At 63.9% G+C, this 112,408-nt stretch carries 110 protein-coding genes and 1 tRNA gene (2 of these 111 running past the window's edge); 41 read left to right on the plus strand and 70 right to left on the minus strand.

What is annotated here, in order from left to right; genetic code table 11:
- The 3 genes from CSC67_RS14190 to CSC67_RS14200 form a co-directional block, all read right to left on the minus strand.
- On the minus strand, positions 1–90 hold the beginning of the coding sequence (locus CSC67_RS14190; protein ID WP_118995100.1) for an ABC transporter ATP-binding protein. 1,767 nt of this gene lie to the left of the window's left edge; only the first 90 of its 1,857 coding nucleotides appear in the window; it begins with the start codon at positions 88–90; the stop codon falls past the left edge of the window.
- Positions 91–274: 184 nt separating this feature from the next.
- Complete coding sequence (locus CSC67_RS14195; RefSeq protein ID WP_118995101.1) at positions 275–1,492, minus strand: MFS transporter; 1,218 nt, start codon at positions 1,490–1,492, stop codon at positions 275–277.
- A gap of 102 nt (positions 1,493–1,594) precedes the next feature.
- The gene (locus tag CSC67_RS14200; protein WP_118995102.1) at positions 1,595–2,275 is read right to left on the minus strand and encodes a cupin domain-containing protein; all 681 of its coding nucleotides are present in this window, start codon (positions 2,273–2,275) and stop codon (positions 1,595–1,597) included.
- A gap of 223 nt (positions 2,276–2,498) precedes the next feature.
- Here CSC67_RS14200 and gcvA point away from each other — a divergent pair, with 223 nt between their 5' ends.
- Positions 2,499–3,449 carry a transcriptional regulator GcvA gene (gcvA, locus tag CSC67_RS14205; protein WP_118995103.1) on the plus strand — a complete coding sequence of 317 codons (951 nt, stop codon included), beginning with the start codon at positions 2,499–2,501 and terminating at the stop codon, positions 3,447–3,449.
- A gap of 71 nt (positions 3,450–3,520) precedes the next feature.
- Here the strand turns inward: gcvA and nhaA are convergent, their stop codons facing one another.
- Entirely contained in the window at positions 3,521–5,353 is a 1,833-nt protein-coding gene (gene nhaA, locus CSC67_RS14210) for a Na+/H+ antiporter NhaA (RefSeq protein ID WP_118995104.1), read from the minus strand.
- A gap of 294 nt (positions 5,354–5,647) precedes the next feature.
- On the opposite strand from nhaA, the gene thiC reads away from it, so the two are divergent.
- Positions 5,648–7,552: a phosphomethylpyrimidine synthase ThiC gene (gene thiC, locus CSC67_RS14215; RefSeq protein ID WP_118995105.1), complete on the plus strand. Its 1,905-nt coding sequence runs from the start codon at positions 5,648–5,650 to the stop codon at positions 7,550–7,552.
- Here the strand turns inward: thiC and CSC67_RS14220 are convergent.
- Entirely contained in the window at positions 7,526–8,017 is a 492-nt protein-coding gene (locus CSC67_RS14220) for an NADAR family protein (protein WP_118995106.1), read from the minus strand. The two genes, thiC and CSC67_RS14220, sit on opposite strands and share 27 nt — an antisense overlap.
- 150 nt (positions 8,018–8,167) lie before the next feature.
- Between CSC67_RS14220 and CSC67_RS14225 the strand changes: the two genes are divergently transcribed.
- Positions 8,168–8,241, plus strand: a tRNA-Cys gene (locus CSC67_RS14225).
- A 33-nt stretch (positions 8,242–8,274) separates the two neighbouring features.
- Here CSC67_RS14225 and CSC67_RS14230 read toward each other — a convergent pair.
- The 6 genes from CSC67_RS14230 to CSC67_RS14255 all read right to left on the minus strand — a co-directional run bounded on the left by CSC67_RS14230 (position 8,275) and on the right by CSC67_RS14255 (position 13,207).
- The gene (locus CSC67_RS14230; protein ID WP_118995107.1) at positions 8,275–8,997 is read right to left on the minus strand and encodes a TetR/AcrR family transcriptional regulator; all 723 of its coding nucleotides are present in this window, start codon (positions 8,995–8,997) and stop codon (positions 8,275–8,277) included.
- Positions 8,998–9,131: 134 nt separating this feature from the next.
- Entirely contained in the window at positions 9,132–10,307 is a 1,176-nt protein-coding gene (locus CSC67_RS14235; protein ID WP_118995108.1) for an ABC transporter substrate-binding protein, read from the minus strand.
- A gap of 29 nt (positions 10,308–10,336) precedes the next feature.
- Positions 10,337–11,401, minus strand: a complete 1,065-nt coding sequence (locus CSC67_RS14240; RefSeq protein ID WP_118995266.1) for an aromatic ring-hydroxylating dioxygenase subunit alpha — start codon at positions 11,399–11,401, stop codon at positions 10,337–10,339.
- Between the two features lie 270 nt (positions 11,402–11,671).
- Complete coding sequence (locus CSC67_RS14245; protein ID WP_118995109.1) at positions 11,672–12,043, minus strand: YgiW/YdeI family stress tolerance OB fold protein; 372 nt, start codon at positions 12,041–12,043, stop codon at positions 11,672–11,674.
- Positions 12,044–12,079: 36 nt separating this feature from the next.
- On the minus strand, positions 12,080–12,898 hold the full coding sequence (locus CSC67_RS14250) for a metallophosphoesterase (RefSeq protein ID WP_167752896.1): 819 nt from the start codon (positions 12,896–12,898) through the stop codon (positions 12,080–12,082).
- 162 nt (positions 12,899–13,060) lie between these two features.
- Entirely contained in the window at positions 13,061–13,207 is a 147-nt protein-coding gene (locus CSC67_RS14255) for a lmo0937 family membrane protein (protein ID WP_118995111.1), read from the minus strand.
- A 153-nt stretch (positions 13,208–13,360) separates the two neighbouring features.
- On the opposite strand from CSC67_RS14255, the gene CSC67_RS14260 reads away from it, so the two are divergent.
- The 3 genes from CSC67_RS14260 to CSC67_RS14270 all read left to right on the plus strand — a co-directional run bounded on the left by CSC67_RS14260 (position 13,361) and on the right by CSC67_RS14270 (position 14,518).
- On the plus strand, positions 13,361–13,546 hold the full coding sequence (locus CSC67_RS14260) for a hypothetical protein (protein WP_118995112.1): 186 nt from the start codon (positions 13,361–13,363) through the stop codon (positions 13,544–13,546).
- Positions 13,543–14,163, plus strand: coding sequence for a PRC-barrel domain-containing protein (locus CSC67_RS14265; RefSeq protein WP_118995113.1), 621 nt, complete (start codon positions 13,543–13,545; stop codon positions 14,161–14,163). The genes CSC67_RS14260 and CSC67_RS14265 overlap by 4 nt, the downstream gene beginning before the upstream one ends.
- Before the next feature lie 139 nt (positions 14,164–14,302).
- Complete coding sequence (locus CSC67_RS14270) at positions 14,303–14,518, plus strand: hypothetical protein (protein WP_118995114.1); 216 nt, start codon at positions 14,303–14,305, stop codon at positions 14,516–14,518.
- 83 nt (positions 14,519–14,601) lie between these two features.
- Here the strand turns inward: CSC67_RS14270 and CSC67_RS21380 are convergent, their stop codons facing one another.
- The gene (locus CSC67_RS21380; RefSeq protein WP_167752897.1) at positions 14,602–14,745 is read right to left on the minus strand and encodes a hypothetical protein; all 144 of its coding nucleotides are present in this window, start codon (positions 14,743–14,745) and stop codon (positions 14,602–14,604) included.
- 159 nt (positions 14,746–14,904) lie between these two features.
- On the opposite strand from CSC67_RS21380, the gene CSC67_RS14275 reads away from it, so the two are divergent.
- Genes CSC67_RS14275 through CSC67_RS14295 form a run of 5 tightly spaced genes read left to right on the plus strand, consistent with a single transcriptional unit; the run spans position 14,905 to position 18,765 of the window.
- Positions 14,905–15,528, plus strand: a complete 624-nt coding sequence (locus CSC67_RS14275) for a DUF2946 family protein (protein WP_118995115.1) — start codon at positions 14,905–14,907, stop codon at positions 15,526–15,528.
- A 59-nt stretch (positions 15,529–15,587) separates the two neighbouring features.
- A complete protein-coding gene (locus tag CSC67_RS14280) occupies positions 15,588–16,175 on the plus strand; it encodes an NUDIX hydrolase (protein ID WP_118995116.1) in 588 nt (195 codons plus the stop codon).
- Positions 16,176–16,198: 23 nt separating this feature from the next.
- A complete protein-coding gene (gene aat / locus CSC67_RS14285) occupies positions 16,199–16,951 on the plus strand; it encodes a leucyl/phenylalanyl-tRNA--protein transferase (protein ID WP_118995117.1) in 753 nt (250 codons plus the stop codon).
- Positions 16,952–16,982: 31 nt separating this feature from the next.
- Positions 16,983–17,702 carry an arginyltransferase gene (locus CSC67_RS14290; protein WP_118995118.1) on the plus strand — a complete coding sequence of 240 codons (720 nt, stop codon included), beginning with the start codon at positions 16,983–16,985 and terminating at the stop codon, positions 17,700–17,702.
- Positions 17,703–17,706: 4 nt separating this feature from the next.
- Positions 17,707–18,765: a quinone-dependent dihydroorotate dehydrogenase gene (locus tag CSC67_RS14295; protein WP_118995119.1), complete on the plus strand. Its 1,059-nt coding sequence runs from the start codon at positions 17,707–17,709 to the stop codon at positions 18,763–18,765.
- Between the two features lie 223 nt (positions 18,766–18,988).
- On the opposite strand, the gene CSC67_RS14300 is transcribed toward CSC67_RS14295, so the two are convergent.
- The 4 genes from CSC67_RS14300 to CSC67_RS14315 all read right to left on the minus strand — a co-directional run bounded on the left by CSC67_RS14300 (position 18,989) and on the right by CSC67_RS14315 (position 22,286).
- Positions 18,989–19,567, minus strand: coding sequence for a phasin family protein (locus CSC67_RS14300; RefSeq protein ID WP_118995120.1), 579 nt, complete (start codon positions 19,565–19,567; stop codon positions 18,989–18,991).
- A gap of 140 nt (positions 19,568–19,707) precedes the next feature.
- Complete coding sequence (locus tag CSC67_RS14305; RefSeq protein WP_167752898.1) at positions 19,708–20,568, minus strand: IclR family transcriptional regulator; 861 nt, start codon at positions 20,566–20,568, stop codon at positions 19,708–19,710.
- 93 nt (positions 20,569–20,661) lie between these two features.
- Entirely contained in the window at positions 20,662–21,471 is an 810-nt protein-coding gene (locus tag CSC67_RS14310) for a competence/damage-inducible protein A (RefSeq protein ID WP_118995122.1), read from the minus strand.
- Entirely contained in the window at positions 21,468–22,286 is an 819-nt protein-coding gene (locus CSC67_RS14315; protein WP_118995123.1) for an EI24 domain-containing protein, read from the minus strand. Before CSC67_RS14315 ends, CSC67_RS14310 begins: the two co-directional genes overlap by 4 nt.
- Before the next feature lie 63 nt (positions 22,287–22,349).
- On the opposite strand from CSC67_RS14315, the gene CSC67_RS14320 reads away from it, so the two are divergent.
- Positions 22,350–22,736, plus strand: coding sequence for a thioredoxin family protein (locus CSC67_RS14320; RefSeq protein WP_118995124.1), 387 nt, complete (start codon positions 22,350–22,352; stop codon positions 22,734–22,736).
- Here the strand turns inward: CSC67_RS14320 and CSC67_RS14325 are convergent.
- Positions 22,694–23,458 (minus strand): TetR/AcrR family transcriptional regulator, encoded by a 765-nt coding sequence (locus CSC67_RS14325; protein ID WP_167752899.1) that lies wholly within the window; start codon positions 23,456–23,458, stop codon positions 22,694–22,696. The two genes, CSC67_RS14320 and CSC67_RS14325, sit on opposite strands and share 43 nt — an antisense overlap.
- A gap of 157 nt (positions 23,459–23,615) precedes the next feature.
- Between CSC67_RS14325 and CSC67_RS14330 the strand changes: the two genes are divergently transcribed.
- From CSC67_RS14330 to CSC67_RS14340, 3 genes are read left to right on the plus strand one after another with little or no spacing between them, the layout of a single operon-like run.
- Positions 23,616–23,915: a recombinase-like helix-turn-helix domain-containing protein gene (locus CSC67_RS14330; RefSeq protein WP_118995126.1), complete on the plus strand. Its 300-nt coding sequence runs from the start codon at positions 23,616–23,618 to the stop codon at positions 23,913–23,915.
- A gap of 39 nt (positions 23,916–23,954) precedes the next feature.
- Positions 23,955–24,938, plus strand: coding sequence for an ABC transporter substrate-binding protein (locus CSC67_RS14335; protein WP_118995127.1), 984 nt, complete (start codon positions 23,955–23,957; stop codon positions 24,936–24,938).
- Positions 24,939–24,981: 43 nt separating this feature from the next.
- A complete protein-coding gene (locus tag CSC67_RS14340; protein ID WP_118995128.1) occupies positions 24,982–26,016 on the plus strand; it encodes an aromatic ring-hydroxylating oxygenase subunit alpha in 1,035 nt (344 codons plus the stop codon).
- Between the two features lie 90 nt (positions 26,017–26,106).
- Here the strand turns inward: CSC67_RS14340 and CSC67_RS14345 are convergent, their stop codons facing one another.
- From CSC67_RS14345 to CSC67_RS14355, 3 genes are all read right to left on the minus strand, one after another.
- On the minus strand, positions 26,107–27,459 hold the full coding sequence (locus CSC67_RS14345) for a DEAD/DEAH box helicase (RefSeq protein WP_118995129.1): 1,353 nt from the start codon (positions 27,457–27,459) through the stop codon (positions 26,107–26,109).
- Positions 27,460–27,609: 150 nt separating this feature from the next.
- On the minus strand, positions 27,610–27,939 hold the full coding sequence (locus CSC67_RS14350) for an AzlD domain-containing protein (protein ID WP_118995130.1): 330 nt from the start codon (positions 27,937–27,939) through the stop codon (positions 27,610–27,612).
- Positions 27,936–28,673, minus strand: a complete 738-nt coding sequence (locus CSC67_RS14355) for an AzlC family ABC transporter permease (RefSeq protein ID WP_118995131.1) — start codon at positions 28,671–28,673, stop codon at positions 27,936–27,938. The genes CSC67_RS14350 and CSC67_RS14355 overlap by 4 nt, the downstream gene beginning before the upstream one ends.
- A gap of 302 nt (positions 28,674–28,975) precedes the next feature.
- Between CSC67_RS14355 and CSC67_RS14360 the strand changes: the two genes are divergently transcribed.
- From CSC67_RS14360 to CSC67_RS14370, 3 genes are read left to right on the plus strand one after another with little or no spacing between them, the layout of a single operon-like run.
- Positions 28,976–29,896 (plus strand): branched-chain amino acid transaminase, encoded by a 921-nt coding sequence (locus tag CSC67_RS14360; RefSeq protein WP_118995132.1) that lies wholly within the window; start codon positions 28,976–28,978, stop codon positions 29,894–29,896.
- A gap of 59 nt (positions 29,897–29,955) precedes the next feature.
- Positions 29,956–30,150: a zinc-finger domain-containing protein gene (locus CSC67_RS14365; protein WP_118995133.1), complete on the plus strand. Its 195-nt coding sequence runs from the start codon at positions 29,956–29,958 to the stop codon at positions 30,148–30,150.
- 6 nt (positions 30,151–30,156) lie between these two features.
- Entirely contained in the window at positions 30,157–31,248 is a 1,092-nt protein-coding gene (locus CSC67_RS14370; protein WP_118995134.1) for a YheT family hydrolase, read from the plus strand.
- A 6-nt stretch (positions 31,249–31,254) separates the two neighbouring features.
- Here the strand turns inward: CSC67_RS14370 and CSC67_RS14375 are convergent, their stop codons facing one another.
- The 4 genes from CSC67_RS14375 to CSC67_RS14390 form a co-directional block, all read right to left on the minus strand.
- Positions 31,255–32,760, minus strand: coding sequence for a M48 family metalloprotease (locus CSC67_RS14375; RefSeq protein WP_118995135.1), 1,506 nt, complete (start codon positions 32,758–32,760; stop codon positions 31,255–31,257).
- Positions 32,757–33,620, minus strand: coding sequence for a cytochrome c oxidase assembly protein (locus tag CSC67_RS14380; protein ID WP_118995136.1), 864 nt, complete (start codon positions 33,618–33,620; stop codon positions 32,757–32,759). The genes CSC67_RS14375 and CSC67_RS14380 overlap by 4 nt, the downstream gene beginning before the upstream one ends.
- 73 nt (positions 33,621–33,693) lie before the next feature.
- On the minus strand, positions 33,694–34,029 hold the full coding sequence (locus CSC67_RS14385; protein ID WP_118995137.1) for a hypothetical protein: 336 nt from the start codon (positions 34,027–34,029) through the stop codon (positions 33,694–33,696).
- A 460-nt stretch (positions 34,030–34,489) separates the two neighbouring features.
- Complete coding sequence (locus CSC67_RS14390; RefSeq protein WP_118995138.1) at positions 34,490–34,957, minus strand: NINE protein; 468 nt, start codon at positions 34,955–34,957, stop codon at positions 34,490–34,492.
- Between the two features lie 74 nt (positions 34,958–35,031).
- On the opposite strand from CSC67_RS14390, the gene CSC67_RS14395 reads away from it, so the two are divergent.
- From CSC67_RS14395 to ruvB, 7 genes are all read left to right on the plus strand, one after another.
- The gene (locus CSC67_RS14395) at positions 35,032–36,189 is read left to right on the plus strand and encodes an FAD-dependent monooxygenase (protein ID WP_118995139.1); all 1,158 of its coding nucleotides are present in this window, start codon (positions 35,032–35,034) and stop codon (positions 36,187–36,189) included.
- Positions 36,190–36,220: 31 nt separating this feature from the next.
- On the plus strand, positions 36,221–37,237 hold the full coding sequence (gene dusB / locus CSC67_RS14400) for a tRNA dihydrouridine synthase DusB (protein WP_118995140.1): 1,017 nt from the start codon (positions 36,221–36,223) through the stop codon (positions 37,235–37,237).
- A gap of 30 nt (positions 37,238–37,267) precedes the next feature.
- Complete coding sequence (locus CSC67_RS14405; protein ID WP_118995141.1) at positions 37,268–37,507, plus strand: helix-turn-helix domain-containing protein; 240 nt, start codon at positions 37,268–37,270, stop codon at positions 37,505–37,507.
- Between the two features lie 28 nt (positions 37,508–37,535).
- The gene (gene purH / locus CSC67_RS14410) at positions 37,536–39,131 is read left to right on the plus strand and encodes a bifunctional phosphoribosylaminoimidazolecarboxamide formyltransferase/IMP cyclohydrolase (protein ID WP_118995142.1); all 1,596 of its coding nucleotides are present in this window, start codon (positions 37,536–37,538) and stop codon (positions 39,129–39,131) included.
- The gene (ruvC, locus tag CSC67_RS14415) at positions 39,131–39,676 is read left to right on the plus strand and encodes a crossover junction endodeoxyribonuclease RuvC (RefSeq protein WP_118995143.1); all 546 of its coding nucleotides are present in this window, start codon (positions 39,131–39,133) and stop codon (positions 39,674–39,676) included. The genes purH and ruvC overlap by 1 nt, the downstream gene beginning before the upstream one ends.
- A gap of 43 nt (positions 39,677–39,719) precedes the next feature.
- Positions 39,720–40,292 carry a Holliday junction branch migration protein RuvA gene (gene ruvA, locus CSC67_RS14420; RefSeq protein WP_118995144.1) on the plus strand — a complete coding sequence of 191 codons (573 nt, stop codon included), beginning with the start codon at positions 39,720–39,722 and terminating at the stop codon, positions 40,290–40,292.
- A gap of 95 nt (positions 40,293–40,387) precedes the next feature.
- Entirely contained in the window at positions 40,388–41,458 is a 1,071-nt protein-coding gene (gene ruvB, locus CSC67_RS14425) for a Holliday junction branch migration DNA helicase RuvB (protein ID WP_118995145.1), read from the plus strand.
- 100 nt (positions 41,459–41,558) lie between these two features.
- On the opposite strand, the gene CSC67_RS14430 is transcribed toward ruvB, so the two are convergent.
- From CSC67_RS14430 to CSC67_RS14470, 9 genes are all read right to left on the minus strand, one after another.
- Complete coding sequence (locus CSC67_RS14430) at positions 41,559–42,731, minus strand: ABC transporter substrate-binding protein (protein ID WP_118995146.1); 1,173 nt, start codon at positions 42,729–42,731, stop codon at positions 41,559–41,561.
- Positions 42,732–42,837: 106 nt separating this feature from the next.
- Complete coding sequence (locus tag CSC67_RS14435; RefSeq protein WP_245220242.1) at positions 42,838–44,328, minus strand: aldehyde dehydrogenase family protein; 1,491 nt, start codon at positions 44,326–44,328, stop codon at positions 42,838–42,840.
- 10 nt (positions 44,329–44,338) lie between these two features.
- The gene (locus tag CSC67_RS14440; RefSeq protein WP_118995147.1) at positions 44,339–45,322 is read right to left on the minus strand and encodes a substrate-binding domain-containing protein; all 984 of its coding nucleotides are present in this window, start codon (positions 45,320–45,322) and stop codon (positions 44,339–44,341) included.
- A gap of 7 nt (positions 45,323–45,329) precedes the next feature.
- Entirely contained in the window at positions 45,330–46,100 is a 771-nt protein-coding gene (locus tag CSC67_RS14445) for an SDR family NAD(P)-dependent oxidoreductase (RefSeq protein WP_118995148.1), read from the minus strand.
- A 2-nt stretch (positions 46,101–46,102) separates the two neighbouring features.
- The gene (locus tag CSC67_RS14450; protein WP_167752900.1) at positions 46,103–47,704 is read right to left on the minus strand and encodes a phytoene desaturase family protein; all 1,602 of its coding nucleotides are present in this window, start codon (positions 47,702–47,704) and stop codon (positions 46,103–46,105) included.
- A 108-nt stretch (positions 47,705–47,812) separates the two neighbouring features.
- On the minus strand, positions 47,813–48,739 hold the full coding sequence (locus CSC67_RS14455; protein ID WP_167752901.1) for a LysR family transcriptional regulator: 927 nt from the start codon (positions 48,737–48,739) through the stop codon (positions 47,813–47,815).
- Positions 48,740–48,835: 96 nt separating this feature from the next.
- A complete protein-coding gene (gene recQ / locus CSC67_RS14460; protein ID WP_118995151.1) occupies positions 48,836–50,674 on the minus strand; it encodes a DNA helicase RecQ in 1,839 nt (612 codons plus the stop codon).
- Between the two features lie 114 nt (positions 50,675–50,788).
- Positions 50,789–51,934, minus strand: coding sequence for a fimbria/pilus outer membrane usher protein (locus CSC67_RS14465; RefSeq protein ID WP_118995152.1), 1,146 nt, complete (start codon positions 51,932–51,934; stop codon positions 50,789–50,791).
- 59 nt (positions 51,935–51,993) lie between these two features.
- A complete protein-coding gene (locus CSC67_RS14470) occupies positions 51,994–53,775 on the minus strand; it encodes a ClcB-like voltage-gated chloride channel protein (protein ID WP_118995153.1) in 1,782 nt (593 codons plus the stop codon).
- Positions 53,776–53,882: 107 nt separating this feature from the next.
- Between CSC67_RS14470 and CSC67_RS14475 the strand changes: the two genes are divergently transcribed.
- Both CSC67_RS14475 and CSC67_RS14480 read left to right on the plus strand, forming a co-directional pair.
- Positions 53,883–54,584, plus strand: a complete 702-nt coding sequence (locus CSC67_RS14475) for a response regulator (RefSeq protein WP_118995154.1) — start codon at positions 53,883–53,885, stop codon at positions 54,582–54,584.
- Positions 54,584–56,047: an ATP-binding protein gene (locus CSC67_RS14480; protein ID WP_118995155.1), complete on the plus strand. Its 1,464-nt coding sequence runs from the start codon at positions 54,584–54,586 to the stop codon at positions 56,045–56,047. Before CSC67_RS14475 ends, CSC67_RS14480 begins: the two co-directional genes overlap by 1 nt.
- Before the next feature lie 18 nt (positions 56,048–56,065).
- On the opposite strand, the gene CSC67_RS14485 is transcribed toward CSC67_RS14480, so the two are convergent.
- Together CSC67_RS14485 and CSC67_RS14490 are read right to left on the minus strand one after the other, a co-directional pair.
- Positions 56,066–57,124 carry a cytochrome d ubiquinol oxidase subunit II gene (locus tag CSC67_RS14485; RefSeq protein ID WP_167752916.1) on the minus strand — a complete coding sequence of 353 codons (1,059 nt, stop codon included), beginning with the start codon at positions 57,122–57,124 and terminating at the stop codon, positions 56,066–56,068.
- Positions 57,124–58,461, minus strand: coding sequence for a cytochrome ubiquinol oxidase subunit I (locus CSC67_RS14490; RefSeq protein ID WP_118995157.1), 1,338 nt, complete (start codon positions 58,459–58,461; stop codon positions 57,124–57,126). The genes CSC67_RS14485 and CSC67_RS14490 overlap by 1 nt, the downstream gene beginning before the upstream one ends.
- A 111-nt stretch (positions 58,462–58,572) precedes the next feature.
- Here CSC67_RS14490 and CSC67_RS14495 point away from each other — a divergent pair, with 111 nt between their 5' ends.
- From CSC67_RS14495 to minE, 4 genes are all read left to right on the plus strand, one after another.
- On the plus strand, positions 58,573–60,327 hold the full coding sequence (locus CSC67_RS14495; RefSeq protein WP_118995158.1) for a glutamine--tRNA ligase/YqeY domain fusion protein: 1,755 nt from the start codon (positions 58,573–58,575) through the stop codon (positions 60,325–60,327).
- 71 nt (positions 60,328–60,398) lie between these two features.
- The gene (gene minC / locus CSC67_RS14500; protein WP_118995159.1) at positions 60,399–61,193 is read left to right on the plus strand and encodes a septum site-determining protein MinC; all 795 of its coding nucleotides are present in this window, start codon (positions 60,399–60,401) and stop codon (positions 61,191–61,193) included.
- A gap of 105 nt (positions 61,194–61,298) precedes the next feature.
- On the plus strand, positions 61,299–62,114 hold the full coding sequence (gene minD / locus CSC67_RS14505) for a septum site-determining protein MinD (RefSeq protein WP_118995160.1): 816 nt from the start codon (positions 61,299–61,301) through the stop codon (positions 62,112–62,114).
- A 1-nt stretch (position 62,115) separates the two neighbouring features.
- Positions 62,116–62,388: a cell division topological specificity factor MinE gene (gene minE, locus CSC67_RS14510; protein ID WP_118995161.1), complete on the plus strand. Its 273-nt coding sequence runs from the start codon at positions 62,116–62,118 to the stop codon at positions 62,386–62,388.
- A gap of 310 nt (positions 62,389–62,698) precedes the next feature.
- Here minE and CSC67_RS14515 read toward each other — a convergent pair whose 3' ends face one another.
- Both CSC67_RS14515 and ettA read right to left on the minus strand, forming a co-directional pair.
- Positions 62,699–62,926: a glycine zipper 2TM domain-containing protein gene (locus CSC67_RS14515; RefSeq protein ID WP_118995162.1), complete on the minus strand. Its 228-nt coding sequence runs from the start codon at positions 62,924–62,926 to the stop codon at positions 62,699–62,701.
- A gap of 414 nt (positions 62,927–63,340) precedes the next feature.
- Positions 63,341–65,014, minus strand: coding sequence for an energy-dependent translational throttle protein EttA (gene ettA, locus CSC67_RS14520; protein ID WP_118995268.1), 1,674 nt, complete (start codon positions 65,012–65,014; stop codon positions 63,341–63,343).
- A 163-nt stretch (positions 65,015–65,177) separates the two neighbouring features.
- Here ettA and CSC67_RS14525 point away from each other — a divergent pair, with 163 nt between their 5' ends.
- On the plus strand, positions 65,178–65,669 hold the full coding sequence (locus CSC67_RS14525; RefSeq protein ID WP_118995269.1) for a hypothetical protein: 492 nt from the start codon (positions 65,178–65,180) through the stop codon (positions 65,667–65,669).
- A gap of 90 nt (positions 65,670–65,759) precedes the next feature.
- Here CSC67_RS14525 and CSC67_RS14530 read toward each other — a convergent pair whose 3' ends face one another.
- Together CSC67_RS14530 and CSC67_RS21680 are read right to left on the minus strand one after the other, a co-directional pair.
- A complete protein-coding gene (locus tag CSC67_RS14530) occupies positions 65,760–66,731 on the minus strand; it encodes a glycosyltransferase family 2 protein (RefSeq protein ID WP_118995163.1) in 972 nt (323 codons plus the stop codon).
- A gap of 180 nt (positions 66,732–66,911) precedes the next feature.
- The gene (locus tag CSC67_RS21680) at positions 66,912–67,040 is read right to left on the minus strand and encodes a hypothetical protein (RefSeq protein WP_017525512.1); all 129 of its coding nucleotides are present in this window, start codon (positions 67,038–67,040) and stop codon (positions 66,912–66,914) included.
- 206 nt (positions 67,041–67,246) lie between these two features.
- Here CSC67_RS21680 and uvrA point away from each other — a divergent pair, with 206 nt between their 5' ends.
- Entirely contained in the window at positions 67,247–73,063 is a 5,817-nt protein-coding gene (gene uvrA, locus CSC67_RS14535) for an excinuclease ABC subunit UvrA (RefSeq protein WP_118995164.1), read from the plus strand.
- 639 nt (positions 73,064–73,702) lie between these two features.
- Here uvrA and CSC67_RS14540 read toward each other — a convergent pair.
- The gene (locus tag CSC67_RS14540; RefSeq protein ID WP_245220243.1) at positions 73,703–74,590 is read right to left on the minus strand and encodes a tRNA threonylcarbamoyladenosine dehydratase; all 888 of its coding nucleotides are present in this window, start codon (positions 74,588–74,590) and stop codon (positions 73,703–73,705) included.
- Positions 74,591–74,770: 180 nt separating this feature from the next.
- Here CSC67_RS14540 and CSC67_RS14545 point away from each other — a divergent pair, with 180 nt between their 5' ends.
- From CSC67_RS14545 to purU, 5 genes are all read left to right on the plus strand, one after another.
- On the plus strand, positions 74,771–75,421 hold the full coding sequence (locus CSC67_RS14545) for a gamma-glutamylcyclotransferase (protein ID WP_118995165.1): 651 nt from the start codon (positions 74,771–74,773) through the stop codon (positions 75,419–75,421).
- Positions 75,422–75,586: 165 nt separating this feature from the next.
- A complete protein-coding gene (gene pdxH, locus CSC67_RS14550) occupies positions 75,587–76,219 on the plus strand; it encodes a pyridoxamine 5'-phosphate oxidase (RefSeq protein WP_118995271.1) in 633 nt (210 codons plus the stop codon).
- Positions 76,220–76,239: 20 nt separating this feature from the next.
- Positions 76,240–76,764 carry a flavin reductase family protein gene (locus tag CSC67_RS14555; protein WP_118995166.1) on the plus strand — a complete coding sequence of 175 codons (525 nt, stop codon included), beginning with the start codon at positions 76,240–76,242 and terminating at the stop codon, positions 76,762–76,764.
- A gap of 21 nt (positions 76,765–76,785) precedes the next feature.
- Positions 76,786–77,901, plus strand: a complete 1,116-nt coding sequence (locus CSC67_RS14560; RefSeq protein WP_118995167.1) for an NAD(P)/FAD-dependent oxidoreductase — start codon at positions 76,786–76,788, stop codon at positions 77,899–77,901.
- Between the two features lie 20 nt (positions 77,902–77,921).
- Complete coding sequence (gene purU / locus CSC67_RS14565) at positions 77,922–78,770, plus strand: formyltetrahydrofolate deformylase (RefSeq protein ID WP_118995168.1); 849 nt, start codon at positions 77,922–77,924, stop codon at positions 78,768–78,770.
- On the opposite strand, the gene CSC67_RS14570 is transcribed toward purU, so the two are convergent.
- Positions 78,763–79,656 carry a LysR substrate-binding domain-containing protein gene (locus CSC67_RS14570; protein WP_118995169.1) on the minus strand — a complete coding sequence of 298 codons (894 nt, stop codon included), beginning with the start codon at positions 79,654–79,656 and terminating at the stop codon, positions 78,763–78,765. The two genes, purU and CSC67_RS14570, sit on opposite strands and share 8 nt — an antisense overlap.
- Before the next feature lie 118 nt (positions 79,657–79,774).
- Between CSC67_RS14570 and CSC67_RS14575 the strand changes: the two genes are divergently transcribed.
- Complete coding sequence (locus CSC67_RS14575) at positions 79,775–80,962, plus strand: acyl-CoA dehydrogenase (protein WP_118995170.1); 1,188 nt, start codon at positions 79,775–79,777, stop codon at positions 80,960–80,962.
- A gap of 72 nt (positions 80,963–81,034) precedes the next feature.
- Here the strand turns inward: CSC67_RS14575 and CSC67_RS14580 are convergent, their stop codons facing one another.
- The 11 genes from CSC67_RS14580 to CSC67_RS14630 form a co-directional block, all read right to left on the minus strand.
- A complete protein-coding gene (locus tag CSC67_RS14580) occupies positions 81,035–82,510 on the minus strand; it encodes an amidohydrolase family protein (protein ID WP_118995171.1) in 1,476 nt (491 codons plus the stop codon).
- Positions 82,511–82,528: 18 nt separating this feature from the next.
- Positions 82,529–83,878 (minus strand): amidohydrolase family protein, encoded by a 1,350-nt coding sequence (locus tag CSC67_RS14585; RefSeq protein WP_118995172.1) that lies wholly within the window; start codon positions 83,876–83,878, stop codon positions 82,529–82,531.
- Positions 83,879–83,939: 61 nt separating this feature from the next.
- Positions 83,940–85,151 (minus strand): amino acid ABC transporter substrate-binding protein, encoded by a 1,212-nt coding sequence (locus CSC67_RS14590; protein WP_209304332.1) that lies wholly within the window; start codon positions 85,149–85,151, stop codon positions 83,940–83,942.
- 63 nt (positions 85,152–85,214) lie between these two features.
- The gene (locus CSC67_RS14595) at positions 85,215–85,937 is read right to left on the minus strand and encodes an ABC transporter ATP-binding protein (RefSeq protein ID WP_118995173.1); all 723 of its coding nucleotides are present in this window, start codon (positions 85,935–85,937) and stop codon (positions 85,215–85,217) included.
- Entirely contained in the window at positions 85,934–86,773 is an 840-nt protein-coding gene (locus CSC67_RS14600; protein WP_209304333.1) for an ABC transporter ATP-binding protein, read from the minus strand. Before CSC67_RS14600 ends, CSC67_RS14595 begins: the two co-directional genes overlap by 4 nt.
- Complete coding sequence (locus tag CSC67_RS14605) at positions 86,770–87,705, minus strand: branched-chain amino acid ABC transporter permease (RefSeq protein WP_118995174.1); 936 nt, start codon at positions 87,703–87,705, stop codon at positions 86,770–86,772. The genes CSC67_RS14600 and CSC67_RS14605 overlap by 4 nt, the downstream gene beginning before the upstream one ends.
- Entirely contained in the window at positions 87,702–88,568 is an 867-nt protein-coding gene (locus CSC67_RS14610) for a branched-chain amino acid ABC transporter permease (RefSeq protein WP_118995175.1), read from the minus strand. The genes CSC67_RS14605 and CSC67_RS14610 overlap by 4 nt, the downstream gene beginning before the upstream one ends.
- Before the next feature lie 148 nt (positions 88,569–88,716).
- Positions 88,717–89,583 (minus strand): alpha/beta hydrolase, encoded by an 867-nt coding sequence (locus tag CSC67_RS14615; RefSeq protein WP_118995176.1) that lies wholly within the window; start codon positions 89,581–89,583, stop codon positions 88,717–88,719.
- A 479-nt stretch (positions 89,584–90,062) separates the two neighbouring features.
- Positions 90,063–90,227: a hypothetical protein gene (locus CSC67_RS21255; protein WP_167752902.1), complete on the minus strand. Its 165-nt coding sequence runs from the start codon at positions 90,225–90,227 to the stop codon at positions 90,063–90,065.
- A 34-nt stretch (positions 90,228–90,261) separates the two neighbouring features.
- Positions 90,262–90,573, minus strand: a complete 312-nt coding sequence (locus CSC67_RS14625; protein ID WP_118995178.1) for a hypothetical protein — start codon at positions 90,571–90,573, stop codon at positions 90,262–90,264.
- A 129-nt stretch (positions 90,574–90,702) separates the two neighbouring features.
- A complete protein-coding gene (locus CSC67_RS14630) occupies positions 90,703–91,401 on the minus strand; it encodes a carboxylesterase family protein (protein WP_167752903.1) in 699 nt (232 codons plus the stop codon).
- Positions 91,402–91,634: 233 nt separating this feature from the next.
- Between CSC67_RS14630 and CSC67_RS14635 the strand changes: the two genes are divergently transcribed.
- Both CSC67_RS14635 and CSC67_RS14640 read left to right on the plus strand, forming a co-directional pair.
- Positions 91,635–91,868, plus strand: a complete 234-nt coding sequence (locus CSC67_RS14635) for a type II toxin-antitoxin system Phd/YefM family antitoxin (RefSeq protein ID WP_118995180.1) — start codon at positions 91,635–91,637, stop codon at positions 91,866–91,868.
- Positions 91,865–92,260 carry a type II toxin-antitoxin system VapC family toxin gene (locus CSC67_RS14640; protein ID WP_118995181.1) on the plus strand — a complete coding sequence of 132 codons (396 nt, stop codon included), beginning with the start codon at positions 91,865–91,867 and terminating at the stop codon, positions 92,258–92,260. Before CSC67_RS14635 ends, CSC67_RS14640 begins: the two co-directional genes overlap by 4 nt.
- A gap of 27 nt (positions 92,261–92,287) precedes the next feature.
- Here the strand turns inward: CSC67_RS14640 and CSC67_RS14645 are convergent, their stop codons facing one another.
- The 18 genes from CSC67_RS14645 to CSC67_RS14730 form a co-directional block, all read right to left on the minus strand.
- Complete coding sequence (locus tag CSC67_RS14645) at positions 92,288–94,297, minus strand: NAD(P)/FAD-dependent oxidoreductase (protein WP_118995182.1); 2,010 nt, start codon at positions 94,295–94,297, stop codon at positions 92,288–92,290.
- Between the two features lie 100 nt (positions 94,298–94,397).
- The gene (locus CSC67_RS14650) at positions 94,398–95,204 is read right to left on the minus strand and encodes a GntR family transcriptional regulator (protein ID WP_118995183.1); all 807 of its coding nucleotides are present in this window, start codon (positions 95,202–95,204) and stop codon (positions 94,398–94,400) included.
- A gap of 222 nt (positions 95,205–95,426) precedes the next feature.
- Positions 95,427–96,287 (minus strand): nitrilase-related carbon-nitrogen hydrolase, encoded by an 861-nt coding sequence (locus CSC67_RS14655; protein ID WP_118995184.1) that lies wholly within the window; start codon positions 96,285–96,287, stop codon positions 95,427–95,429.
- A complete protein-coding gene (locus CSC67_RS14660) occupies positions 96,280–97,389 on the minus strand; it encodes a DODA-type extradiol aromatic ring-opening family dioxygenase (protein WP_118995185.1) in 1,110 nt (369 codons plus the stop codon). Before CSC67_RS14660 ends, CSC67_RS14655 begins: the two co-directional genes overlap by 8 nt.
- A 22-nt stretch (positions 97,390–97,411) precedes the next feature.
- Positions 97,412–98,440, minus strand: a complete 1,029-nt coding sequence (locus tag CSC67_RS14665; RefSeq protein WP_118995186.1) for a 2,5-dihydroxypyridine 5,6-dioxygenase NicX family protein — start codon at positions 98,438–98,440, stop codon at positions 97,412–97,414.
- Between the two features lie 43 nt (positions 98,441–98,483).
- Positions 98,484–99,260, minus strand: coding sequence for an SDR family oxidoreductase (locus CSC67_RS14670; RefSeq protein ID WP_118995187.1), 777 nt, complete (start codon positions 99,258–99,260; stop codon positions 98,484–98,486).
- Between the two features lie 30 nt (positions 99,261–99,290).
- On the minus strand, positions 99,291–100,304 hold the full coding sequence (locus CSC67_RS14675; RefSeq protein ID WP_118995274.1) for an ABC transporter permease: 1,014 nt from the start codon (positions 100,302–100,304) through the stop codon (positions 99,291–99,293).
- A gap of 14 nt (positions 100,305–100,318) precedes the next feature.
- Positions 100,319–101,869, minus strand: coding sequence for a sugar ABC transporter ATP-binding protein (locus CSC67_RS14680; RefSeq protein ID WP_118995188.1), 1,551 nt, complete (start codon positions 101,867–101,869; stop codon positions 100,319–100,321).
- A gap of 24 nt (positions 101,870–101,893) precedes the next feature.
- Positions 101,894–102,955, minus strand: coding sequence for a TMAO reductase system periplasmic protein TorT (gene torT / locus CSC67_RS14685; protein WP_118995189.1), 1,062 nt, complete (start codon positions 102,953–102,955; stop codon positions 101,894–101,896).
- A 136-nt stretch (positions 102,956–103,091) separates the two neighbouring features.
- The gene (locus CSC67_RS14690; protein WP_118995190.1) at positions 103,092–103,919 is read right to left on the minus strand and encodes a VOC family protein; all 828 of its coding nucleotides are present in this window, start codon (positions 103,917–103,919) and stop codon (positions 103,092–103,094) included.
- A gap of 77 nt (positions 103,920–103,996) precedes the next feature.
- Complete coding sequence (locus tag CSC67_RS14695) at positions 103,997–104,794, minus strand: SDR family NAD(P)-dependent oxidoreductase (RefSeq protein WP_118995191.1); 798 nt, start codon at positions 104,792–104,794, stop codon at positions 103,997–103,999.
- Positions 104,795–104,829: 35 nt separating this feature from the next.
- Positions 104,830–106,266 (minus strand): aromatic ring-hydroxylating oxygenase subunit alpha, encoded by a 1,437-nt coding sequence (locus tag CSC67_RS14700; protein ID WP_135227471.1) that lies wholly within the window; start codon positions 106,264–106,266, stop codon positions 104,830–104,832.
- A gap of 23 nt (positions 106,267–106,289) precedes the next feature.
- The gene (locus CSC67_RS14705) at positions 106,290–106,823 is read right to left on the minus strand and encodes an aromatic-ring-hydroxylating dioxygenase subunit beta (RefSeq protein ID WP_118995193.1); all 534 of its coding nucleotides are present in this window, start codon (positions 106,821–106,823) and stop codon (positions 106,290–106,292) included.
- 179 nt (positions 106,824–107,002) lie between these two features.
- On the minus strand, positions 107,003–107,452 hold the full coding sequence (locus CSC67_RS14710; RefSeq protein WP_118995194.1) for a MaoC family dehydratase: 450 nt from the start codon (positions 107,450–107,452) through the stop codon (positions 107,003–107,005).
- Positions 107,453–107,473: 21 nt separating this feature from the next.
- Entirely contained in the window at positions 107,474–108,751 is a 1,278-nt protein-coding gene (gene boxA, locus CSC67_RS14715) for a benzoyl-CoA 2,3-epoxidase subunit BoxA (protein ID WP_118995195.1), read from the minus strand.
- Between the two features lie 118 nt (positions 108,752–108,869).
- Complete coding sequence (gene boxB / locus CSC67_RS14720; RefSeq protein ID WP_118995196.1) at positions 108,870–110,297, minus strand: benzoyl-CoA 2,3-epoxidase subunit BoxB; 1,428 nt, start codon at positions 110,295–110,297, stop codon at positions 108,870–108,872.
- Between the two features lie 35 nt (positions 110,298–110,332).
- Entirely contained in the window at positions 110,333–112,015 is a 1,683-nt protein-coding gene (gene boxC / locus CSC67_RS14725) for a 2,3-epoxybenzoyl-CoA dihydrolase (RefSeq protein WP_118995197.1), read from the minus strand.
- A 116-nt stretch (positions 112,016–112,131) separates the two neighbouring features.
- Positions 112,132–112,408, minus strand: partial view of a helix-turn-helix transcriptional regulator gene (locus tag CSC67_RS14730; RefSeq protein ID WP_118995198.1) — the 3' end only. It continues 662 nt past the right edge of the window; 277 of the gene's 939 nt are visible here — the last part of the coding sequence; its start codon lies off the right edge, out of view; it ends in the stop codon at positions 112,132–112,134.

Raw genomic sequence — 112,408 nt, forward strand, 5'->3', positions numbered from 1 at the left:
GGCCCACAAGAAGGAGAACAGACCCTTGGGAGGCAGGGGCGCCTCTTCGGGAGGGAAGGGATTGAGAAAACTTTCAAACCAGCGGAGCAAGATCGCCTCCGGAAACTGTCGATTTCGATATTTTCTCATTGAGTGGACGATCGTGTTCGCCCTTCGGAAACTTTGCCCGTCTCCCGCGCGCTTATCGGCACTACATTAAGCCGCCGGCGATGCGCTGTCGCGCCGGCATGCCGCCGCCGGCTCTTGCAGCCGGGCCCGCTTCCGCTCCGGCCGTCTAGGCCGGCTTCTTCCTCATGGCCGGTACCAGCACCATCGCCGCCAGCACCAGGGGGATGAAGGACACCCACAGCACGGTATTCCATCCATATGCGCTCAGCAGTCCGCCGGAGGAGAAAGACCCCGCGGCCATCAAGCCAAAAACGATGAAGTCGTTAAGCGACTGGACCCGGGTCTTTTCTTCGGGCCTGTGGCACTCCAGGACCAGGGCGGATGCACCCAGAAACCCGAAGTTCCAGCCGACTCCGAGCAGGATCAGGGACCACCAGAAATGCATGACGTCTATTCCGCCCAGCCCGACGGCTGCGGAAAGACCGGTCAGGAACAAGCCCAGCGCGGCGATGGAACCGGCGCCGTAGCGAGTGATCAACTTGCCTGTGAAAAAACTGGGTCCGTACATCGCGATGACGTGCCACTGCAGGCCCAGGTTGGCCGAGGCCTGCGAATGGCCGCACAGATGCATGGCCAGCGGCGCAGCCGTCATGAGGAAGTTCATCAGCATGTAGGACACCGCGCCGCAAATCACCGCCGAGATGAAGCGTACCTGCAGCACGATTTCCTTCAGCGGCCGCCCTCCCGCCTGCTCGGCCATGGTCGGCAAAGGCAGGCGGACACCCAGCAGAATGAGCGCGGAAAGCGCCGCGGCCGCGGACTGCACGAGAAAGGTGATCGCGAACATGTACGGGGGCCATAAATCCATGGTCCACGTCACCAATTGCGGCCCCACGACCCCGGCCGCCACGCCGCCGAACATGACCAGCGACAAGGCGCGCGCACGCCGCTTCGCATCCACGCCGTCGGCGGCGGCAAAGCGGAAAGAAAGCACGACCGCCGCATAGCCGCCCCCGAAGAATGTGGCCAGGCAGAACAGCCAGAACCAGCCCTGCAGGACGGCAAGCATGGCCAGCAGCCCGGCCAGCACTCCCGCTCCCGTGCCGGCCAGAAAAGCGGCGCGCCGACCATGGCGCTGGGCGATTCTTCCGGCGGGCAGGATGCACGCCGCCATGCCCACTACAAAGATGGATATGGGCAGAGTGGCCAGCATGGGGGTGGGAGCCAGCATATTCCCGACGATGGAGCCGGTGGCGTAGACCACCACCGAGTTCGCGCCGGCCAAAGCCTGGGAAATCGACAGCCGCCAGATATTTCCGCGCTGCACATTTTCAGGAAGTATGGTGGAAGAGTCGCCCCCGGCGACTGTGCTGTCATGTGTCATATGAATGGAAGCTACTTTGGAACTGCGGAAAATGCAGGTCGTCCGCGTATGAACAACGGGGCCGTCCTTGATTAACGGCGATTCTCAATGGCGAGTCGCGCGTCATGCAGAAGCGCCGCCGATGATGGTGGAGTTATTGAGATGGCCGGTCTTGAGATAGATGACGGAACCTGCGCCGCCCGCCTTGAAATCTGCGTACCGGCCTGGCGGCAGCCGGATCCAGTCGCCGCTGTCATACTGCCGCCCGTTCTCTAGCAGGCAGCCCTCCAGCACGAGGATTTCTGCGCCTTCGACGGGGCCGCTGAATACGGCAGCGCCCGCCGCCAGCCGTTGCAGGGAAACATGTTCGGCGGGCCCGTCAAACAGCTCGCAGGATGCCCCTTCGGCCCGCGCGACCCAGTTGCGCTGATCCCTGGTGTCGATACGCACGCGGCGACGATCGCCTTGCGGCATCTGCCATAGTTTGACGAAGATGGTGGCGCCTTCTTCGCTGAAGGGCTGATGGCTGGAGCCCGGCGGGTTGCGCAGATACCAGCCGGCCGGACAATGCCCCTCGCCGTCGGAAAAGACACCCGATAACACGAGGATTTCTTCGCCGCCAGGATGCCGATGACTGGGAAAATGAGAACCGGGTGCGTAGCGTACGATGCTCGTCGCCCGGGCTTTCTCTTCGCCCACCCGGTCCAGCATCACGCGCTCGACGCCGGACTGCGGCGACTGCATCCATTGATACTGCCGCGCCTCGACGAGGGCGCGGCGCGAAAAGTCGGCATTGACGAGCATGGAGTTTTTTCGAACCTTCTAGAGTAAAGACCGGAATCGGCGCCCTCAGCATTGCGCCTTTCGAGGGTTGCTATCTACAGGCCGCTTATAGTGGCAGAAAATCTATCCTGCAACCTGGGCCGAGCCGGATCTCAATACCCATTGGCAGCCACTATTTTCGATCGGCTCGCATCCCTTCGCAACAGCGATATTCTTTACTTCACTGAAAGAAAATCTATACCGTATGAATTCTCCCGGTTTTCTGAATGCGCTGCGTGCCTTCGAAGCCAGCGCGCGTCACCAGAGCTTCTCGGCCGCTGCATCGGAACTCAACGTCACGCCGGCGGCCGTGGGCCAACTGGTGCGCTCGTTGGAAGACTGGTTGGGCGCTCCGCTGTTTCACAGGACGCGCGGCGGGCGTGTCCGCTTGATTCCGACCGACGCGGCCACACGCGCCCTTCCCGACATCCAGGCCGGGTTCGAGCGGCTGAGCGCGGGGCTCGGGCGGCTGCGGGAAGAAACGCGTTCAGGCGTGCTGACCGCGACAGTCAGTCCCGCGTTCGCCGCCAAGTGGCTGCTGCCGCGCATCGAGAATTTCCGCGCCCTTTGTCCCGAGACGGACGTGCGCCTGGATACCAGCCTCAGGCTCATGGATTTCGCCACTCAAGGTATAGACGTGGGCGTCCGGTACGGACGTGGCGCCTGGCCGGGGCTGGTCGCCGAAAAATTGATGGATGAAGAAATCTATCCCGTCTGTTCACCCGGCTGGCTTGCCAGGAACGGGCCAATGAAACAGCCGAACGATCTCGCGGGAAAGGCCCTGATTCATGACCTGTCGGTGGACACCCATATAGGCTTCGCCTCGTGGGGCGCCTGGCTGTCGCACGCTGGGGCCGCCGAGGTGGACACCGGCCGGGGAATGCAAGTGAACAACTCGGCGGCCGTACTGCAGCCGGCGATCGACGGCCACGGCGTCGCCTTGGCCCGCAGCGTCATGGCCCATGACGACCTGGCGGCGGGCCGTCTGGTCCAACTGTTTCCCGGCGTCGAGCAACTGTCGGAGCTGGCCTACTATATCGTCTATCGCGCGGAATGCGCGTCCTTGCCCAAGTTGCTGGCATTTCGACAATGGCTCATGCAAGAGGCATCCCGCTTCCGGCGCAGTGGCACGCACCCCGGTTTCCGCAGTCTTTGAAAAACGGCCCGCATCGCATCGCCAAAGCCGTCCATGCCCTTGCGAGCATGGTCGCCGCAACCTTAGGCCTGTCATTCCGGACGTGGCTCGCCGCCGGTTTTCCATAGAATGACAACCCCAATCACAGACGAAATAATGGACCCGATGAAGACGGCCGCCTTGGCGGCGACGAAATCGGCTTCGCCCGGAAAGGCCTGGCCGGCAATGAAAAGCGACATGGTGAAGCCTATGCCGGCAAGCGCCCCCGCGCCGATGAGCTGGCGCCAAGAATAGTCAGACGGTTTTTTCGCCAGCCCCAACCTGACTGCGGCCCAGGAGGCGCCGACCAGGCCCAGCGGCTTGCCCAGGACCAGTCCCGCCATGATGGCCAGTACCAGCGGCCCATGATGTTCGAGGATGCCGGGCGCGATGGCGACGCCCGCGTTGGCCAGAGCGAACAGGGGAAGCACGACATAGCTCGAACGGGCGCCGACAGTGCGCAGCATGCGGGCGGCGGGCGACTCCAGCCTGTCGTGCAGGGCGTCGAAGGCTTTCAGGGCCGGCTGCGATGGACCGCTGCGCAACACTTCGCCGCTGCGGCGCGCCTCGGCCCTCAGGATGGCATCGGCCTGGGCGGTGAGCGCCACCATGTTGACGGGCGGCCGGGTGGGGATGAACAGGGCGAGCAGCACGCCGGCCAAAGTGGCGTGCAGGCCGCTGGCATGGACGCAGGCCCATAACAGAATGCCCACCGCGGCATAGGGAGCGACACGGTAGATGTGGGCATGGTTGAGCAGAGCCAGCACACCGACAAGCACCGCCGCCCCCGCCAGGTATTGCAGGCTCAGCGCATCCGAATAGAAAGCCGCCACGACCACGATGGAACCGATGTCGTCCACGATGGCGGCGGCGGTGAGGAACACCCGCAGCGAGGTCGGAACCCGATCGCCCATCATGGCTATCAGCGCGACGGCAAAAGCGGTGTCGGTGGCCATGGGCACGCCCCAGCCGTGCGACCAGGGGCCGGCGGACACGATCAGCCAATAGACCAGGGCGGGAACAGCCATGCCGCCAAGCGCCGCGGCGACGGGCAAGGCCGCAACGCGCAATTCGGCCAGGTGTCCCACCGTAAATTCACGCTTGATCTCCAGGCCGACGACGAGAAAGAAGAAGGTCAGCAGCCCGTCATTGACCCAATGCAGCAGCGACATGCTGAACGCCGCCTCGCCGAACGAGAACCCAAGCGGACGCTCCCACCATTGCGCAAAGGCGGGCCCCCACGCGGAGTTGGTCAGCAGCACCGCCAACACCGCCGCCAGCAACAGCAGCAGGCCGGCCGCGGGCGCCCAGCCGACGAAATCCTCGGCCGCGCTGCGGAGGCGGTGCCCGGGCGTGCGCAACATGGCGTCGGTGAAGGAGCTTTCATCCCAGGGGCCGTCATAGCGCCTGCCGTTGATGAAGAAGGTGGGCGTGACGGCCACCCCGCTTGCGCGGGCGCTGTGGACGTCCGCTTCGATACGGGCATCGGCGCGGGGGTCTTCCGCCGACATGGCCTGCTCGAAAGCGGGCAGGCCCAGATCGCGCGACGCCTGGGCGAGGTCGTCGTCGCTGAGGGTATGCGAGCGCGTCATCAGCGTGATGTGGGCGCGCCAGAACCGCTCTTCGTCGGCGGCGTGTTCGGCCAGACGGGCGGCGCGCAGCGCGATATCGCTGCCCGGCAAGGGGAAATGGCGAAAGACATAGCGCAGGCGGTCGCCGAACTCGTGCCGGAGCTGAACGATGTGCTCGTTCACCGCCCGGCAGTATGGACAGGCATAGCTGCCGTATTCGACCAGCGTGATCTGCGCATCGGCGGGGCCGAGTACATGATCGCGAGCCTCGTCGACGGGACGATCGAGCTTGGAGCTTACCGCTTGTTGCGACACGTGCAGTCTCCTTTGCGATGGCGAAGCGGCTTCATCGTGCGCGCCTGGCGCCTCGTCTGCATTGTAAGGGCTATACTAGGCAGCACGCAGGGGTACTTGCCGGTTTGCGCCGGCTGGTTGAGAGAGTCCCTTCGTACCAGTACGGATAACGCCGATGCTGGGAGCGTGCTCGTTGTACTTCAATCGACTTCGCGTCGTTCAATCGCTACGAGATAAATCCCTATCGGCTCCATTAATCTTTTTTTGGAGCACATCTTGAAAACCCACTTTGATCTACCCCACCGTGACCCGGCCATGGACACCGCCGCCGTCACGCCGCTGCCGCGTTCCCGCAAGGTTTACCAGACCGGCTCGCGGCCCGACCTACGCGTGCCCTTCCGGGAAATCGAACAGGACGATACGCCCGCCGCGCTGGGCGGCCGTCCCAACCCTCCCCTTACCGTCTACGACACCAGCGGCCCGTACACCGATCCGGATGCCGCCATAGATTTGTACAAGGGCCTGCCCGCCCTGCGCGAGGACTGGATCGCGGAGCGCGGCGACACCTCCCCGCTGGCCGGCGTCAGCAGCGCCTATGGACGCTCGCGCGAGACCGATGAGCGCCTGGACGCCATACGGTTCAGTCGCATGCGGCCGCCGCGCAAGGCGCTTCCGGGCCGCTGCGTGACGCAGATGCATTATGCGCGTCGCGGCATCGTCACTCCGGAGATGGAGTTCGTGGCCATACGCGAGAATCTGCGGCGCGAGCAGTACATCGAGGCGCTGGCCGCCGGCGGCGCCGATGGGGAGCGCGCCGCCCAGCGCCTGCTGCGCCAGCACGCCGGCCAGGCGTTCGGCGCCGCGATTCCGCCCTACATCACACCCGGGTTCGTGCGCGATGAAGTGGCCCGCGGCCGCGCCATCATTCCGGCCAACATCAATCATCCCGAATCCGAGCCGATGATCATCGGCCGCAACTTCCTGGTCAAGGTCAACGCCAACATCGGCAACTCGGCCCTGGGCTCCAGCATCCGCGACGAAGTCGAGAAAATGACCTGGGCCACGCGCTGGGGGGCCGACACGGTGATGGACCTGTCGACCGGCAAGAACATCCACGAAACGCGCGAGTGGATATTGCGCAATTCGCCCGTGCCCATCGGCACGGTGCCCCTCTACCAGGCGCTGGAGAAGGTCGACGGACGTGCCGAGGCACTGACCTGGGAACTGTTCCGTGACACGCTGGTGGAGCAGGCCGAACAGGGGGTGGACTACTTCACCATCCACGCCGGCGTGCGGCGCGACTTCATTCCGCTGACCGCCGGCCGACTGACCGGCATCGTCTCGCGCGGCGGCTCCATCATGGCCAAATGGTGCCAGGTCCACCAGCGCGAAAGCTTTCTGTACGAACGCTTCGAAGAGATCTGCGAGATCATGAAGGCCTACGACGTGAGCTTCTCGCTGGGTGACGGCCTACGGCCGGGCTCGGGCCACGACTCCAACGACGAAGCCCAGTTCGCCGAGCTGCGCACTTTGGGCGAGCTGACCCGGATCGCATGGCGGCACGAGGTGCAGACCATGATCGAAGGGCCCGGGCACGTGCCCATGCATCTCATCAAAGAAAACATGGATCTGCAGCTGGAGCACTGCCACGAAGCGCCCTTCTACACCCTTGGCCCGCTTACCACCGACATTGCGCCGGGTTATGACCACATCACCTCCGGCATCGGCGCGGCGCTGATCGCCTGGCACGGCACCGCCATGCTGTGCTACGTGACGCCCAAAGAGCACCTGGGCCTGCCCGACAAGCAGGATGTGAAGGACGGCATCATCACCTACAAGATCGCCGCCCATGCCGCCGACCTGGCCAAGGGCATGCCCGGCGCCGCGATACGGGACAACGCCCTGTCCAAGGCGCGGTTCGAATTCCGCTGGGAAGACCAGTTCAACCTGGGGCTGGACCCGGAAACCGCACGCGAGTTCCATGACCAGACCCTGCCCAAGGACGCCATGAAATCCGCCCAGTTCTGCTCCATGTGCGGACCGCAGTTTTGCAGCATGAAGCTGTCGCAGGACGTCTACGGGCTGGATGAGCAGGCGCCCGCGGAGGAATGCGCGGAATCCGTGCCGGCGGACGCGAAATCTTCGGACGGAGTCACGGAAAAACCGGTTTCCGTGATCAGGCCCGGCGATGCCTCAGCTCGTGCGGACCTTCCCATCTGATAGCAGTTCGTCGCGCATCTCGTTGAGTATGCGGCAAAACACCGTGGCGGGAAGCGAGGTCGTAGGCGACTCGGGCTCGCTTCCCGTACGGTGGATGAGGGTGGCGCCGGCGGTCGAGGCCAGCACCTGCGCCAGCCCGGAGTTCTGCGCGATGCGGGCGCGAAGCGCCCGCTCGATGAGCCGATGATGCTCGGGCGAACCATAGTCCAGCCGCTGCCCGTCCCAGTAGGCGCCGCTGCGATCGGCCGTGTCGCCCAGGTGCTTGGCATCCCATCCGCTGGACACGAAAGCCTGCTCGCGCCTCGGATCGCCCTCGGGAAACTTGATGCCCTGGATGAAACCCTCGATGGAGGCGAACAGCATGCCGTCGAGGCTGAAGGGCGAAAGCATGAAGTTGGACAGGGCCACGCCCTTCCAGTCCGAAGAAGTGCTGGAAACGTTGAGTGTGGTTTCGGTCTGGCTCATTGCCCCTCCTGGTTGCGCCGTGGACAGACCGCCGATTGTACCGTTCGTTTCCTTTTTCCCGTTGTGTATAATGGCGGACTTGGCTCGATGCATCCATATAAAAACAACAACGAAAAATCGTCGAGCCCTCAAAGGATTGAAAAGTCCTACGGCGCCATGGCAGAGTGGTTATGCAGCGGATTGCAAATCCGTGTACCCCGGTTCGATTCCGAGTGGCGCCTCCAGTTTCGAAATTGGCGCCATCAAGGCTGCGCCAATTAAATGGGGCCGATTGGATACTGTTGCTTCACCAGCTTTACCCACTCTTTTAAATATAGTTGGTAAGCCTCTTCGTCCTTTTGCCAAATACGGTTTTCGGCCATTCCACGGATAATATTTAAAGACAGGTTCAAAATAGTTTTTGCCTGCTCTTCTGTATATCCGGCCTCCTGAAAAACCTGCAGCCATAAAGCGTTGGTGGTACGCCTGTAATGCAGCATTATGGGGCGAATGCTCGACATCAAATCAGGATCTGTTCGGGCGACCATAATGACTTCCAAGGCAGCCAGAAATGGCCATTCAAAATATACGCTAAGGCAGTCAGCGATAAAACCTTCGACGGGATTCTCTCGCGACTCGGGGCTTTTCGCCATACGCTGACCTCTTATGATGCATTCATCATAAACGACGGCCGTTGCGGCCAAGACTAGTTCAGCCTTGGTGGAATAATGGTGCGCCAAAGCGCCATTCGACAATCCCGCATTCTTAGCGACTTCTTTGGTAGTCAGTCCGTTGTACCCGCGACTCATTAAAACGTCGATGGTCGCGGACAAAAGACGCGCCTTTGCGTCCCGGCTGCGATCGCTTTGGGCACGCCGCTTACTTGCCCGCTCTTTTACGGATGGACGTGAATCAGCTTGCTTGTCGGTTTCTGCTTGCAAATCATTAGCGGAAACAAATGAAGATACGCCGTGAGGCTTGGTCGTTTTTCTCGCTGTCATCTTACTTGCCGCGCCACATCTGAATTATGCGTACAGACCATTATATCTGCGTTGATCTTGCAAGACGTTCACAACTTAAGGGCCAAACAATACCGTATTGTTTGGCCCCGAAACCCATGCTCGTTTATTCCGCTTCAGCTTAATGGACACCGCTCATGATAGGCATCCTGATAATTCTCAAACGGCGTAGCGATTGTTTTTAAATTCAGTCGGCCCTTTCCGTCTTTTACGACTTCCATGATATGCATGGCATGGATCGGAAAATGATTATTGCCGAACTTGAACTCGCCTCTAACAGAATCGAATTTTGCATTCTTCAATGCGCTCATGAATGCCTTTTTATCGGCAACGTCACCATTTACCTCGGCAATCGCAGCGTCCAAAAGCTGCGCAGCGTCGTAACTCTGAGCCGCATAATTCGAAGGGATGCGCCCATATTCTCGTTCGAAATCTTCAACAAACTGTTTGCTTTGCTGATTGGGGAAATCCGGAGCCCAAAATCCGCCGCTGATCACACCAAGCGCCGTGTCGCCAATCGCGGGCAGCGTAAGCGCATCGACCACATAGGTGGTCAACAACGGGATCTTACCCATCAAACCCGCTTGTGAATACTGCTTGGCAAACGCAACGCCGAGCCCGCCCGGAAAGAAGGCGAATACCGCGTCCGGATTAGCTGCCGCAATTTGCGACAACTCCGCGGAGAAATCCATTTGAGTCAACGATGTATAGACTTCGTCAGCTAACGGCTCATCATAGTAGCGTTTGAAACCTTGAATCACATCTTTGCCGGCCTGGTAGTTAGGCGCCAGCGCGACAATATTTTTTATTCCTTGGTCTTTTGCGTATTTCCCGACAGCTTCCGCAGCTTGATCTCCTTGCCACGATGTTATGAACTGGTAAGGTGAACATTGTTCGCCGGCAACCTGGGATGGGCCGGCATTGGAACCTATAAGAAAGACGCCTTTATCGGTAATGTATTTATGAACGGCCATCATGATGTTCGAATGGGAAACGCCCGTAATGATTGGCACTTTTTCCCGCTCTACCAGTCGGCGGGCCACCTGCGTGCCAACGTCGGGCTTGAACTGGCTGTCCTCTGTAATCAACTCGATCTCGACCCCTCCAAGCTTCCCTTCGTTGCGCTTTAATAACAGCCTGAACCCGTCGAGCTGATCTTGGCCAACCCCCGCCGTAGCGCCAGTCAATTCCCCGATGAATCCGATCTTGATCGGCTCCTGGGCCATTGCAGCCATAGACATTGAAGCCGAAAGCGCACAAGCCACGAGTAAGTCGCGTAAGGCGTGCTTCATGTTTCTTCTCCTTAGTGGTGAGACTACTTTTAGTCTGCAACAGCGGTGTTATTTATCGACGTTGATGCATTACTACGTTCTTCTTCCAGCATATGTTCGATGATCCTGCGCATGCGTACAGAACCGGCGTCCACGCTTAAAAGGACTGGCTTCATCTCCCAAAAGTCCGCGCCGGTCAACGCCGCTTGCTGAGCCTCGAGGATCGGCTTGTCTTGCTCTTCGAAAGCAAAGCGTCTGAGTGCTTGGTATCTACGATCCTCGTCGGGACCGAGCGCCGTGGCCACGGGCATTGCAACAGCAAAATAGTAGTGCGTGGAATGCTCGGTCTCAGGGGTCAGAATGTGGACGCCGTAGTACCAGCCACGCTCTTCCTTTTGCCCTCCGACCCTATGAACACCGGTGTCCAACAGGAAACAGCTCGGAGCGGTCCATTTCATGTTTGTCCACATATCCACAGCTTGCCCATCCTGGCGATACAGGAGATCGAAAATGCCGGGAACCGAAATGTTGGGCATCCAGCGATTGGCTTGCACCGCCCGTTCACTGCTTTCCACTACTTCCGCTGCTCCTGCCTGTTCAGGGCTTCCCAGATAACCGTCGTGCACATATGTGATGTGGCTCAAATCCATCAAGTTATCAGCCATCAATTGGTAATTCGCATTCATGTGCAAGTAGCCGCCGCTCGTTTTGTAGCCGGCTTGCGAATCGAGAACACCGTAGTCCGGGATGGCGGAGATATCGGGCTTCCCATCACCTAGCCAGATCCAGACGAAGGTGTGGCGCTCCACAGTCGGAAAGCTCTTGACTCGTGCAGCGGAGGGGATTCTGCCATCGCCATGCGGATTATTTACGCAGCGTCCCGTACAGTCGAATTCCAACCCATGGTAGGCGCACTGGATTCTGCCATCGACAAGTTTGCCCATATGCAGGGGAATAAACCTGTGGGGGCACCGGTCTTGCAAGGCCACCGTCTCACCTTCTTGCGTGCGATAGAAAACGACAGCCTCATCGAGGATTTGCCGGTGAAACAGTTCCCCCAATTTGACATCACTACTCCAACATGCGACATACCAAGCGTTTCTTATGAAGCTCATACCCTCCTCCTCGAGACCATACGCATTCACTAACAAAACGGTCAACCTGTTTGTTTTACGGGTATACTTTTACATGAAGGTTGACCGGTTTGTTTATTCTCGCATACGCTTCTGAGCGAGACAACGGGTTTCTGAAGGAGAGACCCCCATACAAACCCGTATATACCCTACATATCAAGTACCGTTCAGCGGCCACCCCGAAGCCAAGCTATTCACCCTTCCGCAGGACGATACACAGTCACGTCGCCTCAGAACGTGTAGCCTAGGGCACTACTTCACCACTCGTATCGAGTCCACTTCGATTTCGGGCGGCCGGCGCAGGCCGGTGTCCACTTCTCCGTGTATCTCTACCTTGGTCTTCTCATCGACAGGCTCGCGCGGGAAATCGTCGTCGTCGATCTCGGCCACGATCTCGGCGGTGCCGTCCGAGAATATGTATTTTTCTTTGCCGATCTTGCGCAACAGCTGCCCTTGCATCGTGATCTGCTGATCGTCGGTCGGGTTGGCAAGTATCGCTGCCACGGTGTTTTGCGCGCGGCCGCCTTCGGTGGGGCCGGTGTACTGCGCGTAGGCCGGTGCGGCCGTGGCGCCGGCAAGCAGGGCGCCGATGAAGAACAGACGGGATTTCGATGGTGCGGACATGTGATCTCCTGGTTCGAATCGATGCAAGGCTGCGCATCAAGGGCGGGCGCCATTGGCCGTTAAATATTCTACCGTCGTGTCGAGCGTGCCATCCGGGTGCAGAAGCAACCATCGGTAAGCCGGGCCGGCGTCATCCAGCGCATATTCGCGGGTGCGAGGCGCAAACTGGAAAGCGGTCGAAGGAGAAGCCAGCACGCGGACCGGCGTATGCGCCGATGCATCCATGCCAGGGTGCCGGCCATCGAGTTCCTGGTGCACGTGCCCGCACAGCACGGCGCGCACCTGCTCGCAGCCTCCGATGCATTCGAACAGCGCGCTCGAGTCCTTCAGCATGTATTTGTCCAGCCACTGGCTGCGGACCGGCACGGGATGATGGTGCAGCACCACCAGCACATGGTTCGTCGTGCTGTCCAGTGCTGTCCGCAATCTGTCGAGCCGCTCCGGCCCGAGGCGGCCGGCATCCTCGCCGGGCAAGGTGGAATCGAGCATGACGATGCGCCACGCCGGCGTGTCTATCCACTCGGGCACATGGCCGCGCCATACGTCGAACAGAACGGACGCACGATCGTGGTTGCCGGGCAGGCCGAAGACAGGCGCCTCGACTTCGTTCATGTACTGCTGAAATCGCATATAAGCAGAAGCTGCGCCGGTATCGGCGATGTCGCCGGTAGCCAGGACCAGATCGGGTTTCCGGGGTAGGCTGCGGGCCATGGCGCCGAGCACTTTGCGCAGGTTCCTGTCGGTGTCCACGCCCGCCACCGGGCTTCCGGCTGTTTCGGGCAGATGCAGATCCGTAATCTGCACCAGCAGCACGGCGCCTTCCGGAATGGCGGTCAGACGCACCGCGCTTTCCATTTTGATCTCTTTGTGAATTCGATTCATTCCGCCCGGACGCGGTCAGGACATGAGCGCGGCGCCCCGCGGCGATACCGCGCACTGCCGCCGAAACCCCGCCCGGCAAGGGCCGCCGCCCCAATGGAAGGCCGCCCCGACGGAATGAAAGTACGCCGGCGGACGCTAGGGCGCGCGACCGCTGATCAGGCGCACCAGCACCATGATGATGGCGACCACGATCAGGATGTGAATGAAACCGCCGATCGTGTACGAGGTCACCAATCCGAGGAGCCAAAGAATCAACAGAATGACTGCAATGGTGTAAAGCATGGCATCTTCCTTTTTTGCGTTATGGAAACATGAGGGTCTTTGCGGTCCCGCGATCGGTAATTTTTACCTGGCTAAATACTGAATTCGCGCCCGGGGTCCGCCCTACCCGATTTTCAAGCACTGTCTCCAGAGCCTTTAAAAGCTAAAGGAATCATGGAAACAGCGTCGTGGACTCAGTTGTTGCTTTCCTCCCTGTTGCCCGAAAAATCGCTGGTATTTGCGCAAGTGCCGTGCCTGCGCATCGCCCTGTGCACCTTTGCCGGCCATGACTCCGACGGCATGCTATTTGCTGTAGCTTCACCGACCTTCTTCGGTCTGTCAAACAGGAGAATGCTATGACTATGAAGAAAAAGCTGGCGATCGTCCTTTGCAGTATGCCTTTTGCCGTGGCGCCCATTGCCTATGCGCAAACAGGCGGCGCCACCGAAGGGACAACCTCGCCTCAGTCGGGCAACCAAACCGACATGGGCACGGACGGCGCCCCGAATACCGGCGGCACGAGCGGCAGTGGTTCTTCAGACACAGGCAGCAGTTCCAGCCCCACCACCACGCCTTCCACCAGCAGCGGTGCGAGCACCAGCGCTACGGACGACGCCGCCGCGAAACCGACGCCTGACGCGTCCTCCGGCGAAAGCTTCCAAGCCAAGCTGAAAGGGAAATCGGTCTATAACGAGAACGACGAGAAAGTAGGCGACATCAAAGATCTCGTGATGTCCTCGGACGGCAAGGTCACCCACGTGATTTTGGGCGTAGGCGGCTTTGTCGGCGTGGGTGAACATCCCGTGGCCATCCCTTACGAAGAAATCAAGGAAAGCGGCGATAAACTGACCCTTCAGGGCTATACCAAGGATCAGTTGAAGGAAATGCCGGCTTACGAGTATCCGAAGGAAGAGCCGGCGCCGGCACCCGCCTCGTCGCCCACTTCGCCCTCGGCGCCCATGGGCGCCACGCGCTGACAAGGCCCCGGACGCTAAACTAGGCCAGGGCCGGCCCTTACGGGCCGCCCTGCCTGTACCACGCATCCGGCTTCTTCCGCACTTTTCAGAAGGCGTGATGGCGGGCGGCGCTTATTACATTGTTGACAGGAGCCTAATCATGAATGATTCGGACACCAGGCCGGACGAAGAACAAACGCCTTTCCCGACCAAGGACGACCATCCTGACTCGCCCAGCACCACTTCGCCTCCACAGGACAAGGACAAGAAGAAAAAGACGGAGGAAGAGCTGCTCGACGAGGGTCTGGACGAGACCTTTCCCGCCAGCGATCCCGTATCGATCGGCACGGAAAAACCCAAGAAAAAGTCCAGCTAAAGAAAAACCCCTCGAATCGCCTTACAGGGCAATTCGAGGGGTTTGTTCGCTTCGCCCGATATCAGGCGCCGGGATGCGAACGCTTAGTCTTTATCGTTGCGCTCGGCAGTGGATTGCCGGTCGTCGTCGCGGCTGCTTTCGTTTTGGGCGCGCTTGGCATCGGGAGCTACCCAGTTAAGGGGCTCGATCACAAAAGGGGGTTTTTTCTGTGTCGGCTTTTTCGACATATGTAGAACTCTCCTTGCTTGCACCGGCCGAACGCCCATGCGTTCGGCAACACTTGGCAGTATATCATATTATGTCAAGTATTTCCAGTATTTGCGTGCATCGCGCTCTCTTTTTACGCTATCATGCAGTAATATTTGCATAAACATTGACGAGAAAACATGGATGACCGCGTCCTTGCTTCAATGGCCCGGTGGCCCGATCTGCCGGCCGTCCGAGGCTGGATGTCGCTTTCCGAGCAAGGCCAATGGCGCCTGCACCCCGCGGGCGATGCCTGGCAAGCGGGCCAGCCGTGCAAGCCGCCGCTGCCTTCGGGCGAGCCCATTGAAAACACACAGCTCCGCAACTTCATCGATCGCAATTATGCGTGCGACAACAAAGGGCGCTGGTATTTCCAGAACGGCCCGCAACGGGTCTATGTGCGCCTGGACGCCGCTCCCTACATCTTGCGCACCGGCAGCAAGCCGTCGGCGCTCCATACGCACAACGGCCTTTCGATAGAGCGTATCGAGGGCTGGTGGCTCGATGAGCAGGGCCGTCTTTATGCCCGGACCGATCACGGTCCAGGCTTGATCTCGGGCCGGGATGCCCCTTCCCTATCCGAGTCGCTGCGCACGTCCGACGGCCGCCCGCTTCTGTCTTTCCTCGAATCGCTCGACACGCTTGAATCGCTCGACGAGATCAAAGACATCTCCCTCATGCATGGTCCGGATGCAGGCGCCCCGCTGGGGTTCTGTCCCGCTTCTGAAATCGCCCGGCGGCTCGGTTTCGTGCCCTGCCCCTAGCCGCCGCGCGGCATGGGGCTTCGGCACGCAGCGCCTCCAAATGAATATAGAATAAGGCCATGACGACCCCCGCCCCCGCGTTCTATTTTCCCGCGCCCCGCACACAGAAGTTCTGCAGCCTATGCAGCGCCGCCATAACGCTGCGCGTGCCGCCCGACGACAATCGCATGCGCGCCGTATGCGAAAACTGCGGGGCTATCCATTATCAGAATCCTCGCAATGTCGTGGGCGTGCTGGCCGTCTGGCAAGACAAAGTGCTGCTGTGCCGGCGCGCCATCGAACCTCGTTACGACAAATGGACTTTGCCGGCCGGCTTCATGGAACTGGGCGAAACCACGGCACAGGGCGCCATGCGCGAAACCCAGGAAGAAGCCGGCGCCCAGATCGAGCTGGGCTCGCTCTATACCATCATCGACGTGCCTCATGCCGAACAGGTGCATTTCTTCTATCTGGCCCGGGCCTTGTCTGAAGACCTCTTTCCCGGCCCGGAAAGCCTCGAGGCGCGCTTCTTCGCGCTGGATGAAATCCCGTGGCCCGAACTGGCTTTCCGTACTGTCATCACGACGCTGGAACACTACGTCGCCGACACCGAGCGCGGCGTGTTTCCGATGCACCACTACGATATTCCCCTGCCGGTACCCGATTAGGGCGTGTCGACACTGAAGCGGATATGAACCCCCTGGCCTGGATCGACGATCACACCCCTTTTCCGCATCCCAGCAAGGCCTTGCCGGAGGGTCTGCTGGCCGTGGGGGGCGACCTCTCCATCGAGCGCCTGACCGAAGCCTATTCGCAGGGCATTTTTCCGTGGTTCAACGAGGGCGATCCCATACTCTGGTGGAGCCCCGACCCGCGCATGGTGCTTGCATGCGCCGACTTCCGCGTCGCGCGGTCGCTGGACAAGAAATTGCGCCAGATCGCCCGCGGCGACCACGATGCGCGGGCGCCCGTTCAAATCCGGATCAACACGGCTTTCGTGCGCGTCATCCAGGCATGCGCCGAACCGCGCGGCAACGTCGCGGGCACCTGGATATCGCCCCAAATCCAGGCCGCCTATCATGCCTGGCACAAGGCCGGCCATGTGCACAGCATCGAAACCTGGATGGACGGAGAGCTTGCGGGCGGCCTGTATGGTGTGAGCCTCGGGCGTTTCTTCTTCGGCGAATCCATGTTCGCGCGCGTCAGCGATGCGTCCAAGCTGGCACTGGCCTACCTGGTGCTCTTTCTTCAGCGGGAAGGCATCCGGCACATCGATTGCCAGCAGCAGACGTCGCATCTGGCCAGTCTGGGCGCCCGGCCCATGGACCGCGAAGACTTTCTCGCCCTGCTGGGCGATGCTCTGCAGCATCCTTCCCCGCGCTGGCCGAAAGGCCGCTTGCTTGCCGATGGACAACTTGCCCCGCTGCCTGCATTGACGCCATAATGAAATCTGCCCCGCCCCGCGAAGCGCCGCCATGAGCCATCCCACCGAGCTGACCTTCAAGACCCTGCAGTTTTATTCGACGGCATCGTACCCGTGCAGCTATATCGAAGGGCGCGAGGCACGCTCGCAGGTGGCGGCGCCCACCCACCTCATCGATGCGGCCACCTATTCCCGCCTGGTCGAAAAAGGCTTTCGGCGCAGCGGCCTTTTTACCTACCGCCCCCACTGCGACGCCTGCCGGGCATGCCTGCCCATCCGTGTCGACGTCGAACGCTTCCAGCCCAGCCGCACGCAAAAAAAGATATGGCGCCGGCACCAGCATCTGCGGGCCGGCAACGCGCCGCTGGAATTCGAACTCGAACACTTCGAGCTCTACCGGCGCTATGTCTCCACCCGCCACGCCGGCGCCGGCATGGACGACGACGACCAATCGCAGTACACCCAGTTTTTATTGACCAGCCGGGTCGACACCACGCTGATCGAATTTCGCGATGAAAGCGGCGTGCTGCAGATGGTGTCCATCATCGACATCCTGGACACGGGCCTGTCGGCCGTCTATACCTTTTTCGATCCGCAGGCGCCGGGCAGCCTGGGCACCTACGGCGTGCTCTGGCAGATCGATCGATGTCGCGCCATGGGCCTGCCCTGGCTGTATCTCGGGTACTGGATCGGTGAAAGCCGTAAAATGGCGTACAAAACACAATATCGGCCCTGCGAAATCCTGCGCGGCAATCACTGGTCTCCCCTGTAAATCGATGTCCCTGCTATTCAGTTCCTATCCGCTGGCGCGTCCCGCGCTTTTCTCCCTGGACGCCGAAACCGCCCACGAGCTCACGCTCTCCTCTTTGCAAAAGGCCTACGACTGCCGCTTGACGAGGCATCTGCTCTCCAGCCGGCCGCAACTGCCCACACAGCTGATGGGCCTGTCCCTGCGCAATCCCGTCGGCCTGGCCGCCGGCCTGGACAAGAACGGCGCCCACATCGACGCGCTGGGACAGCTGGGCTTCGGCTTCATCGAAGTCGGCACGGTCACCCCGCGCGCCCAGGCGGGCAACCCCAAGCCGCGCATGTACCGGCTTCCCGAGGCGCATTCGCTGATCAATCGCATGGGCTTCAACAACGACGGCCTGAAGAAGTTCATCGACAACGTGCGCAGCAGCGCCTGGCGCAGCGAAGGCGGCATCCTGGGCCTGAACATCGGCAAGAACGCCGACACGCCCATGGAACGCGCGGTGGACGACTACCTGGCCGGCCTCGAAGGCGTATACCCTCATGCCGACTACGTCACCGTCAATATTTCGTCGCCCAACACGCAGAACCTGCGCAGCCTGCAAGGCGGCAGCGAGCTGTCCGAGCTGTTGCGGCCCTTGCAGGAAAAACGCAAGGAACTGGCCGACAGGCATCAACGCCGGGTGCCGCTGGTGGTGAAGATCGCCCCCGACCTGACGGCGGAACAGATAGACGCCCTGGCCGACATCCTGCCGCAGTACGGCGTGGACGGCGTCATCGCCACCAATACCACCATTACCCGCAACGCCGTCGAGGGCCATCCGCATGCGGGCCAGGCCGGCGGCCTGTCGGGTCCGCCCGTACATGCGCTGTCGCTGGCCGTCATACAAAGGCTGCGCCAGCGCCTCGGTTCCGACATCGCCATCATCGGCGTGGGCGGCATCCACGAGGGGCGGCACGCCCGGGAAAAAATGGCGGCGGGCGCCGACGCGGTCCAGCTGTACACCGGCCTGATCTATCGCGGCCCCGCCCTCATCAAGGACTGCGTCCAGGCATTGGCCGGCGCCGCGGCGAACGCCCGATAGGCCCAAGGAAAGCGTTTTCGCCGCTTGACCGCGGCAAAGAAAGCCCCGTGTTCCGCAGGCCGGGGCCCCGCCGTTGTCCGGCTTGCGGCCGGCATGCCGCTCGGCTTGATGCCAGAAACAAAAAATCCCGTCAAAGCCCTTGGACTTTGACGGGATCTGCGACCGCGGCCGCCGCTTGACGCCGGGCCGGCTCTTGTGAAGCCGGCCGGCACAAGGAGACGAATCAGGCCGTGGCGCGGCGCGCGCGGGTGGCGGGCTTGGCGGCTTCGGCAGCCGAAGTGGCGGCTTGCAGCGTGGCGTTGGCGGCGGCGTTCAGGTTGGACTCGGCCGTTTGCGTAGCCTGCTTGGCGGCCTTGCTGACCGACTCGTAGGCATTGTTGACCGAAGCCAGCGAGGACTTCAGCAGGGCGACGGCGCTTTCGGAGCCGGTGGGAGCGGTTTTGGAGAACTGCTCGACGGCATCGGCGATTTGCTGCTGCGCCTGGGCGACTTGCTCTTCGGTCAGGCGGCTGAGGTTGCCCTGCACGGTCGATACGATGTCGTACACATGCTTGCCATAGGCCAGCGTCTTCTCGGCGCTGGGTTGCACCAGCGAGCTCGTGAATGCGACGGCTTCCTGGGCATCCTTGACTTCGATGGCTTCCTGGGACTTTTGCGCGGCTTCGTCCAGGGTGGCCTTCATGACTTTCAGATTGAGATCGACGAGTTTTTCGAATCCATCGAAAAATGCGCCTTGGACAGCCAGCAGATTGTCCAGTGAGGCTTTCTGCGTGGCAAAAACTTGTTGGGGGATAGCGCTCATGACTGTTCCTCGTAATAGGCTAAGACGGTTGGGCATTTTGCTGCACTGCACAAACGATATTTTACGGGAAATCCCATGCCCGTCAAGCACTTTTGTTGCGTCGCAACAAATTGTAGGAAAAAAAGCGCGTACACCCGCCCTCAGGCGCCCATAGACTTGCGTTCGTAGCCCATGGCTTCGGAAATCCGCGCCGCGGTGTCCTGCAGCAGCCCTATCCATTCGTCGCGCATGCGGTCGGCCGGCGCCGAGATGGACAGCCCCGCCTGCAGCTTGCCGGTATCGTCATACACGCCGGCGGCGATGCATCGCACGCCCAGCTCGAGCTCTTCGTTGTCTCGCGAATAGCCGTGGCGGCGCACCAGCGCCAGATCGCGCTCGAGCTGATCCGCCTTGGTGAGGCTGTTGCGCGTCGTGCCGGCCAGTCCGGTGCGCATGATGTAGGCCTTGACCTGCCTGGGCTCGCTGACAGACAGGAACAGCTTGCCGGTGGAGGTCAGGTGCAGGGGCGCCCGGCCGCCTATGGCGCGCACCACCTGCATGCCCGAGCGTTCGCTCCAGGCCCGCTCGATATAGACGATTTCATCGCCCTGCTGCACCGAGAGATTGATGGTCTGGCCCGTGATGGTGTGCAGTTCGCGCATGTACTCGATGGCGACCTCGCGCACATTGAGGCGGCCCTTGACCAGCGAACCGAGTTCCAGCAGGCGCATGCCGAGCTGGTACAGGCCGCTGTCCACGCGCTCGACATAGCGCCCCACGACCAGGTCGTTCAAGATGCGGTGGGCGGTGGAGGCGTGCAGGCCGGTCGCGGCGGCAAGGTTCTTGAGGGCCACGGGTTCGGACTGCCGCGCCAGTACGTCGAGCAGCAGCATGGCTCGTTCCAGCACCTGGATGGCGATCTGAGAGCCCCCGTTGCCCGTCCCCAAAGCGCCCGCCGCGGGGTGGCCCGGCGCAGGGGCATCCGGCAAAGATATCTTGGAAGCAAGAGAGGACTGGGGCATGAGCTAAGGGATATGACGCAACGCAACAATCCCATATTATGAAAAAACCGCCGCGCTTGGCAAGCGTTTTTTCTTAACCAAATATCAGTAAGCTCATTCCGGCGGCGTCAGGCTGCCCCCTACCCGCTCGACTTCGGCCCGAAGATAGGCCAGGGCCTGCGCCGCCGCTTCGGGCTCGCCCTTGACGCCCAGATCGATGTGGGGATGGCCGGTGCCCATGCTGGGCAGGCTGAACGCTTTGACGCCGGGCCATTGCCGTTCCAGATGCTCGAGCGCGGGCGTAATGCGCGACTCGGGCAGGTTGAAGGCCAGAAAGGAGTGCTCGACGCGGGTCGTCCGATGATGCAGGTGCTTGTAGCGGGTATCGAGCATCCATTCCATCATGGGCCAGGCAATGACGGGAAATCCCGGCATGAAGGTATGGTCGCGGATGAAAAAGCCCGGAATCTTGTTGTACGGATTGGGCACGATTTCGGCCCCTTCCGGAAACACGCCCATCTGCAGCCGCTGCTGGTTCTCGGGCGTGGACATGTCGGCGCTGCCGCTGCCCCGCCGCGCCATCTCGGCGCAGCGCTCGGCGATCAGGCTCTCGGCCTCGGGATGGAGACGCAGAGGCACGCCCAGCGCCTGGGCCGCGGCCTGGCGGGTCTGATCGTCGGGCGTGGCGCCGATGCCGCCGCAACAGAACACGACGTCCCCGCCGGCAAAGCTGCGCTCGAGCGTGGCGGCGATGCCGTCGCGATCGTCGGAAATGAATTCCGCCCCCGCCAATTGCATGCCGCGCTGGGACAAGAGCTCGATCAGCTTGGGCATGTGCTTGTCCTGGCGGCGTCCCGAGAGGATTTCGTCGCCGATGATGATGAGGCGTATGCGCCTTGTGGATTCAGAGGCGGGAGGAGTCATGGCGATTGCACCTGTCGATCATGGGTGGCGGCCGCCTGCAGCGCGGCCTGCTGGCGCAGCTGGCGCAGGGCTTCGAGGCTGAAGTGGGCAAACACCAGGGACGAGAATACCGGCAGCACCAGCCACGCGGGCGGAAACAGGTTGATGAGCGCCAGCACGAAGCCCATCAGCCAATACTGCCGATTATGCCGGCGCCAGATCAGCTTGCGTTCGTGCGCATTGGCATGTTCGATGACGGCGTCCACCCGCAGCATGCGCGTGAAAGCAAAGGCCCACCACACGATGGGCAGCACGACCGGCAGCGGCGGAATCAGCCACAGCGGCATGGTCAGCAGCCAGCCCAGCGAAAACAATACGCCGACCCATATTGCATTCCATATGCCGTAGGAAGTGGAGAACTGCCCGTGGCGCACCACGCCGACGTACTCGCGCCTTTCGAGGTGGCGCAGAACGATGGGCATGACGAAGACGGCGGCGATGACCAGACCCAATATGCCCGACAAGGGCAGCAGGATGGCCACGGCCAGCAAGGGCACCAGATACAGCTTGATGGAGAACAGGCCGATGGCCAGCAGCCACTGGTCGAACTCGTTCAGGTAGGACCAATTGAGCGCGTGGACGTCCAGCCAGTTGGTGAGGGGTGTCCAGAAGGCCCAGATGAGCACCACGGCGCCCACCAGGGCAATAAAGAAGGGCAGCAGCAGCGTCAACAGCATCTTGGGATGGCATTGCGTGACGAGAGCCCGCTTGAACGCCACCCCTACCGCCGCAAGCCCCGTGGACGAGGAAGACCGGACCGCAATGTCATAATCCATTATGGGCGACGCTTTGAAATGAACACCCGGCTATCATAATCAAACACCATTCGCTTTGTCTTTATGCCAATTTACGATACGCAACACGACCTTGCATCCCTGAAGGCCCGCCTGGACGGGAACGACGATCTGCTCGTCGTCTGTTATTGCGCCGCATGGTGCGATACCTGCACGCAGTATCGCCGCGACTTCACCGCGCTTGCCGAGCGGCATCCGGGGCATGTGTTCGTCTGGGTGGACATCGAAGAGCAGCCCGAGCTGCTGGGCGACGAGGACGTCGAAAATTTTCCGACCGTCCTGCTCCAGACGCCGGAAAACACGCTGTTCTTCGGCACCCAGCTGCCTTACGTCAGCCATCTCGAGCGCCTGCTGGAACGGGCGGACGAGCTGCGGCCGCTGGGACCCGGTCACTGCCCTCCGCTTCTGCGTCCCCTGCTCGGCTCGCCATGACCCGCTGCGCCGCCCGAGGGCTTTGCCGGGTCCGTCCCGGGCAAAGGGGCGCCCAACCCCCGCATCAGGATCCGTGTCACGAATGCAATGTAGTCGTCGGTAAGGCTGCGCTCATGCGCCCTGTCGCCGAACATCCGCTGCAGCAGCGGCCCTGAATTCGCATAGAACACGCAGGCTCCCAGCATCATGAGATGCAGGAACCTGGGGTCGCTCTCCCGGCCGGCCGCATCGACCTCGGCCGAATCGATCAATACGCGCGTCAGCGCCAGGCCGCGGTCCACCACGCCCTGGGCGATGCCTTCGTCATGGTCGGTGCCATCTGTTTCGCGGCCTTCGGCAAGGTATATCTCCTTGAACACCAAGTCCGCGAACTGGGGCATCTCGTGCATCACGTCTATGAGCAGCTCTAGACGCATGCGGATTTTTTCTTCCAGGCTGCCCCGTTCGGAAAACATGGCCTGGCTTCTGCCCTGCAGCTCGCTCAATACCCGGGCGGCCACCGCCTTCAGCACGCCGGTCTTGTCGCGGAAGTAGTACCGCACCAGAGCGCGGTCCACCTTGGCGTCGGCCGCCACGTCGCTCAATGTCAATTGCTGGGCCGACTTGTGCCGCAGCAGCAGAACCGCCGATTGCAGGATCGCTTCCCGACCCACTGAATCCCTTTCGGACGGACGGCCCGCCTGCCGCGGTCTGCCGGCCTTTTGTGCGCGTGAACGAGTCATGAGTATCGAGGCACCGAAAAAATCAAATTTTGTTGACAGCAAAAAATCACCCTCATTATACTTGCCTAATTCCCACATATGGGAATTAGGCAAGTCGGACGTTTCCGCCCCGTCGCCCGCGGTCGCCCCCACCCTTCCACACATCATGGAGCTTTGCATGGAACCCGCCTTCAACCCCTATCTACAGCCCTCTTCGCCTCCGTCCGTCCATGTCGGCGGCAAGGGCTACATCGAGCTGCCCGGCAAAGCTGAAAACCTGCGCTGGCAAACTCGCAAGGCCGCGCCCACCGAATACGAGAACGCGCTGGCCGACGCCCTGGAACAGGCTTACACATCGGGAGCCGTCACGGCCGAGGAAATCGTCGAAAGCCTGAACCGGCGGGCCTTCAGGAACGCATCCGGAGACCGCTGGACGGTGGCGGGCCTGACATCGGAAATGTCGGTGCTGGGCCAATGAATCCTTCTTTCATTTCATAAAATCCCAAGGAGACACATCATGAGTACAACCCAACGCATGGCGCTGGCCATCGCAGGCATGGCATTGACCCTGGGGGCTGCCGCATCCCATGCGCAGGACCTGCGCAGCGTCACCTACCTTCTGCCTGCTCCGCCCGCTTTGCCGGCCTTCGCGCCGTGGATGGTGGCGCAGCAGCGCGGCTACTACGCGAAAGAGGGTCTGAACGTGACGTTCGTCACGGCAAAAGGCGGGGCCGACGTCGCCAAGCAGGTGGGCGCCGGCAACGCTCCCCTGGGCGGCGGAGTGGGCGACACGCCCATCATCGTGCGGGCCAATGGAATCCCGATCAAGGCCGTGGCGGTGCTGGGCGGCGCATCGTTCATGCATCTGGCCCTCGACAAAGATTCGGGCATACAGTCGGTCGCGCAATTGAAAGGCAAGACAGCGGGTGCGATGTCCTATTCGGACACGACCTATTTTGCCCTGCTGGGCATGCTCAAGGCGAACGGCCTGGACAAGAGCGACGTGGACATACAGGCGTCGGGGCCGGCCGTGTGGAAGCTGTTTGCCGACAGGAAGATCCCCGCCCTCGCCTCCATCCCCGAATGGAGCGTCAATGCCGAACTTGCCGGCGTGAACGTGGAAATCATTCCCGCCGACAAGTATTTCAAGAGCATGGCCCAGGCGATTCTCGCCTCGGACGAGACCATCGAGAAAGATCCCGAGCTGGTTCGCGGCTTTGTGCGCGCGACCCTGAAGGGGCTCGAAGACATCATCGATGACCCCGCGTCGGCCGCCAAAGCGTACATCGAGGCCGTTCCCACATATCAAGGCAAGGAGGACTACGTCGAACGCGTCTTCAAGCTTTACAACGAACTGGTGTACGCCGGCCAGAAACACCCCGGCGAGATCGATCCGGAGCGCTTGGGCGCCCTGCAGGACTTCTACGTCAAGGAAGGAATCGTCAACAAGGCCGTTCCCCTGGACGAGCTGTATACCAACACATTCATCCCGGGACGCTGAACCGCCGCGCTTCTCCCGAACCGACACGACAAGGTAGAAAACCATGAACCACGACATCGCCCACCGATCGGCCGAACGGGTCGAAACAGGACTGAGAAACTTCTGGTATCCCGTAGTGCCCAGCTACATGCTGGGGCCCACGCCCATCGGCATTACCCGCCTTTCAGAGGAAATCGTATTATGGCGGGACCAGGACGGCCGGGTGCATGCCGTTGAAGACCGATGTCCGCATCGCGGCGCCCGGCTTTCGCTGGGCTGGAATCTGGGCGACCGCATCGCCTGCTGGTACCACGGAGTGGAAGTCGACGGCAGCGGCGCCGTCGCCGACGTTCCCGCGGTAGCGTCCTGCTCCCTGAAAGGAAAGACCTGCCTCAAGTGTTTCCCGGCGGTGGAATCGAACGGCGCCATCTTCCTGTGGTTCGGCGATCAGGCCGACACACCCCCCGCCCCGTTCCAGCTTCCCGAAGAAATGAGCAGCGACGAGTATTCCGGCTTTCTATGCATGCAGAACTGGAAGTGCAATCACCGCTACGCCATCGACAATGTCATGGACCTGATGCACGGCCGCTATCTGCATGCCTCGTCGCATTCGATGGCCGAGGGCGACAAGCGCGCGGAAATGGAGATCAGGCATACCGAAACCGGCCTGATCTTCGAAAAGAAGAACCAGCGCGGCGTCAATTTCGACTGGGTGGAATTCGGCATGACCTCGGCCATATGGCTGCGCCTTGCCGTGCCATACCAGAAGAAGTACGGCGGGGGCGAGTTCATTATCGTCGGCTTCGTGACGCCCGTGGACGAGCAGCACTGCCAAGTCTACTTCTGGCGCATCAAGAAGGCCTCGGGACTCGAGCGCGACATGTGGAGATTCCTATATCGCAACCGCCTCGAAGGCTTGCACTGGGACGTCCTGGAGCAGGACCGCCTGGTCCTGGAAACCATGACGGCGGACGCCCGTTCCAAAGAGAACCTGTATCAGCACGATGTCGGCCTCGTCCGCGTCAGGCGCATCATGGAGAAAATCGCGTTCGAACAGGCCGGCGGATCGGCGGCCGCGGCCGCGGCGAGCCTGCACTAGAGTCTGTTGACACTGAAAGGGCTGCCCTTTCAGTGTCAACAGGCCCTCGGGCGCGTCGACGCTAATGGCTTGAGCTCCCGCCGGGAGCGGTCAGCGGCCACCTCCCAGCAGCACGCCTACCGATTTCTTGCTCGAGCCCGAGGAAGAAGGCTTGTTGGGAGACTCGGAGGCCGCCTTGCCGGCGCTGGGCGCGGGCACGTAGGGACGATAGAAGAAATCGTCGACCGGCTTGCGCGGGCTGGACCCGGGGCTGCGCGGACGGTCGCTGAAACGCGAACGCGGCGGAAGGCTCAGGCGGCCGCGAGGAATCTTGGCCTTGATGAGCTTTTCGATGTCGAGCAGGAAGCGTTCTTCGTCCGGCGCAAACAGGGCAATGGCCTCGCCCTTGGCGCCGGCGCGGCCCGTGCGCCCGATGCGATGCACGTAGTCCTCGGCGTTGTACGGAAGATCGTAGTTGATGACGCAAGGCACGCCGGCCACGTCCAGGCCGCGCGCCGCCACGTCGGTGGCCACCAGCACCTCGAGCTCGCCGGCCTTGAAGGCCTCGAGCGCCTTCATGCGGTCGAGCTGGCTTTTATCGCCGTGGATGGATTCCGCCTTGACACCGTCGCGCTCGAGCTGGCGCGCCAGCCGGCTGGTGCCGATCTTGGTGTTCGAGAACACGATGACCTGATTCAGGCCGCGCGACTTGACCAGATGCACCACCGCCGCGCGCTTGTCGTCGCCCGACAGCGGATAGGCGATCTGGCTGACGGTGTCGGCCGTGGCATTGCGCGCCGCCACTTCGATCTCGACCGGCGTGTTCAGGCTGGCGCGCGCCAGCTTGCGGATCTCGCTGCTGAAGGTGGCCGAGAACAGCAGCGTCTGCCGCTTGACCGGCAGCAGGCGCACAATGCGCTCCAGATCGGGCAGAAAGCCCATGTCCAGCATGCGGTCGGCCTCGTCCAGCACCAGGATGCCCACCTGGCTCAGGTTGACGTTGCGCTGCTCGACGTGGTCGAGCAGCCGGCCCGGCGTGGCGATGAGCACTTCGCAGCCTCGCCGCAGGGCATCGCGCTGCGGCCCGATGTCGACGCCGCCGAAGACCACAGCAGAGCGCAGGGGAGTGCCTTGACGGTACTTGGCAACGCTGTCGGCCACCTGATCGGCCAACTCGCGCGTAGGGGTAAGGATGAGGGCCCGCACGGGGTGGCGCGCCGGCGACGCACTGGTATTGGCAAGCGCCATCAGGCGATGCAATATCGGCAGCGTGAAAGCCGCCGTCTTGCCCGTGCCTGTCTGGGCTGCGCCCATGACGTCGCGTCCCTGTATGACGACGGGTATCGCTTGGCTCTGGATGGGGGTTGGCGTGGTGTATCCGGTCGCGGCAATCGCCTGCAATATGCTGGGATGCAGACCAAAGTCCGAGAACGTGGGTGTGTCAGTGGTGATGGTGTCTGTCATTGAAATGGTAAATGCCGGCCCGGGCGAATGCCCAGACCGGCTTTGGTAACTGATCTATTTTAGCGCAGCGGCCGGCCGGCCGCGTTCAAAGCCGTGTTTCGCCGCCACAAGTGTCGTGAAATTTCAACGGTTTGCGCTGCGGCGCGGCCGTCAGAGCAGCCAATCTATGAGCCAATAGGCGCACATTCCGCCCACCATCAGGCCGATGGTGCTGCGCGTGCGCCAGTAGATCAGCGTGGCCGCCACGGCCGCCAGCATTTTCACGTCGAAAACGGCCGCGGCGCCGGCTTCCCAGGGCAGCAGATCCGGCACGATGATGGCCGTCAGGGCCGCGACCGGGGCATAGCGCAGGGCGCGCCGCACCGGGTCGGTCAGCGGCAAATGGTCGCCGAACAGAAAATAGCCCGCCCGGGTCAGCACGCAGCATAGCGTCAGCAGGGCGATCGCCGCCAGCACATAGTTGTTCGTCACGCCGTTCATGGCGCCCTCCTGGCTTTGTGCCGCTCGGCCAGCACGCCCGCGGCCACGCCCGCCACGATGGCCACTGCCAGGCCCAGGCGCAGCGGCAGGGGCTGGCCCAGCCACGCGACCGCTCCGGTCACCAGCACCGACACCGCCATGGGCATGGCCTTGACGAGCGGGATGGCCACGCCCATGAGCGCCAGGGTGGCCGCGAACTCGAGCGACCATTCCGGCGGCACGAAAGCCCCCATGTAGATGCCCAGCAACGAAAAGAATTGCCACAGGAACCAGCCCGGCACGATGATGCCCAGGTAGTACCACAGCTGGCCGCGCGTGCCCTTGCGCCGCGCATCGCCGTAGCGGGTCATGAAGAAGACGAAGACCAGGTCGCTGCACCAGTACCCCAGGGCCAGCCTTTTGGGCCACGAGTACTTGCGGAAATAAGGCTGCAGGGCGGCGCCGAAGATGATGAAGCGGATGTTCACCACGAAGCCGGCGGCGAAGATCAGCCACAGGGGCGCGCCGGCCATCATGAGGGGCAAGGCGGTGAGCTGGGCCGAACCCGCATAGACGAGCACGGACATCAGCACGGCCATGCCCTCTGACAGGCCGTAGCTGACCATGGCAAAGCCCGTCACGAAGGCCCAGATGCACAGCGCCGCCAGGGCCGAGGCGGCCTCTCCGAAGCCGACCGCAAAGCTGCGGCGCGCCCGTGCGTCGGGCCACGATATGCTGCTTCTGGAATGCGCCACCGACTAAGGCCTGTTGACACTAAAAGGGCAGCCGCACTGGCCGGCCAGCCCGAAGGGTGAGCACGCAAATAGCCGCCCCTCTGCGTTGCGAATGCTCGCCGGGGAACCACCCCGACTGCGCTTCGCGCCTTGATGGTCAGCTATTTGCGTGCTCATGCGACTGCCCTTTTAGTGTCAACAGGCCCTAAACCTTTATTTAAAAACCGTCCCGGCCCGCCGACGATGCGCGGGCCAATCGGGGATGATATACGAAAACAGGCCTGCCGCTTGGTACAATGACGCCTCTTTTCATGGAGAGCATTATGTCGATGTCCGATCGCGACGGCCTTATCTGGTATGACGGAAAAATGGTGCCCTGGCGCGACGCCACCACCCACGTCCTGACCCATTCGCTGCATTACGGTCTGGCTGTATTCGAAGGCGAACGCGCCTACAACACCGACATCGGCACCGCGGTCTTCCGTCTGCGCGAGCACACTGACCGGCTGTTCAATTCGGCGCACATCTATCAGATGCAGGTGCCCTACGATCGCGAAACCATCATGCAGGCCACGCTGGAAGTCGTGCGCCGGAACCAGCTCGAATCGTGCTACATCCGGCCGCTGCTCTTCTACGGCTCCGAAAAAATGGGCGTGTCGCCCAAGGGCGCGACGGTCCATGTCGCCATCGCCGCCTGGCCGTGGGGCGCCTACCTGGGCGAAGAGGCGCTGGCCCAGGGCATCCGCGTCAAGATTTCCTCGTATGCGCGCCAGCACGTCAATGTGACCATGCCGCGCGCCAAGGTGGCCAGCACCTATGCCAACTCCATCCTGGCCAACACCGAAGCCATCGAACACGGCTACGACGAAGCCATTTTGCTCGACACCGACGGCTTCGTGGCCGAAGGCTCGGGCGAGAACATCTTCATCGTCAAGAACGGCGTGCTCTACGAGCCCGAGATCGCTTCGGCCCTGACCGGCATCACGCGCGACTCGGTGCACGCCATCGCCGCCGACCTGGGCCTGCAGGTGCACACCCGCCGCCTGACCCGCGACGATCTCTATATTGCCGACGAAGCCTTCTTTACGGGTACCGCCGCCGAAGTCACGCCCATACGCGAGATCGACAACCGCCGCATCGGCCAGGGCAGCCGGGGCCCCGTCACCGAGAAGCTGCAGAAGGCCTTCTTCGACGTCGTCAACGGCCGCAACCCCAAGTATCTGCATTGGCTGACCAAGGTCTGAGGGCCGCCGCACATCACGCCTGCCCCACCCATCGCCTTTGCAACCCTCCAGGAAACGCCATGAGCGCAGAACCGACGACCGCCCCCAGCACGCAACCCATACTCGTCAAGGAAGACGACCTGCCGGTCTATTGCCCCGGCCCCAAGGCCCCGCTTTGGTCCATGCACCCGCGGGTGTACATCGAGCTGGCCAAGTCGGGCACGGCCGCCTGCCCCTATTGCGGCGCCACCTATCAGCTTCAAGAAGAACACTGACGCTCTGTGACCGCGCGGATCGACTCCTCTCCCTGCCCGCAACCCTTCTGGCTGCCCAGCGGCCACGTCCAGACCCTATACGGCGCCTTGGCGGCGCGCTACCATCGCATCGCCTTCGTACGCGACCGCGTCGACACCCCGGACGGGGACTTCATCGACTTCGACTGGGTCGGCCCGGGCCTGTTTCCCAATAAAACGGCCGACAACCGACGGGTCAAGGCGGACCCTCGGCTGGGCGCCACCGCGGCGCGCCGCTGGATGCAGGAACACGACTGGGCCTCCCTGCCCTCTACGCCGGGCACGCCGGCGCTGGTGCTGTTTCACGGCCTGGAAGGCAGCAGCACCAGCCATTACGCCCAGGCAATCTCGCAGCACTTCCGCGCCCGGGGCTGGGTCGTGGTCATCGCCCATCTGCGCGGCTGCTCCGGCTTCGCCAACCGGATGGCGCGCGCTTATTACTCGGGCGATTCGGACGATGTGCATTTCATGTTCGACACCGTCCATGCCCGGCTGCCTCATGCCAGCTGGCACGCCGTGGGCGTCTCGCTGGGCGGCAACGCCATGCTCAAGTGCCTGGGCGAGCGACCCGAAGTCGCCCAGCGCCTGGAGGCGGCGGCGGCCGTTTCGGTGCCCCTGGACCTGGTCGCCTGCGGCGCGGCATTGTCCGACACCTTTGCCGGGCGGCGCCTGTACGGCCCCTACTTTTTGCGCACCATGAAGCGCAAGGTGCTGGACAAGGCCAAAAGGTTTCCGGGCAACATCGACGTGCTTCGCTTCACGCAGTCGCGCACGCTGCGCGAGTTCGACGACATGTACACCGCGCCCATGCATGGTTTCAAGAATGCCCTCGACTACTGGACTCGCGCGTCGAGCAAGCCGTGGCTGAACCGGCTCACCCTGCCCACCCTGGTGCTGAACGCGCGCAACGACCCCTTCGTGCCGGCGCCTTCGCTGCCCGATTCGCACGAATGTTCGGATACGGTGCTGCTGCACCAGCCCGCCGAAGGCGGGCATATGGGTTTTGTCACGGGGGCCTTTCCGGGACACCTCAACTGGCTGCCCCAGCGCATCGCCAGGTATTTCGAAACCCGGCTCTGAATCTAATTACTGCTTGAAGCGCTCGAGCAGCGCGCGGTCGGAGCGCACTTTTTCCCGCAGCCGGCGTATTTCGACGTCGAGCTGTGACTGCACGTAGAAATCGCCGGACAGGGACCGGGCCTGCTGCAGTTGCTCCACCGCGGTGGGCAAGGCGCCGACTTTTTCGTAGTAGACCGCCATGGCGCGCCTGGCCTCCACGGCCTGGCCCAGGCGCTCGTAGCTTTGAGCGCGCAATTGATACAGCCTGGCCTCGTCAGGCCACTGGCGGATGCGCTGGCCGAGAAATTCGGCCGCCCGCTGGTCCTGGCCGGACTTCTGCAAGGCGTCGACCAGGGCCAGCGCCACGCCCAGGCTCTGGGGCCAGCGGGCCCAGGCCGCTTCGGCCTGGGCCAAGGCCTGGTCGTGCTGCTTTTGCTTGATGGCCAGGGCCACGGACAGGCCGGCTATTTCCGGGGAGTTCATGCCGCCTTCGCGCGCCTGGTCCAGCGCCTGGGAGGTTGCTTCGAGGTTGCCCTGGCGCCAGGCGGAATAGGCCAGGCCATACCAGGCGGCCGAACGCCGTACGCCCTGGAAGGCCTCGGTTTCGCGCCGCAGGGCGTTCTCGGCGCCGCGCTGGCCGGTGTTGCGCTCTTGCAGGATTCTGAGCTTGGCGCGCACATACCAGTAAGTGTCGCTGTCGCGATGCCGGGCGCTCGGCGCTTCGCGGATGCGATTCTGGATGTCGGACATGCGCTGGATGGACAAGGGGTGGGTGCTGGTATAAGAACCGCCCCCGGTGCCTTCGTTGAGGCGCGAGGCGTTCATGAGCTGGCCGAACATCTGCGCCATGCCGTTGGGATCGTAGCCGCCCTTGCGCAACATATCGAGGCCGATGCGATCGGCCTCTTGTTCGGCCTGGCGCGAAAAGCCCAGTTGCCGGTCGACGGCCGCGGCCTGGCCGAACGCAGCCACGCCCATGGCCAGGTCGCCGCTGCCGGCCAGCGCGGCCAACAGCGCCGCCGCCACCGAAGCCATCATCAGATGGCTGGACTGGGCCTGCTGGGTCATGCCGCGCGCCACGTGCCGCTGCAGCACGTGGCCGATCTCGTGGGCCACCACCGAGGCAAGCTGGGACTCGTTGTCGGACGACACCACCAAACCGCTATGTATGCCCACGTAGCCGCCCGGCAGGGCAAAGGCGTTGATCTGCGGGTCGCGGATCGCGAACACGTGAATGGACTGGGACGGATTCGACGACCCCGCCACCAACTGCCTGCCCAGGCCCGAAAGATACTGGCTGACGTCCGGATCGTCGATGTAGGTGGGATCGCGGCGCCCCTGCTCCATGATGGCGTCGCCCAGGGTCTGCTCGAGCATGGGCGACAGCTCGGCCGATGAGGCCGAACCCATGCTGGGCAGGCCGGTCGGCTGGGCCTGTACCCCTGTGCCGATGGCGGCGGCGGCCAGCAGAGCCCCCAGGCGCAAGGCGGCGCGGGGCCGGAAACGGGCGCTCAGGCGCCCCGGAATCATCATGCCCCGAGCGCGGCCGGCCGCTGCCGCCCGGCCCCGCCGCGATTGCGCTTGTCCGGAAGGCGATGCTTGCCCGACAGCCGCATCAGCGTCGCCAGGGCGAACAACAGGCCGAACACCTCGATGAAGCCGGCCAGCACCCACATCGTCAGTCCGCCGATGGCCTGGTCCGTCACCGCCGACATGCCCGGAATGGCGCGCCCGCAGAGGTCGAATACAGGGTATAGGTCGTATTCGGTGAAGGTGATGACCGCGCCGACGACCATCTGGGGCACCATGGTGATGACCGGCGACAGAATGCGCGCGCCGGGCGACATGACGGCTGGAGGACTGGGCCTGCGATCGAGGATGAGGTTCCAGTACATGAAGCCGCTGATCACCACCGACCAGTTCATGAGCCGGTACAGGCGCCAGTCGAGCATGGAATAGAACTGGACAGTGGGTATCAGCCACACCACCACCAGGAACACGAAGAGGAAAGGCACCCAATACTTGTTGGTGAGCACCGCCTTGACGGCGCGGCCGCCCGGCGTGCCGCGGAAATCGCGCAGCCAGATGCGGGCCCGCATGGGAAGCCCCGCCCGCATGACCTGGCCGGCATAAGCGCCCATGATGAGCAGCGGGCCCAGATGATGCAGGACCAGATGCTGCAGGCGGTGGGCGAAGAACAGGCGCTCGGCGTAGTAGTCGATGCGGGTGTGCAGCGACAGGTACAGCAGGACGAAGCCGCACCAGAAGAGAATCTGGCGCGCGGCGCCTACCCGATGGACCCGGGTGCCGCGCACGAACAGCACGCCTGACGCAATGAACGCAATGACGAGGGCTGGGGAGAACTCCCAGGGTATGAGCCAGCCGAGATCCATGGACGATCCAGATTCAAACCAGTGGGCGGGCGTGCACGCTTGGGCACGCCCGCCCCTTTAGGGTCAACAGGCCCTAGTTTAAAGCAATATGCCGGTGGTCACCCCATTGCAGGCCGCGCACCGAGGGATTGGAGCGCAGCTGCCGGGCGCGGTCCATCAGCACGGTGCGCAGTTCGGGCGGGCAGTTGACGGTGACACAGGCCGTGGCGATGTCCGAATGGCTGCCGTGGTCGACCTGCATGCCCGCCACCTTGAGCCCGGCGGCGCCAAAATCGGTATAGATCTGCTTGCGCAACTGGGCCAGGTCGGACCGGGGGCACATGATGGTAAGGCGCGAAAGCGATTTGCGCACCGGCGCGGGCGCCTGACGCACCCCGGCACGACGCAGGAAGAGGTTGAAGAGCCGCATAAGAGACCTCCCGTAAACAGGCGGCCGCCGCACAAGACGCACAGCCGCGCGAACAGGCCGCGCCGCTTGGCCAGCCTGTCATTCAAAAACATGTGGGAGACTCGTATGACAGAAGGACTCTGTCATGATCATGCCGCCCACGCCCATTGGTATCGTCGAACTGAACACCAGGGCGTGGACATGGGCTGAAACGGGAGTTCGGCCAACCCGCTAAGGGTCGCCTTGGTCCGGCCGCCTAGGCCTGCGCCTGGTTTCAGTCAGTGGCTTGTTCGATGCAAGATCGACAATTGCCATCGCCTGAATCGGAATTCACCGCTTCTAGCTCCATAAAATGCAACAGACTCATATTCTAGCTTTTTCCACCCCTATATAACAAGCCCAAGAGGCTGCGCGCGCCCGGCGAGCGAGCCCGCGTGTGCCTGCCGCAACAGTGCGCGGGACTGCCTCGCGGGAACGCGCCCTATAGGACATATCCGTCCAGCCAGCCCAGGGCACGGTAGACGTGCATGACGATCAGGGCGATGCCGAACAGCATCACCGAGCTGCCCAGCAAGGTGGTGAAGATGGCGATCAGCACCGGTCCCCAGCCCGTCCGGGTGGTCCGGCCCGACCCGGCGTTGTAGCGGGCGTCGAACCAGGCGTCCGTCTTGAGCGAGAAGATCAGCGCCTCGATGAAGCCCGCCGTAACCGGAACGATCAGCAGCAGGAAAGGCGGACTGTCCCACCACACGGGGTGGAACTGGGCCAGCACGATCAGGACGCAGGACGCCAGCGTCACCATCCAGGCCGGCCGGCGCCCCAAGTACCACCAGTGGGCGCCGAATACCCCCAGGACCGCCGCCAGCAGCGCTACAATGACTTTGCTCCGGTGCCGCCGGACCGGTCCGATTCCACCGTCCGCGGCAGAGCGATTCTGCTCCATGCTCATACTCTATCCCGTCAAAGGCCATCGGCCCGAAAACGTACAATGGCCTGCATTGTAGTAAACCCAGGCCAGCCATCATGCAAACGCCCCAATTCGATATCGTCATCTCCGGCGCGGGCCCAGTGGGGTCCGCCCTGGCGCTGTTGCTGGCGCGGGTCGCTCCCGCGCCGCAGCGCATCGCTCTGCTGGGGCGCGGCCAGTTGCCTGAGGACGCCGCCGGCGCGGACGATGCCGCCCGCGACCCGCGCATGCTGGCCATGAACCACGGCAGCCGGGCCCTGCTCGAGCCTTTGGGCGCCTGGCCGGCTCGGTCGGCCAGCATCACCACCGTCCATGTATCGCAGCGCGGCCGCCTGGGCCGCACGCTGATCACCCACGACGAACTGGGCGTACCCAGGCTTGGCAGCGTCGTCGCCTATCCCGACCTGCAGCAGTCGCTGCTTCAGGCGCTTTCCCGCAGCGGCGTATCCATGCTGGAAGCCGCGCCGCAAGACGACAAGCCGGCCCAGTGGCGGTCGGCCGACGGCGGGGCCGTGGACGGCCGCCTGCGCGTGCGCTCGGACGGCTCGCCTCCCACCGGCCTGCGGCGCAGCTACGACCAGCACGCGGTGCTGGCTACCCTCCGCGCGGACCGCCCGCAACCGGGCTGGGCCTACGAACGATTCACCGATCAGGGGCCGCTGGCCATTCTGCCCCATCCCAAAGACAAAGGGCTGTACTCGCTGGTCTGGTGCTGTGCGCCCGACCGTGCGCGGCAGCTGGAGCAACTGGACGAAGCCGGCTTCGGGCAGGCGCTGCAACAGACATTCGGGGGACGGCTCGGCAACCTCGGCCTGGCCGGTCCGCGCCATGTCTTTCCGCTGGCGCTGAATGCCGGCCCCCTGCTGCTCGGCCCCCGCACCCTGGCGATAGGCAATGCCGCCCAGACCCTGCATCCGGTGGCGGGCCAGGGCCTGAACCTGGGCCTGCGCGACGCGGCCCAACTGGCGCAAAGCCTGCGCGGCTGGCTGCACCGCCCCACGGACGACCCGTCTCCCCTGCTGCGCGCCTTCGCCAGGCAGCGCCGTCCCGACCGCTGGATCACCTCGGCCGTCACCGACTTTTTGCCGCGCGTCTTCGCCACCCGCATGCCCCTGGTCGAACACGCCTGCGGCCTGAGCCTTCTGGCCATGGACGCCAGCCGAGCGCTGCGCACTCCATTGGCCCGGCATCTGCTCGAAGGGCTGCGCACCTAGGGCCGAAAGGCCGGTAGGGTAAAATCGCCCCATGCGCATCGGCCCATGGCAACTTCCCAATCCCGTGTTCGTCGCCCCCATGGCGGGGGTGACCGATCGCCCCTATCGCCAGCTATGCAAGCGCCTGGGGGCGGGATATGCCGTGTCCGAGATGGCCGCCAGCAATCCGCGCCTCTGGAACAGCGTCAAGTCGTCCAGGCGCCTGGATCACCAGGGCGAAACCGAGCCTGTCGCCGTGCAGATCGCCGGCTCCGACCCGGACATGATGGCCGAGGCGGCCGTATTCAACATCGGCAAGGGCGCGCGCATCATAGACATCAACATGGGCTGCCCGGTAAAGAAGGTATGCAACGTGGCCTCGGGCTCGGCGCTGCTGCGCGATGAGGCCTTGGTGGCGCGCATACTCGACAGCGTGGTGCGGGCCTGCCGGCCCCATGGCGTGCCGGTCACCCTCAAGACCCGCACAGGCTGGGACTGCGCCTCGCGCAATGCCGTGCGCATCGCCCGGCTGGCCCAGGACCTGGGCATCGCCGCCCTGACATTGCACGGACGCACGCGCGCCGACATGTATCAGGGCCGGGCCGAATACGACACCATCAGGCGGGTCAAGCAAGAGGTCGAGATACCCGTCGTGGCAAACGGCGACATCGATACTCCCGAAAAGGCGCAATACGTATTACAGTATACGGGCGCCGATGCCGTAATGATCGGCCGGGCCGCACAGGGCCGCCCCTGGATTTTCCGCGAAATCGCGCATTTTCTGGCGACGGGAACCCACCTTCCCCCGCCTGTCTTCGGCGAGCTGCGCGCATGCCTGCTCGAGCATCTCGAAGACCACTACCGGTTTTACGGCGAATTCACCGGCGTACGCTCGGCCCGCAAGCATATCGGCTGGTACCTCGCCGATATGCCGGGGGCGCAAACTCTGATAACCTGCATCAACCAAGCAGAACGGACCACCGACCAGGTCCGCGCGCTCGAACAATGGTTTGACCAGCATCCACCCAACGAGCCGATTTGCACCGCGCCGGCGGCCTTGGCGGCCTGAGCACGGCACAAGAACCAATCACTATCCACTATGAGCATCATCAATCCCATAGAGCAATGCGTGCGCGACAGCCTCGAGCGCTATTTCTCCGACCTGGGCGACTCCGAACCTCACGACATGCTGGCCATGGTCATGCGCTGCGTCGAACGCCCGGTGCTTCAGGTCGCCCTTGAAAAAGCCCACGGCAACCAGTCGCGCGCGGCCGAAATGCTGGGCATCACGCGCAGCACGCTGCGCAAGAAGCTCCAGGCCCACGATATCCAACCCTGAATCCCTCTTCTTTCCCTCAACTTTCTGCATGAACATCCAGACCGCCCTGCTTTCGGTTTCAGATAAAACCGGTATTGTCGAATTCGCCCAGGCCCTCGCCCAACGCGGCGTGCGCCTGCTTTCCACCGGAGGCACGGCCAAGCTGCTGCTGCAGTCGGGCCTGGAAGTCACCGAGGTCGCCGAACACACCGGCTCGCCCGAGATCCTCGACGGGCGTGTAAAAACGCTGCACCCCAAGATCCACGGCGGCCTGCTGGCCCGCCGCGACAGCGCCGAACATCTGAAAACCATCGAAGAGCACGGCATCGACCGCATCGACCTGCTGGTGGTCAACCTGTATCCCTTCCGCGAAACCATCGCCAAGCCGGATTGCAGCTTCGCCGACGCGGTCGAGAACATCGATATCGGCGGGCCCGCCATGCTGCGGGCCGCCGCCAAGAACCACGGCACGGCCGAGGGCGGCGTCGCGGTCGTGATCGATCCGCTCGACTACCCGCGCGTGCTGGCCGACATCGACGGCCCCGCCGGCGCTCCCTCGTATGGCCTGCGCCTGGAGCTGGCCGCCAAGGTCTACGCCCACACCGCGGCCTACGACGGCGCCATCGCCGCCTACCTGAGCAGCCTGGCCGAGGCCGAGCCCGCGCAGCAGGCCAGCCCCGCCCGCAACGAATGGCCGCGCACGCTGACCCTGCAGATCAAGCAGGAGCAAGCGCTGCGCTACGGAGAGAACCCGCACCAGTCCGCCGCCTTCTACGTCGACCAGCCCCTGCAGGCCGGGCTGCTGGGCAGCCTGCGCCAGCTGCAGGGCAAAGAACTCTCGTACAACAACATCGCCGACGCCGACGCCGCATGGGAATGCGTGCGTACCCTGCAGGAATGCGCCTGCGTCATCGTCAAGCATGCCAATCCCTGCGGCGTGGCGGTCGCGGACACGCCCGAGCAGGCCTATCAAAAAGCCTATAAGACCGATCCCACTTCGGCATTCGGGGGCATCATCGCCTTCAACCGTCCGGTGGACGTGGCCACGGCCCAGGCCATCACTTCGCAGCAATTCGTCGAAGTATTGCTGGCGCCGGCCTACGACGCCGAGGCGCTCGAAGTCTTTGCCGCCAAGAAGAACGTGCGCGTGCTGCAGATTCCGGCCGGCCAGGGCGCCAACGCCTTCGACGTCAAGCGCGTGGGCGGAGGCTGGCTGGTGCAGACGCCCGACGACCACCAGCTCACGCCGGCCGGCCTGAAGGTCGTCACCGCCAAGGCGCCCACCGAGCAGCAGATGCAGGACCTGATGTTCGCCTGGCATGTGGCCAAGTACGTCAAGTCCAATGCCATCGTCTTTACCGCGCAAGGCATGACGGTGGGAGTGGGCGCGGGCCAGATGAGCCGCATCGACTCCGCCCGCATCGCCTCCATCAAGGCCTCCAACGCCGGCCTCAGCCTGGCCGGATCCGCCGTGGCGTCGGACGCCTTCTTCCCCTTCCGCGACGGCCTGGACGTGGTGGCCGAAGCCGGCGCCACCTGCGTCATCCAGCCCGGAGGCAGCGTGCGCGACGACGAGGTCATCGCCGCCGCCGACGAGCGCGGCATAGCCATGGTGCTGACGGACGTTCGGCACTTCCGCCACTGATGCGCATCCTGGGCATCGATCCCGGGCTGCGGCGCACGGGCTTTGGCGTGATCGATGTTCACGGATCACACTTGCGGTACGTCGCCAGCGGCACCATCGTCGTGCCCAAGGACGAACCGCTGGCCCAGCGCCTGAAAGTCATACTGGACAATATCCGCGAGATCGTGCGCGACACTTCCCCCACCGTCTCGGCGCTGGAGAAAGTGTTCGTCAACACCAACCCCACTTCGACGCTGCTGCTGGGCCAGGCCCGCGGCGCGGCCCTGTGCGCGCTGGCCGACCACGGGCTGCTGGTGCATGAATACACCGCGCTGCAGATCAAGAAGTCGGTGGTCGGCAACGGACACGCGGCCAAAGAACAGGTGCAGGCCATGGTGCAGCACCTGCTGCAGCTGAACGGCTTGCCCGCGGCCGACTCGGCCGACGCGCTGGCCTGCGCCATCTGCCATGCCCACATCGGCCCTCTGGCCGACCGGCTGGCGCAGACCGCGGGCCTGCCCGCCAGGCGCGGGCTCAGGCTGCGCGCCGGCCGCCTCACCGGCTGATTTCCCACCCGGCCGGCAGACCCGGCCTTGCAAGGATGTATCGATGATAGGACGCATCACCGGCACATTGCTGGAAAAAACCCCGCCCACCGTATGTATAGACGTCGGCGGCGTCGGCTATGAAATCGACGTGCCCATGAGCACGCTCTACGACCTGCCCGAGAACGGCGCGAAGGTGTCGCTGTACACCCATCTGACGGTGCGCGAAGACGCCCATGTCCTGTTCGGCTTCCTCACCGCCCCCGAGCGCTCCGCCTTCCGCTCGCTGATCAAGGTGACGGGCATCGGCGCCCGCACGGCCCTGGCCGTGCTGTCCGGCATGTCGGTACAGGACCTGGCCAACGCCATCACCCGCCAGGAGACCGGCCTGCTGACCCGCGTGCCGGGCATCGGCAAAAAGACCGCCGAACGCCTGCTGCTGGAACTGCGCGGCAAGATGGGCGCCGACCTGGACGTGGACGCCTCGCGCCCCTCGTCGGGCCACGACGACATCCTGAACGCCCTGCTGTCGCTGGGCTATTCCAGCAGCGAATCGCAAAAGGCGCTCAAGGCCCTGCCCGAGGGTGTCGAAGTCGCCGAAGGCATACGGCTGGCATTGAAGTCGCTGTCGCGTTGACGATCCGTCTGCGGCGCTGCGGCTGTCCTGTTAGCGTCGACAGGCCCTAGTGTACGATTGCTGTTGATTCCGCATTTCTGTTAGGCAACAAGGCCATGGTCATTCATTCCGATTCGCTCTCCGGCGCGGCACCTTCCGAACGCATCGTGGCGCCGCGCAGCGCCTCGCCCAACGAGGAATCGATCGAGCGCGCCCTGCGCCCGCGCCTGCTGGATGAATACGTTGGCCAGCAGCGCGTGCGCGAGCAGCTCGAGATCTTCATCGCGGCCTCCAAGAAGCGCAACGAATCGCTGGACCACGTGCTGCTGTTCGGCCCGCCTGGCCTGGGCAAGACCACGCTGGCCCACATCGTGGCGCATGAAATGGGCGTGCAGCTGCGCCAGACCTCCGGCCCCGTGCTGGAGCGGCCGGGCGACCTGGCCGCCCTGCTCACCAATCTCGAACGCAACGACGTCCTGTTCATCGATGAGATCCACCGCCTTTCACCGGTGGTCGAGGAAATCCTCTACCCCGCGCTGGAAGACTTCCAGATCGACATCCTGATCGGCGAGGGCCCCGCGGCCCGCAGCGTCAAGATCGACCTTCAGCCTTTCACGCTGGTGGGCGCGACGACCCGCGCCGGCATGCTCACCAATCCCCTGCGCGACCGCTTCGGCATCGTGTCGCGGCTGGAGTTCTACACCTCGGACGAACTGGCCCGCATCGTATCGCGCAGCGCGCATCTGCTCAACGTCGACATCACGCCCGACGGCGCCATGGAAATCGCACGCCGCTCGCGCGGCACGCCGCGCATCGCCAACCGCCTGCTGCGGCGGGTGCGCGACTATGCGGAAGTCAAGTCGGACGGCCGCATCGACACCGACACGGCGGGCGCCGCGTTGGCGATGCTGGAAGTCGACCCGCAAGGCCTGGACGTGATGGACCGCAAGCTGCTCGAGGCCATCGTGCACAAGTTCGACGGCGGCCCGGTGGGCGTCGACAGCCTGGCCGCGGCCATCGGCGAAGAGCGCGACACGATCGAGGACGTGATCGAGCCCTATCTGATCCAGCACGGCTACCTGCAGCGCACGCCGCGCGGCCGCATCGCGACGCAGACCACCTGGCGGCATCTGGGTCTTGCCGCGCCCAGTTCGGCCGCCGGCGGCACGCCGGATCTGTTCGATTGAATACAGAAGCCGGCCCGGGCCTCCGCCGGGGCCAGGGACGGTTCTTCCGTCGCCCGGCCAGGCGGGGAAGCAAGCCCAGGCGAAGTCCCGCAATACCGGATCAGTCCATCTTGCACTCGGTATGGTAGGGGTCGGTAAGATCTTCGACGATCTTTCGTACCGGCGCATAATCCAGCTTGCCCGCGGCGTTGCGCTCGACCTTGACCAGATACCAGTCCTGGATCGGATACTGGTTGGTGTTGAACTTGAACTTGCCGCGCACGCTTTCGAAGTCTGCCTTGCGCAAGGCCTCGCGGAACGCGTCGGCCTGCCCCTTGATGTCTCCGTTCACGGCCTTGAGCGCGGAGGCGATCAGGCGGGCCGTGTCATATGAGGTGGCCGCGTATACCGTCGGGCGCCGGCCGTATTCTTCCTCGAAGGCCTTGACGAAAGCGCGGCTGGCCTCGTTGTCCTGCTGCGCCGTCCACTGCGTGCTGAGGTAGAACCCCTCGCCGGCGTCGCCGGTGGCGGCCAGCATGCGATCGTCCATCGAATACAAGGTCGTTACCATCTTGATTTCCTTGTTCAGGCCGGAGTTGGCGAACTGCTTGGCGAAATTGATGCCCGCGCCGCCCGGCATGAACTCGAAAATCGCATCGGGCTTCAACGACCTGATGCGCGCCAGTTCGACCGAGAAGTCCGATTGATCGAGCTTGGTGTAGATCTCGGCCAGGATCTCGCCCTTGTAAGAGCGCTTGAAGGCCGTCAGCGCATCGCGCCCCGCCTGATATGCCGGGGCCAGGATCACCACCTTCTTGATGCCCATGTCGTTCGCCGCCAGGGCGGCGGCGTCGCCGAAGGCGTCGTTCTGCATCGCGACCGAAAAGAAATTGCGATGGCAGGCCTTGCCCGCGAAATTGGACGGCCCGGCATTCAGGCTGACGTAGAAACCGTCTTCTTTCAAAACCGACGGCACGACCGCGATCAGCACGTTGGAAAAGTTGACCCCCGTGAACAGGCGCACGCCTTCCTGCAGCATTTTCTCGGCCGACTGCTTGCCCGTTGCCGGCTTCAGGCCATCGTCCTCTATCAGCAGGCGCACCGGGACGCCTCCGAGCTTGCCGCCCTCCTGCTTGACCGCCAGGCTGAAGCCGTCGCGCTCGTCTTCGCCGATATAGCCGGCCGGCGTGGACAATGTGGTGATAAAGCCGATATCGACAGGCTGTTGCGCATGCGCCAGCGCCGCCGCGGCCGCCAATGCCAGCCCGGCGCCCAGTTTCTTAAGGTGTTGCATATAAGTCTCCTATGTTTTATACGGCATGCATAGCGGTCTGGCTCCCGATATGGGACTTTTTTCGCACGCTGCCGGCTCCACCGCTCTTACATACAACGCCCTGCCATCAAGCCAGGTTGATGTTCACATTCTTCAGGCGGGTATGTTCCAACAACTCCTCCAATGACTCTTCTTTACCGAAGCCGGATTGCTTGAAGCCGCCAAACGGCGCTCCCAGGAAATGCCGGGACACGTCGTTTATCCATACATAGCCGGCTTCGACACGCTGGCTGGCCCGCATGGCCGTCGTCAGGTCGTTGCACCAGATCGACGCGGACAGGCCGTAGTCGACGCCATTGACGGCGCTGAACAGCTCTTCTTCATCCGACCAGCGCAGAACGGACATCACGGGCCCGAAGACTTCTTCGCGGGCAACCCGCATAGCGCTGTGCACATTGGCCAGAATGGTCGGAAGATAGAAATTTCCGTGCACAAGCGCCGCATCATCGGGAATGCCGCCTCCCGCGACCACTTCGGCGCCGTCGCGCAAGGCATCGCTCACGAAGCCCGCCACCGCATCCAGATGCGCCCGGCTGATCAACGCTCCCATGCGGGTATCCCAATCGAGGGACAGGCCCGGCGCCATGCCTTCGATCAGCCGGCTCATGCGTTGAACCACCTCGTCGTGAATGCGCTCGTGCAGGAAGACACGGCTGGTCGAACCGCAAGACTGCCCCGCCCAGGTGAAGTTCATGCCCGCAATCGCGGCCTGCGCCACTTTGTCCACATCCGCGTCCGGCCAGGCCATCAGCGCGTTCTTGCCGCCCAGCTCCAGGCCCACCGGCGTCAAGCGCCTGGACGCGGCTTCCATGACTTTGCGTCCCGTGCCGACCGAGCCGATCAGGCCCACCTTGGAGACCAGCGGGTGCCCCACCATGGCGGCGCCGATCTCCGGGCCGCCGGTCATGACGTTGAATACGCCGTCGGGCAACAGGCCGTGCCACAGTTCCGCGAGCTTCAGGCACGACAAGGGCGCCTGGTCGGGCGCCTTGACGATCAATGCATTGCCGGCCGCGAGCGGCGCCGCCGCCCGCATCGCCGCGAACATCAGCGGATGGTTGTAGGGGATGATGCGCAGGCACACCCCCAACGGTTCGCGCAGGGTCAGGTTGATGCGGCCGGGACCCATGGGTATGGTGTCGCCCTTGGTTTCCTGCACCAGGCCGCTGAAGTACTCGAGCCCGGAGGCGGCCAATTCGACGTCTCCGACCATGGCGCTGACGGGGTTGCCGCAATCGGCCGCGTCTATCATGGCAAGCTCGAGCGCGTTTTCACGCAGGATGCGGGCCGCTTCGCGCAGCGTCCGTCCCCGCTCGAAAGGCGGCACGTTCTTCCAAACGGAAAAGCCGGCGTGCGCCGCCCGCACGGCGGCGTCGACATTGCCCAATCCCGCAACGGCCACCCGCCCGAGGCTGCGGCCGTCAGAAGGCGACGCCAGGGCCGCCTCGCCCTGCTCGCCATCGTGCCATCCGCCGCCGTAATAGAGCTGGCGGCGGCTCGGCAATGTCTCTTCCAGGGACATTGCGGCGTAACGTCCGCGCAAATCGGCCTTCGTCATGGCTTTACTCCTAGATCTTGAATTGCTGCAGCGACCCTGGATGGAACACCTCTTCCAGCGCAAGCTTGCGCAGCGACAAACCTTGTTCATGGTGGTAGGACAACATGGCGTCCAGCGTCTTGGCGTTCTGTTCCACGCCATACGGCCATGGATCGTCGCCCATCACCGAACGCGTGAACTCGGCCTCTTGATTCAGCCAGGGCAGGCTGGTTGCCAGGGCGGTCGTGTCGTCCAGGCTCGGCAGGGCCACGGCGCGCGCCTGCAGAAAAGCCTTCATGGCGCTGGCCGCAAGCCAGGGATGCTTCTGGACCAGGGACTTCCGAATACCCACCACGTGCATAATGGGAAAAATGCCCGTCCGCTTGAAATAGTCCGCCTCGACCGAACGGGGGTCGGGGAACAGCCGGCCCACATGCTCGCTCTTGTTCCGGAAGCAGGACGGCGTGCGCGGCGCCAGGATCGCATCGATCTCGCCCGATGCCAGCAGGCGCGACAAAGGCAGGTCTGTGGCGGGCACGATCTCCACGCCGGGCGGATGATCGAAAGACACTTTTTCCTGCCGTCCCAGTTCTTCGACCCCGCCGACCACCCACCTTATCCCGGAAGGTGGAATGCCGTATTCGTGCTGCAGAATTCCTCGTCCCCAGACCGCCGCCGTGACCTGGTATTCGGGCACTCCCACGCGCTTTCCGCGCAGGTCGCCGGGCCAGCTTACGCGATCGGTGCGCACATAGAAACCCGAATGGCGAAACGCGCGCGACACAAATGCCGGGATGGCGATATATTCGCATTCGCCGCGCGCGGTCTGGATCAGATAGGTGGAGAACGACAGTTCCGCCACGTCGAATTCATGCTGGGTAAAGACCCGAAAGAAGGTTTCTTCGGGCCTGAGCGACACGGCGGTGACCCGGCACCCTTCGATTCCCACCCGCCCGTCCAGCAACGCTCCGGTCCTGTCATAGCGGCCGCATGCCAAAGATAAATCGATCGTCATGGTTCTCTCATGAATGTGTCGCGCCGCCGTCCACCGTGATGGACTGGCCGGTAATGAAGGCGGATGAATCGGACGCCAGGAACAGCATCACGCCCACCAGGTCCTGCGGCACCTGCCCCCGAGGTATGCACTGCATGGCCACGATGCGCGATTTGGCCTCGGGCGTGACGGTTTCGCGCTGGATGCCGGTGTCCACAGACCCCGGCAGGACCGCGTTGACCGTTACGCCATGCGGCCCCAGCTCGCGCGCCATGGAGCGGCTCATGCCGACCAGGCCCGATTTGGAGGCGATGTAGTGCAGGTAGTTGGGGCGGCCGAGCGTCACCGCGCCCGACGCCACATTGATGATTCTTCCTTCGCCCTTGTCCCGCATGATCGGCGCAAAATGCTTGGCGCACAGAAACGGACCGGTCAGATTGACCTTGAGGACCTTCTCCCAGACGTCCAGCTCGATCTCGTCGAACGGCTGCATCGTCAGGGTTGAAAACAAGGCGGCATTATTGACCAGCACGTCGACTCCGCCATGGCTGTCCAGAAGGCTTCGGGACAACGCCCGGACCTGCTGTTCGTCGGTCACGTCCAGGGCGGCGCCGCTCGCCTGCAGGCCTTGCCCGCACAAGCCCTCCGCCACGGCGGCGACCGCTGTCTCCTGTATGTCGGCGGCCACCACCCGCGAACCCGCCCGGGCGAAAGCCTCTACCAGAGTCCGGCCTATTCCCTGGCCGCCTCCGGTGACCAGCACCGTCTTGCCCCGTAGACTCATCGGCCCGTAATCCATGTTCAGCCTCCCAGCGACGCCAGACGCGATCGCAGATCCTCGGTTTTCCACCACTTCTTGATTCCCAGCTCGTCGGCGACCAGGCCGGCGACGATGTAGCCGGCCCCTCCTGAAATCGCGCCGCCCGGATGGGTGGCGGAGCCGGCCATGTAAAGGCCCTGGATAGGGGTTCTGTAGCCGAAATGCCGGTCCATGACCTGGTCTCCCGACAAGGCGCCCATGAAGATGTCGCCCTCGCGCATATTGGGCAGCTCCTGCACGTACTCATGGGAGGTATACACGTATCTGCCCAGGATATTGTCACGCGTCATATTGGGGCAGTATTCGGCCCACCGGTCGATGATCTTCTCGGCGAACTCGCGCTTGAAATCCTCGAAATTCCGGCCGCCCAGGTCGGGGTTGTGCGGCATGACATGCCAGGCGTAGGTCACGTGTTTGCCCTTGGGGGCCAGCGCCGGATCCAGCACGCTGAGCGGTCCGGCGCCGAACTGAATGATTTCGGGCACCTTGTTGACCTTCACGTCCTCGTGGGCGGCGTTCAGTTCCTCCATGGTGTCCGCGCCGATGCTCCACTTCTGGGTCAGCTGGATGTTGGGATCAAAGCTTTCCGCCGCGAAGCGCGGCATTTCATTCAATGCCAGATGCAGGCCGAACAGCGTCCATGTCGTGTACTTGAAGTCGTCCACCTTCCGCCTCATGGCTTCGGGCAGCTGGTCGCGGCCGATGAAATTCTCGAAAGTCTGGTGGACGTCCACCGTCGACGCGACAAAGCTCGACGCCTTGGCCTTGCGCCCGTCGGCGCATTCGATGCCCGTGGCGCGTCCGTTCTCGACCACGATGCGCTCTATCTCGCACTGGTTCCAATACGTGCCGCCGGCCTCGATGAATCGCTCCATGAGGCCGCGCGCCAGGTTGAAGCTTCCCCCCTTGCACAGTTGATAGCCGGTCTTCAGGTCGAACGCGCGGATCACCGACCCCATGGGCGACGTCTTGTTGAGGGTATCCGTCAACCAGGTGCCGAACAGGGAGACCTTGAACAGGAACAGCAGGCGCACGTGCTCGTTCTCGAACAGCTCTTCGACCACCTCGAGCGGCTGGCGGCCGCACACGTCGAGGAACTCGCGGCCCAGGGCATGCTGCCCGAGGAGCGCCTCGCGCTCGGCGGCGGGCAAAGGCTCGGCATAGCGCTCGGGCAGGAATACGTCCGTCGTGATTCTTTCCGCCTTGGCGTTCCACTCGCGGAAGGTGGCGGCGTCCTTCTTGGAGAAACGCGCAATGTTGGCAACCGTTTCGTCGAGATCACGCCCGAACACCAGGGCGGAGCCGTCCCGATGCGCCTGGCCCAGTTCGTACCGCGGGGTGATGTAGGGCACCTTCTCGCTCAATTGCAGATCGCGGTACCAGGGCGTGTGCTCTATATGGAAATGATTGATCGAATGAAGATTGTGGTAGAACCCCGGCAGAGTGGCCTCGACCGTGTTCAAGCCGCCGCCATAGGTCAGGCGCCGTTCGGTCAGCAGCGTCTTCAGCCCGGCCTTTGCCATATAGGTCGCGAGTATAAGGCCATGATGCCCGGCCCCGATCACGATTGCATCGTAAGTCATGCAGTCTCCCCTTATGAATGATGGTCTGTCTCTGCCCATCATAGGAACGGGAGGCCCGTGGGAGCAATGCGCTTTTACCTTTAAAAGGTATAGCAATTGCCTATAGCTTCATCGGGGCGAGACCCAGTTGGTGGCTCCCTTTTCGATTCTGTCCGCGACAATCCGCCTGATGATGCGCGCCACTTCGAGCTCCGCCTTGGTCAGCGTGCGGCGCGATGAATAAATAAGGCACATCTGGCGCGCGAGTTCGGGATCGGAGATCGGCCTGGCGGCGATGCGCTTCGCTTTCACCGCTTCGGCAACGGCGGAATACGGCAAAATCGATATGCCCAGCCCCGCTTCCACCAGGCTGCTGATGACGCTGACCGACTCCACCACGTGCTGCCAGACGGGCTTCAGGCCGATGCGCAGGCCGCAACTCACCAGCCGCTCCGACAGCTCGTGATTGACCGGCGGCAGCAATAAAGGCAGGTGCAAAAAGCTTTCGGCTCCGATCGGGCCTTCTCCCGCCAAAGGGTGGCCGGGTGTCGTGCACAAGTAAAAGCGCTCTGTGGCCAAGGTCTCGCCCCGCACCCCTTCCGTGAAGGCCGGACTGAACGACAGCGCAAGGTCGAGCTCTTCGCGCCTGACCAGGTCCATGAGCTTGCTGCTCAGCGCCTCGACGATCACGAACCGGATCCGCGGATATGCCTTCGCGGTTTCTCCGAGTATGGGAGCGGCGAGGGGGTAAGCCGCCGAAACCGTCAGGCCCAATCGCACGGTGCCGAACACTTCCCCCGCCATCGATCGGGTGGAGCGGGCAAGATCCTCTGCCTCGGCCATGAGCGCGCGGGCTCGTTGAAGAAAGCGGACCCCCGCCGAAGTGGGTCGAGCGCCCCGCGCGTTGCGCTCGAACAGCTTGACGCCCAACTCGGACTCCAGCGCTTTTATCTGCGCGCTTAGCGAAGGCTGGGCAATGAGCAAGCGCTGGGCGGCAGCGCTGAAGCTTCCCGAGTCGGCAATGGCAATGAAGTATTTGATTTGACGCAGTTCCATCGAGCCCATCCGATTGAATGACAGCGCCATTTCTGAAGCCAGCGCGACGAACCTTGCCAGCTTAGCAAAATATGGGGTGCGCCAGAAACTCTGCTTCTAGACCGTTCGTACGCAACGCAGCAATTCTTCTCCATACGCTTCGCGCTTGCGCACCCCCACCCCGCTGATCTGCGCCAGGTCTTCCAGGCTTTCGGGACAGTTCAAAGCGACCTCGCGCAGGGTCGAGTCGTGGAAGATCACATAGGCCGGCACGCCGTGGCTGCGAGCCACTTCCGCCCGCCAGGCGCGCAGGGCCTCGAAGCGCTCCTGTGCTTCGGGCGGCAGCACGATGTCGGCGCTTCGGCTGCGGGAAGCGCCCGACTTCGAACCCGAGCGGGAACGCGCCTTTTTCTCGGGTTCGCGGCGGAACATCAGCGTCGTCTCGCCCTTCAGGACCGCCCTGCTGCCATCCGTCAAGGCCAGCGTGCCGTAGCCCTCGTGGTCCACCGCCAGCAGGCTTTGCGCCAGCAACTGCCGCAATACGCCGCGCCAGGCCTGCTCGGACAGGTCCGCGCCCACGCCGAAGACCGACAGGCTCTGGTGGTCGTACTGCTGGACGCGGTCCGTCTGCTTGCCGCGCAGGATGTCGATGAGGTGCCCGGCCCCGAAGCGCTGGCCCCGCTCGCGCCACAAGCGGTACACCGCGGACAGGATCTTCTGTGCCGCCACCGTGCCGTCCCAGGCCTCGGGGGGTTCGAGGCAGGTGTCGCAATTGCCGCAAGGCCCGATCGACTGATCGAAGTACGCCAGCAGGCGCTGGCGGCGGCAGGAGACTGTTTCGCACAGGCCCAGCATGGCGTCCAGCTGCGCGCTCAGGCGGCGCCGGAAAACGTCTTCCCCCGGCGACTCGTCGATCATGCGGCGCTGCTGCACCACGTCCTGCAGGCCGTAGGCCAGCCATGCCGTCGCCGGCTGGCCGTCGCGTCCCGCGCGGCCCGTCTCCTGATAGTAGCCCTCGACCGACTTGGGCAGGTCGATGTGCGCCACGAAGCGGACGTCGGGCTTGTCTATGCCCATGCCGAAGGCGATGGTGGCCACCATGACCAGGCCCTCTTCGCGCAGAAAGCGCGACTGGTTTTCGGCGCGCACGGCGGCGCTCAGGCCCGCGTGGTAGGGCAAGGCCTCGATGCCGTTCTTGCACAGGAATTCGGCGGTTTCCTCGACCCGGGCGCGCGACAGGCAATAGACGATGCCGCAGTCGCCCATATGCTCGGCCTGTATGAAGGCCAGCAACTGGCGCCGGACTTCGTTCTTTTCGATGATGCGGTAGCGTATGTTGGGCCGGTCGAAGCTCGAGACAAAGTGGCGGGCGTCCGTCAGGCGCAGGCGCTGGGCGATTTCCCTGCGCGTCTCGGTGGTGGCCGTGGCGGTCAGCGCAATGCGCGGCACCTGCGGCCAGCGCTCGGCCAGGATGGACAATTGCAGGTACTCGGGCCGGAAGTCGTGCCCCCATTGCGAGACGCAATGGGCTTCGTCGATGGCGAACAAGGACACCCTGCCCCGCGACAGCAGGTCCAGGCAGCGGTCGGTCAGCAGGCGCTCGGGCGCCACGTACAGCAGGTCGAGCTCGCCGGCCAGGAATGCCTGCTCGACGTCGCGCGCTTCGCGCCAGTCTTGAGTGGAGTTGAGAAAGGCCGCCTTGACGCCGAGCTCGATCAGGGCGTCCACCTGGTTCTGCATCAGGGCGATCAGCGGCGAAATGACGACGCCCACGCCGCCGCGCATCAAGGCGGGAATCTGATAGCACAGCGACTTCCCGCCCCCCGTAGGCATCAGGACCAGCGCATCGCCCCCCTGGTGGACGTGCTCGATGATGGCCTGCTGGTCTCCCCGGAACGAGTCATAGCCGAAAACCTGCTGCAGGACGTCGAGGGAGCCGGAAGGAAAGTCAGACATGCGGTGAAAAGCGGCGCTACAAGGCCAAAGAAGGACGACACCGGCCGCGCGAGGCAGGCTCGCGCGCCGGACGGACAAAGCATTTTAGCCCCTTGAGCCGGCAAGGCTCCGCCCCTACTGGATGGGCAGCGAAAACTCCAGGCCCAGACCATAATCGCCGCTGAGCTGTTCGCGCTGCGCGCTGAGCGACACGCGCAGATTGGGGCTGTACCAGAACTGCTGGCTGATCATGAACTGCTGCTTCAGGGGCGCGGCCTGGGAAGCCACGTGCTCGTAGCTGCCGCGCACCGTACCCCAGCGCCCGATGGGGATGCTGGTGGAAACCAGGTTGCGCGTCTGGCCGGAATCCGCCGCAAAACCGGTATAGTTGCTGAGGTCGGAAAACCCGCCGCTGCGCTGCTCGGTCAGCCACGAAAGCTTGATGTCTTCGATCAGGCCCACATCGTATCCTACCCGATACCGCCATCCGTCCTGCAGGTTGCGGGTCGCTTTTGCCACACCCACCCGCCAGGCGCCCCACGCGGTCGAATACATGCCGCCCACCCCCGCGGTGACCATATCCGGCGCCCACTGCACCTGCGTCTCGAGGGTGAAGTCGGGGTCGACGCCGTAGCGCACCACCGCATCGCTGGCGCCCGTTCCATAGGCCAGGGCGCCCGAAGTCGCCGCCGCATCCGTGTAGTTCAGCGCGCCCAGCACCAAGCCATACTGCCAATGGTCCTGGGCCACCGCGCCGTCGGAAAGCGAGCGGGACAGCGCGATGCCGCTCAGCCGCGCGCCGCCGCCCCATACGAAGCTGCGCGGCGAGTAGCTGCCCAGCGTCAGGTCGGTGCCGTCGCTGCCGGTATAACGCCAGTTTTCGGCGCCCAGCTCCCAGGCGTCGGCGGACGTGAGCGAAGACACGATCAAGGGGGCATGAACTCCTTGCGTACCCGCGATGCCGTATCCACGGTAGGGCTTGAGGCCGCGCCGGTATGACCAGTCGACGTGCTGCTCGTCGAGTTCATCCGGCCCGGGGGCGAACAGCGAGGTGGTCAGCTCCTCGCCGGCATCGACGCCCTGCTCGACGTCGGGCGGCAGCAACGGCAGGGGTTCGGGGGCGCCGACGCCCTCTATGTCGACCGGAAACAGGCGCGCCGGCGCCAGGTCGCGGAAATCCGCCGCCGGCGCAGCCCTGTAAACCAGGCCGCAGGCCAGCAGCGCCATCCATGCACCGCGTATGAACCATTCACCACTCAACATCACGACATGCCGTTTCATTCCTTCCTTGCGGCGCGGGCCCAAGGATTCGTCCGGGCCGCTCCTAGGGCCTGTTAGCACTAGCGACGCCGGTGCGTCACTTCGGCCAATACCTCGGCACTGGCGTCCAGCGAGCGCTTGAGCGCCGAATACTTTTCCAGCAGGGCCGATTTGTACACCACGCCCAGCAGCTTCGGCCGCTCGTCGCGGCTGACCACGGGCAGGCGCTCGCCCTGAAATTGCACAAAGACCGCCTGGGCCTCGTCCAGGCCCATGTCCGGATGCAGCGGCTTGAGGAAGTCGTAGCGCACCACGTCGCCCGCCACCCGGCTTTGCACATCGGTGTGCGTCATCAGCAGGCTGGTCAGATCGCGCTGCGCGACCACGCCCTGATAGACGTTGTCCTCGTCGACCACATAAAGGTACTTGACGGGGTATTCCATGAACATCTGCAAGGCCTCTTTGACCGGAGTGTCCGTGGAAATCACCGTCTGGGCGGGCCGCACCAGCTCGCTCAAGCGCAGATGGCGCAACCCCCGCCGCAGGACGAGGTCACGCTCACGTGTCAGCGTAACATCGTACATGGCCACTTGCGCCACCGCCCTCGAAACAAAATATGCCAGGACGCACGCCACCATCAGCGGCAGGACGAGCTGATAGCTGACGGTCATTTCGAAGATCATCACGATGGCCATCAACGGAGCCCCCGTCGCGGCGCCCAGGAAAGCCCCCATGCCCACCAGGGTGAACAGATACAGCGACACGTCCGCCTCCGGCCAGATAAACAGGACGATATGTCCGAAAAATGCGCCGAAAGCGGCCCCCACCAGCAAGGCGGGCGTGAACACGCCGCCGACCGCGCCGGAGCCCACCGTGAAGGCCGTGGCCACCACCTTGAGCAGCAGCACCGACAACAGCGCCTGCCAGGTCCATGAGTGATGCAGCAGCGAGGTGACGACGCTGAAGCCATTGCCCGCCACGTAGGGGAACGAGATGAGAAGCAGGCCCACCAGCAGGCCGCCGAACCCGAGCCGCACCGGCAGGGAAAAACCGGTCTGCTCGAACATGCCGCGCGCCAGGCCCAGAAAGCGCAGGAATTGCGGCGCCAGCACCCCCGAGAGCAGGCCCAGCACCACGAAGGGCAGTATCTGCACCCCGTCGGCCTGCGACAGGCCCTCGATGGGGTAGACGATATGGTAGTGGCCGGTGGCCCGCATGGTGAGATTGGCGAAGGCCGCTGAAATCAGCAAGGGCCCGACGCTTTGGATGGCCATGGCGCCCAGCACGATCTCGGCCACGAACAGGGCGCCGGCGATGGGGGCGCCATAAGCCGCCGACACCCCCGCCGCGGCCCCGCAGGCAACCAGCAGGCGTAGACGGGTCGTATCGAGCCGGGCAAGGCGTCCCACGATCGAGGCGCCCATGGCCCCCAGGTGGACCATGGCCCCTTCACGGCCGATGGAGCCGCCCGAGACCACCGTGAACAAAGACGAAAGGGAGCGCAGAAGCCCCTGGCTGATGGACAGCCGGCCGTCGCCGATGGCCACCGCCTCCATATAGTCGGACGTGGCGCGCGAGCCGTGCTTTTCGGACCAATGCAGCAGGCAGCCCGCCACCACGCCCCCCGCCGCGGGAAGCAGCAGGCGCCCATACCAGGGCAGCCCCTGCATGGTCTGCACCACCGATCCGCTTTGCCCGCCCACCAGGGACAGAATGAAGTACATGCCCTGGTAGAAGGCCAGGGTGGCCAGGGCCGCCAGCACCCCTACCAGCGCCGCCCAGAAAAGCATGGCCGGCAGATCGGACAGCCAGGCGTAGTCCTTCAGGCGGCTGCTCAACGAATCGACGGACGGAAGATTCATGCTGGGATGCTATTGAATTGTGAAATTGGGCGGGGGAGAATATCGGTTATTTCAATCGATTTCGGTAGCTTGCCAGTGGACTGTTCTGTGGGCACACTGGCGGCATCATGGAAAAAAACCACACCAAAGTGCTGGTCGTCGACGACGACCCCGCCTTGCGTCAACTGCTGGCCGACTACCTCAACCGGCATGGCTATGATACCTTGCTTGCGCCCGACGGAAGCGACCTCGAAACCCGCATCGAGCGCTACAGCCCGGACCTCATCGTGCTCGATCGCATGATGCCCGACGGCGACGGCGCCGAAGCCTGCCGGCGCCTGCGCCAGCAGGGCGAAGACATTCCCGTCATCCTGCTGACCGGCCGCGACGAGACCGTCGACCGCGTCATCGGCCTGGAAGCCGGCGCCGACGATTACCTGGGCAAGCCTTTCGACCCGCGCGAGCTGCTCGCCCGCGTCGAGGCGGTGCTGAGGCGCAAAAAAGGGGCGTCGGCCTTCATCAAGGGTAAGCCCGTAGAGTTCGGCCCCTTCGTGTTCGACCCGGCCACCCGGCAGCTGTCGCGCGGCGATACCCCCATCAAGCTCACGGGCGGCGAGGTCAATCTGCTCGAGGCTCTGGTGTCCAACCCCGGCAAACCCCTGTCGCGCGACCGGCTGCTGGCGCTGGCGCGCGATGACGAAGAAGGCGAACGCAATGACCGCGCCATCGACATCGCCATCCTGCGCCTGCGCCGCGCCATCGAAGACGACCCCAAGCAGCCGCGCTGGATCCAGACCGTGTGGGGCGTGGGCTATCGATTTTCGCCCTGATGCTGCGGCGACTTGTTCCGCGGTCGCTTCGCGCCCGTCTCGTTCTGCTGACGCTGGGCACCATCCTGCTGGTGCAGGCGGGCACCATGGCGTCCGTCAGCCATTTCCGCAACCAGTTCACCGAAACCGTCACGATAGAAATCGTCTCGACCACGATACGCACGCTGCGCGCCGCGCTGGCCGAGATTCCCGCCGAAGAACGCGCCGACTTCGTGCGCGAGGCCTCGCGCAACGAATGGCGACTCTGGTCCCGCACCCTGCCGTCCGAAGCCGAGCTCGAGCGCCGGCCGCGCCGCCCTCCTCCTCCGGGCCAAGGGCGCCCCGGGGACCATGGCCATTCGTCCGATCGCCCGCCGCCCCCTCCGCGGCATGACGACCTGCGGCGCGATTTGCGCAAGCTCGTCGACGCACTGAACACGCGGCTGGACGATGGAACGCGCGTCGCGCTCTCGCGCGGCCCCGCACCGCGCATCTATATCTCGCTCCAGCCCGACGAGCACACCGACGCCGCCGCCCTGGCCACCCGCGAATGGCTGGTCATTCCGCTGGACAGGCTGTCCCCGCCGGTGGCCACTCCCCTGGTCGCCATGTGGCTGGCCGGCATGGGCGTCATCCTGCTGATCTCGGCCGCATTCTCGTGGCACATTACGCGGCCCCTTACCCGCCTGGCCAAGGCGGCGGATCAGCTCGCCGCGGGGCAGCCGCAGCGGGTCGTGCCGGCGGGCCCGAGCGAGACGCGCGCGCTCGGCGAGCGCTTCAATGCCATGCTGGACGCCCTGAACGAGTCGGATGCGGTGCGCCGCACCCTGCTCGCCGGCCTGCCTCACGACCTGAAGGGGCCTCTTTCCCGCATGTGGCTGCGCATCGAAATGATGGAAGAGGCCGCACTCAAGGAGGGCTTGCGCCACGACCTGCAGGACATGCAGCGCATGGTGGACCAGTTCATCGGCTTCGTGCGCGGCACCGACCCCGCCAACTACCGCTTCACCCGCCTGAACCTGGACGACTGGCTGCAGGAACATGTCGGCACCTGGGAGAGCGCGGGCAGCGACGTGAAGCTGCTTGAACCATTGCCTTCCGGCGTGGTGCTGCGCGCCGACGGATTCGCCCTGGGAAGGCTGCTGGACAACCTGATCACCAATGCGCTGAACTATGCCGCCCCCCCGATCGAGATCGGGCTGTCCACCACGGCCGCCCACGCGGTCATGACGGTATCCGATCACGGCCCCGGCATCTCGGAAGAACGCCGCATCGAGGCGCTGCGCCCCTTCTCGCGCCTGGACGACGCCCGTACGCTGACCGGCTCCGTGGGCCTGGGCCTGGCCCTGTGCAATTCCATCGCGCGCGCCCATGGCGGCAGCCTGTCCCTGGACGAGGCCGATTCGGGCGGGCTGAAGGTGACCGTGCGGCTGCCTCTGGCGCAGGAAGACGAAGGCGCCGACGGCGCGCAGCGCAATACCTGAAAGCACGCCGTTCGGCGATCAAGAATCGGTTCTGTTAAGCCCCGGCGGCACCGGGGCGCGCGACAGCCCGAACATGCGCCAGTACACCCAGATATTGAAGATCAGGGCCACCGGCAGGGCCACGACGGCGGCGGCCAGCACCAGCCTGAGGGAGCTGACCGAGGCGGAGCCGTCCCAGATGGTGATGTTGTCCAGCACCAGATAGGGAAAAAAACTGTAGAACAGGCCGCCCAGAATCACCAGAAACGCCAGCAGGGTCGCGGCGAAGGGCAGCATGGTCGTGCCGTCGCTGTGGGTGACCATGCGCTGAAGGCTGAGCTCGATGGCGACGAAGCACACCAGCAGCACGATCCACAGGCATGCCACCAAGGACCATTGCGGCCCATCGCTCCACTTGAGGAATACGCCGGTGTTGGCGAAAGCCAGCACCACCGACACCGCAACGGCCCCCGCGGCCGCCCATCTGACCGCCCGCCTGCCCCAGAACACCGCATGCAGCCGCAGCGGACCCTGTTCACGCATGATGAGCCACGCCGCGCCCAGCAGGCAATAGGCGGCCACGCAGCACAGCGCCACGAACAGGCCGAATGCCAGGTAGCCGCCCCCGGACCGATAGCTGACGACCAGGCGCGCGAGCAGCAGGCCGTGCGCCACGGCCGTCGCGAGCGATCCGATGCCGAAACCCAGTATCCAGCGCCGCTGCATGTCGAGCGGCGCGCGCAGGCGAAACTCGAACGACACGGACCGAAGCAGCACGCCCACCGCCAGCAGCATCAGCGGCAGATAGAGCTGTCCCATGATGCTGCCCCAGGCATTGGGAAAGGCGGCAAGGAACACGCCCATGCCCAGGAACAGCCAGAATTCGTTGGCGTCCCGCCACGGACTCAACAGAGACATCATGCGCGGGCGCAGTTCGCCCGGGGCGACGAGGGTAAGGCATCCCACCCCGATGTCGAAGCCGTCCAGAACCGCCGCCGCCACCACGATGGCGAACAGCAGGCCCATGAAGGCCAAAGGCATCCAGAACGCCGGGTCTTCGGCGCTGAACCCCAGCAGCTCGACCAGAGTATCGACGATCATGCCCTTCCCCTTCTACGGGCCACCGGCACAACGCCATATTGCACGCCATGCCGCAACAGATGCATGAAACCCAGCAGCAGCACGCCGTAGACGGCCAGGTGCGCGGCGATGCCGATGGCCACATGAGCGGGATTGGCAGGCCCCGCGATCTCGAGGAAGGTGATGGTGTGATTGACGACGAAAGGCGCCTGTCCGGCAAGGACGTGGCACAGCACTGCCAGCCCGGCTACCCAGCCCAGGAAAGTCATGCCGGAAAAAAAGCGGCGCCACGCCGGAGGCAGGTCGCCGTGCTCGACGTATTTCCGCCGCATGCACCAGAGCGCTCCGCAGGCCGCGACGAGCATCGCCAGCGCCACGGCAAGCGTCAGGCGGAACGACCAGAAGGTAAGCGCGACGGGCGGGTGCATGCCCGAGAAATGATCCAGGCCGAGCAGCCTTCCCTCGGCGTCGCGGCCCAGCCATTTGCCGCCGGCGTGCGTCCAGGCAAGCAAGGCGCGCGTGGAACCGCGGCGCTCGTCCGGCCATCCGAACAGCGCCAGGTCCGGCTGCACACCACTTTGCCAGTAGGCCGCCGTGGCCGCGGCCTTGGCAGGCTGGTGGGTGGCCACCATGCGCCCATAGCCCGTGATGGCCACGCCGTACGCCAGCACGGCCGCCAGCCCGATGACCGCGCCGGTGCGAAAGACTTGCCGGCCGCTGTCATCGGCGGGCAGCGAAGACGCCCGGCCGGCGATGACGCCCAGCAGCATGAACGCCACCGTGAGCCCCGAGGCGGCGGCCACGAGCAGCAGCAGCCACCCCGTGGATGGATTGAGAACCACCTCGTACCAATCGACGACGAAATACTCTCCATTCAGAAAGCCCGTGCCGGCCGGAGTCTGCATCCATCCGACCAGCGCCAGCACCCACAGCACGGAAAGCGTCGTGCCGACCGCCACCATGAACACCACGGCGGTGTACGCGGTATCGGACAGGCGGCGCTGGCCGAACAGCATGGCGCTCATAAAGCACGATTTGACGATGAAGGCGGTGAGTATGGCGGCGGCCAGCAAGGGGCCGGCCACGTCGCCGATGCGATCGAGCAGGCCGGGCCAGAGGCTGCCCAGCTGGATGAGCACCGGCATGGACGCGGCAAGGGCCAGAATGGCGGCCAGGGCGTAGACGCGCACCCAGAACCGGTAGGCGAGCATCCAGGCATTGCCGGGAGAAAACCGATCGGCCAGCCTGAAGAACAGCAGGACCCAGGCCAGGCCCAACTCGATGAGCAGGAACAGCGACATGAACCCCAGGCTGACGAGAGACTGGATCTGAGAAAGCCAGACGGTCGTATTCATAATGCCCGCTAGTTTAGAGCCTGAACCCGGATTTTGGGCGCCGGGCGGGCAAATATATACGAACGTGGCAAAATGCTTACTTCGCCTGTTTTTTCTGTTTCGTTTTCCGTAATGACCGCCTCTTCGACCCCATCCACTTCCAACTTTCTTCGCACGATCATCGAACGCGACCTCGTCGAGGGCCGCTATGACGACAAGCGCTGGGCCGGACGCCCGGGGCCTGCCGGCGTGCAGCAAGGGGGCGAGGTCGACAGCGCGCGCATCCGCACGCGGTTTCCGCCCGAGCCCAACGGCTACCTGCACATCGGCCATGCCAAGAGCATCTGCCTGAACTTCGGCCTGGCGCGCGACTATCAGGGCGCCTGTCACCTGCGCTTCGACGACACCAACCCCGAGAAGGAAGAGGACGAATACGTCCAGGCCATCATCGAGGCGGTCAAGTGGCTGGGCTTCGACTGGAAATACCGGGACGAGGACAACCTTTACTACGCCAGCGACTATTTCGGCTTCATGTACGAGTTCGCGCGCGCCCTGATCGAATCGGGCGACGCCTACGTGGACGAACAGTCGCCCGAGCAGATGCGTGAAACCCGCGGCACGCTTACCGAAAAAGGCACCGACTCGCCCTGGCGCAACCGCCCGGCCGCCGAATCGCTGGCCCTGCTCGAAGCAATGCGCGCCGGCAAGCACCCGGACGGCAGCATGGCGCTGCGCGCCAAGATCGACATGGCTTCGCCCAACATGAACATGCGCGATCCCGTGCTGTACCGCATCCGCCACGCGCCCCATCATCGCACCGGCAGCGACTGGTGCATCTATCCCATGTACACCTGGGCGCATCCGGTCGAAGACGCGCTCGAAGGCATCACGCACAGCTTCTGCACCCTCGAGTTCGAAGACCAGCGGCCCTTCTACGACTGGATCCTGGAAAAACTGGCCGGCCTGGGCCACCTGCGGCGCCCTCTTCCGCAGCAGATCGAGTTCGCCCGCCTGAACCTCACCTACGTCGTCACCAGCAAGCGCAAGCTGCTCGAACTGGTGCGCGCCGGCCACGTGGCGGGGTGGGACGACCCTCGCATGCCCACCCTGGCGGGCCTGCGCCGGCGCGGCTATACCCCCGAATCCATTCGGCTGTTCTGCGAGCGCCTGGGCGTCTCCAAGGCCGACTCGCGCATCGACTACAGCCTGCTCGAACAAGCACTGCGCGACGACCTCGATCCGCGCGCCGAGCGCCGCGTCGCCGTGCTCGACCCTCTCAAGCTGGTCATCACCAACTACCCCGAAGGCCAAAGCGAGCTCTGCCACGCGCCGCGCAACCCGCACAAGCCCGAGCTGGGCATGCGCGAGTTCGCCTTCTCGCGCGAGCTCTGGATCGAACGCGACGATTTCCGCGAAGACCCGCCCAAGAAGTACTTCAGACTGTTTCCGGGCAACACGGTGCGGCTCAAGTACGGCTACATCGTGCGCTGCACCGGCTGCGTCAAGGACGAGGCCGGACGCGTCGTGGAAGTGCACGCCGAATATCTGCCGGACACGAAAAGCGGCACGCCGGGCGCCGATGCGGTCAAGGTCAAGGGCAACATCACCTGGATCAGCGCGGCCCACGCCATCGCCGCCGAGGTCAGGCTGTACGATCGACTGTTTGCCGACCCCAACCCGGACAGCGGCGACAAGAACTACCTCGATGCCCTGAATCCCAATTCGTTCGAGACCGTGCAGGCCTGGCTGGAACCGGGCACCGAGGCCGTGCCCGAGCATTTCTGGCAATTCGAGCGGCTGGGTTATTTCGTCGCCGACCGCTTCGACTCGACGGCAGAACGGCCTGTACTCAACCGCAGCACGACGCTGCGCGATGCGTGGGTCTGAACAAAACTCTCGGTTTTAGGCCCGACTTCTGGTATTTTGTCGGGCATGGTTTCTTTGGGTAAGCAAGGGCAGTGAGTAAATCCACCACCAAACACAAGGGAGCCGCCGCGCTGGATTTCAAAAGCGCGGCGCTCTACGCCGTACGCATCGTGCTGCACAGCGACGACCTGGGTCAGCTTCAGGCCGCGCTGGACCAGCGCATGAACGACGCCGGCTCGTTCTTCGAGAACGAGCCCGTCGTCATCGACGCGTCGAATCTCGAGTCCTCCATCGACTGGCCCGCACTGTTGCAGTCGCTGCGCGAGCACCGCCTGCATCCCATCGGCGTCGTGGCGCAGGGTGCGCTGCTCGAGGCGGCCCGCGCCTGCGGCCTGCCCGAGGTCGACCTGTCCAGTCCGCCGGCCCGCCCCGCCAGCACCCCCGCTCCCGAGTCGGAAGTGCCGGTCGTGGCGCCCACGGCGCCTTCGCCCGAACCCGGCACGCCCGCCGCCGTGGAAGCGCCCCCGTCCCCCGCGATCGCGCCCGCCGCCATGGTGATCAATCGCCAGCTGCGCTCGGGCCAGCGCATTTACGCGCGCGACACCGATCTTATCGTCATCGGCGTCGTGAGCCAGGGCGCCGAAGTCATCGCCGACGGCAACATCCACATCTACGGCCCCTTGCGCGGCAAGGCCATGGCCGGTGCGCGGGGCGACACGAGCGCCCGCATCTTCACCACCCAGCTCGATCCCGAACTGGTCGCCATCGCCGGGGTGTACCGGGTCATCGAGACCAAGCTCGAACAAGAGCTGCACAACCAGGCGGCAATCGTGCAGCTGGACGGCGAAACATTGCAGATCACGGCGTTGAACACAAAAACGCAATGACAACATTTGTTGCCAAGCCTTTATTCAATTAACGTCAAGTCGCGGCAATCGGACAAGGATTTGTTTTACGATTACGTGATTTATATCTAGAGGAACTCAATCGTCATGACACGCATCGTTGTGGTGACTTCAGGCAAAGGCGGCGTGGGAAAAACCACCACCAGCGCCAGTTTTTCATCTGGTCTGGCCATGCGTGGCCACAAGACCGTCGTCATCGACTTCGACGTGGGCTTGCGCAACCTCGATCTGATCATGGGATGCGAACGCCGGGTGGTCTACGACTTCGTCAACGTCATCCAGGGCGAAGCCACGCTCAACCAGGCGCTGATCCGCGACAAGCAGCTCGAGAACCTCTATATATTGCCGGCTTCGCAAACGCGCGACAAAGAGGCCCTGACCAAGGAAGGCGTCGAGAAAACCCTCAACGACCTCAAGGAAATGGGTTTCGAGTACATCGTATGCGATTCGCCCGCCGGCATCGAGACGGGCGCCCTCATGGCCTCGTATTTCGCCGACGACGCCATCGTCGTGACCAACCCCGAAGTGTCTTCGGTGCGCGATTCGGACCGCATACTGGGCATCCTGGCGGCCAAGTCGCATCGGGCCGTCAACAGCGAAGAGCCCATCAAGGAATACCTGCTGCTTACCCGCTACCATCCCAAGCGGGTGGCCGACGGCGAGATGCTGTCGCTGCAGGACATCGAAGACATCCTGCGCATCAAGCTCATCGGCGTCATTCCCGAATCCGAGTCCGTGCTCCAGGCGTCCAACCAGGGGGTTCCCGCCATCCACATCCGGGACAGCGACGTCGCCATGGCCTACCAGGACGTGGTCGCACGCTACCTCGGCGAGGAAAAGCCCTTGCGCTTCGTCGATTACGAAAAACCCGGCCTGTTCAAGCGCCTTTTCGGAGGCAAGTGATATGTCGTTTCTGTCGTTTCTACTCGGACAAAAAAAGACTTCCGCCAGCGTCGCCAAAGATCGCCTGCAGCTCATTCTGATCAATGAGCGCGGCACGGGTTCAGGTCCCGACTATCTGCCCCAGTTGCAGAAAGAACTGGTCGAAGTCATTTCTCGCTACGTCAAGATCAATCCGGACGACATCAAGGTCAACCTGGACCGCCAGGAGTCGCTCGAAGTGCTGGAAGTCAAGATCGAGATGCCGCAGCCCGGCGCGGAAATCACGGCTCCCTGAATCTTCTCTGTCCCGAACTCAAAGAAGCCAGCCGCAATGGCTGGCTTTTTGCTGTCCGCCTTGCCTGTCCAAAGGTTCTCGGAGATGATGAGGTGGCCTGGCGGCAAAAATGCCCCACGCCGTGCAGGCTACGCTTGCTTGCTGCCCCTGAGGGGGCTTTTTTTTTGCCGGTGGGGGGCGCCTAGCCTTGGAGCGGTCCGGCAGCAAAAAAACGCGCGGCGCATACGGCAGCTTTCGAGAGCTGCGATATACGCCGCGCGCCGGCCGGAGATTCGATTCGTGAACCGCCGGGTACAGGCCGTTGTACCGACTAGCGGTTCTTACCGATCTGGTCGCCGATGACGCCGCCGATGGCCGCGCCGCCGACCGTGCCCAGCACGCCGCCGTTGGAGATGACCGCACCGGCCACGCCGCCTACGCCGGCCCCGGTGACCGCACTTTTCTGGCGGCCGCTCATGTTATCCCACGACGAACAGCCCGCGGTGGCCGCGACAACCAGACCGATGGCAAAGCACTTGGCAAGACGTTGTGTTTTCATTGTGTACTCCCGACTTTTGACAGTGTTGGATTCACGATACCTCGTTTGCACGCCGCTGGAAAGCGCAATTGTTAACGTCAGAAAAAGCTGTATCACCAGCGGCGCGGCCCGTTGCGGAATCATGCAAGCAAGCAGCCTGCCCGGCACGTCGGCCAGCCCCGCGCTGCAAGGCCGGCCCGCAGTCGGGCTGTATCGGTAAAAATTATCACTGAGATTTCGGCCCCGCGAGCCGCTTTACAATTTACTGAAAGAATGTAACAAGGCGCGCCGCAAACCAACACTCGCAATGCCTTCACGCCTCGTGCTCTTGAAAGCGGTAACCGGCTTCGGACGCAAGAACGCCCCGATTGCAGCGGCTCCACTGCAATCCGGGGCGTCTTTTGAACCTGTCGCGGGCTCGTTGGCCCGCTTCTCTCACTTCAGCGCTTTGTAGCGGATGCGGCGCGGCTTGGCGGCCTCTTCGCCCAGGCGCTGCCGCTTGTCGGCTTCGTACTCTTGATAATTGCCGTCGAAGAACACCACCTGCGAATCGCCCTCGAAAGCCAGGATATGGGTGGCGATGCGGTCGAGGAACCAGCGATCGTGGCTGATCACCATCACGGTGCCCGCGAACTCCAGCAAGGCGTCCTCGAGGGCGCGCAGGGTCTCGACGTCGAGATCGTTGGACGGTTCGTCCAGCAACAGCACGTTGCCGCCCGAAATAAGCGTCTTGGCGAGGTGGAAGCGTCCGCGCTCGCCGCCCGAAAGATTGCCCACCCGCTTGTTCTGGTCGCTGCCCTTGAAGTTGAAACGCCCCAGGTAAGCGCGCGAGGACATTTCGAATTTGCCCACGGTGATGAGATCGGCCCCGTCGGACAGCGCCTCGAACACAGTCTTGTCGTCGGGCAGCGCCTCGCGCGATTGGTCCACATAGGCCAGCTGCACCGTCTGGCCGATCTTGACCTGGCCGGAATCGGGCTGATCCTTGCCCGCAATCATGCGGAACAGCGTCGACTTGCCCGCGCCGTTCGGGCCGATGATGCCCACGATGGCCCCCGCCGGCACCCTGAAGCTGAGGTCGTCGATCAGCAAGCGGTCGCCGAAGCCCTTGGAGACGTTTTCGAACTCGATCACTTCATTGCCCAGGCGCTCGGCCACCGGGATGAAGATTTCCTGGGTTTCGTTGCGCTTCTGGTAGTCGTGCGAAGACAATTCTTCGAAACGGGCCAGCCTGGCCTTGGCCTTGGCCTGCCGGCCCTTGGGATTCTGCCTGACCCATTCAAGCTCTTTCTTGATGGTGCGCTGGCGGGCGGATTCGGCCGCCTCCTCCTGCTTGAGGCGCTCGTCCTTCTGTTCGAGCCAGGAGCTGTAGTTGCCCTTCCAGGGGATGCCGTGGCCGCGGTCCAGCTCCAGGATCCAGTCGGCGGCGTTGTCGAGGAAATAGCGGTCGTGGGTGACGGCCACCACCGTGCCCGGGAACTTGCGCAGGAAGAGCTCGAGCCATTCGACGCTTTCGGCGTCCAGGTGGTTGGTGGGTTCGTCCAGCAACAGCATGTCGGGCTTGGAAAGCAGCAGGCGGCACAGCGCCACCCGGCGCTTCTCGCCGCCGGAAAGCTTGCCGACCACGGCCTCCCAGGGCGGAAGGCGCAGCGCGTCGGCGGCGATCTCCATCTGATGCTCGATGTCGTCGGAGCCGCTGGAGGCGGCCGCCGCGATGACGGCTTCGAGTTCGGCCTGCTCGGCGGCCAGAGCGTCGAAATCGGCATCCGGCTCGGCGTAGGCCGCATAGACTTCGTCCAGCCGCTTGCGGGCGGAAAAGACGTCGCCCAGGCCTTCTTCGACCGACTCGCGCACGGTGTGCTCGGGATCGAGCACCGGCTCCTGCTGCAGGTAGCCGATCTTCAGCCCCGGCATGGGGATGGCCTCGCCCTCGATCTCGCGATCGACGCCGGCCATGATGCGCAGCAAGGTCGACTTGCCCGCCCCGTTCAGGCCCAGCACGCCGATCTTGGCGCCGGGAAAAAAGGACAAGGAGATGTCGCGCAGGATCTGCCGCTTGGGAGGCACGATCTTGCCGACCCGATTCATTGTGTAGACGTATTGGGCCATGACTTCAAATTCAAAGGAGATGCTTGGAAAAATCCGATTGTAGGCCGAGCGCGGAAATAAAGCCGAGCGCAACGGCATGAACTAAAATGAATCGAGCGTCCACGGACACCGCAACCTCCCTTGCCACGGCACTGCCGCGGCTTTCCAGGCTTTGATATCCATCATGTCGACATCCGATCAAGACACCCCGCTTCTATTCACCGCCGAAGAACTCGATATGCTGGGCCGCACGGCCGACGCTCTGACCGCCTACATGGGCAAGCCCGTGCTGGCCGAGATCGTTGACGCCGCCGAGACCGGGTTCGAGTGGGCCCTGTTCGCCGTGCCGCTCGAAACAGACGAGGACGCCAGCGAGATCGTCACGGTGCAGATCGGCGGGCCGGGCGCGCGCATCATCGGCCACAAGGGCGGCCTGCAGATCGCCGACGGCGAAGTCTACGAGTGCCAGTACCTATGGGCGGTGCAGTTGTCCGACATCGAAGGCGTGCGCTTCATCAAGGTCGACGAAGAAGGCGACGAGGTCGCCTGGAGCGACGACCTGGGCAGCATGCTTCCTTTCGCGCTGGGCAGCGAACCGCCGCCTCCGGACGACGACGATGCAGACGACGGCCCAGATGATGAATCCGGCCCGCCTCCGTCCGCAACCCTGCATTGAACGGTTGTTTCATGCTGCCCCGCCTAGGATGAAAACGTCTCCTGAGCGGCCGCGTCCAAGCGAGCGGCCCATCGCTGCAACGCCCGGCGGCTAGCCGTGGGCGGTCGCCGGCCGCGAGCGCGAAGCGCGGACGTCGCGCAGATAAAGCGCCGCCCCGACGGGCCACATTGCCGCCACCAGCAGCCGGCTGCGCAAGCCGCGCAGGCGCCGTCCTCGCGGCAATGTCTGGCCGTTGCGTTTCATGTGCAGGGCAAAGCGCGTATAGCGGGCCGCGGCGGCAAAGAACTCTTGCGGCCGGTAGCGGAACCACGGCAGGCATTCGACCACTGTGTCCAGGGCCAGCAGCCATAGCCCTTGGGCATGGGGCGCGCCGCCTGTTTCGCGGCTGTGGCGGGTAAGCGTGTCGCCGCTTGCGCCGCCGCTTTCGTAGTACACGCGAAACACCTGGTTGACGAAGCGGGTCAAGTAGCCGGCACGCGCCATAGCGCGCCAGACCAGGCTCTCGGGCACGAAGCCCGGGACGTCCTCGGGAAAGGGAAAACGCCGCAGCACGTCGGTGCGCATACAGCCGAATTTTTCGCCCTTGACGTGATGCTTGAAGGACATGTCGATGGCTGTGGTGTCGAAGACGTCAGCGGGAAACATGTCGCCCACGATGTGGCCGTCCGGACGCGCGCACAGGCCGGTGATGGCCACGAAGGCCGAACGCTCGTTGGGATCCATGGCGTTCCAGGCCTGGGCCATGACATACAGGGCGTTCATGTCCAGGCTGTCGTCGCTGTCGAGCGCCACGATGAGCTCGCCGCGCGCTTCGCGCACGCCGCGGTTGAAAGCGGTTTTTTTATGGGCGTTCTGCTGCCACTCGTAGCGGATGGGAAAGCTCGCCTCCTGCTGCCAGCCCAGGACGAGTTCCCGCGTATTGTCGGTGGAACCGTCGTCGATCACCAGCCATTCGAAATCCTGGAAGGTCTGCTCGGCCAGCGACTCGTACACACGCGCAAGCGTGTGAGCGCGGTTGTAGGTAGGAGTCAGGACCGTAAAAAGATGGCGCCGATAGGACATAGTTGTTGTCGTTATCTGTCGTTCTTGCGTACGCGCCCATGTCATTTCGGGCACGCAGTTCCATCATAGGCCAAAAAAAAACCATGAGTAAGAAACTCATGGTTTTTTGCCTTTGCAACATGAAGACACAGCTTGGTCCGCTGAACAACCGCGGCCGCGCCGGCCGGCAAAGGGCTGGGCTTAGGCGCGCTTGACCTTTTCCAGCATCTTGAAGACGCCCTTGGGCGAATTCACGAAAAGGCGCTTGAAAGCCTTGCCAAGGCACCGGCGCTCGAGCGTATTGCGGCGGTTCCGCTTGATTTCTGCCATGATGGCTCCACGTAAAATAAAATCCTGGAAACTTTGCCCCAGCCGCGTGCTCAAGGCCGGCCTGAAAAGCCCTGCCTTCGCCCGCTCCGGCGGCAAAAAACCCCCTATTCTACCGTGAATCCCGGCTTTCCTCCAAACGCCCTGTCTTCAGCGAGCGCCCTGTTGTTCCCGCAGCAGTCTGCGGGCGGAAGGCTTACCATATCGTCATGAGCTCACAGATCCGCATATTCGGCGCACGCCAGAACAATCTCAAGAACCTCGATGTTTCCATCAACACAGGCGAACTCACCGTTCTGACAGGGGTCTCGGGCTCGGGCAAAAGCTCGCTGGCCTTCGACACCCTGTACGCCGAAGGCCAGCGGCGCTATGTGGAAACCTTTTCGCCCTATGCGCGCCAGTTTCTCGACCGCATGGACAAGCCGCAGGTGGAACGCATCGAAGGCATATTGCCCGCCATCGCCATCGACCAGGTCAATCCGGTGCGCAACTCGCGCAGCACGGTCGGCACCATGACCGAGCTGAACGACCACTTGAAGCTGCTCTATGCCCGCATGGGCCGGCTGTACTGCCAGTGCTGCGGCGGCCGGGTCGAGCGCGACAGCGCGCAGTCCATACACGCCAGGCTGGCCGAGCTCACGCGCGATGCCGACCCCCGCCTGGCCATCACCTTTCCGGTGACCATACCCGCCAATTTCACCGAAGAAGAAGTGGTGGGCTATCTGAACCAGCAGGGCTATACCCGCATCCACCACGAAGAAAGCATGCGCGCGCCGGCCCAGGCCAAACCCGCATCCAAGCGCGGCAAATCGGCCGGCAAGGGCACGCAAGCCGAGAGCCTGCGCGTCTTGCACGTCATCCAGGACCGCTTCCGCTTCGGCAAGGCCGAACCCGAACGCATCATGGAGGCGCTGGACGCGGCCCTCAAGCAGGGCGGCGGGCACCTCGCCGTCCATGCCTCGCAGGCCGAGGGCGAAGCGGAAACCGTCTGGCGCTTCAGCAGCCGCCTGCATTGCGCGCGCTGCGACATCGAATACGCCCAGGCCCTGCCCAGCACCTTCTCCTTCAATTCTCCTTTGGGCGCATGTGAAGCCTGCCGCGGCTTTGGCCGGGTGATGGGCATCGACTACGGCCTGGTCGTGCCCGACGAGAAGAAAACCTTGCGCGGAGGCGCCATCAAGCCCTGGCAGACCAATAGCTACAAAGAGTGCCAGACCGAAATGGAGCAGTACGCCCCGGCCGCGGGCGTGCGCCTGGACGTGCCCTGGCAGGATTTGACCGATGCCGAGAAGGAATGGGTGATAGGCGGGACTCCCGACTGGAAGGGCGGCCCGCGCGCCTGGAAAACGCAGTGGTATGGCGCCCAGCGCTTCTTCGACTGGCTGGAATCGCGCGCCTACAAAATGCATGTGCGGGTATTGCTTTCGAAGTACCGCAGCTATACGCCCTGCCCCGCCTGCGGCGGCTCGCGCCTGAAGCCCGACGCCACCTTGTGGCGGCTGGGCGATGCGCCCGTCGAACCGGATGAACGCTATCCGCGCTTCATGCCCGTGCATGCGCAATGGACGCGCGAACAGCTGAATCAACTGCCCGGCCTGGGTATCCACGACCTGATGCGCCTGCCCATAGACCGGGTGCGCCGCTTCTTCGATACCTTGAGTTTCGGTGAAAAAATGGACGCGGCCATCGACCTGCTCATGGACGAAGTGCGTTCCCGCCTCAAGTTCCTGTGCGACGTGGGCCTGGGCTACCTCTCGCTCGACCGGCAGAGCCGCACGCTTTCGGGCGGCGAGGTGCAGCGCATCAACCTGACCACCGCCTTGGGCACCTCGCTGGTCAACACCCTGTTCGTGCTGGACGAGCCCTCCATCGGGCTGCATCCCCGCGACATCCACCGCATCGTCGAGGTCATGCACCGGCTGCGCAGCAACGGCAATACGCTGGTCGTGGTCGAGCATGACCCGCAAGTCATGGTGGCGGCCGATCGCGTCATGGACGTCGGCCCGGGGCCAGGCGAACGCGGCGGCCAGATCGTGTACGACGGCACGCCCGAAGGACTGCGCGCCAGCCCTACCCTGACCGGCGACTATCTTTCGGGGCGGCGCTCCGTCGACGCGCCGCGGCCCATGCCGGTGGCCGACAATACGCCGCGCCTGCTGCTCGAGGGCGTCACCGCCAACAATCTGCAGGACATCTCGGTGTCGATCCCCCTGGGCCGGCTGGTCTGCCTGACCGGCGTTTCCGGTTCGGGCAAATCCACGCTGGTGCAGGACGTGCTTTACCCCGCCCTGCTCAAGCAGCAGGGCAAGCCGGTCGAGGCTCCGGGCGCGCACCGCCATCTGCTGGGCGCCGAGCAGATCGCCGACGTCGTGATGGTCGACCAGACCCCCATCGGCAAGACGGCCCGCTCCAATCCTGCCAGCTTCGTCGGCGCCTTCGACCCCATACGCAAGCTGTTCGCCCAGGCGCCGCTCGCCAAGGAGCGCGGCTATACGCCCGGCACCTTCAGCTTCAACAGCGGCGACGGCCGCTGCCCCACCTGCGGCGGCACGGGCTTCGAACACGTCGAGATGCAGTTCCTCTCCGACGTCTACCTGCGCTGTCCCGACTGCGACGGCAAGCGCTTCCGGCCCGAGGTGCTCGAAGTTCGCGTGGAACATCTCGGACGCAGCGCCTCCATCGACCAAGTGCTGGAGATGACAGTCAGCGAAGCGCTGGAATTCTTCAACGGCCTGCGCGATGTCCAATACGGCCTGGCTCCGCTGGCCGACGTGGGGCTGGAGTACCTGCGCCTGGGCCAACCGGTGCCCACGCTGTCGGGCGGCGAGGCGCAGCGCCTGAAGCTGGCCGGCCACCTGGCGGCGGCCGCGCGCGGCGGCATCTCCACCGCGCGGGTAGCCAAGAAGGGCAGCCTGTTCCTGTTCGACGAACCCACCACCGGCCTGCACTTCGACGACATCGCGCGCCTGATGCGCGCCTTCCGCAAGCTGCTGGCCGCCGGCCACTCGCTGCTGGTCATCGAACACAATCTGGACGTCATCCGCGCGGCCGACTGGCTGATCGACCTGGGTCCCGAGGGCGGCGACCAGGGGGGCCGGATCGTGGGCATGGGTACGCCGCGGCAACTGATGGACAATCCCGCCTCGTACACCGGCAAGGCCCTGCGCGACTATGCCGAAGACGTGCTCTCGCCCGGCAGCGGCCTGCCGGACGCGCGCCCCGCCGCTGCCTCCGCCGCGGAAGCTGCGAAGGCGGCAACCGGAGCAGCCTCGACGACGGCGGCCGCCGTGGCCGAGCCCGTTCCGTCCTATGCCGACGAACCCGGCACGCCCCTGCAATCCGTGCTGCGGCGCGGCCGGGGCGCAAAGCCCGCCATCGACATCGTCAATGCGCGCGAGCACAACCTGAAGGGCATAGACGTTTCCATACCGCGCGACACCTTCACCGTGATCACCGGCGTGTCGGGCTCGGGCAAGTCGACGCTGGCCTTCGACATCCTGTTCAACGAGGGCCAGCGGCGCTATCTCGAATCGCTCAACGCCTATGCCCGCGCCATCGTCCAGCCCGCGGGCAAGCCCGACGTGGACGCCATCTACGGCATTCCGCCCACCGTCGCGATCGAGCAGCGCACCAGCCGCGGAGGACGCAAATCCACGGTCGCCACCATGACCGAAATCCATCACTTCCTGCGCCTGCTCTACGTCAAGCTGGGCACACAGATGTGCCCCGACTGCCACGTGCCCGTGCAGCCGCAGACGGCCGACCAGATCGCCGCCCAGCTGCTGCGCGACTACAAGGGCCAGCACATCGGCATCCTGGCGCCCCTGGTCACGGCGCGCAAGGGCTACTACACCGACCTGGCGAAATGGGCCGCCTCCAAAGGCCATACCCATTTGCGCGTGGACGGCGAATTCATCCCCGTGTCGCCCTGGCCGCGGCTGGACCGCTACAAAGAACACACCATCGAACTGCCGATAGCCGACCTGGTGGTGGACCCGCGCCACGAGCCGGCCTTGCGCCAGGCCCTGCGGCAGGCCCTGGAACACGGCCACGGCACGCTCGGCGTGCTGCCCGGCCTCACTCCCGACAACGGCGAACCGCTCGACGCCCGCCGCGCCGCGGGCATCGAGAACCCGGCCCGGACCCTGAGCTTCTCGGTCAAGCGCGCCTGCCCCTGCTGCGGCACCAGCTTCCCCGAGCCGGATCCGCGCTTGTTCTCGTACAACTCCAAGCACGGCTGGTGCCCGTCCTGCTTCGGCACCGGCCTGCAGCTCAAGGGTTTCGATGCCGAACAGACCGGCGAAGAAACCAGTTGGAACGCCTGGTACGACGGTCCCGCCCCCACCTGCTCCACATGCAACGGCGAACGCCTGAACCGCGTGGCCCGCGCCTTCCTGTGGCGGGACCGCTCCATCGCCCAGCTTGCCGGCCTGTCGGTGTCAGAAGCGCACACTTTCTTCAGGGCATTGGTGGCCCGCGGCCGCGAAGAAGAAATCGCCCGCGATATCCTCACCGAGATACGCGGCCGGCTCGACTTCATGCAGGAAGTCGGGCTAGGCTACCTGGCCCTGGACCGCGCCGCGCCCACCTTGTCGGGCGGCGAAGCCCAACGCATCCGCCTGGCCGCGCAACTGGGCTCCAACCTGCAGGGCGTCTGCTACGTGCTGGACGAACCCACCATAGGCCTGCATCCGCGCGACAACCGCATCCTGCTCAATGCCCTGGCCCAGCTCGAACAGAACGGCAACACCCTGGTCGTCGTCGAGCACGACGAAGACACCATACGCCGCGCCTCGCACGTGATCGACATCGGTCCCGGCGCCGGCATACGCGGCGGCCGCGTGGTGGCGCAGGGAACGGTGGACGACATCATGGATTCAGGTGATTCGCTCACCGGCAAGTACCTGCGCCATCCGCTGGCCCATCCGCTGCAGCCGCGCCGCCCGGTCAACGACGACACGCCCATGCTGACGGTGCGCGGCGCCCATCTGCACAATCTGCGCAACGTCGACGTGCAGATTCCGGTCGGCCGCCTCAGCGTCGTCACCGGCGTCTCGGGCTCGGGCAAGTCCACCCTGGCGCGCGAAGTGCTGCTCGACAACCTGGCCCGCGCGGTCTCCGCGCGCGCCGAACCCGCCTGGCAGGGCTGCGTCGGCATCGCAGGCTGGGAACATCTCGACCGGGTGCTCGAGGTCGACCAGACCCCCATCGGCAAGACTCCCCGCTCCTGCCCCGCCACCTACGTCGGCTTCTGGGACGACGTGCGCAAGCTGTTCGCCGAAACACGCGACGCGCGCGTGCGCGGCTGGACCGCGGCGCGCTTCTCCTTCAACACCGGCGACGGTCGCTGCCCCATCTGCGAAGGCCAGGGCATGCGCACCATCGAAATGAGCTTCCTGCCCGACGTCAAAGTGCCCTGCGACGCCTGCAACGGCGAACGCTTCAACCGCGACACCCTGAGCGTGACCTGGGCGGACAAGAACGCCGGCGAGGTGCTCAAACTCGAAGTCGACGACGCCATCGACTATTTCGCCGCGCATTCACGCATCCTGCGTCCCTTGCGCCTGATGCAGGACGTCGGCCTGGGCTATCTCACCCTGGGGCAGCCTTCTCCCACGCTATCGGGCGGCGAGGCGCAGCGCATCAAGCTGGTGACCGAGCTGACCAAGGCGCGGCTGACCGACGGCGTCCTGAAGACAGGCCGCGCCTCGCGCGTGCCGCACACTTTGTACGTGCTGGACGAGCCGACGGTGGGCCTGTCGATGGCTGACGTCGAAAAGCTCACTCACGTGCTGCACCGCCTGGTCGAGGCCGGCAACACGGTGGTGGTGATCGAGCACAATCTGGATGTGATCGCCGAAGCGGACTGGATCGTGGACATGGGCCCCGAAGGCGGCACCGGCGGCGGCCGCCTGGTGGCCGCGGGCACGCCCGAGGAAGTCATGGAACTGAAGGACCGCTCACATACGGGCGCCGTGCTGGCGGAGTTCATGCAGGCCAGCGGTGAGGTCGTTTCGGAAGGCTGAGCATGTGCTTGGACGGTACTTTGCTCTAAACCCGTCCCTGCGCTGCGGGGGTGTGCTTGGGCGGGCAGCGGCGGTCGGCCCTTCGGGCACGCCTGTCCCGCTCGTCCGCCCCTCCGGGCTCCCTTCGCGTGCGCCTGGCTCTCCCACCAATGCCCGCCCAAGCACACCCCCGCATCACAGGGACTGCATTGGAGTAGGTAAACGGCTGGCGTGCGAGGCACGTGCCGTATGGACGACATGCTGTTGCTATGAAGTTCGTAGCGGCTTACGGACGACCATCACAAGAGCACAGCCATCGCCGCACTTACGATACGCCTAGGCGCTACAATTTTTGAAGCTTTGAGGCGTGGGGCGGGCCCGTATTTTGGGCGACGTCCGAGCAAGCCGAGCACCCTGTCAGTTTTGGGGCGCCCGGCTAGGGGAGGCAAGCCCGCAGCTGTTCGAGCAACAAGGGTGGCGGGCCACTGGCCCGCCGTTGCGAGTTCTGCGGGCGCCCCGAAACTGATAGGGTGCGAGGGAAGCCCGGCAAAGCCGGGCCGCAGCGAGCGGCGCCCAAAATACGGGCCCGCCCCGCGCCGGCTCAAGAAACCAGACCACAGCCAGGCCCAAAGCCGAGACCAATAAAACCTCGAACCCGACTCAGGCCGAAAATCGCCCCTGCCCGATCCAGTGGATCGCATCGGCCGCCGCCGCCATCCCCATGGAAGCTGTGACCGCAACCGCCGACCCATAGCCCGCGCAGGAGAGCCCCTGCAACCCCACGCCGCCCAGCTCGCGAGGCTGGGGGTCGAGCCATTGCTCGGGCAGAATCGCCGGCTGGTCGAACCACAACGCCCGCACACCCATGCGAGGGACGCGCTTCAACGCCTTCCCGTTCGCATCGGCCCCCTTCGGATATCCATGATGGCGCCGCAACGTATTACGCAGCTTCGCCAGCAGCGCATCGTTCAGCGCCACCGACATGTCCCCCGCGCGCAGCGTCAGCACATTCGTCTTGCCGCCCGCCCCGCCGCAAACCACGATGGCCAGCTTGCGGCGCCGGGCCTCCAGAATCATCGCGATCTTCGCATTCGCCTGGTCCGTACAGTCCACCAGCACATCCAGATCCTGCGCCAGCACGTCCGCCACATTGTCGGGCGTGACGAAGTCGTCGATCAGGTGCAGCCGGCAATGCGGATTGATGCCCCGCACGCGCTCCGCCATCGCATTGATCTTCGATTGCCCCAGCGTCTCGCTGAGCGCGTGCAGCTGCCGATTGACGTTGGATTCGGCCACGTGGTCCATGTCGATGAGCGTGAGCTGGCCCACACCCGAGCGTGCCAGCGCCTCCACGCACCAGGACCCCACCCCGCCTATGCCCGCGACCGCCACATGGGCGCCCGTCAGCCGGCGGAGGGTTTCGGGGCCATACAGGCGCTCGAGCCCGCCGAAGCGGCGCTCGACATCGGCCGTCTCTACCTGCCCCGCCGATTCCGCCGCCTCGACAGCCCTGGCTGCGGCAACGCCCTTGTTTTCCGGTATGTCCATATATCGCTCAGCGCTATCCCCGGCCGCGAGAAGAAGGCCGCCGCCCGAACATAGAGACGGGCGCTCGGCGGCGCAGCGCAGGGTATAAAATCATGATTGATCATCGAATATTAGACCACGCCCCCGAGCGCCCCCTTGCAGCGCCTTGACCGCCCATCTGCCCCGAACCGCCTTTTCGCCGTGAATTCCTCCGACTCGCTCGAATCCCTGTTTGCCACCTCCGGCGCCAGCTTCCGCCTGCTGACCGACGAACAGCGCCAGGCCTCGCTCGACGCGGCGCTAGCCCATTGGAACGGACGCGACGACTTATGGGTGTACGGCTACGGCTCGCTCATCTGGCGTCCCGAATTCGACTTCGTCGAGCGCCGGCACGCCCTGCTGCGCGGCTATCACCGTTCATTGTGCCTGTGGTCGCGCGTCAACCGGGGCACGCCCGAACGGCCCGGCCTGGTCTTCGGCCTGGATGCCGGCGGCTCCTGCCGGGGCATCGCCTACCGCATCGCGGCCGCCAATGTGCCCGCCACCTTCACCGAGCTCTGGAAGCGCGAAATGCCGAGCGGCGCCTACCTGCCCAAATGGCTGGCCTGCGCCACCGACGCCGGCGAACTTCGGGCGCTGGCCTTCGTCATGGACCGCAGCAAGGACGCCTACGTGCGCGACCTGACGCGAGAACAGCTCATCGCCATCGTGCGCGACGCGCACGGCTCGTACGGCCCGTGCTCCGAATACGTGCTCGAGACCGCCCAGGCGCTCGAAGACGCCGGCATCCACGACCACAAGCTCAAAACCCTGGTGCGTGAGCTCAAGGCCCTCTCCTTCCCGCGGGACTGACCAAGGCGGCGAAAAACCGCGCTGGCGAGATACAGTCGCCGGCCGTCGGCGGCTAGGGCGCCCGAGTATGGCGCCCGGACATCAGGCCACGCGCATCGAAGCCCGCCGCAAGCGGGTAGAATGGTCCTTTCACCGCCCAACGCCTTTGCCGAACAAGCCACACCCATGTCCATTGCCGATCTGCGTCAGGTATACGAAAAAAGCGTGCTGCTGGAATCTTCGCTGGCCGCCTCGCCGCTGGAACAGTTTTCCACCTGGTTCGACGAGGCCGTCAAGGCCGGCGTGGTCGAGCCCAATGCCATGACGCTGGCCACCGCCGATGCCGAAGGCCGCCCCTCTGCCCGCATCGTCCTGCTCAAGGGCCTGGATGACAAAGGCCTGGTTTTCTTCACCAACTACCAGTCGCGCAAAGGCGGCGAACTGGCCGCCCGGCCCTACGCCAGCCTGCTGTTCTTCTGGCCGGCCCTGGAACGCCAGGTGCGCGTCGAGGGCCGCGTCGAGAAGGTCAGCGCAAAAGAATCCGACACCTATTTCGAAAGCCGCCCGCTGGGCTCGCGCATCGGCGCCTGGGCCTCGCCCCAAAGCCAGCCCATTACGCGCGACGAACTCGAAGCGCGCACGCGCCAGCTGACCGAATCGCTGGGCGAACAGCCGGCCCGCCCGCCGCATTGGGGCGGCTACCGCCTGCTGCCCGACCGGGTCGAGTTCTGGCAGGGCCGCCCCTCGCGCCTGCACGACAGGCTGGTCTATCAGCGCGACGAACAGGGCCATTGGCAGGTCTCGCGCCTGGCCCCCTGACTCTTCGCCGAACCGTTTCAATGACCGCACACGCACCCGATTTCGACGCCGCCTTCTTTCGTTCCGCTCTGGGCCGCTTCGCCACGGGCGTCACCATCGTCACCACGCAAGGCCACGATACGCCCCAGCCCGTCGGGCTGACCATCAGTTCGTTCAACTCGGTCTCGCTCGATCCGCCGTTGGTGTTGTGGACCTTGTCCAAGAAAGCCGCTTCCCTGGTCCATTTCGAGCGAACCGAACGCTATGTGATCCACGTATTGTCGGCCCAGCAGCTTCCCCTGGCCCGGCGATTCGCCAGCGGCCCGCAGGAAGCGCGCTTCGACGGCATCGCGCTGACCCGTTCGCCGAACGGGGCGGTCATGCTGGACGATCCGGACTGCGCCGCCTGGTTCGAATGCTACAACCTGTGCCGGCACGAAGCGGGCGACCATTTCATCTTCATCGGACAGGTCGAACGCTGCGAACGCAGCTTTCATCAGCCCCTGGTCTACCATGCCGGCGACTTCGACCTGACCCCCTCGCATGAACCGCTGTCGGGCAGCTGAGCCCGGCCGCGGACGAAGGCCATGACGCCGGATGTGGATTGCGTGGTGCTGGGCGCCGGCGTCATCGGCCTGGCCTGCGCGCGCGAACTGGCCATGGCCGGACACGACGTGCTGGTCGCCGAAGCCGAGGCCATGCCCGGCGCCGGCATCAGTTCGCGCAACTCGGAAGTGATCCACGCCGGCATCTATTATCCGCGGCACAGCTTGAAGGCCCGCCTGTGCGTGCGGGGCAAGCACCTGCTGTACGACTACTGCGCCGAGCGCGGCATCGCCCACCGCCGCCTAGGCAAGTGGATCGTCGCCACCGAGGAGGCACAGCTTGCCACGCTGGAATCCATCGCCCGGCAGGCACAGCGCAACGGCGTGCACGATCTGGTCCGCCTCACGCCGGAGCAGATCCGGGCGCAAGAACCCGAACTGCGCTGCGTAGCCGCGCTGGCCTCGCCATCGACCGGCATCGTGGACAGCCACGGGCTCATGCTGGCGCTGCAGGCCGACGCCGCGAACCACGGCGCCGAATTCGTCTTCAACACCCCTTTCATTGAAGGCCACATGTCCGACGACGGCCTGTTCGTGCTGCAGTTCGGCGGCAGCGATCCCGCGCGCATCACCTCGCGCCGGGTCGTCAACGCCGCCGGGCTGCATGCCCCCGATGTGGCGCGCAGGCTGGCCGGGCAAGCGGCCGCGTCCATACCGCCGGCCTACTATTGCAAGGGAAGTTACTTCATGCTGTCGGGCCGTGCGCCGTTCTCGCGCCTGATCTATCCGCTGCCCGATGCCGCCGGCCTGGGCGTGCACCTGACCCTCGACCTGGCCGGCCAGGCGCGTTTCGGGCCCGATGTGCAGTGGGTGGCGCATCCCGATTACACGTTCGACGCCGGCCGCGCTCCGCTGTTCGAACGAGCCATCCGGCAATACTGGCCGGGTCTGCCTGACAAGGCCCTGCTGCCGGGCTACACTGGCATACGCCCGAAGATCGCCGCCGCCGGCCGGCCCGCCGCCGACTTCCTCATTGCCGGCCCGTCCGTGCATGGCGCGGACCGCCTCGTCAACCTGTTCGGTATAGAATCCCCTGGTCTGACCGCCAGCCTGGCCATCGCCCAGGCGGCAAGGCTGGCCATTGCTCCGGGCGCCTGACGCCCCCATCTCGCTGAACCATGAACGATTTCATTCTCACCCTTTCCTGTCCCGACCGCATCGGCATCGTACACAGCGTGACCGGCTGGCTGCTGAGCCTGCATGGCAATATCGTCGACGCCCAGCAGTTCGGCGACATCGAGGAAGAACGCTTTTTCCTGCGTGTCCATTTCAAGCTGCCGCTGCCCGCCAGCGTCGAATCCCTGCAAGAAAGCTTTGCCGCGGTGGCCGAGCGCTTCAGCATGGACGCGCGCATCCATGATGCCAACCGCAAGGCCAGGCTGCTGATACTCGTGAGCCGCCAGGGGCATTGCCTGAACGACCTGCTGTTCCGCACGCACAGCGGGCAGCTGCCGGTCGAGATCGCGGCCATCGCCTCGAACCACAACGACTACGCGGGCATGGCCGCCTCGTATGGCATCCCCTTCCATCACCTGCCGGTCACGCCCGAGACCCGTTCCCGGCAAGAGCAGCAGATACTCGAACTGGTCGAGTCGAACCAGGTCGACCTGGTGGTGCTGGCGCGCTACATGCAGATTCTGTCGTCCGACCTGTGCGCGGCGCTGTCCGGCCGGGCCATCAACATCCACCACAGCTTCCTGCCCAGCTTCAAGGGCGCGCGTCCGTATCACCAGGCCCATGCCCGCGGGGTCAAGATCATCGGCGCCACGGCCCACTACGTCACTTCCGACCTGGACGAGGGCCCCATCATCGAACAGGACATCGAGCGCGTGGACCACTCGATGAGCGCCCACCAATTGACCCAGGTAGGCAGCGACGTGGAATCCCTGGTGCTGGCTCGCGCCGTGCGCAACCACGTCGAGCACCGCATCCTGCTCAACGGCAGCCGCACCGTCGTCTTCAAATAAGCCCCGCCTCGGTGCGCAGCCAGGCCTCGAAGGCCAGCAGCGCCTCGGACGGGCGGTCTTGCGCGGGATAGCTGAAATAATAGGCTTCGCCCACCGGCAGCACCCCCTCGTCGGCCAGCGTCAGTTCGCCGGAAGCCAGCGCCTGCCGGGCCAGGAAACCCGGCACCAGCGCCACGCCCATGCCGGCCTGGGCGGCCGCCAACAGCATGGTGAAGAGCTCGTAGCGGGGCCCGGCGCCCACCGACGGCGGGCAGTCTCGCCCCTGCTCTCGATACCACTGGCGCCACACATCCGGACGTGACATCATATGCAGATGCGAGACGCCCGCCATGCCCTCGGGGTGGCTGTCGATGTTTCGGCGCACGGCAGGCGTGCACACCGGCACCAGCTCCTTTTCATCGAACAGCTTGAAGCCCGTCGTGCCCGGCCATAACTGCGATGCGTGGTACACCGCGGCATCGAAGGGATGATCGTTGAACTGGAACGGCCGGGTGCGCACCGACAGGCTCACCGACACATCGTCGTGGTCGCGGCGGAACCGGGGCAGGCGCGGCACCAGCCAGGTCGTGGCCAGCGTGGGCAGCACCGCGATGTGCAAGCTGCGCCCCAGGCCGGCACGGGAAATGAGCCCGAACGTGTCTTTCTCGAGCTGTTCGAGGTGGTGGCGCACCCGGGCCGCATATTCGGCGCCCGCATCCGTCAGGGCAATGCGCCGGCGCACCCGGGTGAACAGCTGTACGCCAAGGCGCTCTTCCAGGCCGGCCACCTGCCTGAACACTGCGCTGTGGGTCAGCGACAGCTCTTCGGCCGCGCGCGAGAACGAGCCCAGCCGGGCCGTGGCCTCGAAGGCCTGCAAGGCGCCAAGATTGGGAATGCCATGCCTCATCGTCCAGTGCTCCGCTTTTCATAAATTGCACTATATTGTGCCTTTTTATCAATTGCACTGTGCGGTTAAATCACATTATGATAGTTTAAACCTAAACTTATTAGACACGGAGCAAACTATGTCGGCGTCCTTCAACTGGGAAGACCCCCTTCTACTCGACTCGCAACTGACCGAAGACGAGCGCATGGTGCGCGAGGCCGCGCGCGCCTACGCCCAGGACAAGCTGGCGCCCCGCGTGCTCGAGGCGTTCCGCAACGAGAAAACCGATGCCGCCATCTTCGCCGAGATGGGCGAGCTGGGCCTGCTGGGCCCCACCATCCCCGAGCAATACGGCGGCGCGGGCCTGAACTATGTCTGTTACGGCCTCATCGCCCGTGAAGTCGAGCGCATCGACTCCGGCTACCGCTCGATGATGAGCGTGCAGTCGTCCCTGGTGATGGTGCCCATCAACGAGTTCGGCACCGAAGAGCAAAAACAGAAATACCTGCCCAAGCTGGCCCGCGGCGAATGGATAGGCTGCTTCGGCCTGACCGAGCCCAACCACGGCTCCGATCCCGGCAGCATGGAAACCCGCGCCGTCAAGACCGACAGCGGCTACAAGCTCACCGGCAACAAGATGTGGATCACCAACTCGCCCATCGCCGACGTCTTCGTGGTGTGGGCCAAGGTGGTCGGCGGCGACGACAACGGCAAGATCCGCGGCTTCATCCTCGAAAAAGGCATGAAGGGCCTGAGCGCCCCCGCCATCCACGGCAAGGTCGGCCTGCGCGCCTCCATCACCGGCGAAATCGTCATGGACGAGGTCGAAGTGCCCGCCGACGCCATGATGCCCGGCGTAAGCGGCCTGCGCGGCCCCTTCACCTGCCTGAACTCGGCCCGCTACGGCATCGCCTGGGGCGCCCTGGGCGCCGCCGAAGACTGCTGGCACACCGCACGCCAGTACACCCTGGACCGCAAGCAGTTCGGCCGCCCCCTGGCCGCCAACCAGCTCATCCAGAAGAAGCTGGCCGACATGCAGACCGAAATCACCCTGGGCCTGCAAGGCTGCCTGCGCCTGGGCCGCATGAAGGACGAAGGCACGGCCGCGGTCGAAATCACCTCCATCATGAAGCGCAACTCCTGCGGCAAGTCGCTGGACATCGCACGCATGGCGCGCGACATGCTGGGCGGCAACGGCATCTCCGACGAGTTCGGCGTGGCCCGCCACCTGGTCAACCTCGAGGTGGTCAACACCTACGAAGGCACGCACGACGTGCACGCCCTGATCCTGGGCCGTGCGCAAACGGGCATCCAGGCCTTCTTCTGATCGCCCGAAGCCGGCGCCCATAAGCGTCCGAACCCATGCAAGACGCCCGCACCGCAATGCGGGCGTCTTGCATTATGCGCACCCCCCGCAATGTCCGCCCGCGCGATAAAAGCGCTCGATGGCCTCCCGATAGGGCTCGAGCTGGCTGCGGGTCGCCGATAGATCGTTGGCGTGGACATGAAGCTGCGCCGTCAATTCGCGCTGTATCTCCGTCTCGTCAATACCTGTCACGCCACCCTCCTTCACAACCACTCGCCCGCCTATCACCATGGCGTGCACGTTGGACGCCGTTGCCCGGCAATGCACGAGGGAAGGCATGTCGTACAGTGCAGGATGGGTGTCGTCCACGGCATTATCCAGCTCCAGCAACAGCAGGTCTGCCGCCGCACCCGGCGCTATGCCGCCGGGCTCGATCCCCGCAGCCCGGGCGCCCACCCGGCATAACGCATCAAGCATGCTATTGCGATCGATACCCTCATCAAAACCGGTGCCGCCGTGCAATAGGCGCGCCAGCCGCATTTCGCGCAACAAGTCGTCGTCATCGTCCAGGGCCAGGGCATCCAGCCCCAAGGCAAACGACAGGCCGGCACGCTGCATGGGCAGCAGCGGCGCAATGCCCGAACGCAGGCGCAGGTTGGAACTAGTGTTGACCGACACGATGACGCCCCGTTCGGCGAGCAAATCACACTCGTCGGGACGGAGCCAGGTGCCATGCGCCATGGTCAGGCGCGGGCTGAGCAGGCCAAGCGAATCGAGATGCCGCATAAGGCCCCGGGGGTAGTGATGATCCGCCCATTGCCGCTGGTATTTGGATTCGAGCATGTGCATGTGCACCCGATTGCCGCGTTCGGCCGATAGGCGCGCGATACGCTCCACCAGAGTGTCGGAGCAGCGCTCTATGGACACCGGCCCCAGTTGGACCTGGAACAAGCCGTCGGCCGACTCCATGATTCGCTTAGCGACGTCCAGCTGTTCTTCGATCGGCGCGATCGGCCTGAGGCGCCGGCGGGTCAGCTCGGCGTCCTTGGAAGACATAAAAGTCAGAATGGCTTCATCCTCGGCATAGCCCAGGCGATACCGATCGGCCAGCGGCACAACGAAGGCCACGCGAATGCCCACATCATGCGCTGCCCGCCGCACCGCCGCGGCCTCTTCAAGCAAGGCGGCAGGGCTGCGGGATAAATGACAATGGGTCACCGACCCGATGCCACTGCGCACCATGCGGGCGAATGCCGTGGCCGCGACCAGGTATGGATCGACCGGCGGCATGGTATAGGTGGCGGCCACCCAGGTTTCGACGGGTTGGTCCGGCACCCCATAGGCCAGGGATTTCAGGCCGCGCCCGTGGTCGTGGGCATTGCTCAAGGGAGGCAGCAGCAGACTCGCGCCTGACGGCTGGTCGCCCTGCTCGATTCCGCAACGCATGTCGCGAATCAAGCCGCCCTCGCAGACTATCTCCACATCGCCAAGCACTTTGTTTTGCCGGGTGTCGGGCAGGCAATGCGTTGCAAACAAGCTGAGTACCTCGCCTGATATAGATGACTTCATAGCATTGTTCCTGTCGGTTCACGAGGCATGGTGGGTCCGGGCCCAGGCCGCCGACGCACGCTTCGCAGCGCGATCTGCCAAGGCGGCTTCGTCCGCCACCAGCAGCTTGCGGTCGCGTACCACCCATTGGCCGTTGGCGAACACGTCGCGCACGTCGCGGCTGTTGCACGAAAACACCAGGGTGGCCGGGACGTCCAGTGCCGGCGCCTGGTAGAGCTGGTCCATTTGCACGCAGATCACGTCCGCACGCTTGCCGGGCTCAAGAGAGCCGATCTCACTGTCCAGCCCAAGCGCCCTGGCGCCCTCTATGGTCGCCATCTCGAGCGCCCGCATGGCGCTGATGCACAATGGGTCGTATGCTTCGACCCGTGCAAGACTGAGCAGCGTCTTCATGGCCTCGAACATGTCCTGGCCACCGGCACTGGCCATACCGTTGGTCGCCAATGCCGTAGGGTTGCCGTTGCCCATAACGCGTAGAGTCGGAGGCAGGCCGGTGCCGATGGTTGTTCCCGAGATCGGGTCCAGAATCACCCGAGTGCCGGTACGGGCGATGATCTCGAAATCTTCATCGCCCAGGTGCGCGCAACTGAGCAACTGGACATCCGGACCCAGGCAACCGCCCTGCTGATAGACACGCACGTCCGACCCATGCCCGTAGGCTTTTTCAATGAGCACCGGATATGCAGGCGACTCGGCGGTATGCATCTGCATGCCGATCCCGTATTTATCAGCCAGGCGGCGCGTCATGCGGAACCCTTCAATCGACAAGGCCCAGGCCATGTTCGGGAAAAGCTGCAGGCGCAGCCGCCCGTCGCTGGCGCCGTGATAGGTTTCAATCAGCTCGGAGACCGAACGCTCGATGGCAACGACGTTCTCGATGTAGTCGGAGCTCATCCTTTGGTCGGTATAGGCGCGCGCCAATGTGTACTGCAGGCAGTAGCGCTCGGCCAGATCAAGCGCAACCGGGTATCTGTGGGCCGCATCGGCCGGCAAGGCCATGGCATCCACCACGCAAGTGTTTCCCGAACGCAGGTTAAGAGCCAACCCCACTTCGATGCATGCAGCAAAGTCTTCGTCGTCGAACTGGGCGATGAGGCCTTTCTGAGTTTCCAGCCACTGCGTCAATTCTTCATTGAAGCTCAGGCTGCGCCCCAAGGCCGAGTACAGGTGCGTGTGCGCGTTGACCAGCCCCGGAAGCACAGCGCAGCCGCGTGCATCGATCCTTTCGTAGCCTTCTGGCACAGCCGCTTCGGCCGGCAGTACGCCCTCTATCCTCGAACCGCTGATCAACACCGTACCGCCTGGAAGAACCTTTCGGCCGGCATTCATTGTCACCACACAGCCGTTGGCAATCGCACGCTTATCCATATTGAATCCGCTCCTAAACGTTGCTCGAGCGCCGCATCCATCTGATGCGGCGCCCGTGCGGCTAGAAGCCTAGCCGGAGATCCGCCGTCTTGATCTCGGGCGGATAGATGATCTCGAACTCGCCGTCCTGGATCTGCACCAGCGGCGGCTTGAGAGAACTGATCTGGCCGCTCGGGGCGAACTTGACGGGTCCGTAGAAGGTCATTTCGTCCATGGCCGCGATGGCATCGCGCACCTTGGCCGGGTGGATCGTGCCGGCTTGCTCGATGGCCAGCTGCAAGACTGCGCCGCACACTGCCGAACCCGCGCTGCTGTACTCGGGTATGGCGCCATAGGCTTCTTGGTAAAGCTTGGTAAAACGCTCGGAGGTGCCGAAGATGTCCACACCGTCGTAGCTTGCTTCGGGCACCCAATAGGCAAGCGTGGTGATATTGTTGCTAAGCCTGCCCACGCCCTCTTTGAAAGCCGGGTCCAGCGGACCCACCACCATGGTCAGCAATTGGCTCTTGATGCCTTGGTCCACCATCTGGCCACGAACCAGGATCAGGTCGTTGGTGTAGCCGGTGATGACAATCCAGTCGGGCCGGACGCTGCGCAGCCCGGTCAAGGCGGCGCTGAAGTCCACTGTGCCAATGTTGTACTTTTCATAGTAGGCCACCTCGATCCCCCGCTTTTCGGCGGATTTCTTCAGATCTTCGGCAAAAGCAAGCGGGAACAGGTCATTGCGGGAGAGTATGGCCACTTTCTTCAAGGGCGGATCCAGCCTGCTCGCAATTTCGGCGATGGGCTCGGTCAAGGTGCTGTTGGGCGAATATACACCGAACAAATACTTGAAACCCTGGTCATAGACCTGCTCGGACGCCGCGTTGGGCGCCAGCATCGGAATTCCGTATTTTTCGGTCACCGCACTGACGGCCTTTACCGCGCCCGAACCGAACGGCGCAAAAAGAAAATTCACCTTGTCCTGAGTAATCAGGCGCTCGGCCGCCTGCACGGCGCGGGGCGTGTTCGACTGATAGTCGACGTATATCATCTCGACCTTGTAGACATCGCCCCCCACTTTGATGCCGCCCTCCGCATTGGCCGTATCCGCCCAAAGCTGGAAGCCGTTCCTTTGCCGCGTGCCCTCGGGCGACAAGGGCCCGGTCAGGGGCAAGGCGGCCCCCACCTTGATGACCTTCTCAGCTGCTCCAGCGGGCAGCGCGCGCACGGCGCATGCCAGTATGGATGCCGCCCCCGCCTTGAGCACCCTGCGTCTTTGCATGATTGTCATGTTCGTCTCCTTTGCGGCGACAGCGCTTGCAACGGTTCGCCGGTTGTTTCATATTGGGGACGGTCAGACCGACAGCCCCATGTAGGCCTCACGCACCGCCGGGTTCTTGGCCAACTCGTCGGTGGAGCCCATCACCGATATACGACCGGTGTCCAACACGACTCCCTTGCTTGCCAGCTCGAAAGCCGTCATGACGTCCTGCTCTACCAGGAGCACGGACAAGCCCTCCTGTGTGATGCGCCGCACCACTTCGCCAAGCGTCTCGACGACCTGTGGCGCCAGGCCCAGAGACAGCTCGTCTATCATCAAGAGCACGGGGCGTCCCATCATGCCCCGGGCAATGGCGCACATCTGCTGCTCGCCTCCCGACAGCGTGCCCGCGGCCTGGTCGCGGCGATTGGCCAATATGGGAAAGAGGCTGTACATGTGGTCCAGATCGCGCTTGATCTCGTGCTGGTCATCGCGCAGATAAGCGCCCATCAACAGGTTGTCGGCCACGCTCATGGGGCCGAACAGCCGTCGTCCTTCAGGTACGTGGGCGATGCCCGCCGCAAGGATGTCGCGCGGCGTTGCATGAGTGATGTCCCGCCCCTGGAAGGTAATGCGCCCCTGGGTGGGCTTGAGCAGCCCCGAGATCGTGCGCAGCAGCGTCGTCTTCCCCGCGCCGTTGGAACCCACCAGGCAAACGGTTTCTCCACGGCTTATGCAAAAGCTGACGCCCCACAGGATGTTGACATCGCCGTAGCCGGACATGACCGAATCGACTTCGAGCAACGGATTGGTCATGAGCCCTCCTTCAGGCGTTGCGCGAAACGTGCGCCCAGGTAGGCGCTGATCACCGCGTCATTTCTTACGATATTGCCGGGAGTGTCGTCAGCGATGAGCTCGCCGTGATGCAACACGACCACCCGCTGGCATAGCGTCAGGACGACTTTGAGCAGATGTTCGATGATCAGCACGGTAATGCCTTGATCGGCAATGGCGCCAATCAGGCCGAGCGCCTTGTCGACCTCGGCCGTATTGAGGCCCGCGTTGACTTCGTCCAGCATCAGGAGCTTGGGTTCCATGGCCAAGCCCTTGGCCAATTCAAGCCGCTTGCGGTTGGCCAGCGTCAACTGAGCCGCCGGCTGCTCAGCCAGCGCAGCCAGGCCGGTGAACTCCAAATGCGCCATCGCGGCCTCGCGCGCTTCTTTTCGGCCGCCCTTGCTTCCGGCGAACCAGGTACCGGCCATCACGTTTTCAAGCACGGTCATTTCGGGAAAGGGCTGCACGACCTGAAAAGTGCGTGCAATGCCTCGCGCGGCAATCTGGTGGGGCTTCATGCGTTCGATTCGGTCGCCCCAATGGAGAATCTGGCCCGACTGGGCCGGATGCACACCCGTGATTACATTGATCAGCGTGCTCTTTCCGGCTCCATTGGGGCCGATCAGGCCAATGACCTCTCCTTGCCTCAGCGATAGCGAAACGTCTCGGACCGCGTGCACGCCCCCGAAGGAACGGTTGACCCTTCTGAGTTCGAGCAGCGCGCCTCGAGCAGCGGCTTCAGGCCGCATGGCCGTGTCCGCGCGTGCTGACGCCCCGGATTCGATCAACGGCATCGTGGGGTTGATGAACTTCTTCATGCCTTCACCTTCGCAGCATTCCGATGCCGTGGGCGCAATGAGTAAAGCCCCATCGGCAGGAAAAGAACCAGCAGCACAATCAGCAGGCCAAGCGTTCCAGTATGCAGCTTCAGCAGGTTGCGCCATACGATCTCATCGAGCACCAGAAAGGCCAGCGCCCCGATAACCGGTCCCAATATGGTGCCGACGCCGCCGAGCAGGACCATGACAATCGCCTTGATGGAGATCATGATGTCGAACACGTCGGCAGGCTCGATGTATCCTGTCCAGGATGCGTATATGCCTCCGGCTGCCGCGATGAAGACGCCCGACAGAGCAAAAGCGGCGGCCTTGTACAAGGTGGCGTTGACGCCGACCATGTTGGCGGCCCCCTCGTTTTGCTTGATGCAGCGCAAGCCGAAACCCAGCTTGTTTCCCGCCACCACGACAGTCGCGATGAATGCCAGGACGGCCAGAACCAGCATGCAGTGATAGTAGTATCGTGCCGCCACTTCTGGAGACAGGCCCGAATAAGCCAGGTTCAGCCCCATGCCCCCGCCCGTCAGGCTGGTCCAGGCATTGATGATCTCGCGCAGCACCTCGGCAACGACGAGCGTCGCGATGGCAAACGCATGGCCCCGCAAACGCAGCAGGATCACGCCAAGAAGCAAGGCAAAGACACCGCCTACGGCGGCAGCGAAAACCCAGGATATCTGGGCCGGCAGCCCCTGCGCCTGGAGCAGCGCGCTGACGTATGCGCCCAGGCCGAAAAAACCCGCCGTGCCGAAAGAAGGATAGCCGGCGAACCCGCCGATGAAATTCCAGGCCAGAGCCAGCGACATGTACATCAGCATCATGGCGCCGATCCGCAGAACGTAATTGTTGCCCACTTCTGGAAGCAAGGCCAGCAAGGCCACGACAAGCAGCGCAAGCAGCAGGTATGGCTTCGTCATTCGTATCCCCTTATGCCCATCAGGCCCCGCGGACGGAACGTGAGCAGCACGAGCAACACGCAGAAAGAAAGCGTCAAGGCGTACTCCGGGCCGAACAGCATTCCGCCAAAGCTTTCGAGCAAGCCCAGCGCCAGGCCGCCTGCCACAGCGCCGGCAATGCTGCCCACGCCGCCCAGGACGCAGATGACGAAGGCCTTGCCCAGGAACAGATGGCCGGTTACCGGCGAGATGGGAAACACCACGCTTACCAGGGCACCTGCCGCCGCGGCCATCATCGCGCCCAGCGCAAAGGTGACCGCATAGGTCTTGGCCACGTCCACGCCCATCAACTGCGCAGCCTCGCGATCAAAACGCACGGCGACAATGGCTCGTCCGATGCGCGAGCGGCGCAATGCCAGGTAGACCGCCATAATGACGGCGATGGCCAGGGCCATGGCCCCGACACGATCAAGGGGCAAGAACAGTCCGGACCAATCGAGGGTACCCATGGGTTCCGCCAGCGAGACCTTTCGATAGTCCGCCGTGAAGCCAAGCAGCATGGCGTTGTTCAGGATCATTTCCAAGCCGAAGGTCAAGGTGAAGGTCACCAGTACCGGCTTGCCCACCACACGATTGATGATGCCGCGCTGGATGAGATAACCTGCAGCGCCGATGAGCAGCCCTGCGCTCAGGACGGAAAAGAAGGGATGAACGCCGAACAAGACGTAGCTGAAATAGGCGATGTACGCACCCAGCACGATGAAGGCGCCATGCATCATGTTGATGATGTTCATTACGCCCCACACCAGCGAGAAGCCAGCCGCGATGCAGGCATAAAGCCCGCCCAGCAGCAATCCGTTGACGAAATACTGCACGTAGATCATAGGACGCCCCGGCCGTAGCTGGAAATGGGACTCCTCCGTGCAACGCTATACACGCGCATGGTTTGCCTCCTGGCGGTTTCTTATCGTCGTAGGGCTACGGACACGGCAGGTCGGCGCCCACCGGCCGGCAAAGCCGCGGCCATAACGCCTATTGTTCTAAATGCATCAAGGCCAGCGCCTTGCCGAACAATTCGCTGTCCGGGTCGGCATATACATCCATGATGTCGAAATGATTGCAATCCTCGATCAGGCAATGACGCACTACCCGGCTTGGCGACGAGAACGTCGATGCATAAAGAGAGGTCTGCGCGTGAAATACGTCCGACTCCTGCTGGCCGCAGGCGATCAGTTGCGGCGCATCGGTGGCGGCGGGATGGCGGATAGGGCTCTGCTCGCGTGCTTCGTCCTCGTCCAGGCGCAACTGGCTGTTGGCCGGCTCGTGAAGTAAGGGAGCGAGATCGTAAAGACCCGAAATGAGCACCGCGCTTTTCAGCAGTTTATCGGGCAGGCCATCCGCATATCGCGGCCAGTCGGTCACCATCATCATCGCCGACAGATGGGCGCCTGCAGAATGGCCCGATATATGCAAACGATTGCGGTCGATGCCAAGACGGTCGCCGTTGTCCCATATCCAGCGCAGGGCCGCCCGTACCTGCCGGCTTATCGCGCTCAAGCGAACCGAAGGGCAGAAATCGTAATTGAGCGTGATGCAGGAAACACCGCGATTCACGTAGGGCTCGGCCACAAAGCTATAAAAGGACTTGTCGCCCTTCTGCCAAAACCCGCCGTGCAAAAATATCACAGTGGGCGCATGGCGCGCGCCTGCAGCAGGAAAGTAGTCAAGAAAGCCTCTTGGACCATGGCCATATGAGATATCGAGACGGCAGGTTGAGGACCGCCTGAATACATCGCTGCGGCTTCCCCACTTGGGGCGGTAGTTCGCGCCCGGCTGTAGAAACTCGACATCGTAGCCTTTGTCCCTGTCCGGCCTGGCCGGCGCATCTGAAACAATCATCCCTTTCTCCGCGAACGTTCCGGTCCGTATGGGTCGGCATACCTCACAAAAAACTGGCTAGTCATGCCGCGTGTCGGAGTTTCCCTATAAGCGTAGCGGGATATTTTTCCATCGCTACCCGATGCGCAACGCAAGCACGACTGGATGAGCCGATTCTGGCACAGACTTACGCCCAGGGGTCGAACAACATTCTTTTAATGATGTACAAATATCTTATGGACGGTGCCAGATACCGAGAGAAACCGCCAGGGCCAAGAAAGCGCCCCGACACCAGAAACGCGCCTTCTGGCGCGTGTTGCGGGTGTGAGCTAGACGGAGCTCAATCGTCACAGAAGGTGCGACTTTCTGCCAGATCGAACAATCCGGCGGTTTCACGGGGATATCGAACGCCAACTTGTCCATCGCCGACCTCTTGGTGGTGCGGGCCAAGGCGGTCGGCGACGACAACAACAAAATCCGCGGCTACATCGTTGATTCTTTCACGGCGCCACGCGCACGGCGTTCGCTGACCGCCATGCCCAGCAACAGCGCCAGCAAGGCGCCGCCCACGGCTGGCCCACGATCGACCCGATGCGGCCCAGGGCCGCGGCCCAGCCCACGCCCGCGGTGCGCAAAGCGGGCGGATAGAAGGACACGGCCAACACGCTCTGGCCAACGCAACATGCAATGGAGCCCGCGTCAAGGCCGGCGATCAGCGGCAACACCCATGATTACTGGATATCCGCCCGGCTGATCAACCACACGCATGCAGCCGCCAGCAGCGGCTTGACGCCTGTTCTGGAGATGAACACCATCATGAACAGGCTTCCGGCAAGCCAGCAGGTCGACACTGCCGCCCGTCCGGTGAGAAGCCAGGCGGCCGAGCGCCTGCCACCATTGCTCGCCCCAGCGCCTTTGGCGCTCTTTGGCCAATTGCGCCTCGGCCACGGCGGCCAGCGCCTCGTCCTGGTAGTAAAAGCCCGTGATCTCTTCCCAGGTGGAGCCCATCATGAACTCGCACCAGTTACCGGCACCCGAGGCCAGCAGCGCGGCGGGGTCATCGGTGACCGTGTCGCCGTCGATGGCGGGAAAGAATATCGGCGCGGTCTGGCCCGGCCCGGGGATGTAATGCCGCAGCGTCTAGCGTTGCGCTTGCAGCACAGCTTCGACCATCTGGCGCGCCGCCTGGGGGTCGTGCTCGAGCCGCAACTTCCGCAAAAAGGTATGGCCGATGGCCCCAGCCTGTTCGGGCGCGCTCATCAGCACGCCCCGATCGAACAGCTCGGCCCCGCACTTGCCCACGGCCAGGGCGGCAGCGCTGAATGCACCCGCCGACTGCCCCACTAGGGTGACTTTCTCGGGGTCGCCCCCGAAAGACACGATACACCGGCGCACCCAGCGCAGCGCCAGGACCTGGTCGTGCAGGCCCAGATTGTCCGGCGCCAGCCCTCGACGGGAAGAAAGCCCAACACGCCCAGGCGATACGAGACATTGACCACCACTACGCCGAAACGCCGCGCCAGCAACGCCGCATCGTAGCAGGGCAAGGGCCCCGCCACCGGTCATGAAACCGCCGCCATGCACAAAGACCATGACCGCCCTGGGACCCGAAGGCCCTTGGGGCGCCCAGATTTCAAGGCGCAGGTAGTCTTCGTCCTGCCGTGCCGGATAGACGCCCATCACCTTGTCGAGCCGGGACGGCAATTGCGGTGCAACCGGCCCCGCATGCGTGGCGTCGAGCACGCCTTGCCAGGGCTCGACAGGCCGAGGCGGGGGAAAAAAGCGTAGGCCGCCCACCGGGGGGCACTGCCCATAGTGCACGACATGCAGGCGTATCATCCGGCCGTCCTGCCGTGCCGACCAACTCGACGGGCACCCAAGCGTTCTGCTGATACGCTGCGGGTTGCCTAAAAGCCAGGGTTCTTTTACCGCCATGCCATCCCAAAGGCCAAGGCTTCTTCCGGGAAAGGAATCGCGCGACAGGTTTGAGTGCAACAGACCCATCCCTAACGTTTAAAAATAGTCATTTACGATAAAATGACTATCGAAAATGACTCCCTAGAGACGCCGCCATGCATCGACACGTATCAAAGACCGAATTCAAGGCTCGGGCACTGGAATTCTTCCGGCAGGTCGAAGCAACGGGCGAGCCCATCGTGGTTACGGATCACGGCAAACCTGCGCTGGAAATCCGTCCCTATCGGGCGGAACAGCGGGATCCATTGGCTGTGCTGCACAACTCTGTCGTGCGGTTCGACGATCCCCTGGCGCCGATCAGCGACGACTCCTGGGAGGCGGCCCAATGATCGTGCTCGACACCCATGCCCTGGTGTGGTGGGCGTCGGGCGATTCTCAACTGAGCCGTCCGGCCCGGGAAGCCATCGAAACAGAGAACCGGGACGGCGAAATCCTGGTCTCGGCCATCAGCGCCTGGGAAGTGGCGATGCTGGTCAAGGCCGGGCGTTTGGCCTTGACCATGCACACGTCAGCTTGGCTGGATACCGTCGGCCAAATACCCGCCGTCCGCTTCGTACCGGTCGACGTTCGTATCTCGGTCCATTCCGTCGATCTGCCGGGCGAGTTCCACAAAGACCTGCCGGACCGCTTCATTGTGGCCACGGCTCGCCATCATTCAGCACCTCTTGTCACTGCCGACACAAAGATCCACCACTATCCGCACGTGCAAACTATCTGGTGAGGTCGCCCGCCTTGGCGAACGGCGACATCAAAACCGGCGGGCGGTGAAGAAGGAATCGTGCAGGGCATCCATCACCCGGCCGTCCTGGCGCACGGTGCCGATCAGTTCGACGGGCAGGCCCGGAGCGGCGTTGGCAAGCTCGTCCAGCAGCTCGACGCGGGGCGCATAGCCGCAGGCGATCACCACCGTGCCGGCGGGCAGCACTTCTTCGTGGCCGCCCGCAGCATTCGCGATGCGAACCCCCTGTTCGCCGATTTCGAGCGCGCGCGTGGACGTTTTGACATGCACACCATGTTCGGCGAGCAGCGCCGGCATGCCCATCTCGTCGGTGAAGACGTAGCCTTCGGACAGTATCTTGTCGGCCGCATCGATCAGCGTCACCTCGCGCCGCCGCGCACGCTGCAGCCAGACCGCCGTGTCGCAGCCGGTCATGCCCGCGCCCACGATCACCACCGGGCCTTCGACAGAGGCGGGATCCGTGATGTCCTGCGCCATCACCACCCTGCCGCCCGAGACGCGCCCCTCGAAAGGCGTCGGCGCCCGGCCGGTGGCCAGCATCACCCGGTCGAACCCTCCCCGGGCCAGCAGGTCGGCCGTCGCCTCTTCGGCCACGACCTTGATGCCATCGAGTTTGTGCACGAGGTGCGCAAGCAGCGCGCGCAAGTCGACCTTGAGATCATGGCGCACCGCCGTATTGAGCTGCCCGCCCAATCGTTCTTTTTCGAACAGCACCACTTGATGGCCGCGCTCGGCCAGCACCCGGGCCGCATTCATGCCGGCGGGGCCGCCACCCACCACCGCAATGCGTTCGCCGCGAGGCGCTTTTTCAATGGGGTAGCGGTACTCTTCTCCCATAGACGGATTGACCGTGCACCCCGCGCTGCGGCCCACGTTGAGCCCGCGGTGCAAGCAGCCGTCGTTGCAGCGTATACAGGGCGCGATGTCGCCCACCCTGCCCTGCTGCGTTTTCAAGGGCCAGTCGGGATCGGCCAGCAGCGGTCGGCCCAGGGAAACGAAGTCGGCGCTGCCCGAACCGACGATGTCGGCGGCCACGTCCGGCGCCACGATGGAGCCCGAGGCGATCACGGGTATCGACACGGCGGCCTTGATTTTTTCCCAGCCCCAGCGATGCAGGGCCCGCGGCATGTACCAGGGGCTGACCTCGTACTGCATCAAAGCATGATGGCCGCCCGAGCAATGGATGACGTCCACGCCCTCGGCCTCGAGCCGGCGGCACAATTCGACCGTCTCCTCGATGGTGATGCCGTCCTGCTCGTAGTCGACCACGGAAAGCCGGATGCTCAGCGGCGTCCGGCGCGGAATCTTGCCGCGGATGTTGCGCACGATGCCGATCAACAGCCGTATGCGGTTCTCGAACGAGCCGCCGTATTCGTCGCTGCGCTTGTTGGTGAAGGGCGACAGGAAATTGGTGATGAGATAACCGTGGCCGGCATGGACCTCGACCAGGTCGAAGCGGGCCCGCACCGCCCGAAGCGCCGCATCGCCGAAATCGACCATGACCTGCTCGATCTCGGCCACCGTCATGGGAACCGGCTTGACGCCGTACTGGACCTCGACCTCGTCCCAGGAGAGGTCGGAGGCCGCCTTGATCGGCGCCGTGCCCAGAAATTTCTGGCGTCCGCCATGCGCCAGCTGCATGCCTATCTTGGCGCCGGCCGCATGCACCTCGTCGACCAGCCAGCCCATGCCCGGCACGTGCTCGCGGCGCGTATTGCCCAATTGGCAATGGATGGCCTTGGCCGCATCGTCATCGATATAGGTGTACTCGGTCATGACCAGGCCCGTGCCGCCCTCGGCCAGGCGCTTGTAATGATTGACGGAGCGTTGGGTGACCGTGCCGTCCATATTGGACAGGCCGGTGGACTGGGGCGATTTGACGATGCGGTTCTTCAGCAGCAGGCTGCCGATGCGTCCGGGCTGGAACAGGACGTCCAGTCCAGGCTTCTGGCTGGAACCGGGGTGTTCCGGGGCGCTGGACGCCTGGTCCGCGCGATTGGCTTCGATCACACTGCTCATTGACTCCTCCTGTCGTGTCGTCGTCGCCGGCCCCGGTCCGGGGTTTGCCGACACGGAAGGGCAGCCCGTTCAGTGTCGACAGACCCCGGCTGTCCGGAGGTCAGCTGTCTGGTTCGTAAAACAAATTTCCGGTTCTCATGGGCGGAACGTTGGTGGCCGTCCCGTTGGTCCATGACAGCCGCGCAGGACGCTGCGAACCGCCCTGTACGTTGAATTCGATCTTTATGCCCAGCCCGCGCGCGGCGATGGCCAGCGCCTCGGGCCGGAAGTCGGGATTGGCGTCCAGGACCAGGCCCAGCGCGGCATCGATCAGGTGGAACTCCAGAATGTGCTTGGCCAGCTCACCATCGCGAGCCACCGAGGCGTTCAGCAGCAAGCGGTCTATCTCGCAGAACTCCTCGGGCGCGCGCGGCCGGCTGAAGTAAATGCGCTGATGCCGGATGATCTTGAGATAGATCGATTCGATCATTTCGCGTATGGCTTGCGGGTAATGCACCAGCACAGCCTCGTGGAAGCGGTGATGGGCATCCTGGAATTCCTTGGTGCGCTCGGCCCCCTCCTGCATGCTTTCCAGCGCCTGGGCCATGGCGGCCAGATCCGTCTCGGTCAATTGCGCGGTCACGGCGGCTACCACGGGCGGCTCGATCAGCAGGCGTATGGCATAGAGCTGCTCGGTTTCCTCGAAAGTGACGGGCGAAACCTCCATGCCGCGATTGGTGGCGGCCACCACCAGGCCGGTCTGCTGCAGTCGGTTCAAGGCTTCGCGCAAGGGCGTCCTGCTGACGTCCAGTTCGTCGGCCAAGTCGCTTTGCGACAGCTTGCGCCCGGGAAGATAAACGCCGTTGATGATTCTGTCCGCCAGTACACGGTAGATCTCGTCGACCGAATGGCCTCGTTTCTCTGCCACTTTTCCTTGCTCCTGTAATCAGTCCTCGGGGCGAACCCTGACTCGCCCGTGGTCAAGTCTGGAATGATAACGTCGAACCTCTTTCCGCCTCGAAGCGCAAGCGTCGGAGCCGGCGCAGGCAGCCGCCACGTTCGAGGCGATGCCTGCACCCTTCTGCCGTACCCCGCAGCTGCGCACACTGATCATGAAGCTTTCCTGCATCATCGACACACTTTGCCGCCCTTAGATTTCCAGGGGCTCATTTGCGTACACATCGGGCCGGCACACGTCCAGAACGGGCAGTTTGGCGCGTATCCGGGTCACCTTGTCGAGATCGAGCTCGACCACGCGTACAGCCTTGGGAGCCGTGCCCAGGTCGGCCATGACGTCGCCCCAGGGACCCGCCACCAGAGCATGGCCGTAGGTCTCGAAGCCTGACCGCACCGCGTCGTCGGACGTGATGGTGGCCGAAGCCACGACGTAGGCCTCGTTCTCGATGGCGCGCGCACGGACCAGCACCTCCCAGTGGGCCTCTCCCGTGGTCTGGGTGAAGGCCGCCGGGATCAGGATGACCTCGGCGCCCGCCCGGGCCAGTTGCCGAAACATCTCGGGGAAGCGGATGTCGAAGCAGATGGACAGGCCCACCTTGACGCCTTTCACATTGGCGATGACCAGTTGCCCGCCGGCCGCCTCGACGTCCGAGGCGCGGAAGGCCGTGCCATTGACCACGGCGTTGAACAGATGGACCTTGTCGTACGAACCCTGGACGCCGCCGTCTTCGCGAATGACCAGCGCCGTGTTCTGCAGCAGCGGCCGTTCGGACTTCTGCTTGAAGCCGCCTACTACCACAGTCGCACCGGCGCGCCGGGCGGCATCGCGAATCGCAGTTATTTCCGGCCCGTCCAGCCTGACCGCCGCCGCGCGCATCTCGGCATTGCTGCCTATGCACAGCGCGTTCTCGGGCACCACGATCAACTCCGCACCCTGGGCGCCGGCCTGTTCGATCGCCGCCAGCACATCGTTCAGATTGGCTTGCACATCGCGCGTGGGCTGCAACTGCATCAGGCCGACGCGCAGGCTGCGGTTGGGAGCGGACTCAGGCATGCACTGCCTCCAGTTGGTCGACGTTCATGTTCACCACCGTCCATCCGCCTCCGGAAGCCTGCAACGGTTCGTAGGCATAGACTTCGGCGCGTATGCCGGGCCCGAGCGCGCCCAGCACGATCAGCCAGTTGAGGAATTCGTACTGCCCGTGGTCGAGCAGCGGATACGGCTCCAGATCCGCCAGATCCAGGCCGCGTCCGTGGCGCATCATCTGCAGAATGTAGTCATCGAACACCGTATCCACCCCGCCGAACTTGCCCGGATCGAGCCAGTGCGACAAGCCGCCGGTGGCCAGCAGGGCGATGCGCTTGTCCGAAGCCTGGATCGCGCGGCGCATGGCTTGGCCGAAGGCGCGGGCGCCGTAGGGAGAGAAGGTGCGCGCCGGCTGGGTGACTATCGGCACCACGGGAAGATCGGGACGCGGCAGAACCTGGCGCAGCGGCACGATGAGCCCGTGATCCAGATTGACCACCGGCGCCGCCTCGACTTCCAGCTGGCTGCTGCGCGCGCTGTCGACGATCCGGCGGGCGAAATCGGGCGCGCCGCGCAGCTTCAGGTCGATGTCGGGACGCTTGAAGAAGTCCATCGAACCCTGGTGGGCCTCGCCCACGCCCACCACGAAGGCGCCTGTCTCGAAGCTCTGGAAATGGCAGTCGGTGGTCACGACGACGAGATCGGGCTGTGCGGCTTCGAGAGCCTGGCGCAGCTTGGCATAGCCCGCCTTGAGCCGTTCCACGGCCTCAGGCGGATCGATCTCGGGCCGGGCCAGCAGGTCGGGCACATGAGAGCATCCGCCGGCAAACACGATGTTCGAGGGCACGTCGGGTACCGCCGTGGAAGCGCGTCCGTCGAAGGTGAATTTCTCGCTGCTGCTGCTGTCGGACAGATCGTCCTGGAACCAGCGGCTGACGAGTATGGTGACGCCGTCGTTCACGCCCGCCGAGCGCAGCAGATTGCGTTCGCCCCGAGCGATGACGTCGGCCCAGTGCGCGTCCAGACCCAGTTCGGCTCCGACCCGAGCCGGGTCGGCCTTGAATCGCGCCAGCAGCTCGGGCGTCTGTCCCAGCTTGAGAATGGCGGCTTCCAATACTTTCTTGTCCATGGCTTTATCCCGTTCCACTCGTTCAGCCGACCAGCTCGGTCATGCGCTGCAGTTGACCCTCGACCACGACGGCCCGGCCGTCGATCTCCACCGTGCAACCCCGCATGGGGATGTCAAGGTGCGCGGGCGTCTCGCGCTGGGCAAAGCGGTTCGAACCCGTCGACCACATGAAGTTGCCCGCCACCGAACGCAGCTCCTGACCGTACAGGCTGCGCGGATCGTAGACGTCCAGCGCCGTCCAGCTGGCGTTCGGATGCATGCCCCAGCCCGCATGCGACAAGGCGTATACGGCCGGGTCGTTCCAGCGCTTGAAGTAGTCCTGCAGCAGGAAGGCCTCGGGGCCGTCGCCATCGATGGCGGTGATGAAGCCGTCCTTGACCGTGAGCTCCACCGGCGTCTGCACGCAGCGCTGCCAGGGGATGATGACGTCGCCGGCCCGCAGCACGATGCGCCCCTGGGCGCTGCGGTCGCGCGGGAAGCAGGCGATGAAGCCGCTGGGCCAGTGGTCCCAGCGCGCCGGCTCGTCCACATAGCCCCATTGCCGCGTGATGGGCAGTTCGGGCGATGAGATGTCGTAGCTGAGGTCGGTGCCGGCCGAGCTGGTCACGCGCATGACCTGGCCCTGCTTGAGCAACTCCGCAGCGGCATCGACGTCGGCGCGCAGCGCCTCGTCGCCCATCAGCCGTTCGAGCACGTCGGCCGGTTCGGCCACGAACAGCATGCGCTTGCCCTTGCCGATGATGCTGGTGCGCACATTCGAGTGGATCAGGCCGCCCACGGTCAGGTCGATGACCAGGTCGCATTCGCCCGCGGCCGACAACAGGGCCGGAACCTCGCGCCCGTCCGACGTATAAGGCGGCAACGTGGGATTCGACAAGCTCGACGCGCCCAGCACCAGCACGCCCGCGCCCAGGGCGCGCGCCGCCGCGACGGCCGCATCGACATACTCGGGCTTGCGCCCGTATTCGAAAATCACCGCGACGGTCTGGCTGTCGTCCAGACCGCATAGTTTGTATTGCTTCACGAAGAGTTCGGTCAGCGACATGCTCATATCATTCTCCAGTATCTGTTCGTAGGGCCGGGGCCCGTCAGCGCTAAACCGAGCGCACGGCGCCGCCGTCGATCTGCAGGGTGGCGCCGGTGACGAAGCCCGCCGCGGGCGAGGCCAGGTAGGCCACGGCATTGGCGACCTCTTCCGGATCGCCCCAGCGCCCGAGCGGGATGTCCTTGACGATCTGTTCGATCTCTTGCTCGGGAGTCGTGCCGTTCTTCTCGGCCTTGGCCCTGACGATGTCGGTCATGCGGTCGGTTCCCGTGGCGCCGGGCTGCAGCTGGTTCACGCGCACACCGGCGGGCCCGAGTTCCAGCGCCATCTGCTTGCACAGCGACGACAGCGCAGAGCGCATCGAGGCCGACAAGGCCCCCGAGGCCGCCGGCTGCTTGACCCAGGTGGAGGTCAGGAAGACGATGCTGCCCGATTTGTTGCGCGCCATGTGGCGGGCGCCTGCCAGGGCCAGCTGCAGCACCGGCCTCACCAGCAGGTCGAAGGCTCCTTCCCAGTCCGGCAGTTCGGTCTCGAGGAAAGGCTTGAGCCGGGGGCCGGGCGTGTTCAGCACCAGGATGTCGAGCCGTCCGAAGCGTTCGATCACGGTATCCGCCAGGCGGCCGGTCGCCTCGCGGTCGCCCAGATCGACCCCGATCGGGACAATGCGGCCGCCCCCCGGAAATGTCTGCTCGGCCACGCCGTCCATGCTGCGCGACGCAGCCGCCACGACGGCGCCCTCTTTGGCCAGGCGCTGGGCCACGGCCTGGCCTATGCCCTTGCTCGCCGCCGTGACCAAAGCGAATTTTCCTGCCAACTGTAAATCCATTGCTGCTACCTCTTTCAATGTTCAACCAATTCATTTCTTGGAGAAGGCCATGGCGAAGATGAGCAGGGCGCCCACCACCATGGTCTGGGCATAGGCTCCGATCTGCATCAGGTTCATGCCGTTCTGCACCATGACGATCAGGAAGGTGCCCGCCACCACCGCCAGGGTGCGGCCCACGCCCCCGGTCAGCGCCGCGCCGGCGATCACGCAGGCCGCGATCGACTCGAGCGGAAAGGTGGTGCCTATGCTGGCTTCACCCGTTCCCAGGCGCGCCGTCAGCAACACGCCGGACAACGCCGACAGCACGCCGGACAGCACGAAGGCCATGATGGTGGCGCGTTCGGTGCGCACGCCCGACAGGGTGGCGGCCCGGGGGTTTCCGCCTATGGCGTACAAGTGCCGGCCATAGCGCGTCCACTCGAGCAGGACGTAGACCGCGGCGATCGCCAGCAACACGACCAGGACGGGGGACGGGATGCCCAGGAAATAACCATAGCCGAACGCCTGTCCGAACTCCTGCGGCAGACCGTAGATGGGCACACCGCCGCTCAGGTACAACGCCACGCCGAACACCACCGAGGACATGCCCAGCGTCATCATGAAGGAAGGAATGCGCAGCACCGCCGTGCCGATGCCGTTGAGCAGGCCGACAACGGCGCCGACCAGCAGGGCGGCCCCCGTGCCCATGGCGATGGCCCACTCGGCGGACCCTTCCCCGTTCTGGTAGAGGCCGCTCATGGTGAGCGAGGCCGAGATCGACGAGAGTGCGACGATGGTGCCCACCGACAGATCGATGCCGCCGCCCACCAGCACGATGAGCTGGGCCAGCGCCACCAGCATCAGGTAGACCGATTGGCGCGACACGTTGAGCTGGTTGTCGAGCGAGAAAAAACCCGGCGCCGAGAAAGCGAAGATCAGCAGCGCCACCAGAAAAAGGCCCGGCAGCACCAGCTTGTGCTGGTTGTGCTGCAGCCAGCGCGACAGGCTCGGCGGCCTGGCGCCGTCGGCGGGGGCAAGCGTGGATACCGATTGAGAGGAAGTCATGGACATGGTCGGAATCACTCGAAAAACTGTTCAAGAATCTTGTGCTGGTCGAACGCTTCCCGTTCGAACTGGGCCATGATGCGGCCCGAACGCATGACCGCGATGCGGTTGGCCATGCCCAGGAGTTCGGGCAGGTCGGAGGAAATCAGCACAATGGCCGCGCCGGACGCGGCCAGTTCGTTGAGATAGCGATAGATGGACTGGCGCGCGCCCACGTCGACCCCGACCGTGGGTTCATCGAAGAGATACACATCGATGTCCTGCCCCAGGCTCTTGGCCAGCATCACCTTCTGCTGGTTGCCGCCCGAGAAGTTAGCGACGTTCTCGCGGATGCGCGACACGGGAAACTCGACTTTGGACGACTGGCGGCGGGTCGCGTCCGCCTCGGCGCGCGGCTTGAGGAACAGGCCCTGGATCTTGCCGAACTCCAGCGCCGACACCAGCATGTTCTCGAGCGCCGGGCGTATCAGCGCCAGGCCGTCGCGCTTGCGGTCCGGCGGGCTGTACCAGACCCCCGCCGCGATGGCGTCGGCGGGATGCTTGAACTCGACCGGCCGGCCGTTCAGGCGAATCCGCCCCGAAGCGCGCCGGCGCAAGCCGAAACAGGATTGTCCCAGCTCGCTCTTGCCGCAGCCGACCAGGCCCGCGACGCCCAGTATCTCGCCCTCGCGCACTTCCAGATCGACCTCGCGCACGGACCCGTCTTCGGTGCTCAGACCCTCGATTTGCAGCCGCGGCCCGCCCAGGGCGGTTCTGGGCTGCGGATAGAGGTCCGACAGCTTGCGGCCGCTCATCAACTCGATCAGGCGTGATTCATCCGTGCTGGCCGGCACGGTGGCGATCATCTCGCCATCGCGCAGCACGGTAATGACGTCGCCCAGCGCGCCGATTTCCTCCATGCGGTGGGTGATGTACACGATGGCCGTTCCCTCGGCCTTGATGCGGCTCAGCAGCGCGAACAAGGCCTGGGTGTCGTGGGTGGACAGTGATGCGGTGGGCTCGTCCAGGATGAGCACCTTTGGCACGGCGCGCACCGCCTTGCAGATTTCGACCATCTGCTGCTTGCCGCGCGGCAGGTCGGCCACCAGCGCCTGGACGTCCAGGTCGAAGCCAAGGCGCTCGATCAGCTGGCGCGCTTCCCTGCGGGCGGCCGCCCTGTCCAGCAGGCCGCAGCGGCCGGTGGCCTCGTCGCCCAGCACGATGTTGTCGGCCACCGTCAGGTTGGGCACCAGCGAGAACTCCTGGAACACCGCCCTGACGCCGTGTCCGCGCGCCTCGGTAACGGAGCGGAATGCGCCTTTGAATCCGCCTATGCTCACGGAGCCCTCGGTAGGCTGGCCCGCGCCGGCCAGCAGCGAGATCAGGGTCGACTTGCCTGCGCCGTTTTCGCCGAACAGCACATGCACTTCGCCGGGCGCAAGGTCCAGGCTGATCTTGCGCAACGCCCAGTGGGCGCCGTAGCGCTTGCCCAGCTCGCGCATGCTGAGCACGGGAGGCGCTTCCGGCCTGCCGCGATGCTGGGCAAAGGCCTGGTCCTCGCGATCGGTGCTTGGTAGGGAAGCCATGTTCGATTCCTTGCCGGCCTTGCCCTACTGCACCCGGAATACAGGACGGAAGTTGGCGGGCGCGAAGGCTTCGTCGGTATCCAGCTGGTCGATGTTGGACTGATCGTAGAAACGCCCGACCGGGATGATGGTACGCAGGACGTCCTTCTGTTCCAGCAGCTTGACGGCTTCGTTGATGGACATCCGGGCGATGTTCACGGCGGGCTCGAGGAATGACGCCTCGATGGCCTTCTGCTTGATCCCCTGATAGACGCCGGGGGTCATGTACAAGGCCACCAGCTTGACGTCGCCGAGGCGATTGCGCGAACGCAGCACCGGCACGCCCGCCTCCGCCGTTACCGCCGACCCCACGATGTAGTCCAGGTCCTTGTGGGTCTGCAGCACGTCTTCGATCAGGCGGGTCTGCACCTCTTTGCCCAGGTCGCCGTACTTGGTCTCGACGATCTCGATCGCCCCGCCCTTGACGCCCTCTTTGAAGCCCAGGTCGAATTGCTCGACGAAGCCTGCGCCGGCAGGCCCCGGCAGCCAGGCCACCTTGACCTTGGGCGAACCCTCGGGATGGCGCTTGACCAGGTATTGTCCCGAGTTGTAGCCCTCGGCGTAGGGCGACGCCAGGACATGGGCGCCCACATCTTCGGAGGACACGCCGTTGAACACGTCGACCACCGGAATCTGCTTTTTCTTGAGCTCGGCCAGCAGGTTGTTCAGGCCGTCGCGCGATACGGCGCCCAGTATCACGGCCTGGGCGCCGCCCGCCACGCAGTTCTCGATCTGCGAGATTTGGTTGTTGAGCTGCGGATATCCGCCCGCATCCATTACCTGCAGATGAAGTTTCAGGCGTTTGGCCTCTTCGACCATGCCGTAATTGGCGGCCATCCAGAAAGAGTCCTTCAGATGCGGGTAGGCCGCACAGATCTTCCAGGGCTTGGCGGCGCTCTCGACGCCGCGGTACTCCACCACCGAGACACTGCCGTCCGCGCCGACCGAGTTGACCTGCAGGGGAAACCAGTCGGCGGCCGGAGCCGCGCCCGAGAATGAAAGCGCACCGACCAGCATCAATGTATTGCGTAGGGAACGGCTTTTCATGGTTGATTCCTCCGAATCCTTTTATATTTTTGCATACAAATTTGTACGCACTTTGATTATGAAGAAAAAAAATCAGATGTGCATCAGGGTATGCCCGGGATTCCGCTTGGCGCATGCGGCCCGGCCGCCCTCTTCCTCAGTCAGGCAACAGCGCCCGCTGGGCCGCCCGTTCGGCGCGCTCTTTGGCATCGAGTTCGCTGACCGACATGTGGACGTCGTCGTGCATGACCAGGCGTATCACCTGCTGTCCCCAGGGCACCTCGGTCTTGTCCGCCAATTGGGTGGCGCCCGCCTCGACCAGTTGCCGCGCCGCCGTCTCGGCCTTGTCCACCTCCACCCGCAGCGCGAAGTCGCGTCCGAAAGACTCGCCCGCCTCGTGCCGGTCGACGAAATTCCATTGTTCTTCGGAGAACAGCTCGATGGCGGCGGGCGCCACGGCGAACAGCGCGCCCCGCTCTCCGCCCGGGTGCTCCCAGACTTCGGTGGCCTTCATGCCCAGGCCGTCTTCGTAGGTGCGGATTGCGGCGTCCAGATCGTCCACCTTCATGCAGAAGCGCAGCTCGCGGAACTTGCGCGCCATGCCGCCCGGATGGCGTTCGTGGCGGCTGACCAGGCAATACAGATGGCCGTCCGGCGCATGGAAGTGCGTCCAGGCCGCGCCCCAGTTCTCGCCCGCCACGCCGCGGTGGACCTCGCCCACGAACTCCACGCCCTTGGCTTCGAGTTCGCGGCGCGCCTCGTCCACGTCGGCCACCAGAAACCCGGTGACGGGGTGGGAGAAATGGCTGTGCTCGGTGTCGGTGGGCTTGAACACCTCGAAGGCGTCGCCATTGGGCAAGCCGAACACCACGGCGTCCTGCTGTTCCATGTGCACGTCCAGCCCGAGCACGTCGGCGACGAAATCACGCATGCGCTTGTATTCGGCTGTGCGCGAGCCCAACCACACCAGTCCCAGAATCTCCATCTTCCATCCTTTCAGAACATGCGTCTTCGCATGAATATTGTCTCTTTACATGGCGCCCTTTCAGGCGCCGCCTGGGCTCATCTGGCTCTTCCGCCCGGCTTGGACATGCCGCGTATGGCCAGGCCGCTGTCGGCGTTGAACACCGAACCCGTAATGTGTCCGGCGTCCCGCCGCGACGCCAGCAGGGCGTACAGCCCCCCGTAGGCGTCGGATTCGGGAATGGCCTGCAGCGGCACGGCGCGCTCGGTGCCTTGCAAGACAGAATCCTTGGGCTGCTGGCCCAGGGCATTCAGACCCTTGAGCGTAGTGGGCGCGATGCCGGGCGCCACGCCGTTCACGCGGATGTCCGGCGCGAATTCATAGGCCAACTGCTTGATCAGGCCCACGACGGCGTGCTTCGACGCCGTATACAGCGCCCCTCCGCCCGAGCTGGAAAAGCTGGCAAAGGACGCCGTGACGATGAGGCTGCCCTTGCTTTCGACCAACGCGTCGTAGGCGGCTCGCGCCGCGAACAGCACGCTCTTGACGTTGACGGCGAACAGTTCGTCGAAGCCCCTGTCGAGCGCTTCGAAGTCGAGGTCGGCCAGCGCCACGTTCTGGTCGTAGATGCCCGCGTTGGCGCAGAACACGTCGAGCCGGCCGAACTCGGCCAGCGCCGTTTCCACCAGTCGGCGATTGGCCTGCGCCTGGGCCACATTGGCCTGCACCGTTACGATGTCCGCGCCGAACTCCTCGTCCAGCCGGCCGAGAAGCTTCTGGTCGATGTCCGCGGCCACCACCTTGGCGCCTTCGGACACATAGCGCCGCACGATGCCCCGGCCGATCCCGCCGCCGGCCCCGGTGACGATGGCGACGGTTCCATCGAGACGGTTCATTGCTTCCCCTTCTTGCATAGCCTCGGCCGAATGCCTCATGCCTGGGCCGGGACTTCGGCCCGTGCATCGGCCTCGTCGGCCTCGAAACGCAAGGCCGGAAACCGGTCCGGCGGCGCGCTCATCATGGCTCCATAGAAGCGGAACAAGTTGCGCTGAACGCCCTCCTCGAAACGGCTCTTGTAGACGATGCCCGGCCCGGGCCAACTGCCGTCCTTGATCTGCGTGGCGATGCCGACTCCCGGCAGGCCCATTTCATAGTTCATGTCCATTTGCAGCTTTTCGCCTGCCACGGAGCGGCCGGTGCGGGCGATGGTGATCCAGGGCTCGGTATCGTCGATCTCGAAGGTTCCGCCCATGGAGAATGTGGCCAGCCCCGAAGCGTAAGTACGCTGCTTCAGTTCGGGCGTCATGTTCTTGTAGCCCACGAACCAGTTCCAAGCTTCGATCTTGCCCGGGCCCTTGGGCTGCCAGCAGCGGATGGTCAGCATGCCGGTCGCCGGATGCTTGGACGCATCGTCGGTGGTGGGCAGCAGCAGGATGGAAAAGTTCGGAAATACGTTGCCCACAAAGACGCGCGACATGCGGGCCGCGTCGAGCTGGTGCTGGGAAATGCGCGAGGTGTCGAAGGTGCTGTTGAGCTCTTCGGGAAAGCCGAAGAAGCGCGGACCGGGCTCTTCCTCGCTGGCCGCCATGGAGAAGGACAGCGAATGCCCGGGCGAGGCCTGGATGTGATAGCCCTTCATGTTCTCGGCAAAAGGCACCGGAAAGGCGCCGATGTCGATGGCCGACCGATGCAGGGTGCCAAGGTGGTAGTCGTCGCCCGAGAAGTTGTCGGCGCCGGACTTCCAGTCGGCCTCGATCACGAAGCGCTGCGGCGGCGCAAGCACCTCGACGCCGTGCTCGTTAAGGCCGAATACCAGATCCAGGTACCATGCCATGTCGCCCAGGTATTCCTTCAAAGGCGGCGTCTTGTCGTCCAGCGTGGCAAAGATCAGGCCCTGGTAGCTGTCCACCTGGGTGGCGGGAAGCAATCCCTTGTCGGCTTTCTCCATTTCGCCATAGGCGCTTTTCCACAGCGGAGCGCCGGTCAGGCGGCCCTTGATGTCGTAGGTCCAGCCGTGGTAGGGACACACGAAGCCCTTGGTGTTGCCGGCGCTGGCCCGGGCCACTTTGACGCCGCGATGGCGACAGGCATCGAACAATACATGGATCCCACCCTCCTGATCACGCGTGACGATGAAGTCGTCTTCGCCGATCTTGCGCACCACATAGTCGCCGGCATTGGGAATCTCCGACTCGTGGGCCATGAAAACCCAGCAACGCCCGAAGATCTGCCGCAGCTCCTGCTCGTAGACCGCTGAATTGCCATACAGCCCGACAGGCACCCGGCCGTGATCGACGCCCTCGTGCAGCCTTTGGAGCAGGCCTTCTACCTCTTCTGATTTTTGCGAAACCGTATCCGTGTTTGCCATGATGAACTCTCCGAACAAACGACTCAAAATATGATGGCCAGGTTATGCGATGCAATGGCCGTGGTGTCGAGGTAGACAACACGCCTCGCCAGCAGGAAACCGTCGCCGGTCTGCTCGAGCACGTCATGGCGCTCGCCGGAAAAAATCTGCGGAGCCGTTTCGTCCTGGCGCGTCCGGTACAGCAGCAGGTTCGAACGCACTTCCACCCGGCTGTCCCTGGGCTGGCCGACACGCACATTCGTAATGAAGTGGCGTGTGCGCGACTGGGGGTCTTCGGCCCACGAGTGCCCAGTCTCGGCCTGCGCCAGCTTGCTGTTGAGCGAGCCCCAGCTTTCGACAAGATGGTATGCCCCTTCCACGAAACCCTTGCCCCGGCCGCGCCCGACCGTCTGGCGCAGAGGCAATTGATACACCACGTCTTTGCTGACCAGCTTCTCGAGCCACTCGCGCTCGCGCTGGTCGTCCAGCATTTCGGCTTCGACCAGCAGCCAATCGGCCACCTTGTCGCGCAGCGAGGGATCGGCAAGCACTCCCAGTCCACTCAACCCGTTGTTCATTTTTCAGACACTCCTTCAGAGATGTTCTTTTCGTCCTCGATTCTGATGTCGTAATTTTGCATGCAAATTTGTGTGCAAAATATTGGGGTTTTCACTCATCGCGTGCAAAGGCGGGACGCAGATGCAAAAAAAGCGCCTGGAGGCGCTTTTTAAGAATGAAAGGCGGGAATTCGAACTGGTCAGGAATTCGGGCTGGCCGCCAGATCGAACAGGCTGGTGGCTTCGACCTCCAGCACCTGCTCTTCGCGCTGGTTGTACATGCGCCAGGTCCAGCGGATGATGCCGAGATCTTCGCGCGAGGACGATACCCGCACCGAATCGACCGTGATTTCGAGCCGCAGGGCGTCGCCGGGCCGCACCGGCAGCATCCAGCGGATACGCTCGACGCCGGGCGAACCGAAGGATTCGGAATCGTGCAGCGCGGCGTGCACCGTCATGCGCATGGCCAGGCTGCAGGTGAGCCAGCCGCTGCCGATCAGCCCGCCCCAGCGGCCCTCTTGGGCCTTGGCCATGTCGGTGTGGAACCACTGGGGGTCGTACAGCTTGGCATAGGCGATCATTTCCTCTTCGCTCAGCACGACGGGCTCGTGGCGAATGACCATGCCGTTTCGAAACTCACTAAATTTCATACTCGCAATCCGGAAGATGGGTCAGTAAGTCTCGAAATGCAGCCTCCCTTGCGACTTGAGCTGTGCATGGACTTCGGGCCAGTTGCGCCCGGCGCCCTCGACGGTGTCCTTGAGGGCTTCGATCACGCCGGTTTCCATTCCCTTCAGACCGCAGACATAGATGCACGTGTTGGCATCGTCCAGCAGCTCGAGGACGTCGTCGGCCCTTTCGCGGATCAGGTCCTGCACGTAACGCTTGGGCTTGTCAGATGCTCGAGACAACGCCAAATTGATGTCGATAAAATCTTTGGGCAGGTTCATGAGCGGGCCGAAATACGGCAGCTCGCGCTCGGTGCGTGCGCCAAAAAAGAGCATAAGCTTACCATTAAAGGCCTTGTTCTTGGTAAGGCGGCGGCAGCGCTCCGTCATGGCCCGCATCGGCGCCGAGCCCGTGCCCGTGCAGATCATGATCAGGTTCGAATGCGGCAGGTTGGGCATCAGGAAGGTGTTGCCGAAAGGGCCTATGACCTTGACCTTGTCGCCCTTCTGCAGGTCGCACAGATAGTTCGAGCACACGCCGCTCACGGGCTTGCCGTCATAGTCGGTGGTAACCCGCTTCACCGTCAGCGACAGGTTGTTGTAGTTGGGGCGTTCGCCGTCGCGCGGGCTGGCGATGGAGTATTGGCGCGCATGATAGGCGCGGCCCTGCTCGTCGGTGCCGGGCGGAAAGATCGCGATCGACTGGCCTTCCAGCACTGGGAACGGCAGCTCGCCGAAATCGAGCACGATGTGATGGATGGCATTGTCGGTATCGGCCTCGGTGAGGCGGTAGTTGCCGGCCACGGTGACTGTGGCGATGTTCTTGTGGGTGTACAGATTGACGTAGGGATGGGCCGCGGACCAGGGCGGAATGCTGGCGCCGGCCGCCGTCGAAGGCAGGCCCTCGAGCTCGGACGTCACGTCGTTGTCGGCCACGGCTGCGGCGGCTTCATCCGACACCGCGGCGGCCTCATCGGCGGACGTCTCGACCGCCTCGGCCGGCAGCTCCTGCTCGGCGGGCAGTTCGGACCAGCTGTATTGATCTTCGAGCGAATAGGCGTCGGCGGCCACCACGCGCAGCCAGTTGTCGATGGCGCCCGTGGGACAGGGCGGCACGCAAGCCATGCAGCTGTTGCAGATGTCGACGTCCACGACGTAGTTGTTGGAATCGTGGGTGATGGCATCGATCGGGCAGGTTTCTTCACACGTGTTGCAACGGATGCAGATCTCTGGATCGATCAGGTGTTGTTTGATTACGCGATTGGGGGTTTCGACTGTCATTCTAGGTCTCCGTATCGCCAGAGTCGCCACTTCAGGCAGGCCCGACCAATGGAAGGCTTGCCGGGCCGCGCGCTTGCGCGGCCCGGCGGATGCCCTGATTCAACAGGGCGATGCTGGGTTAGTTGAAGCGCACATATTCGAAGTTGATGGGCTGGCGGTTGATGCCCATGACCGGCGGCGCGATCCAGTTGGCGAACTTGCCGGGCTCGACGACACGACCCATCAGCGACGCGACGAAGGCGCGGTCTTCGGGCGTGGGCAGCCAGGTGTTCTCGTGCATCTTCCATTGCTCGTCGGTCAGCACCTCGCCCTCGGGCGAAACGCGGATGCCGGCCAGCGTGCCGATCTTGCGGTTGAACGCCTTGTGGGGCACTTGCAGGCGGAAGGCGATGCCCTGCTTCTCGAGCACCTTGTTCCAGCGGCCGACGCCGGCCATCGAGTCCTTGATGAAGTCGTCGCGCAGCACTTCGTTCAGTGCGTTGAGCATCGGCACTTCGATTTCACGCAGCTGGCCGTTCTGCACGTCGAGGATCTTGTAGGTGTCGTTCTTGAGCAGATGGTCGTCGGTGCGCTTGCTTTCTTCGTAGCGGCCCTTCAAACCCGAGCTGTAGAAGATGGCGGCGTTGGACGACTGGTCGGCGCCGAACAGGTCGATCGTGACGCTGTAGTGGAAGTTCAGGTAGCGCTGGATGGTGGGCAGGTCGATGACGCCCGCCGCGCGCAGGGCCGCCGGATCGTCGGTCTTGAGTTCGTTCATGACCTGGGCGGTACGCTGCAGCACACGGGACACGCCGGATTCGCCCACGAACATGTGGTGCGCTTCTTCGGTCAGCATGAACTTGGTGGTGCGGGCCAGCGGGTCGAAGTTCGACTCGGACAGCGCGCTCAGCTGGAACTTGCCGTCGCGGTCGGTGAAGTAGGTGAACATGTAGAAGGCCAGCCAGTCGGGGGTCTTCTCGTTGAAGGCGCCCAGGATGCGGGGGCTGTCCTCGCTGCCGGAGTTGCGCTGAAGCAATGCATCGGCTTCTTCGCGGCCGTCGCGGCCGAAGTAGCGGTGCAGCAGGTAGACCATGGCCCACAGGTGGCGCCCTTCTTCGACGTTGACCTGGAACAGGTTGCGCAGGTCGTACAGCGAGGGGGCGGTCAGGCCCAGGTGGCGCTGCTGCTCGACCGAGGCGGGCTCGGTGTCGCCCTGGGTGACGATGATGCGGCGCAGGTTGGCGCGGTGCTCGCCGGGGGCTTCCTGCCAGACGTCTTCGCCCATGTGCTCGCCGAAGTGGACCTTGCGCTGGCCGTCCTGCGGGGTGAGGAAGATGCCCCAGCGGTACTCAGGCATTTTCACGTAGTCGAAGTGCGCCCAGCCGTCGGGCTGCACGCTGACCGCCGTGCGCAGATAGACGTCCATGTTCTGGGAAGCCTCGGGGCCCATGTCCTGCCACCATTGCAGGTAGTTGGGCTGCCAGTGTTCCAGCGCGCGCTGCAGGGTGCGATCGCTGGAAAGATTGACGTTGTTGGGAATCTTCTCGGAATAGTTGATGCCAGACATGTCTGTGCTCCTTAATGGATCTGATTATCTTGCGTTTACACGCGGTTCCAATCGAAGTTGGCCTTCTCGCCCTTGCCGTACAGCTTGAGCGCACCCTTGTCGCCCGAAGCGTTGGGGCGGTAGAAGATCCAGTTCTGCCATGCGCTCAGGCGGCCGAAGATGCGGGTTTCCATGCTTTCGGCCACGCCGAAGCGCAGGTTGGCCTCGAGGCCGGTGAGCGAATCGGGCGACAGCGCGCTGCGCTCTTCCAGAGCCAGGCGGATCTCGTCGTCCCAATCGAGGCTGTCCAGCGCATAGGTGACCAAGCCGAGCTCTTCGGCTTCGGCCGGCGCGATGCGCTTGCCGATGGTGGCCGCGACGGCCTGGATGGCGGGCTCTTCCTCGTAGAAACGACGCTGGATACGGCTTTGACCGCTGACCATGGGGTAGGTGCCCAAGTTCAGCGGGCTGACGGCTATCTCGGCGCCCTGCTCGGCATCGGGATCGTCCAGCATGTAAGTGCGGTCGCAGGCCAGCGCCAGCTCGAGCAGCGTGCCGGCGAAGCAGGAGCCGGGCTCAATCAGGGCGAACAGCGAGCGCGAAGTGACGTCCAGGCGGGCCAGCGTGCGGCGCAGCATGCCGCGGGTTTCGCGCACGAACCAGTGGTCGGCGAATTTCTCGAGCGTGGCGTCGGCTTCGAGCACCTTGGCGATGTCGCCCTGGGTGCGAAATACCCAGGTGCCGATGTCGAGCTCATTGGTGCGCAGCTGCAGGATGGCGTCGTCGAGTTCGCGCGCCATCTGCAGCGGCCACCACGAGACGCCCTCGGCCACGATGGCGTCGACATCGGCGGGCACGGACTCGGGGCCGCGCACCACCAGGTTGGCAATGCGTTTCTGGCGGTCGATCTGGACTTCCACATACTTGTACGACAGGCCGTTCTCGGAATCGGTGCGCTGCAGGGGGGTGAGTTCGACGCCCTTGGCGTCGGCGGGACGGTCGCTGCCCGCGGCCAGCTCGGCGGCGCGCTTCTGAACGCCCTCGGCGAACTGGGCCGGCTTGATGACGTCGTCGACCAGGCGCCATTGCTTGGCGCGCTCGCCGCGCACGCCTTCGACCAGGGTGCAGAAGATGTCGGCGCGGTCGTGGCGCACCTTGCGCTTGTCGGTCACGCGGGTCAGGCCGCCGGTGCCGGGCAGCACGCCCAGCAGGGGCACTTCGGGCAGCGAGACGGACGAAGAGCGGTCGTCGACCAGCAGGATCTCGTCGCAGGCCAGCGCCAGCTCGTAGCCGCCGCCCGCACACGCGCCGTTCAGCGCGGCCACGAACTTCAGGCCGCTGTGGCGGCTGGAGTCTTCGATGCCGTTGCGGGTTTCGTTGGTGAATTTGCAGAAGTTCACCTTCCAGGCATGGGAGGAAAGGCCCAGCATGAAGATATTGGCGCCCGAGCAGAAGATGCGGTCCTTGCCGCTGGTGACCACCACCGTGCGCACTTCGGGATGCTCGAAGCGGATGCGCTGCAGGGCATCATGCAGTTCGATGTCGACGCCCAGGTCGTAAGAATTGAGCTTGAGCTTGTAGCCGGGGCGCAGGCCGCCTTCTTCGGCTACGTCCATCGTCAGCGTGGCGACCTCGCCGTCGAAGGACAGCTTCCAGTGCTTGTATTGGCTGGGGTCGGTGCGGAAGTCGACGCGGTTGGCGGCGGTTTGCTCGACCGCGGGGGTGGCGACTTGATTCATCGATATCTCCTAATATTTTCGAAGCCCGAACAATGATGCATCTTCTAAAGATGCATGCATAATAATGCAAGTCAGACTATGCGTCAATCAAAACATGCACGAAAATGCATGGCAACTCAGGCGGCCTGCAGCGGCAGGCCGGCCGCTTCCCGGATGTGGGTGCGCAGAATGTCGAAGGAATCGGAAAGCGAGTGATTGCTGGTCGAGCAGATGAAATCGGCCTTGGAATAAAAAGCCTCGCGGCTGGCGAGGATGCGCTTGAGGTCGGCCATGGCCTCGTTGTTGCCCGCCATGGGACGGAAATCGCCCTGCGCCATGACCCGGGCCATGTGGTCTTCGGGCGTGGCCTTGACCCATACGCTGTAGCAATGGGCCAGCATGAGATTCATGGTG

The sequence above is a fragment of the Pusillimonas caeni genome, from assembly GCF_003545815.1.
Lineage (GTDB): Bacteria > Pseudomonadota > Gammaproteobacteria > Burkholderiales > Burkholderiaceae_B > Pusillimonas > Pusillimonas caeni.

Bases quoted from the DNA above. Each gene is read 5' to 3' on its own strand.
- CSC67_RS14560 (WP_118995167.1), top strand. From the start codon at position 76,786: ATGACGCCGGATGTGGATTGCGTGGTGCTGGGCGCCGGCGTCATCGGC.
- boxB (WP_118995196.1), bottom strand. From the start codon at position 110,297: ATGTCTGGCATCAACTATTCCGAGAAGATTCCCAACAACGTCAATCTT.
- CSC67_RS14405 (WP_118995141.1), top strand. From the start codon at position 37,268: ATGAGCATCATCAATCCCATAGAGCAATGCGTGCGCGACAGCCTCGAG.
- CSC67_RS14575 (WP_118995170.1), top strand. From the start codon at position 79,775: ATGTCGGCGTCCTTCAACTGGGAAGACCCCCTTCTACTCGACTCGCAA.
- CSC67_RS14700 (WP_135227471.1), bottom strand. From the start codon at position 106,266: ATGGCAAACACGGATACGGTTTCGCAAAAATCAGAAGAGGTAGAAGGC.
- boxC (WP_118995197.1), bottom strand. From the start codon at position 112,015: ATGAATCAAGTCGCCACCCCCGCGGTCGAGCAAACCGCCGCCAACCGC.
- CSC67_RS14385 (WP_118995137.1), bottom strand. From the start codon at position 34,029: ATGCGGCTCTTCAACCTCTTCCTGCGTCGTGCCGGGGTGCGTCAGGCG.
- CSC67_RS14270 (WP_118995114.1), top strand. From the start codon at position 14,303: ATGAATGATTCGGACACCAGGCCGGACGAAGAACAAACGCCTTTCCCG.
- CSC67_RS14670 (WP_118995187.1), bottom strand. From the start codon at position 99,260: ATGGATTTACAGTTGGCAGGAAAATTCGCTTTGGTCACGGCGGCGAGC.
- CSC67_RS14655 (WP_118995184.1), bottom strand. From the start codon at position 96,287: ATGCCTGAGTCCGCTCCCAACCGCAGCCTGCGCGTCGGCCTGATGCAG.
- minE (WP_118995161.1), top strand. From the start codon at position 62,116: ATGTCGTTTCTGTCGTTTCTACTCGGACAAAAAAAGACTTCCGCCAGC.
- CSC67_RS14680 (WP_118995188.1), bottom strand. From the start codon at position 101,869: ATGGCTTCCCTACCAAGCACCGATCGCGAGGACCAGGCCTTTGCCCAG.
- CSC67_RS14295 (WP_118995119.1), top strand. From the start codon at position 17,707: ATGTCCCTGCTATTCAGTTCCTATCCGCTGGCGCGTCCCGCGCTTTTC.
- CSC67_RS14490 (WP_118995157.1), bottom strand. From the start codon at position 58,461: ATGAATACGACCGTCTGGCTTTCTCAGATCCAGTCTCTCGTCAGCCTG.
- CSC67_RS14570 (WP_118995169.1), bottom strand. From the start codon at position 79,656: ATGAGGCATGGCATTCCCAATCTTGGCGCCTTGCAGGCCTTCGAGGCC.
- CSC67_RS14690 (WP_118995190.1), bottom strand. From the start codon at position 103,919: ATGGAGATTCTGGGACTGGTGTGGTTGGGCTCGCGCACAGCCGAATAC.
- CSC67_RS14360 (WP_118995132.1), top strand. From the start codon at position 28,976: ATGTCGATGTCCGATCGCGACGGCCTTATCTGGTATGACGGAAAAATG.
- CSC67_RS14340 (WP_118995128.1), top strand. From the start codon at position 24,982: ATGAACCACGACATCGCCCACCGATCGGCCGAACGGGTCGAAACAGGA.
- ruvC (WP_118995143.1), top strand. From the start codon at position 39,131: ATGCGCATCCTGGGCATCGATCCCGGGCTGCGGCGCACGGGCTTTGGC.
- CSC67_RS14525 (WP_118995269.1), top strand. From the start codon at position 65,178: ATGTCGACATCCGATCAAGACACCCCGCTTCTATTCACCGCCGAAGAA.
- CSC67_RS14445 (WP_118995148.1), bottom strand. From the start codon at position 46,100: ATGGATTACGGGCCGATGAGTCTACGGGGCAAGACGGTGCTGGTCACC.
- purH (WP_118995142.1), top strand. From the start codon at position 37,536: ATGAACATCCAGACCGCCCTGCTTTCGGTTTCAGATAAAACCGGTATT.
- CSC67_RS14430 (WP_118995146.1), bottom strand. From the start codon at position 42,731: ATGCAACACCTTAAGAAACTGGGCGCCGGGCTGGCATTGGCGGCCGCG.
- CSC67_RS14710 (WP_118995194.1), bottom strand. From the start codon at position 107,452: ATGAAATTTAGTGAGTTTCGAAACGGCATGGTCATTCGCCACGAGCCC.
- CSC67_RS14435 (WP_245220242.1), bottom strand. From the start codon at position 44,328: ATGACGAAGGCCGATTTGCGCGGACGTTACGCCGCAATGTCCCTGGAA.
- CSC67_RS14475 (WP_118995154.1), top strand. From the start codon at position 53,883: ATGGAAAAAAACCACACCAAAGTGCTGGTCGTCGACGACGACCCCGCC.
- CSC67_RS14605 (WP_118995174.1), bottom strand. From the start codon at position 87,705: ATGACGAAGCCATACCTGCTGCTTGCGCTGCTTGTCGTGGCCTTGCTG.
- CSC67_RS14325 (WP_167752899.1), bottom strand. From the start codon at position 23,458: ATGACTCGTTCACGCGCACAAAAGGCCGGCAGACCGCGGCAGGCGGGC.
- boxA (WP_118995195.1), bottom strand. From the start codon at position 108,751: ATGACAGTCGAAACCCCCAATCGCGTAATCAAACAACACCTGATCGAT.
- CSC67_RS14635 (WP_118995180.1), top strand. From the start codon at position 91,635: ATGCATCGACACGTATCAAAGACCGAATTCAAGGCTCGGGCACTGGAA.
- CSC67_RS14390 (WP_118995138.1), bottom strand. From the start codon at position 34,957: ATGAGCATGGAGCAGAATCGCTCTGCCGCGGACGGTGGAATCGGACCG.
- CSC67_RS14580 (WP_118995171.1), bottom strand. From the start codon at position 82,510: ATGAAGTCATCTATATCAGGCGAGGTACTCAGCTTGTTTGCAACGCAT.
- thiC (WP_118995105.1), top strand. From the start codon at position 5,648: ATGGACACCGCCGCCGTCACGCCGCTGCCGCGTTCCCGCAAGGTTTAC.
- CSC67_RS14450 (WP_167752900.1), bottom strand. From the start codon at position 47,704: ATGACTTACGATGCAATCGTGATCGGGGCCGGGCATCATGGCCTTATA.
- CSC67_RS14625 (WP_118995178.1), bottom strand. From the start codon at position 90,573: ATGATGGGCTCCACCTGGGAAGAGATCACGGGCTTTTACTACCAGGAC.
- CSC67_RS14630 (WP_167752903.1), bottom strand. From the start codon at position 91,401: ATGATACGCCTGCATGTCGTGCACTATGGGCAGTGCCCCCCGGTGGGC.
- CSC67_RS14275 (WP_118995115.1), top strand. From the start codon at position 14,905: ATGGATGACCGCGTCCTTGCTTCAATGGCCCGGTGGCCCGATCTGCCG.
- ruvA (WP_118995144.1), top strand. From the start codon at position 39,720: ATGATAGGACGCATCACCGGCACATTGCTGGAAAAAACCCCGCCCACC.
- CSC67_RS14595 (WP_118995173.1), bottom strand. From the start codon at position 85,937: ATGACCAATCCGTTGCTCGAAGTCGATTCGGTCATGTCCGGCTACGGC.
- CSC67_RS14365 (WP_118995133.1), top strand. From the start codon at position 29,956: ATGAGCGCAGAACCGACGACCGCCCCCAGCACGCAACCCATACTCGTC.
- pdxH (WP_118995271.1), top strand. From the start codon at position 75,587: ATGTCCATTGCCGATCTGCGTCAGGTATACGAAAAAAGCGTGCTGCTG.
- CSC67_RS14660 (WP_118995185.1), bottom strand. From the start codon at position 97,389: ATGGACAAGAAAGTATTGGAAGCCGCCATTCTCAAGCTGGGACAGACG.
- uvrA (WP_118995164.1), top strand. From the start codon at position 67,247: ATGAGCTCACAGATCCGCATATTCGGCGCACGCCAGAACAATCTCAAG.
- CSC67_RS14230 (WP_118995107.1), bottom strand. From the start codon at position 8,997: ATGACAGCGAGAAAAACGACCAAGCCTCACGGCGTATCTTCATTTGTT.
- CSC67_RS14600 (WP_209304333.1), bottom strand. From the start codon at position 86,773: ATGAAGAAGTTCATCAACCCCACGATGCCGTTGATCGAATCCGGGGCG.
- CSC67_RS14235 (WP_118995108.1), bottom strand. From the start codon at position 10,307: ATGAAGCACGCCTTACGCGACTTACTCGTGGCTTGTGCGCTTTCGGCT.
- CSC67_RS21380 (WP_167752897.1), bottom strand. From the start codon at position 14,745: ATGTCGAAAAAGCCGACACAGAAAAAACCCCCTTTTGTGATCGAGCCC.
- CSC67_RS14585 (WP_118995172.1), bottom strand. From the start codon at position 83,878: ATGGATAAGCGTGCGATTGCCAACGGCTGTGTGGTGACAATGAATGCC.
- CSC67_RS14315 (WP_118995123.1), bottom strand. From the start codon at position 22,286: ATGGATTATGACATTGCGGTCCGGTCTTCCTCGTCCACGGGGCTTGCG.
- CSC67_RS14280 (WP_118995116.1), top strand. From the start codon at position 15,588: ATGACGACCCCCGCCCCCGCGTTCTATTTTCCCGCGCCCCGCACACAG.
- CSC67_RS14310 (WP_118995122.1), bottom strand. From the start codon at position 21,471: ATGACTCCTCCCGCCTCTGAATCCACAAGGCGCATACGCCTCATCATC.
- ruvB (WP_118995145.1), top strand. From the start codon at position 40,388: ATGGTCATTCATTCCGATTCGCTCTCCGGCGCGGCACCTTCCGAACGC.
- CSC67_RS14455 (WP_167752901.1), bottom strand. From the start codon at position 48,739: ATGGAACTGCGTCAAATCAAATACTTCATTGCCATTGCCGACTCGGGA.
- CSC67_RS14255 (WP_118995111.1), bottom strand. From the start codon at position 13,207: ATGCTTTACACCATTGCAGTCATTCTGTTGATTCTTTGGCTCCTCGGA.
- dusB (WP_118995140.1), top strand. From the start codon at position 36,221: ATGCGCATCGGCCCATGGCAACTTCCCAATCCCGTGTTCGTCGCCCCC.
- CSC67_RS21680 (WP_017525512.1), bottom strand. From the start codon at position 67,040: ATGGCAGAAATCAAGCGGAACCGCCGCAATACGCTCGAGCGCCGGTGC.
- CSC67_RS14200 (WP_118995102.1), bottom strand. From the start codon at position 2,275: ATGCTCGTCAATGCCGACTTTTCGCGCCGCGCCCTCGTCGAGGCGCGG.
- CSC67_RS14705 (WP_118995193.1), bottom strand. From the start codon at position 106,823: ATGAACAACGGGTTGAGTGGACTGGGAGTGCTTGCCGATCCCTCGCTG.
- CSC67_RS14380 (WP_118995136.1), bottom strand. From the start codon at position 33,620: ATGGATCTCGGCTGGCTCATACCCTGGGAGTTCTCCCCAGCCCTCGTC.
- CSC67_RS14555 (WP_118995166.1), top strand. From the start codon at position 76,240: ATGACCGCACACGCACCCGATTTCGACGCCGCCTTCTTTCGTTCCGCT.
- CSC67_RS14375 (WP_118995135.1), bottom strand. From the start codon at position 32,760: ATGATGATTCCGGGGCGCCTGAGCGCCCGTTTCCGGCCCCGCGCCGCC.
- CSC67_RS14675 (WP_118995274.1), bottom strand. From the start codon at position 100,304: ATGACTTCCTCTCAATCGGTATCCACGCTTGCCCCCGCCGACGGCGCC.
- ettA (WP_118995268.1), bottom strand. From the start codon at position 65,014: ATGGCCCAATACGTCTACACAATGAATCGGGTCGGCAAGATCGTGCCT.
- CSC67_RS14330 (WP_118995126.1), top strand. From the start codon at position 23,616: ATGGAACCCGCCTTCAACCCCTATCTACAGCCCTCTTCGCCTCCGTCC.
- CSC67_RS14465 (WP_118995152.1), bottom strand. From the start codon at position 51,934: ATGAAACGGCATGTCGTGATGTTGAGTGGTGAATGGTTCATACGCGGT.
- CSC67_RS14240 (WP_118995266.1), bottom strand. From the start codon at position 11,401: ATGAGCTTCATAAGAAACGCTTGGTATGTCGCATGTTGGAGTAGTGAT.
- CSC67_RS14335 (WP_118995127.1), top strand. From the start codon at position 23,955: ATGAGTACAACCCAACGCATGGCGCTGGCCATCGCAGGCATGGCATTG.
- CSC67_RS14645 (WP_118995182.1), bottom strand. From the start codon at position 94,297: ATGAGCAGTGTGATCGAAGCCAATCGCGCGGACCAGGCGTCCAGCGCC.
- CSC67_RS14515 (WP_118995162.1), bottom strand. From the start codon at position 62,926: ATGAAAACACAACGTCTTGCCAAGTGCTTTGCCATCGGTCTGGTTGTC.
- torT (WP_118995189.1), bottom strand. From the start codon at position 102,955: ATGAAAAGCCGTTCCCTACGCAATACATTGATGCTGGTCGGTGCGCTT.
- purU (WP_118995168.1), top strand. From the start codon at position 77,922: ATGAACGATTTCATTCTCACCCTTTCCTGTCCCGACCGCATCGGCATC.
- aat (WP_118995117.1), top strand. From the start codon at position 16,199: ATGAACCCCCTGGCCTGGATCGACGATCACACCCCTTTTCCGCATCCC.
- recQ (WP_118995151.1), bottom strand. From the start codon at position 50,674: ATGTCTGACTTTCCTTCCGGCTCCCTCGACGTCCTGCAGCAGGTTTTC.
- CSC67_RS14540 (WP_245220243.1), bottom strand. From the start codon at position 74,590: ATGGACATACCGGAAAACAAGGGCGTTGCCGCAGCCAGGGCTGTCGAG.
- CSC67_RS14530 (WP_118995163.1), bottom strand. From the start codon at position 66,731: ATGTCCTATCGGCGCCATCTTTTTACGGTCCTGACTCCTACCTACAAC.
- CSC67_RS14320 (WP_118995124.1), top strand. From the start codon at position 22,350: ATGCCAATTTACGATACGCAACACGACCTTGCATCCCTGAAGGCCCGC.
- CSC67_RS14395 (WP_118995139.1), top strand. From the start codon at position 35,032: ATGCAAACGCCCCAATTCGATATCGTCATCTCCGGCGCGGGCCCAGTG.
- CSC67_RS14495 (WP_118995158.1), top strand. From the start codon at position 58,573: ATGACCGCCTCTTCGACCCCATCCACTTCCAACTTTCTTCGCACGATC.
- CSC67_RS14265 (WP_118995113.1), top strand. From the start codon at position 13,543: ATGACTATGAAGAAAAAGCTGGCGATCGTCCTTTGCAGTATGCCTTTT.
- CSC67_RS14480 (WP_118995155.1), top strand. From the start codon at position 54,584: ATGCTGCGGCGACTTGTTCCGCGGTCGCTTCGCGCCCGTCTCGTTCTG.
- gcvA (WP_118995103.1), top strand. From the start codon at position 2,499: ATGAATTCTCCCGGTTTTCTGAATGCGCTGCGTGCCTTCGAAGCCAGC.
- CSC67_RS14345 (WP_118995129.1), bottom strand. From the start codon at position 27,459: ATGACAGACACCATCACCACTGACACACCCACGTTCTCGGACTTTGGT.
- CSC67_RS14440 (WP_118995147.1), bottom strand. From the start codon at position 45,322: ATGACGATCGATTTATCTTTGGCATGCGGCCGCTATGACAGGACCGGA.
- CSC67_RS14195 (WP_118995101.1), bottom strand. From the start codon at position 1,492: ATGACACATGACAGCACAGTCGCCGGGGGCGACTCTTCCACCATACTT.
- CSC67_RS14305 (WP_167752898.1), bottom strand. From the start codon at position 20,568: ATGCCCCAGTCCTCTCTTGCTTCCAAGATATCTTTGCCGGATGCCCCT.
- CSC67_RS14695 (WP_118995191.1), bottom strand. From the start codon at position 104,794: ATGAACCGTCTCGATGGAACCGTCGCCATCGTCACCGGGGCCGGCGGC.
- CSC67_RS14245 (WP_118995109.1), bottom strand. From the start codon at position 12,043: ATGTCCGCACCATCGAAATCCCGTCTGTTCTTCATCGGCGCCCTGCTT.
- CSC67_RS14590 (WP_209304332.1), bottom strand. From the start codon at position 85,151: ATGACAATCATGCAAAGACGCAGGGTGCTCAAGGCGGGGGCGGCATCC.
- CSC67_RS14610 (WP_118995175.1), bottom strand. From the start codon at position 88,568: ATGATCTACGTGCAGTATTTCGTCAACGGATTGCTGCTGGGCGGGCTT.
- CSC67_RS14615 (WP_118995176.1), bottom strand. From the start codon at position 89,583: ATGATTGTTTCAGATGCGCCGGCCAGGCCGGACAGGGACAAAGGCTAC.
- minD (WP_118995160.1), top strand. From the start codon at position 61,299: ATGACACGCATCGTTGTGGTGACTTCAGGCAAAGGCGGCGTGGGAAAA.
- CSC67_RS14640 (WP_118995181.1), top strand. From the start codon at position 91,865: ATGATCGTGCTCGACACCCATGCCCTGGTGTGGTGGGCGTCGGGCGAT.
- CSC67_RS14260 (WP_118995112.1), top strand. From the start codon at position 13,361: ATGGAAACAGCGTCGTGGACTCAGTTGTTGCTTTCCTCCCTGTTGCCC.
- CSC67_RS14290 (WP_118995118.1), top strand. From the start codon at position 16,983: ATGAGCCATCCCACCGAGCTGACCTTCAAGACCCTGCAGTTTTATTCG.
- CSC67_RS14665 (WP_118995186.1), bottom strand. From the start codon at position 98,440: ATGAGCATGTCGCTGACCGAACTCTTCGTGAAGCAATACAAACTATGC.
- CSC67_RS14350 (WP_118995130.1), bottom strand. From the start codon at position 27,939: ATGAACGGCGTGACGAACAACTATGTGCTGGCGGCGATCGCCCTGCTG.
- CSC67_RS14250 (WP_167752896.1), bottom strand. From the start codon at position 12,898: ATGGAAAGCGCGGTGCGTCTGACCGCCATTCCGGAAGGCGCCGTGCTG.
- CSC67_RS14300 (WP_118995120.1), bottom strand. From the start codon at position 19,567: ATGAGCGCTATCCCCCAACAAGTTTTTGCCACGCAGAAAGCCTCACTG.
- CSC67_RS14220 (WP_118995106.1), bottom strand. From the start codon at position 8,017: ATGAGCCAGACCGAAACCACACTCAACGTTTCCAGCACTTCTTCGGAC.
- CSC67_RS14470 (WP_118995153.1), bottom strand. From the start codon at position 53,775: ATGAATCTTCCGTCCGTCGATTCGTTGAGCAGCCGCCTGAAGGACTAC.